At 63.2% G+C, this 112332-nt stretch carries 108 protein-coding genes and 2 tRNA genes (2 of these 110 cut by a window edge); 42 read left to right on the top strand and 68 right to left on the bottom strand.

The features are described 5' to 3' along the window. From CK224_RS00835 to moaA, 8 genes are all read right to left on the bottom strand, one after another. A protein-coding gene (locus CK224_RS00835) for an ABC transporter permease (protein WP_066992752.1) crosses the window boundary here: on the bottom strand, positions 1-340 show its start. Its footprint begins 377 nt before the window's first position; the window shows 340 of its 717 coding nt (coding positions 1-340); its start codon is at positions 338-340; its stop codon lies beyond the left edge, outside the window. Between the two features lie 79 nt (positions 341-419). After that, positions 420-1205, bottom strand: coding sequence for an ABC transporter substrate-binding protein (locus tag CK224_RS00830; RefSeq protein WP_095780506.1), 786 nt, complete (start codon positions 1203-1205; stop codon positions 420-422). Between the two features lie 153 nt (positions 1206-1358). Then, positions 1359-1874: a molybdopterin-guanine dinucleotide biosynthesis protein B gene (gene mobB / locus CK224_RS00825; protein ID WP_095780505.1), complete on the bottom strand. Its 516-nt coding sequence runs from the start codon at positions 1872-1874 to the stop codon at positions 1359-1361. After that, entirely contained in the window at positions 1871-2503 is a 633-nt protein-coding gene (mobA, locus tag CK224_RS00820; protein WP_066992761.1) for a molybdenum cofactor guanylyltransferase MobA, read from the bottom strand. Before mobA ends, mobB begins: the two co-directional genes overlap by 4 nt. A gap of 5 nt (positions 2504-2508) precedes the next feature. Further along, positions 2509-3429 carry a DMT family transporter gene (locus tag CK224_RS00815; RefSeq protein ID WP_095780504.1) on the bottom strand — a complete coding sequence of 307 codons (921 nt, stop codon included), beginning with the start codon at positions 3427-3429 and terminating at the stop codon, positions 2509-2511. A 121-nt stretch (positions 3430-3550) separates the two neighbouring features. Beyond that, entirely contained in the window at positions 3551-3907 is a 357-nt protein-coding gene (locus tag CK224_RS00810) for a hypothetical protein (protein WP_095780503.1), read from the bottom strand. A gap of 113 nt (positions 3908-4020) precedes the next feature. Next, the gene (locus tag CK224_RS00805) at positions 4021-4515 is read right to left on the bottom strand and encodes a hypothetical protein (protein WP_095780502.1); all 495 of its coding nucleotides are present in this window, start codon (positions 4513-4515) and stop codon (positions 4021-4023) included. Between the two features lie 54 nt (positions 4516-4569). Next, positions 4570-5565, bottom strand: a complete 996-nt coding sequence (gene moaA / locus CK224_RS00800) for a GTP 3',8-cyclase MoaA (protein ID WP_245425698.1) — start codon at positions 5563-5565, stop codon at positions 4570-4572. 193 nt (positions 5566-5758) lie between these two features. On the opposite strand from moaA, the gene CK224_RS00795 reads away from it, so the two are divergent. Both CK224_RS00795 and CK224_RS00790 read left to right on the top strand, forming a co-directional pair. Next, entirely contained in the window at positions 5759-6112 is a 354-nt protein-coding gene (locus CK224_RS00795) for a DUF971 domain-containing protein (protein WP_066989863.1), read from the top strand. Between the two features lie 83 nt (positions 6113-6195). Next, positions 6196-6807: a pyridoxamine 5'-phosphate oxidase family protein gene (locus tag CK224_RS00790; protein WP_095780500.1), complete on the top strand. Its 612-nt coding sequence runs from the start codon at positions 6196-6198 to the stop codon at positions 6805-6807. Between the two features lie 19 nt (positions 6808-6826). Here CK224_RS00790 and CK224_RS00785 read toward each other — a convergent pair whose 3' ends face one another. After that, on the bottom strand, positions 6827-7279 hold the full coding sequence (locus tag CK224_RS00785) for a MarR family transcriptional regulator (RefSeq protein ID WP_095777691.1): 453 nt from the start codon (positions 7277-7279) through the stop codon (positions 6827-6829). 47 nt (positions 7280-7326) lie between these two features. Here CK224_RS00785 and CK224_RS00780 point away from each other — a divergent pair, with 47 nt between their 5' ends. Further along, a complete protein-coding gene (locus CK224_RS00780) occupies positions 7327-8235 on the top strand; it encodes an alpha/beta hydrolase (RefSeq protein WP_095780499.1) in 909 nt (302 codons plus the stop codon). Positions 8236-8288: 53 nt separating this feature from the next. Here the strand turns inward: CK224_RS00780 and CK224_RS00775 are convergent, their stop codons facing one another. Next, on the bottom strand, positions 8289-8690 hold the full coding sequence (locus tag CK224_RS00775) for a rhodanese-like domain-containing protein (protein ID WP_095780498.1): 402 nt from the start codon (positions 8688-8690) through the stop codon (positions 8289-8291). Between the two features lie 344 nt (positions 8691-9034). On the opposite strand from CK224_RS00775, the gene CK224_RS00770 reads away from it, so the two are divergent. Then, a complete protein-coding gene (locus CK224_RS00770; protein ID WP_095780497.1) occupies positions 9035-10909 on the top strand; it encodes a murein L,D-transpeptidase in 1875 nt (624 codons plus the stop codon). Here CK224_RS00770 and CK224_RS00765 read toward each other — a convergent pair. Together CK224_RS00765 and CK224_RS00760 are read right to left on the bottom strand one after the other, a co-directional pair. Continuing rightward, on the bottom strand, positions 10901-11371 hold the full coding sequence (locus CK224_RS00765) for a hypothetical protein (protein WP_095780496.1): 471 nt from the start codon (positions 11369-11371) through the stop codon (positions 10901-10903). The genes CK224_RS00770 and CK224_RS00765 overlap by 9 nt on opposite strands. Positions 11372-11485: 114 nt before the next feature. Continuing rightward, positions 11486-11743, bottom strand: coding sequence for a PepSY domain-containing protein (locus CK224_RS00760; protein WP_095780495.1), 258 nt, complete (start codon positions 11741-11743; stop codon positions 11486-11488). A gap of 411 nt (positions 11744-12154) precedes the next feature. On the opposite strand from CK224_RS00760, the gene CK224_RS00755 reads away from it, so the two are divergent. Both CK224_RS00755 and CK224_RS00750 read left to right on the top strand, forming a co-directional pair. Further along, the gene (locus tag CK224_RS00755) at positions 12155-13939 is read left to right on the top strand and encodes an adenylate/guanylate cyclase domain-containing protein (RefSeq protein ID WP_095780494.1); all 1785 of its coding nucleotides are present in this window, start codon (positions 12155-12157) and stop codon (positions 13937-13939) included. 119 nt (positions 13940-14058) lie between these two features. Beyond that, positions 14059-18330, top strand: a complete 4272-nt coding sequence (locus CK224_RS00750) for a cytochrome P450 (protein ID WP_095780493.1) — start codon at positions 14059-14061, stop codon at positions 18328-18330. 16 nt (positions 18331-18346) lie between these two features. Here the strand turns inward: CK224_RS00750 and CK224_RS00745 are convergent, their stop codons facing one another. Continuing rightward, positions 18347-19033, bottom strand: coding sequence for a Crp/Fnr family transcriptional regulator (locus CK224_RS00745; protein ID WP_095780879.1), 687 nt, complete (start codon positions 19031-19033; stop codon positions 18347-18349). 653 nt (positions 19034-19686) lie between these two features. Between CK224_RS00745 and CK224_RS31125 the strand changes: the two genes are divergently transcribed. Beyond that, a complete protein-coding gene (locus tag CK224_RS31125; protein ID WP_164746760.1) occupies positions 19687-19857 on the top strand; it encodes a hypothetical protein in 171 nt (56 codons plus the stop codon). Between the two features lie 85 nt (positions 19858-19942). Here the strand turns inward: CK224_RS31125 and CK224_RS00740 are convergent. After that, a tRNA-Val gene (locus CK224_RS00740) sits at positions 19943-20017 on the bottom strand. Between the two features lie 126 nt (positions 20018-20143). Next, positions 20144-20824 carry a phosphoglycolate phosphatase gene (locus tag CK224_RS00735; RefSeq protein WP_066989841.1) on the bottom strand — a complete coding sequence of 227 codons (681 nt, stop codon included), beginning with the start codon at positions 20822-20824 and terminating at the stop codon, positions 20144-20146. A 153-nt stretch (positions 20825-20977) separates the two neighbouring features. Here CK224_RS00735 and rpiA point away from each other — a divergent pair, with 153 nt between their 5' ends. From rpiA to gor, 3 genes are all read left to right on the top strand, one after another. Then, positions 20978-21709, top strand: a complete 732-nt coding sequence (gene rpiA, locus CK224_RS00730) for a ribose-5-phosphate isomerase RpiA (RefSeq protein ID WP_095780878.1) — start codon at positions 20978-20980, stop codon at positions 21707-21709. Then, positions 21696-22331 carry a DUF2059 domain-containing protein gene (locus CK224_RS00725; RefSeq protein WP_095777683.1) on the top strand — a complete coding sequence of 212 codons (636 nt, stop codon included), beginning with the start codon at positions 21696-21698 and terminating at the stop codon, positions 22329-22331. The genes rpiA and CK224_RS00725 overlap by 14 nt, the downstream gene beginning before the upstream one ends. A 115-nt stretch (positions 22332-22446) precedes the next feature. Further along, positions 22447-23835 (top strand): glutathione-disulfide reductase, encoded by a 1389-nt coding sequence (gene gor, locus CK224_RS00720; RefSeq protein ID WP_095780492.1) that lies wholly within the window; start codon positions 22447-22449, stop codon positions 23833-23835. 51 nt (positions 23836-23886) lie between these two features. On the opposite strand, the gene mgtE is transcribed toward gor, so the two are convergent. From mgtE to CK224_RS00700, 4 genes are all read right to left on the bottom strand, one after another. After that, positions 23887-25251, bottom strand: coding sequence for a magnesium transporter (gene mgtE, locus CK224_RS00715; protein ID WP_095780491.1), 1365 nt, complete (start codon positions 25249-25251; stop codon positions 23887-23889). Between the two features lie 368 nt (positions 25252-25619). Next, entirely contained in the window at positions 25620-27509 is a 1890-nt protein-coding gene (locus CK224_RS00710; protein ID WP_066989828.1) for an ABC transporter ATP-binding protein/permease, read from the bottom strand. A 486-nt stretch (positions 27510-27995) separates the two neighbouring features. Next, complete coding sequence (locus CK224_RS00705) at positions 27996-28676, bottom strand: DsbA family protein (protein WP_066989826.1); 681 nt, start codon at positions 28674-28676, stop codon at positions 27996-27998. Positions 28677-28717: 41 nt separating this feature from the next. Next, a complete protein-coding gene (locus CK224_RS00700; protein WP_095780490.1) occupies positions 28718-30538 on the bottom strand; it encodes an extracellular solute-binding protein in 1821 nt (606 codons plus the stop codon). 284 nt (positions 30539-30822) lie between these two features. On the opposite strand from CK224_RS00700, the gene CK224_RS00695 reads away from it, so the two are divergent. Beyond that, on the top strand, positions 30823-31452 hold the full coding sequence (locus CK224_RS00695; RefSeq protein ID WP_095777677.1) for an invasion associated locus B family protein: 630 nt from the start codon (positions 30823-30825) through the stop codon (positions 31450-31452). Between the two features lie 73 nt (positions 31453-31525). On the opposite strand, the gene hspQ is transcribed toward CK224_RS00695, so the two are convergent. Beyond that, positions 31526-31849, bottom strand: coding sequence for a heat shock protein HspQ (hspQ, locus tag CK224_RS00690; protein WP_066989816.1), 324 nt, complete (start codon positions 31847-31849; stop codon positions 31526-31528). A gap of 226 nt (positions 31850-32075) precedes the next feature. Beyond that, complete coding sequence (locus tag CK224_RS00685; protein WP_066989936.1) at positions 32076-33287, bottom strand: UbiH/UbiF family hydroxylase; 1212 nt, start codon at positions 33285-33287, stop codon at positions 32076-32078. 98 nt (positions 33288-33385) lie between these two features. Between CK224_RS00685 and CK224_RS00680 the strand changes: the two genes are divergently transcribed. From CK224_RS00680 to CK224_RS00645, 8 genes are all read left to right on the top strand, one after another. Continuing rightward, positions 33386-34273 carry a DUF2182 domain-containing protein gene (locus tag CK224_RS00680; protein ID WP_095777676.1) on the top strand — a complete coding sequence of 296 codons (888 nt, stop codon included), beginning with the start codon at positions 33386-33388 and terminating at the stop codon, positions 34271-34273. Between the two features lie 11 nt (positions 34274-34284). Continuing rightward, on the top strand, positions 34285-34899 hold the full coding sequence (locus CK224_RS00675) for a DUF1326 domain-containing protein (protein WP_066989810.1): 615 nt from the start codon (positions 34285-34287) through the stop codon (positions 34897-34899). Then, positions 34896-35714: a phosphatidylcholine synthase gene (gene pcsA / locus CK224_RS00670; RefSeq protein WP_095777806.1), complete on the top strand. Its 819-nt coding sequence runs from the start codon at positions 34896-34898 to the stop codon at positions 35712-35714. Before CK224_RS00675 ends, pcsA begins: the two co-directional genes overlap by 4 nt. A gap of 41 nt (positions 35715-35755) precedes the next feature. Further along, positions 35756-36733, top strand: a complete 978-nt coding sequence (locus tag CK224_RS00665) for a quinone oxidoreductase (RefSeq protein WP_095777675.1) — start codon at positions 35756-35758, stop codon at positions 36731-36733. Between the two features lie 215 nt (positions 36734-36948). Further along, positions 36949-38526, top strand: a complete 1578-nt coding sequence (locus CK224_RS00660; protein WP_176477824.1) for an ABC transporter ATP-binding protein — start codon at positions 36949-36951, stop codon at positions 38524-38526. Next, positions 38523-39635 carry an ABC transporter permease gene (locus CK224_RS00655; RefSeq protein WP_095780489.1) on the top strand — a complete coding sequence of 371 codons (1113 nt, stop codon included), beginning with the start codon at positions 38523-38525 and terminating at the stop codon, positions 39633-39635. The genes CK224_RS00660 and CK224_RS00655 overlap by 4 nt, the downstream gene beginning before the upstream one ends. Further along, positions 39635-40555 carry an ABC transporter permease gene (locus tag CK224_RS00650; protein WP_095777673.1) on the top strand — a complete coding sequence of 307 codons (921 nt, stop codon included), beginning with the start codon at positions 39635-39637 and terminating at the stop codon, positions 40553-40555. Before CK224_RS00655 ends, CK224_RS00650 begins: the two co-directional genes overlap by 1 nt. 51 nt (positions 40556-40606) lie before the next feature. Next, entirely contained in the window at positions 40607-41674 is a 1068-nt protein-coding gene (locus tag CK224_RS00645; RefSeq protein ID WP_095777672.1) for a BMP family ABC transporter substrate-binding protein, read from the top strand. Between the two features lie 69 nt (positions 41675-41743). Here the strand turns inward: CK224_RS00645 and rimO are convergent, their stop codons facing one another. The 6 genes from rimO to CK224_RS00620 form a co-directional block, all read right to left on the bottom strand. Further along, a complete protein-coding gene (rimO, locus tag CK224_RS00640; RefSeq protein ID WP_095780877.1) occupies positions 41744-43057 on the bottom strand; it encodes a 30S ribosomal protein S12 methylthiotransferase RimO in 1314 nt (437 codons plus the stop codon). 140 nt (positions 43058-43197) lie between these two features. Beyond that, entirely contained in the window at positions 43198-43857 is a 660-nt protein-coding gene (locus CK224_RS00635) for a TerC family protein (RefSeq protein ID WP_066989793.1), read from the bottom strand. A gap of 276 nt (positions 43858-44133) precedes the next feature. Beyond that, positions 44134-44541 (bottom strand): DUF930 domain-containing protein, encoded by a 408-nt coding sequence (locus CK224_RS00630; protein WP_066989790.1) that lies wholly within the window; start codon positions 44539-44541, stop codon positions 44134-44136. Positions 44542-45366: 825 nt separating this feature from the next. Then, positions 45367-45525 (bottom strand): hypothetical protein, encoded by a 159-nt coding sequence (locus CK224_RS31120; protein ID WP_156752569.1) that lies wholly within the window; start codon positions 45523-45525, stop codon positions 45367-45369. Between the two features lie 652 nt (positions 45526-46177). Then, on the bottom strand, positions 46178-46549 hold the full coding sequence (locus tag CK224_RS00625; protein WP_095780488.1) for a hypothetical protein: 372 nt from the start codon (positions 46547-46549) through the stop codon (positions 46178-46180). A gap of 178 nt (positions 46550-46727) precedes the next feature. Further along, a tRNA-Ser gene (locus CK224_RS00620) sits at positions 46728-46817 on the bottom strand. Between the two features lie 793 nt (positions 46818-47610). Between CK224_RS00620 and CK224_RS00615 the strand changes: the two genes are divergently transcribed. The 9 genes from CK224_RS00615 to CK224_RS00575 all read left to right on the top strand — a co-directional run bounded on the left by CK224_RS00615 (position 47611) and on the right by CK224_RS00575 (position 56962). Beyond that, positions 47611-48879: a septal ring lytic transglycosylase RlpA family protein gene (locus tag CK224_RS00615; RefSeq protein WP_066989780.1), complete on the top strand. Its 1269-nt coding sequence runs from the start codon at positions 47611-47613 to the stop codon at positions 48877-48879. A gap of 83 nt (positions 48880-48962) precedes the next feature. Continuing rightward, positions 48963-50141 carry a D-alanyl-D-alanine carboxypeptidase family protein gene (locus CK224_RS00610; protein ID WP_095780487.1) on the top strand — a complete coding sequence of 393 codons (1179 nt, stop codon included), beginning with the start codon at positions 48963-48965 and terminating at the stop codon, positions 50139-50141. Positions 50142-50213: 72 nt separating this feature from the next. After that, on the top strand, positions 50214-50888 hold the full coding sequence (gene tmk / locus CK224_RS00605) for a dTMP kinase (protein ID WP_095780486.1): 675 nt from the start codon (positions 50214-50216) through the stop codon (positions 50886-50888). Beyond that, entirely contained in the window at positions 50885-51940 is a 1056-nt protein-coding gene (locus CK224_RS00600) for a DNA polymerase III subunit delta' (RefSeq protein WP_095780485.1), read from the top strand. Before tmk ends, CK224_RS00600 begins: the two co-directional genes overlap by 4 nt. 134 nt (positions 51941-52074) lie before the next feature. Beyond that, entirely contained in the window at positions 52075-53622 is a 1548-nt protein-coding gene (gene metG / locus CK224_RS00595; RefSeq protein WP_095780484.1) for a methionine--tRNA ligase, read from the top strand. Further along, a complete protein-coding gene (locus tag CK224_RS00590) occupies positions 53622-54416 on the top strand; it encodes a TatD family hydrolase (protein WP_095780483.1) in 795 nt (264 codons plus the stop codon). Before metG ends, CK224_RS00590 begins: the two co-directional genes overlap by 1 nt. A 1-nt stretch (position 54417) precedes the next feature. Further along, positions 54418-55239 (top strand): MBL fold metallo-hydrolase, encoded by an 822-nt coding sequence (locus tag CK224_RS00585; protein ID WP_095780482.1) that lies wholly within the window; start codon positions 54418-54420, stop codon positions 55237-55239. A gap of 66 nt (positions 55240-55305) precedes the next feature. Next, on the top strand, positions 55306-55950 hold the full coding sequence (locus CK224_RS00580; protein ID WP_245425697.1) for an AAA family ATPase: 645 nt from the start codon (positions 55306-55308) through the stop codon (positions 55948-55950). 100 nt (positions 55951-56050) lie between these two features. After that, the gene (locus tag CK224_RS00575) at positions 56051-56962 is read left to right on the top strand and encodes an agmatinase (RefSeq protein ID WP_095780481.1); all 912 of its coding nucleotides are present in this window, start codon (positions 56051-56053) and stop codon (positions 56960-56962) included. Positions 56963-57088: 126 nt separating this feature from the next. Here CK224_RS00575 and CK224_RS00570 read toward each other — a convergent pair whose 3' ends face one another. Beyond that, the gene (locus tag CK224_RS00570; RefSeq protein ID WP_095780480.1) at positions 57089-57325 is read right to left on the bottom strand and encodes a hypothetical protein; all 237 of its coding nucleotides are present in this window, start codon (positions 57323-57325) and stop codon (positions 57089-57091) included. A 201-nt stretch (positions 57326-57526) separates the two neighbouring features. Here CK224_RS00570 and CK224_RS00565 point away from each other — a divergent pair, with 201 nt between their 5' ends. After that, positions 57527-59044, top strand: a complete 1518-nt coding sequence (locus tag CK224_RS00565) for a winged helix-turn-helix domain-containing protein (protein WP_245425696.1) — start codon at positions 57527-57529, stop codon at positions 59042-59044. Positions 59045-59067: 23 nt separating this feature from the next. On the opposite strand, the gene CK224_RS00560 is transcribed toward CK224_RS00565, so the two are convergent. Beyond that, complete coding sequence (locus tag CK224_RS00560; protein ID WP_095777660.1) at positions 59068-59460, bottom strand: GFA family protein; 393 nt, start codon at positions 59458-59460, stop codon at positions 59068-59070. Between the two features lie 264 nt (positions 59461-59724). Between CK224_RS00560 and CK224_RS00555 the strand changes: the two genes are divergently transcribed. Continuing rightward, entirely contained in the window at positions 59725-60480 is a 756-nt protein-coding gene (locus CK224_RS00555) for an outer membrane beta-barrel protein (RefSeq protein WP_095780479.1), read from the top strand. 56 nt (positions 60481-60536) lie between these two features. On the opposite strand, the gene CK224_RS00550 is transcribed toward CK224_RS00555, so the two are convergent. The 5 genes from CK224_RS00550 to CK224_RS00530 form a co-directional block, all read right to left on the bottom strand. Continuing rightward, complete coding sequence (locus CK224_RS00550; protein ID WP_095780478.1) at positions 60537-60947, bottom strand: hypothetical protein; 411 nt, start codon at positions 60945-60947, stop codon at positions 60537-60539. Positions 60948-60950: 3 nt separating this feature from the next. Further along, positions 60951-61826 carry an aldose 1-epimerase family protein gene (locus tag CK224_RS00545; RefSeq protein ID WP_095780477.1) on the bottom strand — a complete coding sequence of 292 codons (876 nt, stop codon included), beginning with the start codon at positions 61824-61826 and terminating at the stop codon, positions 60951-60953. Between the two features lie 204 nt (positions 61827-62030). Continuing rightward, entirely contained in the window at positions 62031-62747 is a 717-nt protein-coding gene (locus tag CK224_RS00540; RefSeq protein WP_066989741.1) for a Bax inhibitor-1/YccA family protein, read from the bottom strand. A gap of 37 nt (positions 62748-62784) precedes the next feature. Then, a complete protein-coding gene (locus tag CK224_RS00535) occupies positions 62785-63558 on the bottom strand; it encodes an anti-sigma factor (RefSeq protein WP_067321338.1) in 774 nt (257 codons plus the stop codon). Continuing rightward, positions 63555-64076, bottom strand: a complete 522-nt coding sequence (locus CK224_RS00530) for a sigma-70 family RNA polymerase sigma factor (RefSeq protein WP_245425695.1) — start codon at positions 64074-64076, stop codon at positions 63555-63557. The genes CK224_RS00535 and CK224_RS00530 overlap by 4 nt, the downstream gene beginning before the upstream one ends. A 188-nt stretch (positions 64077-64264) precedes the next feature. Between CK224_RS00530 and CK224_RS00525 the strand changes: the two genes are divergently transcribed. Continuing rightward, positions 64265-65449 carry an amino acid aminotransferase gene (locus CK224_RS00525; protein ID WP_095780475.1) on the top strand — a complete coding sequence of 395 codons (1185 nt, stop codon included), beginning with the start codon at positions 64265-64267 and terminating at the stop codon, positions 65447-65449. Between the two features lie 82 nt (positions 65450-65531). Next, on the top strand, positions 65532-66356 hold the full coding sequence (gene mazG / locus CK224_RS00520; RefSeq protein ID WP_095780474.1) for a nucleoside triphosphate pyrophosphohydrolase: 825 nt from the start codon (positions 65532-65534) through the stop codon (positions 66354-66356). Between the two features lie 8 nt (positions 66357-66364). Here mazG and hflX read toward each other — a convergent pair whose 3' ends face one another. The 8 genes from hflX to dusB form a co-directional block, all read right to left on the bottom strand. Continuing rightward, positions 66365-67753, bottom strand: coding sequence for a GTPase HflX (gene hflX, locus CK224_RS00515; RefSeq protein WP_095780473.1), 1389 nt, complete (start codon positions 67751-67753; stop codon positions 66365-66367). Next, positions 67754-67999 (bottom strand): RNA chaperone Hfq, encoded by a 246-nt coding sequence (gene hfq, locus CK224_RS00510; protein ID WP_066989720.1) that lies wholly within the window; start codon positions 67997-67999, stop codon positions 67754-67756. A gap of 143 nt (positions 68000-68142) precedes the next feature. Next, complete coding sequence (locus CK224_RS00505) at positions 68143-69006, bottom strand: D-amino-acid transaminase (RefSeq protein WP_066989718.1); 864 nt, start codon at positions 69004-69006, stop codon at positions 68143-68145. Positions 69007-69161: 155 nt separating this feature from the next. After that, entirely contained in the window at positions 69162-70523 is a 1362-nt protein-coding gene (locus CK224_RS00500) for a sigma-54 dependent transcriptional regulator (RefSeq protein WP_066989715.1), read from the bottom strand. After that, positions 70513-72804 carry a PAS domain-containing sensor histidine kinase gene (locus CK224_RS00495; RefSeq protein ID WP_095780472.1) on the bottom strand — a complete coding sequence of 764 codons (2292 nt, stop codon included), beginning with the start codon at positions 72802-72804 and terminating at the stop codon, positions 70513-70515. Before CK224_RS00495 ends, CK224_RS00500 begins: the two co-directional genes overlap by 11 nt. Before the next feature lie 119 nt (positions 72805-72923). Beyond that, a complete protein-coding gene (gene ntrC, locus CK224_RS00490; RefSeq protein ID WP_095780471.1) occupies positions 72924-74384 on the bottom strand; it encodes a nitrogen regulation protein NR(I) in 1461 nt (486 codons plus the stop codon). Further along, the gene (locus CK224_RS00485; RefSeq protein WP_095780470.1) at positions 74381-75523 is read right to left on the bottom strand and encodes a nitrogen regulation protein NR(II); all 1143 of its coding nucleotides are present in this window, start codon (positions 75521-75523) and stop codon (positions 74381-74383) included. Before CK224_RS00485 ends, ntrC begins: the two co-directional genes overlap by 4 nt. Then, positions 75520-76548: a tRNA dihydrouridine synthase DusB gene (gene dusB / locus CK224_RS00480; protein ID WP_095780469.1), complete on the bottom strand. Its 1029-nt coding sequence runs from the start codon at positions 76546-76548 to the stop codon at positions 75520-75522. Before dusB ends, CK224_RS00485 begins: the two co-directional genes overlap by 4 nt. A 139-nt stretch (positions 76549-76687) precedes the next feature. Between dusB and CK224_RS00475 the strand changes: the two genes are divergently transcribed. Further along, positions 76688-77905, top strand: a complete 1218-nt coding sequence (locus tag CK224_RS00475) for a bifunctional 2-C-methyl-D-erythritol 4-phosphate cytidylyltransferase/2-C-methyl-D-erythritol 2,4-cyclodiphosphate synthase (protein WP_066989699.1) — start codon at positions 76688-76690, stop codon at positions 77903-77905. Continuing rightward, positions 77902-78384: a CinA family protein gene (locus tag CK224_RS00470; RefSeq protein ID WP_066989696.1), complete on the top strand. Its 483-nt coding sequence runs from the start codon at positions 77902-77904 to the stop codon at positions 78382-78384. The genes CK224_RS00475 and CK224_RS00470 overlap by 4 nt, the downstream gene beginning before the upstream one ends. Here CK224_RS00470 and CK224_RS00465 read toward each other — a convergent pair. From CK224_RS00465 to CK224_RS32235, 16 genes are all read right to left on the bottom strand, one after another. After that, complete coding sequence (locus tag CK224_RS00465) at positions 78381-78857, bottom strand: type II toxin-antitoxin system RatA family toxin (RefSeq protein ID WP_095780468.1); 477 nt, start codon at positions 78855-78857, stop codon at positions 78381-78383. The genes CK224_RS00470 and CK224_RS00465 overlap by 4 nt on opposite strands. 7 nt (positions 78858-78864) lie before the next feature. Continuing rightward, a complete protein-coding gene (lipA, locus tag CK224_RS00460) occupies positions 78865-79830 on the bottom strand; it encodes a lipoyl synthase (RefSeq protein ID WP_066989925.1) in 966 nt (321 codons plus the stop codon). Between the two features lie 130 nt (positions 79831-79960). Next, positions 79961-80218 carry a GlsB/YeaQ/YmgE family stress response membrane protein gene (locus CK224_RS00455; protein ID WP_066989685.1) on the bottom strand — a complete coding sequence of 86 codons (258 nt, stop codon included), beginning with the start codon at positions 80216-80218 and terminating at the stop codon, positions 79961-79963. Positions 80219-80320: 102 nt separating this feature from the next. Then, entirely contained in the window at positions 80321-81766 is a 1446-nt protein-coding gene (gene lpdA, locus CK224_RS00450; RefSeq protein WP_066989683.1) for a dihydrolipoyl dehydrogenase, read from the bottom strand. A 26-nt stretch (positions 81767-81792) separates the two neighbouring features. Further along, positions 81793-82431: an SGNH/GDSL hydrolase family protein gene (locus CK224_RS00445; protein ID WP_095780467.1), complete on the bottom strand. Its 639-nt coding sequence runs from the start codon at positions 82429-82431 to the stop codon at positions 81793-81795. Continuing rightward, on the bottom strand, positions 82428-82853 hold the full coding sequence (locus CK224_RS00440) for a hypothetical protein (protein ID WP_095780466.1): 426 nt from the start codon (positions 82851-82853) through the stop codon (positions 82428-82430). The genes CK224_RS00445 and CK224_RS00440 overlap by 4 nt, the downstream gene beginning before the upstream one ends. Positions 82854-82868: 15 nt before the next feature. Next, positions 82869-84233 carry a pyruvate dehydrogenase complex dihydrolipoamide acetyltransferase gene (locus CK224_RS00435; protein WP_095780465.1) on the bottom strand — a complete coding sequence of 455 codons (1365 nt, stop codon included), beginning with the start codon at positions 84231-84233 and terminating at the stop codon, positions 82869-82871. 18 nt (positions 84234-84251) lie between these two features. Then, positions 84252-85643 (bottom strand): pyruvate dehydrogenase complex E1 component subunit beta, encoded by a 1392-nt coding sequence (locus tag CK224_RS00430; RefSeq protein ID WP_066989674.1) that lies wholly within the window; start codon positions 85641-85643, stop codon positions 84252-84254. 13 nt (positions 85644-85656) lie between these two features. Beyond that, a complete protein-coding gene (gene pdhA, locus CK224_RS00425) occupies positions 85657-86703 on the bottom strand; it encodes a pyruvate dehydrogenase (acetyl-transferring) E1 component subunit alpha (RefSeq protein WP_066989672.1) in 1047 nt (348 codons plus the stop codon). Positions 86704-86881: 178 nt separating this feature from the next. Beyond that, entirely contained in the window at positions 86882-87205 is a 324-nt protein-coding gene (locus tag CK224_RS00420; RefSeq protein ID WP_095780464.1) for a septum formation initiator family protein, read from the bottom strand. A 167-nt stretch (positions 87206-87372) separates the two neighbouring features. Beyond that, positions 87373-88647, bottom strand: coding sequence for a phosphopyruvate hydratase (gene eno / locus CK224_RS00415; RefSeq protein WP_066989668.1), 1275 nt, complete (start codon positions 88645-88647; stop codon positions 87373-87375). Between the two features lie 391 nt (positions 88648-89038). Beyond that, the gene (locus tag CK224_RS00410) at positions 89039-89404 is read right to left on the bottom strand and encodes a PRC-barrel domain-containing protein (RefSeq protein WP_066989666.1); all 366 of its coding nucleotides are present in this window, start codon (positions 89402-89404) and stop codon (positions 89039-89041) included. Between the two features lie 79 nt (positions 89405-89483). Continuing rightward, a complete protein-coding gene (gene kdsA, locus CK224_RS00405) occupies positions 89484-90326 on the bottom strand; it encodes a 3-deoxy-8-phosphooctulonate synthase (protein WP_095780463.1) in 843 nt (280 codons plus the stop codon). Next, positions 90323-91198 (bottom strand): VOC family protein, encoded by an 876-nt coding sequence (locus CK224_RS00400; RefSeq protein ID WP_095777643.1) that lies wholly within the window; start codon positions 91196-91198, stop codon positions 90323-90325. The genes kdsA and CK224_RS00400 overlap by 4 nt, the downstream gene beginning before the upstream one ends. Before the next feature lie 70 nt (positions 91199-91268). Continuing rightward, on the bottom strand, positions 91269-91559 hold the full coding sequence (locus CK224_RS00395; RefSeq protein WP_066989660.1) for a Dabb family protein: 291 nt from the start codon (positions 91557-91559) through the stop codon (positions 91269-91271). 104 nt (positions 91560-91663) lie between these two features. After that, positions 91664-91798, bottom strand: a complete 135-nt coding sequence (locus CK224_RS32235) for a hypothetical protein (RefSeq protein ID WP_259979787.1) — start codon at positions 91796-91798, stop codon at positions 91664-91666. Positions 91799-92057: 259 nt separating this feature from the next. On the opposite strand from CK224_RS32235, the gene CK224_RS00390 reads away from it, so the two are divergent. Beyond that, positions 92058-92354 carry a hypothetical protein gene (locus tag CK224_RS00390; protein WP_095780462.1) on the top strand — a complete coding sequence of 99 codons (297 nt, stop codon included), beginning with the start codon at positions 92058-92060 and terminating at the stop codon, positions 92352-92354. Positions 92355-92383: 29 nt separating this feature from the next. Here CK224_RS00390 and CK224_RS00385 read toward each other — a convergent pair whose 3' ends face one another. Then, complete coding sequence (locus tag CK224_RS00385) at positions 92384-94357, bottom strand: bifunctional 2',3'-cyclic-nucleotide 2'-phosphodiesterase/3'-nucleotidase (RefSeq protein ID WP_095780461.1); 1974 nt, start codon at positions 94355-94357, stop codon at positions 92384-92386. A 128-nt stretch (positions 94358-94485) separates the two neighbouring features. Then, the gene (locus tag CK224_RS00380; RefSeq protein WP_095780460.1) at positions 94486-95751 is read right to left on the bottom strand and encodes an NAD(P)/FAD-dependent oxidoreductase; all 1266 of its coding nucleotides are present in this window, start codon (positions 95749-95751) and stop codon (positions 94486-94488) included. A 175-nt stretch (positions 95752-95926) separates the two neighbouring features. Between CK224_RS00380 and CK224_RS00375 the strand changes: the two genes are divergently transcribed. Beyond that, a complete protein-coding gene (locus tag CK224_RS00375; RefSeq protein ID WP_095780459.1) occupies positions 95927-96586 on the top strand; it encodes a 5-formyltetrahydrofolate cyclo-ligase in 660 nt (219 codons plus the stop codon). 105 nt (positions 96587-96691) lie between these two features. Here the strand turns inward: CK224_RS00375 and CK224_RS00370 are convergent, their stop codons facing one another. Next, a complete protein-coding gene (locus CK224_RS00370; RefSeq protein WP_059188527.1) occupies positions 96692-97165 on the bottom strand; it encodes an Lrp/AsnC family transcriptional regulator in 474 nt (157 codons plus the stop codon). Between the two features lie 211 nt (positions 97166-97376). On the opposite strand from CK224_RS00370, the gene ald reads away from it, so the two are divergent. Continuing rightward, positions 97377-98492: an alanine dehydrogenase gene (gene ald, locus CK224_RS00365; protein WP_067321621.1), complete on the top strand. Its 1116-nt coding sequence runs from the start codon at positions 97377-97379 to the stop codon at positions 98490-98492. A 507-nt stretch (positions 98493-98999) separates the two neighbouring features. Here the strand turns inward: ald and CK224_RS00360 are convergent. From CK224_RS00360 to CK224_RS00340, 5 genes are all read right to left on the bottom strand, one after another. Then, positions 99000-99467 carry a DUF1203 domain-containing protein gene (locus tag CK224_RS00360; protein WP_066989650.1) on the bottom strand — a complete coding sequence of 156 codons (468 nt, stop codon included), beginning with the start codon at positions 99465-99467 and terminating at the stop codon, positions 99000-99002. Between the two features lie 373 nt (positions 99468-99840). After that, positions 99841-100404, bottom strand: a complete 564-nt coding sequence (locus CK224_RS00355) for a GNAT family N-acetyltransferase (RefSeq protein ID WP_067321624.1) — start codon at positions 100402-100404, stop codon at positions 99841-99843. 5 nt (positions 100405-100409) lie between these two features. Next, positions 100410-101261, bottom strand: a complete 852-nt coding sequence (sseA, locus tag CK224_RS00350; protein ID WP_095780458.1) for a 3-mercaptopyruvate sulfurtransferase — start codon at positions 101259-101261, stop codon at positions 100410-100412. A gap of 46 nt (positions 101262-101307) precedes the next feature. Further along, positions 101308-102051 carry an alanyl-tRNA editing protein gene (locus CK224_RS00345; protein WP_095780457.1) on the bottom strand — a complete coding sequence of 248 codons (744 nt, stop codon included), beginning with the start codon at positions 102049-102051 and terminating at the stop codon, positions 101308-101310. Continuing rightward, positions 102051-103085, bottom strand: coding sequence for a cysteine synthase A (locus CK224_RS00340; RefSeq protein ID WP_095780456.1), 1035 nt, complete (start codon positions 103083-103085; stop codon positions 102051-102053). The genes CK224_RS00345 and CK224_RS00340 overlap by 1 nt, the downstream gene beginning before the upstream one ends. A gap of 193 nt (positions 103086-103278) precedes the next feature. On the opposite strand from CK224_RS00340, the gene CK224_RS00335 reads away from it, so the two are divergent. Beyond that, on the top strand, positions 103279-104124 hold the full coding sequence (locus CK224_RS00335; RefSeq protein ID WP_066989643.1) for an SDR family oxidoreductase: 846 nt from the start codon (positions 103279-103281) through the stop codon (positions 104122-104124). Between the two features lie 163 nt (positions 104125-104287). Continuing rightward, a complete protein-coding gene (locus tag CK224_RS00330; protein WP_066989641.1) occupies positions 104288-105277 on the top strand; it encodes an alpha/beta fold hydrolase in 990 nt (329 codons plus the stop codon). Positions 105278-105342: 65 nt separating this feature from the next. Here CK224_RS00330 and CK224_RS00325 read toward each other — a convergent pair whose 3' ends face one another. After that, positions 105343-106791 (bottom strand): DEAD/DEAH box helicase, encoded by a 1449-nt coding sequence (locus CK224_RS00325; protein WP_095780455.1) that lies wholly within the window; start codon positions 106789-106791, stop codon positions 105343-105345. Positions 106792-107188: 397 nt separating this feature from the next. Here CK224_RS00325 and CK224_RS00320 point away from each other — a divergent pair, with 397 nt between their 5' ends. The 3 genes from CK224_RS00320 to waaF all read left to right on the top strand — a co-directional run bounded on the left by CK224_RS00320 (position 107189) and on the right by waaF (position 110988). After that, the gene (locus CK224_RS00320) at positions 107189-108721 is read left to right on the top strand and encodes an acyl-CoA carboxylase subunit beta (protein ID WP_095777633.1); all 1533 of its coding nucleotides are present in this window, start codon (positions 107189-107191) and stop codon (positions 108719-108721) included. Between the two features lie 410 nt (positions 108722-109131). Further along, entirely contained in the window at positions 109132-109908 is a 777-nt protein-coding gene (locus CK224_RS00315) for a glycosyltransferase (protein WP_245425694.1), read from the top strand. A gap of 12 nt (positions 109909-109920) precedes the next feature. Beyond that, complete coding sequence (gene waaF, locus CK224_RS00310) at positions 109921-110988, top strand: lipopolysaccharide heptosyltransferase II (protein ID WP_245425693.1); 1068 nt, start codon at positions 109921-109923, stop codon at positions 110986-110988. A 2-nt stretch (positions 110989-110990) separates the two neighbouring features. On the opposite strand, the gene CK224_RS00305 is transcribed toward waaF, so the two are convergent. Then, on the bottom strand, positions 110991-112332 hold the 3' portion of the coding sequence (locus tag CK224_RS00305) for a hypothetical protein (RefSeq protein WP_095780453.1). It continues 665 nt past the right edge of the window; only the last 1342 of its 2007 coding nucleotides appear in the window; the start codon falls outside the window, past its right edge — the gene reads right to left on this strand; it ends in the stop codon at positions 110991-110993.

Below are 112332 nucleotides of genomic sequence, written 5' to 3'. Positions count from 1 at the left end.
CCAGCACGATCATGCCGGCAATGAAGCTGTTCACGTCGATTGTCGCCTCGGGCTCGAACAGGCGGACGACATATTGCAGCAGCAGCGGCATGCCGAAGAAGAACAGGAACAGCGTCACCAGCTCGGGCAGGCCGCGAAAAACAGTGGTGTAGATGTTGGCCGCGAGCCGGAGCGCGGGCTCTTCATGCTGCTTGGCGAAGGCGACGAAGAACCCGATCGCCAGGCCTATCGGCAATGTCGCAAGCGCCAGCGCAACCGTGACCAGCACACCAGACGCAATGTCGTCACTCCAGCCATCCGGTCCCCAACTGAGAAGTGTCCAAATGCTTTGGGCTGGCATTGGCGGGGCGTGTCTCCGTGGCGATCCCGGAATGGAGGCAGGGCGGCGAGGTGATCCTCACCGCCCTGGGCGCAAATGATCAGGACTCGGCGCCGTAGACGTCGAACTTGAAGTACTTGTCGTTGATTTCCTTGTACTTTCCGTTCTTGCGGATAGCGTCGATCGCGGAATTCAGCTGGTTGACCAGGTCGGTTTCGCCCTTGCGCACGGCAATGCCGGCGCCCGGTCCGAAGATCTCGACCGGCTGCGGCGAGGGCTGGCCGAGGATCTTGCAGCAGGCGCCGTCGGGCGAATCCAGCCACTGCTGCAGCACGACGATGTCGTCCTCGATGGCGTCGAGACGGCCATTGGCGAGGTCGGCCTGTTCCTCGGGGCTGCTCGGATAGCCCTTGATCGTGCTGTCGGTGTAGGTCTTCGAGGCATAGTTGAAGTGGGTCGTCGTGGTGGCGACGCCGATCGTCTTGCCGGCGAGGTCTTCCTTGGTGACGCCCTTGAGCGGCGAATCCTTCGGCACGGCGATCGCCGACGGAGTGTTGTAATATTTGTGGGTGAAGTCGACCTTTTCCTGGCGCTCTGGCGTGATCGACATGGAAGCGACGATGGCGTCGAACTTGCCGGCCTGGAGCGCCGGGATGATGCCGTCCCAATCCTGCGCGACGAAGGTGCACTTCACCTTCATTTCGTCGCAGAGGGCCTTGGCGATATCGATGTCGAAGCCGACCAACTGGCCGTCCGAGGTCAGGTTGTTGAAGGGCGGGTACGCGCCTTCGGTGCCGATCCTCAGGGTCTTTTCCTGAGCCTGGGCAACGCCAAGTGTCAGCAGCGCGGCCGAAGCGGCAAGCGCGATACGCAGTGCAATACGCATGATAATCCTCTCATATTGTCATGGCCGCTGTCCCGTGCGGCTCTTGTGGGCGGAGCCTTTTTGACCGCCCGCTGCGCGGGATACTCCCACTCTTTGCAAGAAAAAAGCAACTGCAAAAACAACAGCAAACGGCAATCGCCGTGTGCCGCTGCGTTACTTGGCTGGACTGACGAGACCGGTCGCGCGCTCGATAAAATCGGCTATCGATTTCGTATCGTCGAGGTTGAAGACGGGCAGCTTTTCGCCTTCGACCGGAAAGTCGGCGGCGACAGCCACGATGTTCGGGTCGTTGATCGAAAGCGGCGTCCGGTCCTTGGCCTCCAGCCGTCTCGCTTCGATCTTTTGGTGTGCTTCGCGCTTGTAGCCTTCGACCAGCACGATGTCCGAGGGCGCTAGCCGCGCCAGGATGTCGTCCAGCGTCGGCTCGTCCTCGTTGCGCAGTTCGTGCATCAATGCCCAGCGCCGGCCGGAGACGATCGCGACCTCCATCGCGCCGGCCTGGCGGTGGCGGAAACTGTCTGTGCCGGGCTTATCGATGTCGAAGTCATGATGGGCATGCTTGACCGTGGAGACCGTCCAGCCGCGCCGAACCAGTTCGGCGACCAGCTTCTCGGTCAGGGTCGTCTTGCCGGAGTTCTTCCAGCCGGTGATGCCGAACACGCGTCTCATGGCTCAAGGCTTTGCAACAGACGCTCGGCCTCCGCAAGATCGTCGGGCGTGTTGATATTGAAGAACGGGTCGATCCGCTCGCCTCCGGCTTCGAGCATCGGAAACTCCACCTCGACAAAACCATGCCGCTCCACGAAGGCCGAGACCCGGCGATTGTCCTCCTCAACCAGGAAATGGCGCAGGGCATCGCGCAGGCCGAGCGGCCAGAGCGCGAAGGTCGGGTGCCACCTGCCGTCGGAACTGGCGACCGCAATCGCGCCCGGCCGTGCCCGAGCGGCAACGGCCAATCGCTCGACGAGATCGCCAGGGAAGAACGGCGTGTCGCCGGCCGCACTGACCAGCGACCGGTAGCCCGTGTCCGCTGCCGCCCATTCAAGGCCGGTGAGGATGCCGGCGAGCGGGCCGGCATGGCCCTCTATCGTATCGGCAAGCACCGGAAGGTTGGTGCCAGCAAACCGTGCCGGATCGCCGTTGGCGTTGAGCGCCAGCGTGGCGACCTGCAGTGTGAGACGCGCGGCGACATGCTCGATCAGCCTGACCTTGCCCAGCGAAAGCAGCGTCTTGTCGCCGCCGCCCATCCGGCGCGACTGGCCTCCCGCCAGGATGATGCCTGCAACGCTTCGGTCCATCGGGACTATATGCCGTCCGGCGCCATGTCGGGTCCAGCGCTTTCGGCGGCAGGCTGGCGCCTGCCGACGACACGCTCGCGGTAGAGCGCGTAGAGGCCGGAGCCGATGATGATCGCGGCGCCGACGATCATCGGCAGGTCGGGGATATCGCCGAAGATGACGAGGCCGAGCACTATCGACCACAGCAGCGCCGTGTAGCGGAAGGGCGCGATGAAGGAGATGTCGCCCGAGCGCATCGCCATGATGATGAACTGATAGCCGATGAGCACGAGCACGGCGGCCAGCGCCAGCAGCGCCGTCGCCTTGGCGGTCATGGGCGTCCAGCCGCCCATCGGCGGGAGCAGCAGCGCACCCAGGATCGTCATGGCCAGCGCAGTCGCGGTCGATACCAGCATGGTCGGGATCGCTTGCGGGATGCGCTTGGTGGCGAGATCGCGCACCGCGCAGCAGCCGACGCTCGCCAGCGCCAGCAACGAATAGGCGCTGAAACCCTCGAAGCCCGGCCGCACGATGATCAGCACGCCGGCAAAGCCGACGGCAATGGCGAGCCAGCGGCGCCAGCCGACGCCCTCGCCGAAGAACAGTGCGGCGCCCATCGTCACGGCCAGCGGCAGCGCCTGCAGAACGGCGGAGACGTTGGCGATCGGCAAATGGGCAAGGGCGATCAGGAACGACACGGTCGCGCCGGCTTCGCCGGCGACGCGCAACGCGACCATCGGCTGCAGCATGGCGCGCGGATCAGCAAGCGCGCCGCGCCGCCAGGCGAGCAGACCGACGAAGAGCGAGGCGAAGGCGCCACGCACCAGCATTACCTGCGCCATGTTCATCGATTCGGATGAGAATTTGGTGATCGCGTCGTTCAAGGTGAAGCCGATCATGGCCACGACCATGAACAGTGCGCCGCGAAGATTTGGCGAAAGAGGCAAGGGCGCTTCCGGGTTATGTTCTCTCGCAAGCGTCTAACAGCCAGCGGCAAGACAGCAACGTCAAAGAAATGGGCCACGGAGGTTCCTGCGGCCCTCAATATCGGCTGCAATCCCGGAGCGGTTATTTCGGCGTCAGCGTCTCGGTGCCGTTGCCGTTCTGGCCGGCGATGGTCCACAGCCTGTGCAACGAGCCGTCCTTCTCCACCTTGTAGACGACGAGGCCGATTTCCTTGCCCATCACATAGCCGGCGGAAAAGGCATCATCGTTGCGCATGCAAATGCCGTCGGAGGACGAGCCGCCGGTTTCCCAATGGATCGTGCAGGTTGTGTCGCTGGTCAGCGTGATGGTTGCCTCGCCGCCATATTTCGATCCGTCGAAATTGGTGCCGGCGACAGTGTAGGTGCCACCGATCGACTGAGCGGCCGCAGGCACCAAGGCAATCCCGAGCATTGCAAGCGAAGCCAAGAATTTGCGCATGAGAATTCCCCCTGAATGCGAAAATCGCTTCATGAGGCTAGGCCGGAACAAGTCGGCGGTAAATCGGGTGGAAGTCGGCGCGGATGGTTTATTTCCAGTGCGCCGAGCGCAGCTCAAGGGCCGCGCAGGCTGGCGGCGATCGCCCCGGTCAGCGGATCGTATTTCGCCTTAAGCGAGGAAGGATACTCGATCCAGACGGTGCGGATGACACCATCCTTTCCGAACAGGCGCCGTTCGTAGAAGACCTTGTCGCCCTTGATGCCAGAAACCACCGCCCAATTCTTCCCGGACTTGCTGTAAGTGATCTTGTAGCCCGGCCCGGTGTTTGCCTTTTCGTCGGCGACCAAGCCCTTCGGAGTGTCGTTGTCGATGTTATAAATGCCCGAGCAGGTCAGGCTGGCGCCGTCGGGCGCGCTCCATTGCTGCCCATCGCCGTTTTCTGGCTCGGGCAAGCGGTCGCTGAAAATCTCGTCGGGAAAGGTGCAGGACGTGCCGAAGCGCGCATTGACGTAGGTGAACGGCTTTGCGATTGCCGCTGTCGTCGCAATCGTCAGCAACGAGAAGGCGACCACCAAAGGCGCGCCCTGGACGAGATGAACACACTTCATGATGCCCCCAAGGTCCGTGACCGAGGGTGATCCTGCACCAAATGGGAGAAAAAATCAGCCGCCGGTGACGCTCATATGGCGCGATACCGAGGGTCGGCTGGTGCGGCGGTCGATGACGAAATCATGGCCCTTCGGCTTGCGCCCGATCGCCTCGTCTATGGCCTCGCCGACCAGCTCATTGCCTTCGGAGGCGCGCAGCGGCGCTCTCAGGTCGGCGGCGTCCTCCTGGCCGAGGCACATATAGAGCGTGCCGGTGCAAGTCAGCCGGACGCGGTTGCAGCTTTCGCAGAAATTATGCGTCATCGGGGTGATGAAACCGAGCCGACCGCCGGTCTCGGCGACCTGGACATAGCGGGCAGGGCCGCCGGTCTTATAAGGAATGTCGGTCAGCGTGAACTGGCGCTCAAGCGAGGCGCGCAGCAACGACAGCGGCAGATACTGGTCGGTGCGGTCGGCGTCGATCTCGCCCATCGGCATGGTCTCGATGACCGTCAGATCCATGCCGCGACCATGCGCCCAGCGCAGCATCTCCGGTATTTCAGCGTCGTTGAAGTCGCGCAGCGCCACGGCATTGAGCTTGACCTTCAGGCCCGCCGCTTGCGCGGCGTCGATGCCTTCCATGACCTTGCCGAGATTGCCCCAGCGGGTGATCTGGCGGAATTTGTCGGCATCGAGCGTGTCGAGCGAGACATTGATGCGCTTCACGCCGCAGTCGGCGAGCTCGGCGGCAAAGCGCGACAGCTGCGAGCCGTTGGTGGTGAGCGTCAGCTCTTCCAGCGCGCCGCTCTCAAGATGCCGCGACAGCTCGCGAACCAGATGCATGATGTTCTTGCGCACCAGTGGCTCGCCGCCAGTCAGCCTCAGCTTCCTGACGCCCTTTTCGATGAAGACGCTGCAGAGCCGGTCGAGCTCCTCGAGCGAGAGCAGATCCTTCTTGGGCAGGAAGGTCATGTCCTCGGCCATGCAATAGGTGCAGCGGAAATCGCAGCGGTCGGTAACCGACACGCGCAGATAGCTGATCCTGCGACCGAAGGGGTCGATCATGTCCATTGCAAGCGCTTCCGTGGCCTGAGCAGCGTCGTTATATACGGCTATGTGATACGATCCAACCGCGCATTCAAGATAGAAGCTCTCGATCTTTGGTAACATTCCCCGACCGACATTCTCTGTCGGCTGGCTTCTATCACCTTTTCGCACTGCGCGAACCGGCGTAGGGAAGGGCGCAACGCATATAGGAAGAAACATGACGGCGCCGAAGGAACTCAGGGTCTCGAAGGACCGCAAGCTGCTCACCGTGACCTTTGCCGGGCATCAGCCGTTCGAACTGCCGGCGGAGTTCTTGCGCGTGGCCTCGCCTTCTGCCGAGGTGCAGGGCCATTCGCCGGATCAGCGCGTGACTGTGCCCGGCAAGCGCAATGTCGCGATTCTTAAGATCGAGCCGGTCGGCAATTACGCGGTGCGCATCACCTTCGACGATTTCCACGACACCGGCATCTTCACCTGGAACTATCTTCACACGCTCGGGCATGAAAAGGACGAGCGCTGGAACGCCTACCTTGCCGAGCTGGCCGAGAAGGGGCTCAGCCGCGACCGCTAGCCTGGCGCCAAGACGTTCGACTGGGTGTCGTCAAAGCGTCATGGACATAGAGTAGCGCCGGCAAAAGGTCAGGAGGCGAAAAGATGTCGCTCATCACATCGGTCGAACAGCTCGAAGCCCTCTACGGCCTGCCTGGCGAGGCCTCGGTCGCCAAGGAACTCGACCATGTGATTCCCGAATATGCCGCCTTCATCGAAGCCTCGCCTTTCGTGGCGCTGGCGACCTGCGGGCCGGAGGGGCTGGACTGTTCGCCGCGCGGCGATCTCGCCGGCTTCGTGCGCCTCCTGAACGAAAAAACGCTGATGATGCCCGACAGGCGCGGCAACAACCGCGCCGATTCGCTGAAGAACATCATTCGCGATCCGCGCGTCGGGCTGCTCTTCCTTGTGCCGGGCTCCGGCACGACGCTGCGCGTCAACGGCCGAGCCCATATCACAGCCGATGCCGACCTTTGCGCGTCCTTCATGGTCGATGGCAAGCCGGCACGGTCGGTCACCGTTGTCGCCGTCGACGCGGTCTATTTCCAGTGCGCACGCGCCATCGTGCGCTCGGAGCTCTGGAACCCGGCAAAGCATGTCGACCCGAAGTCGCTGCCGACGCCCGGCCAGATCCTCGAGATCACCAGCCGCAGAAATATCAATGGCGCCGCATATGACAAGGAATGGCCGGAGCGGGCAAAGCAGACCATGTGGTAGCGGCCTCGAGAGCGCCCGGTCAGGCCTCCTTCAGGACATCGGCGATCTTGCGCATCTGCTCGCCGATCATGTCGCACTGCTCCGCTGTCGACTGGCTCATCGCCTTCTCGATGAGCGCCATATGTACTTTCAGCGCCCGCATCAGCAGGGCCTCGCCGGCTTCGGTGAGGTTCAACCGCAGCACGCGCTTATCCTTTTCGTCGCCTTCGCGCCGCAACAGGCCGCGGGCTTCCAGTTGCGGCAACAGCATCGTGATGTTTGAGCGGCCGACCAAGAGCTTGCGGGCAAGGTCGTGCTGCGACATCCCGGGATGACGGTAGAGGTTCATCAGCACGTCGAGCTGCGCCGGTTTGAGGTCGAGCGGCGCCAGCTTCACCGCCAGCGTGCGCTCCAGCACATGGCAGGCGCGCGCCACCGCAACCCAGTTGCGAAAGCGCGGATTGTCCCAGGGCAGCTCTTGCTTAATGTTCATGTTTGAACTATTATGTTCATGCTTGAACGAATGGTTGGACCGACACTATGGCATCATTTGGATTGAAGGTCATCCGAGGCGTCTTCGGCGCGGCCGAGCATGTCGCGCCGCGTCTCAGTGGCCGCGCCGCGTTCGAATTGTTCTGCCGCACGGCAAACGTCAAGGCTTTGAACGAGGGCGAGCGCCGCGCGGTCGAGCGCGCTGCGGGTTTCATGGCCGAGGCGCGCCATCACCGGCTGCAGACGAAGGCGGATTGCGTTGCTGTGCATGAGTTCCGGCCGGGGCCGGGCAGGGGCTCTCGCGGCACCGTGCTCGTCATCCATGGCTGGCGCTCGCGCACCGAATATATGCGAACTCTGATCGATGGGTTTCGCGACGCCGGCTACAAGGTGGTCTCGCTTGACCTGCCGGGCCACGGCCATTCGCTCGGGCGACATCTCAACATGGTGACCGCGGTCGACGCGGTGCGAGTTGCTGGCGAATGGTTCGGCCCGTTTGCCGCCGCCGTCGGCCATTCCTTCGGAGGCGCTGTCGCGGCCAATGCGGTTGCCGCTTCGGTGAAAGGCATGCCGCCGCTTGCGGCCGAGAAACTGGTTCTGATTGCGGCGCCGAGCTCGCTGCCGGCGATCTTCGACGATTTCAGCCACCGGCTCAATGTCGGGCCGCGCTCTCGGGTCGCCATGGCGGATCGGGTGAAGCATTTGTCGGGACGGCCGCTCAGCGATTTCACGGGCGACCGCCAGCTCGCCGACGCGCCGGTGCCGACGCTGATCATTCACGCGCCTGACGACCGCGAAGTCCATGCCGATCACGCAAAACGGTATGCGGAAGCCGGCGATCATGTGAGCTTGCATTGGGCCGAAGGGCTTGGCCACCGCCGCATCCTTGCCGACAAGGACGTGGTCGCGCGCGCCGTGGGCTTCGTCGCCGAGGAACGGCAACCGGCGCTGCATTGAAAATTAATGCGGGAGGGGCCTGCTGCCGTCTTCCGTCCGTAGTTGCGAATGGCTCAGTCGGTCTTCTTCTTCTGCCCTGGCTCGACAGGCAGGCCGGCAGCCTTCCAGGCTGTGTAGCCGCCAAGGATGTGTTTGACCGGCGCGAGACCCATGTCCTGCGCCGTCTTGGTCGCCAGCGCCGAACGCCAGCCGCCGGCGCAGAAGAAGACGAAGGTCTTGCCGGAGGCGAAGAACGGCTTGTGGTAAGGGCTTTCGGGGTCGATCCAGAATTCGAGCATACCGCGCGTTACATGCTTGGCGCCGGGAATTTTGCCGTCGCGCTCGACCTCGCGGGGGTCGCGCAGATCGACGAAGATGGTGCCGTCATCCTCCAGCAGCCCGGCCGCTTCCTCAGGCGAAACCACCTCGATCTCGGCATTCGCCTCGTCAAGAAGTTCGCGATATCCCTTCTTCACTGCGCATCCTCCAGGCCATGGCTCGCGCCCGCCGGAATTTCGATCACAAAGACCGCTGTTTGTCACGGGCCGATGTTTGTCAGGCGGGAAGGCCGGTCATGGTGGCCCAGGCCGCATGGCGCCAACGCCTGATTGTTACCGAGGCCTCTGAAACCGGGAGCCGCCCTGCCGCATTGTGTCTCACGCGGATGTGAAACTGTTCTGCAACACGGTCGCGAAAATTTATGGAAGCTTAACGGAATCAGTATGAATCGGTACAGTCGCGCATTACATCCGCCATGCGGAGGGCGGGACCGTCTAGCGGCGTGGAACGGGAAACCGGTTTCAACCGGTGCGGGTGAAGCATGAAAATCCTCGGGAACAAAATGGCCGTCATGCCGATCGCGATCGCGACGGCACTTGCCTTCGGCCAGCAGCCGGCGAGCGCGCAGGGGCTGTTCGACATGCTGTTCGGCGGCGGCATCCGGCACAATTCCCAAGGAGAATTTCCGCCGCCGCCGAAGCCGCGCAAGGTGCAGCCTGGCACAGGCGGTAGCGTCAGGATCAGCAGCCCAACCTACAATACCTACAGGGCCGACAAGCTTGTGCGCGTCGACTTCAAGTCGCTGCTGCCCGCTCCGCCGCCCGCGACCGCGCAAGACGCCGCCTTTGTGCCCTCCGTGACCGGAAGCGCGTTCCGCGACGCGATGGCAGGCCTGAGCGACTATGAACTCTTTGCCGAGCCCGATATCGCCAAGGCGCTCATCGCCTACTATTCGGCCAATCCGGATTTCATCTGGGTGACAGGGGATGCACCCAACAGCAGGGCGCAGGATGCCGTGCGGGTGCTTGGCGAAGCCGCGAGCTACGGCCTGACGCCTGCCGATTATTCCGTCGATGTTCCTGCGGCGGCCACGAATGCCGCCTTGCCCGAAGCGCGGGCCAAGGAACTGGTCCGCTTCGAGATGGCGCTATCGGCGCGCGTGCTGCGCTACGCCCATGACGCCCAGAGCGGCCGAGTCGATCCGAACCGCATGACCGGCTATTACGATTTTCCGGCCAAGCCGCTCGATCTCGAAGGCGTACTGAAGACGCTGGCGCACACGCAAGAGGTGCGCACCTATCTCGAATCGCGGCACCCGCAGAACCCTGAATATCAGGCGCTGCGCGTCGAGTTGGAGTCGCTCCAGGCAAGCGAGGAGAACGAGATCGTCGTCGATCCGAAGCTGCTCCTGAAGCCCGGTGAAAGCAGCCCGGAACTGCCCAAGCTTTTGACTTTGATCGCGCGCAACCTCGATGACGAGATGGGCGGTGACTTTGGCGAGACCCTCGCCCGGCTCGGCAAAAGCGACCTTTACGATCCTGACCTGGTGCCGGTGATCAAGGCGGTGCAGAAGCGGGCCGGCATGAAGGGCGACGGCGTCATCGGCCCGCGCACCGTCGCCTCGCTCGCCGGAACGTCCAAGGCCGACAAGGTCGAGAAGGTCATGGCGGCGCTTGAAGAGCTGCGCTGGCTCCCCTCCGATCTTGGCAGCCCGCGCGTCTTCATCAACCAGCCGGCCTTCACCGCAAGCTACATCGACAATGGCGAGGAGAAGCTGAAGACCCGCGTGGTCATCGGCAAGGTCACCAACCAGACCGCATTTTTCTACAACCAGATCAAGCAGGTCGACTTCCACCCCTATTGGGGCGTGCCGCAGTCGATCATCGTCAACGAGATGCTGCCGAGGCTGCGCAGCGATCCGGGCTATCTGGACCGCGCCGGCTATGAGGTGACGGATTCCAGCGGCAGGCGAGTTCCCTCCGCGGCGGTGGACTGGGGCGCCTACGGTGCCAAAATCCCGTTCAGCGTGCGCCAGCAGCCGAGCGAGGCCAATGCGCTTGGCGAGTTGAAGATCCTCTTCCCCAACAAGCACGCCATCTACATGCACGACACGCCGCAGAAGTCGTTCTTCGGGCGCGATATGCGCGCGCTGAGCCATGGCTGCATACGCCTGCAGGATCCGCGCGGCATGGCGGCCGCTGTGCTCGGCACCTCGGTCGACGACATCGCCGAGAAGCTGAAGCACGGTCATTCGACCGAGAATGTCACGCGCGTCATCCCGGTCTATGTCGCCTATTTCACTGCTTGGCCGGACATGTCCGGCAAGGTCGAATATTTCGACGACGTCTACGATCGCGATTCGAAGCTGATGCAGGCGCTGGATGCGACCGAAGCGGTGCGCGCACCGTCAACCTAAGCGCTCGATGAGCGGGCGCCTGAAACCGGCGTCGCGTCCGGCAATGAGCCAATAAACGAAACCGGCCACCAGCCCGGCCGCGACGATGATGCCAAGGTCGGCCCAGCGTTCCGGATCGTGCGGCGCGTCCGGCGAGAGCAGCATGAAACCGGCAGCCGCAACCACGCCGCCGAACAGCATATGCAGCCAGAAGCTCCGCAACGAGAAGACCTCGGCAATAAGCGCAAAGATCAGAGTCGGCATGCCGGTCGCCACGATCGTCAGGAAATAGACGAACATGCCAAGCGGCGGCACGACCAGCACGGCGACGGGCGTGAACTGCATCAGCTCGAAATAGCTTGGGGCGTTGGGCAGCGAGCTCAGCGCTGCATAGATCGCGACCAACGCGACCAATCCGACGAGCACCGCGATCAGATAGCCGGCGAGCACCATCAGGATGCGCTTTAGAACGTAGCCAACCATTGCCAATGCACCCCCGTGCCCGCAATCATGGCGCGCAGTCAGCCATCAAACGTGCATCGACGCAAGTCTCGGATAGGGAGGCGCCGGCCCAGCTGCGGGCGGCCGTATCAGGCGTTACTTCGGTTCGCCGGTGACCGGATCGTAGGTGATTTCGACCTTGGCCTTGTCGGTCGTGTAATAGGTGACGGTATAGCCGTCGCTGCTCCAGCCGACCTCCTTGATATATTGGAAGTCGCTCCGCTTCTCGACCTTGGTCAGGATTTCCGAGAGCTTCTTGGCATTTTGCGGCGGCAGCGCTTGCGCTTCGGCCGCGAAAGCCGACCCGCCGACAAGGAAAAACGCGATACCGCTTGCCAAAAGAACAGCGCGCATGACTGCCCCTCAATCTCTCGTGGTGGCATGAACGCGCTGACAACTCGAATCCTGGCCTGTTGGTTCCGCCACCGGCGTGCAACGCCTTGCTCCACAGTTGGTTCGTCACGGCCGGCGCGACCTCTATTCGCGAAAGCTTAAATAAGTAAAACGGCGTGAATCCAGTAAGTAAGGAGGTTTCTGCAACATCGGACTTCAGATAACGAACGACTAACCATGCCTTGCGCCGAAACCGCCTTCCATTAGCTGTTCGTGGTAGAGCTTTTGGCCAGACCCTGTTAGAGTCCCGGACCAACAGGGTGGCAACGGCGCGCCGAGCCTGCCGGGGATCTTCCATCGGCAAACGGCGAAGTGTTTTTGGGAGCGGAAGTCGCCTGTTCTGGACCGAAAACAGGGACCGGGGGCTCAACCATGGCTGAACGGAACTATACCCGTCAGCTTGCGACAATCATTTCTATCGACGCCGTTGGTTTTTCGCGGCTGATGGGCATCGACGACGAGCGCGCCGTCGCGGCCTTCGAGGAAAGGCGCGATATCATCACCGACAGCTGCGGCGCCTTTGGCGGCCGCACGTTTGGCGTTGCCGGCGACAGCATCATGGCCGAATTCGGCAATCCAATCGAAGCCTTGCGCGCGGCGTTCGATTTCCAGGACCGGATCATGGCGCTCAATGCCTCGGCCGCGGATGAGATGCGCATGCCGTTCCGGGCCGGGATCAACACCGGAGACGTCATCGTCCGCGAGGGCCGCCTCTATGGCGACGACGTCAACATTGCCGCGCGCCTCCAGGAATTCGCTCCGCATGACGGTCTAGCTATCTCAGAGACGACCTGGCACCACGTAAAGGACAAGACGGCGGCGGTTTTCACCGATCTTGGCGAGTTCATGCTCAAGAACATCGCCCTGCCTGTACGTGTGCTGATCGCCGGACGCGGCGGCAACGGCGCGGCGATGGCTGCGCCCCTGGCCGCCATCCCTACCGCTCCCGTCCATGACAGACTCGCATCGAAGGGCCCGCCGGCAATCGCGGTGCTGCCGTTTCACGGCAGCAACGGAGGCGAGCCTGACGTCGGCTACATGGCCGACGGCATTGCGGAAGACATCATCTACGGCCTGTCCAACACCCGCTGGCTCTCGGTGATCGCGAAGGGCTCCAGCTTCCAGTTTCGCGACGACCAGCTCGGAACCAGACTCATCGGCAATGCGCTTGGCGCGCGCTACATCGTCGGCGGCACGCTGGCGCGCCACAGCGGGCAGATACGCCTCAACGCCTCGCTGACCGACACGTCGAACGGGCGCCTGGTCTGGTCGCAGCGCTTCGACCGTGACCTCATCGACATCTTCAGCCTGCGCGACCAGATCGGCAGCGAGATCGTTTCGATCCTCGACAAGGAGGTCGACCGAGCCGAGCAGGTGCGCACCTTCCAGGTGCCGTGGGAAAGCCTCGAGACCTGGCAGCTGGTGCGGCGGGGCCGCTGGCACATGAACAGGCGCACGCGCAAAGACACCGAGATCGCGCTCGAATTCTTCGAGAAGGCTTACCAGGAAGATCCGAATTCCAGCGCCGTGCTGAACGAGCTGGCATGGTGGTATTTCTGGCGGGCATGGCTGCGCTTCGGCGACAGCGACGACCTGGCCAAGGTCGAAGAATTTGCGCGCAAGTCGCTGTTGATGGACAGCCTCGACGCGCGGCCGCACGCCTATCTCGGGGCGGCCGACATCATGCGCGGCCAGCCGGCATCGGCGGCGGAGCATCTGGCCGAGGCGATCCACATCAATCCGAGCTTTGCCTTCGCCCGCTCGGCAATGGGCAGCGCGCGGCTGCTGCTTGGCGATGCCGCCGGCGCGATCCCGTTCTTCCTGGATACCGAGCGGCTGAGCCCGTTCGACCTCTACCGCTTTCACAATCTGGGCGAGCTGGCTGCCGCATACTGTTTGGTCGAGGACTGGCCGGCGGCAATTGCGGTTGCCGATCGCTCGCTCAACCTTTCGCCGGGCTATTTCTACGCCAGGTTCCTCAAAATCGGCGCCTTGATGCGGAGCGGCCGTCTTGAGGAGGCCGAACGCGAACGCGCCATTCTGGCAACCAGGCATCCCGATTTTTCCGAGCAGCGGATTCGCTGGATACCGTTCGTCGATCCTGCGAAGAACAACTTCCTGATCGCCAATTTCGGCCAGACCAAGTCCATCGCATGATTGCTGGAACCGAACACCGATGATTGTGAAAAAAATCACATACGCCGGACCGAACCAAACCTAGGCCAGACAATAGCCGGCATCGCAGTGACGTGGACAGCCGGGGGGCTCGAACGCGCATGATCAAGTTGAAGTATTTCGCTGCTGTCCGCGCTGCCCAGAAGAGCCAGCGCCCTGTCGCCGAAATGCCGCCCTTCGATATCGACCGGCTCCGCGCCAAGGGGCTTGCGTCCCGTATCGCCGGCTTCCTTTTCAACGACCCGCGCTGGCTGCTGGCGCTGCTGCGCCGCTTCTGGCCGAACCTGGCCTTCGGCAATTTCCTGCTTGTCACCAAAGGCGTCGATGTGCGCGACATTTTGGAGCGCGGCGACGAGTTCGAGACACCGTACGGGCCGGAAATGGCAGAACTGGCCAGGGGATCGAACTTCATCCTCGGCATGCAGGACGGGGCCGCCTACCGGCAAATGAAATCGGCCGTGCTGAGCGCCTTTCCGCCGGCGGAAGTCGAAGCCGCCGTCAGGCCGATCGCCGAGCGTCATTCGCGCGACATCATGACCCGGGCCAGCCCCGACTTCGACGCCGTCGGCGGGCTGATGAAGATCGTTCCGGTACGCATCTGTCGCGACTATTTCGGCCTCGAGATCGACGATGAAACCGAATTCGCCGACTGGTCGATCGCGCTCAGCGCGCTGTTCTTTTCCGATCCGACAGCGAGCCCAACGACACGTCAGCTCGCGATCGTCGGCGGCGATCGTCTGATCAAGGTCATCGACCGCTCGATTGCCGCGGTCAGGGACAGAGGAGGGAAGGACGAACGGCCGCTGGCGCGCCTTGTCGCGCTCATGGATCAAGGGCGCCTATCGCAGCCCGACATCCATTCGATCATGCTCGGCATGATTGCCGGCTTCGTTCCGACCAATGTGCTTGCCGGCGGCAACTGCCTGGACGTCATCCTGTCGCGGTCAGACGCAAGGCAGGCTGTCGACGCAGCCATTGCAGCGGGCGATACCGGCAAACTCGATAGGGCAATCCTGGAAGCCATGCGCTTCAAGCCGATCTGGGTCGGCCCGTGGCGCTACACCGCCCGTGACGCGGTCATCGGCCAAGGCACGCGGCGAGAGCGCCTTGTGAAGGCCGGAACGGTCGTCATGCCGGCGACGCTTTCCGCCATGTTCGATCCGGAAATCGTGCAAAGGCCAAACGAATTCGACACCTCGCGGCCTTATCGCGATTACATGGTGTTCGGCCACGGCATTCATCTGTGCATCGGGGCCGAGATCGCCCGCATTCAGATCGGCGAATGCGTTCGCGCCCTGTTCAGCAAGCCCAAGCTCCGCCGCGCGCGCGGCAGAGCCGGCAAGATGGTCAATGTCGGCGCCTATCCGGCCAGCCTCAAGGTCGATTTCGAGCGCTCGCCGCTTTGCCGCACGGTCGACCAGTCGATGGTCACCGTGGTTTGCCCGATCAGGCGTGCGGTGCCGCTGGATGCCGTGCGCGACAAGGTCGGCGCACTTGGCAACCCGGCGATCGACGAGGTGGGCGATGCGCTCGACAATGTCGGCACGGTCCACTTCGCCAGCCTGGCTGTCGCCGCCACCGGCAGGGACGAGAAATCGGACCTCGAAACCGGCGCGCTCGTACTCGAAATCTCCGGCGACGGCAGCACCGACGATGTCATCGGTGCCATCACGCAGGCCATAGGCCACCGGCTGCGGCCGATCTTCAGGGCCGTATGCGGTCTGCCCGACGACGCTTCGCTGCAGGACTTCCTGAAGAAGCATCACATCGAGATCTCGCCGTCCTTCGGCAGCACGGCAGGGCTGGTTTTTTCCGGAACGCCTGGCCATTCGGTGCGCCGCATCCTGGCCGAGGCAGAGCTCGCCGACAGCGTGCGCGAGATCGTCGAAAAGCCGCGCGCGGGTACTGGCAACGCCCTTGCTGTGCTCACCGAGGCGCGCCGGCATGCCCAGTCGCTAGGACAGTTCGGCTGGGCCTTTGAGCCGGCTGAGAGCCTGCTGGAGCGGCCTCCGTGCCGCTGGTGGCGGGCCCTGACGACGACGCTGCTTGCGCCGGCTGTGCTCGCCACCGTCGCGATCGTCATCCTTGCGTGCTGGCGCATGACCTATGTGCTCGTGTTCGGCAATCCGCACGGTGTCACCTTCACCAACGTCGCAATTGCCGGCACCGCGCTTCTGCTGGCGGTGCTGGGGCTGCTCGCGATAGCCCTGCTGTTCATCGGCTTGTGCTTCCTCAGCCTGCGGCGCCTCGAGGACAAGGACCGGCCGCAGAACACGCCGATCGATCTCGGCGCGCTGGACAGAATCCTCGCCAATGAGGACCACTGCGCGCAAAACCATCTCACCGCGATATCGACGATGAAGGCCGGCACCTTGCGGCGACTGGCGCTGAGGCTTTCCTTCTACCTAATCTCGATATCGGCGCAGAAAGTGTTCAAGCCGGGGTTCCTCGCCACCATAAACACCATTCACTTCGCCCGCTGGGTGCTGCTGCCGGGCACCGACAAGCTGATGTTCTTCTCCAACTATGGCGGCAGCTGGGAAAGCTATCTCGAGGACTTCATCGCCAAGGCCTCAGAGGGCCTGACCGGCGTATGGAGCAACACGGAAGGCTACCCGCGCACGCGTTGGCTCTTCCTCGACGGCGCGCGCGACGGGGACCGCTTCAAGCGCTGGGCGCGGCGTCAGCAGGTGCCGACGCTGTTCTGGTACTCTGCCTATCCGCATCTCAACACCGCGCGCATCCGTATCAACTCGAAGATCCGGCGCGGCATTGCTTCCGCCACCGGCAGCGAGGCCCGCAACTGGGTGAGCCTGTTCGGCTCGCTGCAGCGGCCGCAGGCAAGGCCGGCTGCAACCGTCGGCCGTGAACCGGCGCCTTCGCCCGTGGAAGAACTGGAAGCCGGCGAGATCCAATCCATTTTCTTCGGCCCGTTCGGCGCGCTTGGCCACGCGCATATGCTGGCGATCCGGGTGCCGGAAGAACTGCCGGCCATGCAACGCAGAGCGTGGCTGGACTTCGTCATCGACAAGACCAGTTTCGGCGACGGCGTGCCGGCCGGACGCGCCATGACGGTGGCCTTCGGTCCCGACGGTTTGCGCCGTCTTGGGCTGAAGGGCGGCGTCGACGACGATCCGCTGGACACATTCCCAGCTGCCTTTCGGCACGGCATGGGCAATCCAGAGCGCAGCCGCATCCTCGACCACACCGGCCCGGACGCGCCTGACAAATGGCAGTGGGGTTCGGCCGAGGCGCCGGTCGACGCAGTCGTCATCTGCTACGCCGCGGAGCCGGCGGTACTGAAGGGGGAGGTTGCGGCCGCGAAGCGAAAGACGACAGGCGCGGGGATGAAGATCGCTGCTGAATTGCCGCTTGTCGTGAACCGCGAGCCAAAGAAGGACGGTGGGAAAACGCATGCCGGCAACGACGGCAAGCCGGAGCGCGCCCGCGCCTATGAGCATTTCGGCTTTGCCGACGGCGTCTCGCAGCCGATCGTCAGGGGTACGTCGCGCGCCGACAAGGGTGCCGCGCCGATGCACCTGGTCGCGCCGGGCGAGTTCCTGTTCGGCTATCGCGACGAGCATGGGTTCTATCCAGCCTCGCCCTCCGTGCGGGCGGCGCAGGATCGGACCGGCATCCTGTCCCAAGTGCGGCGCAACCGGCAGATCCCCGGTCAGCCTCCGCCGCCACGCGATTTCGGCCGCAACGGCTCGTTCCTGGTCGTTCGCCAGTTCGAGCAGCATGTCGAGTTGTTCGATGACTACTGCAAGCACGCCGCCGCGCGGGCTGCGCGCGAGACCGGCGACAACGCGATCACGCCGCGCTGGGTCGCGGCCAAGATGCTCGGCCGCTGGCAGGACGGCAGTTCGCTGGTGCGCAACCCCGATGGCCGTCCGGGTCGTGGCGTCGACAACGACTTCGCGCTCGGCGCCGAGGACCCGCAGGGGCATCGCTGTCCGATCGGCTCCCATATACGCCGTTCCAATCCGCGCGACTCGCTTGGCGAGGATCGCGAGACGCAGATCAGGATCGGCAAGCGCCACCGCATCCTGCGCGTCGGCCGCACCTATGAGAAGAAGGACCGCAGCGGGAAGGTCGAGAAGGGGCTTCTCTTCATGTGCCTCAACGCCGACATCGAACGCCAATACGAGTTCATTCAGCAGACCTGGGTCTCGTCGAGCTCGTTCCAAGGCCTTGTCGGCGAAAAGGATCCGACGATCGGCGCGCGCGACGGCGGCGGCCGATTCTCGATTCCGTCCTGGGAAAAGGTGACGGTGCTCAGGGACATGCCGCAATTCGTCACCACGAAAGGCGGCGGCTACTTCTTCATGCCGAGCCGGTCCGCGCTGCGCTACCTGATTTCGCGGCTCTGATTCGGGTCACAATCGTTCAGTCGTCGTCCTGCGAATCGGCGATGTGGTTCAGCGCGGCGGCATTGGTGATGCGCAGCCCGCCGCGTTTGATGTCGATCATGTGCCGGTTGCGCCAGTCGTTGAGCGTCTTGTTGACCGACTCGCGCGTCGCGCCGAGGAATTCGCCGAGTTCCGATTGCGAAATCGGGATCCAGCCGGCGGGGTCGGCCATGACGCCGCTGAGGAACACCAGCCGTTTCGCCAGCCGGGCCTCGATGCCGAAGAAGGCCTGGTCGCCGAGCTCGCCGCTGACCCAGCGCAGCCGTGTGCACAGCAGCTCGATCATGGCGCGCGCCAGCGGTGGATTTTTTTCAATGCGATCAAAGAGTTGCGTGCGACTGAGGGAAACCAGCTCGCATGCGGTGAGGCAGATGGCGGTTGCCGTGCGCGGGCGTCCGTCGAGCGCGCCGATCTCGCCGATCAGGCTGCGCGACAGCTCGATATTGGCCACCAGCTTCTGCCCGCCCGGTGAATAGAGCGAAATCTCGACCGTGCCGCTCATCACGCCGTAGATGCGGTCGGATGCGTCCTCCTGGACGAACAGGTGCTGACCGGCGGCATAACGTTCGACCTTGCAGCCGCCGAACAGCAAATCGAACTGGCGCGGATCGATCCGCGCCAGACGCGGCAGGGTGCTCCTGTCGTCTGCGCTGGCTCTGGACATGATGCGGTTCCGCCTCTCGTTGAGCGGAAATTGTATGACAAGTGCATGCTCGATCAAGGCCTGTCTCCTTTCGTGCGATTGCGGCAACACGCGACGGCCTTTGTAGATCGGGCGCCAGACGTGCGCTGCCGGCATCAAACTGGCCGGCAACTGTCCCTTGCATCGGGAACCGGAGCGCGCTGGCGGACGCGAACCGAACTACGAAACGCCGTTCGCGCGCGTGGCGGGAGGCGACCGACGCGCGCGAACAGCAAATCTGAAAATGGCTAGGTGATCGAAACTCCCTGCCGAGCTTTCAGGCCCGGAGGCCGTTGAAGCCCATGCATTGAAGCAGAAGCCAGTACCACCGGTGCAATATCTGTGCGCGATGCCTCCGCGGCGTATGTGAAGGCGATCACAGAAGCGTCGCCATTGTCCAGCAGCGGCTTGCCGCCGCCCTGCATGGACCAGGCCGACGACCCCGATCGAACTCAGCGCCTTCGAATGCAATGTCGGCAAGAAGGGCAGCGGCCCGGCTGTCGACACCGCCCGCAGCAGGCACCACACTGCGGCAGTGCTTCAAAAGGCAATTGCGGAAAATCGAAAACCGATCTATGGAGCACGCGGCTGATTGAGGGCGGCTATCCATCCTATTTGCATAGGTTCGCTGCCCCATGCCCGATAACTTCTCGCGTGTAATCGCATTTCTTGCCGTGGTTATGGCCCTGCTGTTTGCCGGGCTGCATTTCCATCAGGGCAACATCATAGCCACGCTCTACTTCATGACCGGCGCCATTCTGGTGACGGGAGTAACGCATTTGAATGTGCGCCGAGGCCTGATCTAAGCGGCCTCCCGGACGCGAGCTGCCCCACTGCACGAAATTGAAGAGGTTCATCGCGGCCGGATCATCCAACTTTCGGGAAGTTGGATGGTGGGCGATGCAGGGATTGAACCTGCGACCCCACCCGTGTGAAGGGTGTGCTCTCCCGCTGAGCTAATCGCCCGCTCGTTGCCCGAAGGCCGAAGCGAGCCGCGATATAAGGGAGGCGGGTGCGCGAAGTCAAGGCAATGTGCCGACGTTATCCTGCGGACCGATTTCGGGTTCCTGCCGGCTCGATCTGGGCAGGCGCTCAGCGCGCCGCCGCGATCAGACGCTGGGCCAATTCCGGCGTCAGCGTGTCGAAATGCGAGATCACCAGCGTCGGTTCGAACTCGCGCACATGACGATCCGTATAGCCGAAATCGACCGCCACCACCGGAATACCGGCCGCCTTGGCGGTGTCGATGTCGGTCTGCGAATCGCCGACCATCAGGGCGTTGTGCGGATCGCCGCCAGCCAGTTTGATGGTTTCGGTCAGATGGCGCGGGTCGGGTTTGCGGAAGGCAAAAGTGTCCTGGCCGCAGATCGCGGCAAAGTATTTGTCGAGACCGAGCGCGCCGATCAGCGTCGCCGAATTCGCTTCATACTTGTTGGTGCAAACCGCCATCAGATAACCGGCGGCCTGGAAGTGGTCGAGAGCCGCGACCACGCCGGGATAGGGGCGGGACTTGCCTGGAATGTTGATCGTGTAGTGGTCGAGGAAAAGCTTCAGCAGCCGGTCGTGCTCTTCCGCCATCAGCGCCTTGTTTTGCGCCGCATGCGCGCGTTCGATCATCACGCGGCCGCCATGGCCGACGTAGCGCTTGAAGCCGGCTTGGTCGACCGCGGCAAGCTCCGCGGCCGCCAGGCTGTGGTTGAGGCTGTCGAGCAGATCCGGCGCAGTGTCGATGAGCGTCCCGTCGAGGTCGAACACGATGATCGGTCGGGTCATGGCCAGTCCTGAATAATTGAGGTTCCGCAGCCGATACAAGCTGGGCGGTGGTCAAGCAAGCCGCCTCCATCGGTCCACAGGCAGAGCCTTTGACGGGACAGGCAAAAATGCTAGGAGGCGCGCCAAACCATGGAAATCGGGGACAGGAGCGGCATGGACGCAAGGCAGTTGAAGGTCGAGGCCGCGCGTGCGGCGCTCGCCCATGTCAGCAGCGGCATGCGGCTCGGCATCGGCACGGGCACGACCGCCGACGAGTTCGTCCGGCTGCTCGCCGAAAAGGTCGCGACCGGCCTCAGCGTCATCGGCGTGCCCACATCCGAGCGCACCGCGGCACTCTGCCGCGAGCTTGGCGTGCCGCTGTCGACGCTCGAGGAAACGCCGGAGCTCGACCTCACCATCGACGGCGCCGACGAGATCGATCCCGCGCTGACGTTGATCAAGGGTGGGGGCGGGGCGCTGCTGCGCGAGAAGATCGTCGCGGCGGCGTCGCAGCGCATGATCGTGATTGCCGACCAGTCCAAGATGGTCGAGACGCTCGGCCGTTTCCCCCTGCCGATCGAGGTCAACAAGTTCGGCCTGCGCGCCACCGAGATCGCGGTCGGCGCGGCGGCGGCAAGGCTCGGCCTTGCCGGCCCGGTGACATTGAGGATGACGGGGGAGCAGCCATTTGTTACAGACGGCGGCCACTTTATCCTCGATGCATCTTTTGGCCGCATTCCGGATACAAGAGCGCTTTCGAATGCTCTCTTCGCCATTCCAGGCGTCGTCGAGCACGGTCTATTCATCGGGCTGGCGTCAACCGCCGTCATCGCCGGCGGCGACGGCATCCAAACCGTCCATGCCGCCCGAAAACCAGGGAGTTCTATCGACCATGATGTTGCATAAACGGGTTCGCCGCCTTTCGACCATTCTGGCGGCCTCAGCGGTGCTTGCGCTGTCCTCGCCGGCGTTTTCGCAGGATATCAGCGAATCGCATCTGAAGGCCGCACGGGCCGCAGTTGCGGCTATCCACGCTACCGACCCGTTCGACAATATCCTGCCGCAGGCGGCGGCAGCGCTTGAGAACCAGCTGATCCAGAAGAATCCCGACATGCAGGAACTGATCGGCAAGACGGTCACCGAAAAGGCGATGGGCTTGGCGGCGCGCCGCGCCGACCTGGAGAAGGAAGCGGCGCTCGCCTACGCCAAGGTGTTTTCCGAAAAGGACCTCAACGATATCGCCACTTTCTACAGCTCGGAAGCCGGCAAGAAGCTGCTCGACAGCGGCCCGGCGGTCACGCGCGACCTGGTGAAGGCGGCCGACATTTGGCAGAACGGTGTCGCCCGCGACCTGGCCCAGCAGGTCGGCGAAACGCTCGCCGCCGCCGCAAAGGCCGCGGCTCCGGCCAAGCCTGCGAAGGATGCGGCCGCTCCTGCCGACGGGTCCGCTCCTGCCGATAATTCGGCGCCTGCAGACGACCAGGCTCCTGCCGACAACTCGGCTCCTGCCGACAATTCGCAGAACTGATCCGTTTCAAGCGGCCGATGGCCGACTGGACCAGAAGAGCCCGGGTTTCCGGGCTTTTCTTTTGCCTGCTGTCCGCCTACCTGTGACACACTTCCATTGCGCAGGAGTCCTTTCGATGGCCGGTTACGACTATGATCTCTTCGTCATCGGCGGCGGCTCCGGCGGGGTGAGGGCGGCCCGTGTGGCTGCCTCGCTCGGCAAGCGCGTCGCCATTGCCGAGGAGTATCGCTATGGCGGTACTTGCGTCATCCGCGGCTGCGTGCCGAAGAAACTCTATGTCTATGCCTCGCAATTCCCCGAACATTTCGCTGATGCCGCCGGCTATGGCTGGATGGTGCCCGAGGCAAGCTTCGACTGGCCGACGCTGGTCGCCAACAAGGACAAGGAGATCGCCAGGCTGGAGGCGATCTACAAGAGGAATGTCGAAGGTGCGGGCGGCGAGGCCTTCCATTCGCGCGCCGTGCTGGTCGATCCGCATTCCGTCTATCTCACTGCCGAAGACCGCACCGTCAGCGCCGACCAGATCCTGATCGCCACGGGCGGCCGTCCGGCTCCGCACCCGGCGCTTTCCGGCCACGAATACTGCATCTTCTCCAACGAGGCCTTCGATCTCAAGGAATTGCCGAAGGCGATCATGATCGAGGGCGGCGGCTATATCGCCGTCGAATTTGCCAACATCTTTCATGGACTGGGCGTCGACACCACGCTGGTCTACCGTGGCCAAGAAATTCTTTCGCGCTTCGATATGGACCTTCGCCGCTCGCTGCACGAGACAATGGAGAAGAAGGGGATCAGGATCCTCTGCCGTTCGATCTCGGAATGGGTGCGCAAGACCGCTGAGGGCAGACTGGACGTGCTGCTCTCCAGTGGCCAGACGCTGACCGTCGACCAGGTCATGCTGGCGATCGGCCGCATCCCGAACACGGAGAATATGGGACTCGAAGGCATCGGCGTGGAGCTCGGCAAGACCGGCGCGATCATCGTCGATGAATTTTCCCGCACCAGCATCGACAATATCTGGGCGATCGGCGACGTCACCCACCGCGTGCAACTGACGCCGGTGGCCATCCACGAAGCGATGTGTTTCATCGAGACAGCCTTCAAAGGCAATCCGACAGCGCCAGACCATGATACCATTCCGACGGCCGTGTTTTCGCAGCCCGAGATCGGCACCGTTGGCCTATCCGAGGACGAGGCGGTCAAGCGCTTCCCCGACATCGAGATCTATCGCGCGTCTTTCCGTCCCATGCGGCACACGCTGTCGGGCCGTGACGAAAAGATGCTGATGAAGTTGGTGGTCGACGGCGCGTCGCGGAAAGTGCTCGGTGCCCATATCCTGGGACCTGACGCCGGCGAGATGGCGCAGCTGCTCGGCATTCCGCTGAAGGCGGGGCTGACCAAGGACGATTTCGACCGCACCATGGCCGTCCACCCGACAGCGGCGGAGGAGCTGGTCACCATGTACAAGCCGACCTATCGCGTGAAGAACGGCGAGCGCGTTTGAAGCCAGTCGGGAAGGCGCCGCCGGCCATGCCGGCGGCGCGAAGCTTCTTGGCTAGAGGAGCGTGCCGCGCAGGATCACCAGAGCCACCGAGAAATAGATCACCAGCCCGGTGACGTCGACGAGCGTGGCGACGAACGGCGCCGAGGCACTTGCCGGATCGAAGCCGATGCGCTTCAGCGCGAAAGGCAGCATCGAACCCGACAGCGAGCCGAAGGTGACGATGCCGACCAGCGCCGCACCCACCGTTGCCGCGATCAGCATCCAATGCGGGCCATAGTCGTAGAAGCCGAAATACTGCCAGAGCGCGATGCGGCAGATGCCGACTATGCCGAGGATCGAGCCGAGCACCAAACCGGTCGGCAGCTCGCGCAAGGCGACACGCCACCAGTCGCGAAGGCCGATCTCGCGCAGCGCCAGCGCGCGGATGACGAGCGAGGTCGCCTGCGAGCCGGAGTTGCCGCCCGAGCTCATGATCAGCGGGATGAAGAGGGTGAGCACGATCGCCTTCTCCAACTCGCCCTCGTAGCTCTGCATGGCGTTCGCCGTGAGCATCTCGCTGAGGAACAGCGCGCAGAGCCAGCCGGCCCGCTTCTGGATCATGGCGAGGAAGCCCATCTTCATATAGGGCTCGTCCAGCGCCTCCATGCCGCCGAAACGATGAACGTCTTCGGTCGTTTCCTCGACCATGGTGTCGATGATGTCGTCGATGGTGACGATGCCGAGGATCTTGCCGTGATCCACAACCGGCAGGGCGAGCAGATCGTATTTGGAGATCGTCTGCGCCAGCGTTTCGCGATCGGTCAGCGGCGTGACCGTGACCGGCATGCGATCCGGCGCCACCGACAGGATCGAGTCCTGAGGCTCGCCGGTGATCAGCCGGCGCAAGCCCGTCGCCCGCAGCAGGAGCTGCGTGTCCTTGTCGGTGATGTAGATCGCATAGACGGTCTCGCGCGTGCGCTCGACTTTGCGGATGTAGTCGAGCGTGCGGCCGACGGTCCAGTCCGAAGGCACGCTGACGAACTCGGTCGTCATGATCGAGGCGGCGCTGCCCTCGGGATAACCGAGAATCGAAAGCAGTGTCGCGCGCAGCGGTGGGGCAAGCGCGCCAAGCAGTTCTGAGCGCGCAGGCTCATCGAGCTCGCGCAGGATGTCGGCTGCGCGGTCGACCGACATGGCGGTGAGCAGCTTGCCTGCTTTCGCGCGCGGCAGCGCTGCGGCGAGTTGCGGCGCGCTTTCGAGCTCCGGCTGGTCGAAGATTTCGACCAGCCGCTCGAACGGCACCGCGCAGAGCAGCTCGATGGCGGTCTCGCGAGGTTCGCGGTTGAGGGCTTCGACGACGTCAGCGACGTGGTCGTTGGCAAGAACACGGGCGACGGCGACCGCTTCGTCGTCCAATACGGATGCGAATTCATTCATGGCTCACTCCTTGCCGTCCGGCAGGACGTGAGCCGTCAGGTCACGTCAAGGCGGACGGCGGTTGCGTTCGACTGTGACTGTCGCCAGGCATGGCGGGTTTGACCTTTCTGCTCGCGGGGTAGCGCATGACCCCCGAAAATCGGCTTCGATTTTCGGAAAGGCGCATGCGCAATTCTAAAATTCTACAGCGACCGCGTCCGAAGGACGCGTGCCGCAGGTTGGAAATCTGCGAGCGGGCGCAACATAGGAGCGCGTTTTGCCGAGTCAATCGCGACGAGCGCTGAAAATGAGCGAAGCATTGCCGGATCGCGAGACTGTGATCGACAGTGGCCGTTGCCGAGGCGACGGACCAGGGCTTGGGCTGATTGCTATTTCTGCTTGAGCCGCCGGAAGCGCAACCATTTGTCCTCGGCCGGCCGGGGCTGCGCGAGGATCGTCGTGAGCTCGCGCGGCAGAGCGGGAGCGAGCGGCTTCTTGGTCGCGACGCCATCGGAGATCGCCACGACGCTATGATAGAATTCCTCTCCGGAGAGCGACCGCGGCGGAACGGCCTCGTGCATCACGCTGATGACGGTTACATCGGGGCAATTGACCTTGATCGCTTCGTGGAAGGCGATCTTGCCTTCGGGGTCGAGCGCGCCGGTCGCTTCGTCGAGGAAGAGCAGTCCCGGCTGCTGCAGGATGATGCGGGCTACCACCAGCTTCTGCTTCTGCCCGCCTGACAGGACCTGATCCCAGAGCTTGCCTTCGCGGCTCTCATCGGCCAGGTGCCCGATGAATTCGCCGAGGCCGGCCTTGTGCAGGGCGGCCGCTACCAGCACGTCGGTGTGATCGTTTTCCGAACCCGGCAGACAGACGAGCTGCTTCAGCGAGACCTGCTGCAGCTTGACCTCCTGGGCGGCATAGAAGCTCGTCACCCCTTCCGGGAACACGATGGTGCCGCGGCCATAGGGCCACAGACCATTGATTGCCTTGATCAGCGAGGTCTTGCCGCAGCCGGACTCACCCTTGAGGAATGTCCACTCGCCGCGGCGGAAGCGCAGGTTGGCGGCGCTCAGGAAGGGCGTTGCGTCCTCGCCCTGATGCGCGAGCTCCAGCTTCTGGATGGTCAGGCCGAAGACGGGATTTTGCGTGGCATAGCTGAAGTCGGAGCGGCCGGTCTGGCGGTAGAACTCCTGCGGCTGCTGGACGTTCTCGATGGCGCTGGCGAGCTCGGTCACACGCTGGCTGTTGGCCCTAAGCGTGGCGATCGCGGGCATGACATGGATGAACCACGAACACTGGCTGATCAGCTGCGCGACCATTTCGGAGCCGGTTATGTAGCCCTTGAGATCGAAGCCGTTGTGAATGAAGGGCACGAGACCGGGTCCGTAGGAAACGATGCGGGCGCCGATGAAATTGTAGATCAGCTCGAACGACATGTAGCTGGTGTTGACGACGTTCAGCCGCCCCCAGGTCTTGTCGATGTCGACATAGAGCTTGTCGTGCATCGTTTTCTGCACATCCTCGCCGTGAGAGGCGGCGACGTGGAAGCTGCGGCGCAGGAAGGTCGTCAATTCGCTGCGATAACTGCCCTCGGCCTGTTGCATGCGGATGTTGAGACGTTCGAGCAGGCCGCCGAGCTTCACCGCAATCCAGGTGTTGAGCGGCACGTAGGTCGCGACCGCCAGAAAGGCCAGCACGGCACTGCCGTAGCTGCCGAGGAACTCCAGCCCTTTGACCTCCACCGAGGCCCCGATCAAATTCTCGCCGACGAAATAAAGCGAGGTCGCCACGCCCAGCACGCCCATGGCAAGGCCGATGGCGCCGCCCGTCATGTCCTTGATCGATTCCTGGATGCGCTGGTCGATGTTGTCGGGAGCGACGATACCGCCGGCAACCGAGCCATGCTGGGCATGGAAATGGGTATGGTTGCCGTCGAGCAGCGCTCGGTTGAATTGGCTGTTCAGCCAGCCCCGCCATTTGCGATGCAAGGTTGCGGAAACGAGATTTCGCACTCCGGTGAAGCCGGCGTCCTTGAGCACGACCAACAGCACCAATATGCCGGCATTGGTAAGAAGCGTCTGGAGCGGATTGATATTGGCGGCGTCGTGGAAGAAGGCGATCGAATTCACCAGCTCGCCCGATGCCATGGCAAACCACACGCCAGCCTTGCTGGAGAGCGCTGTCAGCAGCGCGATGACGAGGGTGAGGGTCCAGGCTTCCTTCCACCGGTCGGAGAACCAGTAGGCTCGCATCAGCCCCCAGAATGTGCGCATCGACGATACCGGCGTCAGGGGCGAGGGCCTTGCCGCCTCGCTGGAGGTTTGCTCCGGTACTGTACGTCGCGGTCTACCGACCCGAATCACGATCCCGCCCGAACCTTTCCTGTTTTGTTACACATGGTAACACCAATTGATCATTTTCCATTAATTTTCTTCCTCCGAATGGGAACAGGGTTACCGGCCGTGGCATGAAGGCAACAGAAAAGCTTTGCCGGCTGATATCCATCGGCGGGGAATTCGTGTTTTGTTTCAGCCGCTTGGGAACAGAGTTTCGGCTGGAAAGGACTTTCCCCAGGGGAAGCCGAAAACACGGTTTTGTGAAGGGATATTCAGCCCGATGCTCGGTTGGTCCACGGGTTGAAGGGCTCGAAAGTGGCCGTCAGGAGACCTCGGGCTACCTCGAATCAACGCCGTAGACCGCGGGGAACTCTCTCAGCAGACTTCCGCGTCCGCTAGGCGGAGGGGTGATGCGAACTTGGTTTAGCCCGCCGTTTCGAGCTCACCGCGCGCCTTGGCCGCAGCGACCTGGCGGATAGCATCGGCCAGCGTGTCGGCGTCCTGCGCGCCCATAACGGCATATTTGGCTTCGAGCAGGAAACAGGGCACGCCGGTGATACCCATGCGCGAGGCGGTGGCGATTTCGTTGCGCACCGCCTCGACATCGGCATCCGTGGGCAGCAGCGTCTCGACCACGGAACCGTCCATGCCGGCTTCGCGGGCGGCGTCGGTTAGGACGGCATGGTCGCCGAGATTGGCGCCTTCCTCGAAATTCAGCTGGAAGAGGCGTCGCACCAGCCGGTTCTGCACGTCCTCGCCGGCAGGCCCCGCCCAACGGATAACGCGGTGGGCGTCCAGCGTGTTGGGAGCGACCTTGATGGCGCCGAAGGCGAAATGGATGCCTTCCGCCTCGCCGAGCGGCTCAATGCGCGCATGGATCTGCTGGATGCGTTCCTCGCTGCCGAATTTGCCCAGCATGTATTCGCGGCGATCCATGCCGCCTTGCGGAATGGTCGGATCGAGCTGGAACGGCCGCCAGCGCACGTGCACGTCGATATCGCCGGCAGCGGCGATCGCCCTGTCCAGCCGCTTCTGGCCGATGAAGCACCAGGGACAGACGACATCCGACACCACATCGATGGTGATCGAGTTCTCCGCGCTCATGCTCGTCTCCTTGCTTGGTCGGTGTCAGGCGGGGGATCGCGTCAGTTGGGCTTTCGCCACCATGTCGGCAGCTGATAGCCGAATATGGGCGTCTTTTGCGGATGTTCCAGGTAGCTCCAGTAAGCCAGCCACTGCTGCGTGTTGTATTGCATGGGCACCATGTAGTTGCCCGATATCAGCAACCGATCGAGAACGCGCACCGCGGCGACATAGTCTTCCTTCGTGCGGGCATTGAGCATCGCGTTGATCGCCGCGTCGACCGCGGGATCGGCGACGCCGGCCAGGTTGAATGAACCCTCCTGCTTGGCGGCGACGGATCCCCAGCGCCCCACCTGCTCGCTGCCGGGCGAGAGCGAATTGTTGAAACCGCTTGTGCCGATCAGCACCTCGAAGTCGAAGCGCTGTTTGCGCGACTGGATTTGATCGCCGTCGAGGCCGCGGATGGTTACATCGATGCCGATCTTCTCCAGCGTGCGCTGATAGAGAGCCGCAAGCCGCTCCTCGTCCTGCGATGACGTCATGATCTCGAAGCCAAAGGGATTGCCTTCAGGGTCGAGCATCCGGCCGTCCTCTACGTGATAGCCAGCGCTTTTCAGGAGCTCGAAAGCCGCTCGCAGCACCCTGCGGTCCTGGCCGGAGCCGTCGGTGACCGGCGGCCGCCAGGTTCCGTCCATCACCTCGGCAGGGACGCGGCCGGGGTAGGGGGCAAGCAGCGCCTTCTCCCGCTCGTCGGCGGGATGGCCGAGCGCGGACAATTCCGAGTTCTGCCAGAAGCTCATGGTTCGATTGAACTTGCCGGCGAACAGGTTTTTGTTTGCCCATTCGAAGTCGTAGAGCATGCCGAGGGCACGCCGCACGACCGGATTGGAAAACTTCGGCAGCCTGGTGTTGAACAGGAAGCCCGTCACCACGGGCGGAATACCGGTGTCGAAATATTCCTGCTTCACATCACCCTTGCGAAAGGCCGGGAAGTCGATATCGCGGTCGCGCTTGACCGGATCGGTCTCGTCGTCGAGGGCACAGATGCCTTTCTTGAACGCTTCCGTCTTGGCGTTGGCGTTGAGGAAATACTCGATGGTGATCTGGTCGAAATTGTCGAAGCCGCGCTTCGATGGGATGTCCTTGCCCCAATAATCGGGATTGCGCTTGAACACGATGCGCTGCCCAGGCTGCACCTTGTCCACGGTATAGGGGCCGCTGCCGATCAGCGGCTTCAGCGTGGTCTTGTCGAAAGTCTCCTTGTCGAAGGCGTGCTTGGGGATGATCGGCGTCAGCGCGACGATCAGCGGAAATTCGCGATTGGCCTTTTCGTTGAAGGTGAACTTCACGCTGTGGTCGCCGGTCTTCTCCAGCCTGGCAATCATGCTCATGCGATCGCTGTAAGGCGGGCGGGCCTTGTCCTTGAAGACATCGTAGGTGAACAGCACGTCCTCCGGCGTCACAGGCTGGCCGTCCGACCATTTGGCCTTGGGATTGAGGTGGAACTCGATGCTCTTGCGACCCGGGTCCATGTCGGCGCTGTCGGCGAGCAGGCCGTAGAGGCTGAAGGGCTCGTTGTAGTTGCGCTGCATCAACGGCTCGAAGACCAGGTTGCCGTAGACCGTGTCGATCATGCCGCGCGCGGTGGTGCGCAGGCTCTTCAGGATGAAGGGGTTGAGATTGTCGAAACTGCCGACGACGCAATAGGTGACGCTGCCGCCCTTCGGCGCATCGGGATTGACGTAGTCGAAATGCGTATAGTCCGCAGGCAGCGCCGGCTCGCCCTGCATGGCGATGCCGTGCTTCGGTTCCGACAAAGCCGGAAGCAGCGAGAGGGCCAGAAACGAGGTCGCGGCGATCAGCCGAACGAGAACGCGGTCCATGACCGTCTCCTTGCCGGGCAGCTTGGTGATTCGACATGCACCCTAGAGCATTTCGCTCCCCGATTGAATCGGCGCACGCCGGTCGCTTGGTTCAGTCGGCGCATCGCCGATGGAGGTTCGTCCAGGGCAGGAGAAGCGGCAAGAAAACGCGGAAACCGGGCTGGATTCGGCGTCGCTGGCAGTGTAACACGCGCTCCGAAGTCATGCTGTTGCCTCATTTGGGCAACAGGTAGCGGGACCACACGGCAGGAAGAAGCCGGTCCCCTGGATCATTTGAGAGGAAAGTGCACCATATGACGAGCAACGCGTATCGCCTTTCGGTGCTGGCCGCAGGCGTGGTCGGCGTTCTGGGCGCCGGGCTTTTCACCGCTTCCGCCCAGCAGCCGCCGCAGATTCCGCAGGGCTGGTTCAAGGCCTGCACCAAGCAGGAAGACGTCGATATCTGCAACGTGCAGAACATCGTCACCGCCGGCAATGGCCAGCTCGTCACCGGCGTCAGCCTGATCGAGCTCAAGGGCAAAGTGAACCGTAAGGTGTTCCAGGTGACGGTGCCGACCGGCCGTCTCGTTCCTCCGGGCATCGGCCTGCAGATCGATTCCGGCAAGGCGCAGAAGCTCGACTATGTGATCTGCTTCCCGGATCGCTGCGTGGCCGAAGTGCCGCTGACCGACCAGCTTGTCGCGTCTTTCAAGAAGGGCCAGCAGATCACGCTCACCTCGGTCAATTTCCAGAACCAGCCGAACCCGATAAAGGTTGCGCTGACGGGCTTCAGCGGCGCCTATGACGGCCCGCCGCTGCAGCAGTCGGACATCGAGGACCGCCAAAAGAAGCTGCAGGACTTCGTCGCCAAGAACAACCAGGACTTCGCCAAGAAGCTTAAGGAAGAGCAGGACAAGGCGAAGACCGCCAACTGATTGTTGGAGCGTTTCTCCAGCATGCAAAAAGCGGGGCAGGCGCCCCGCTTTTTTGTTGTCGCTTGTCCAGCCGTCAGTGTTTCGAGTGACCTTTCGGCTCGTAGCGCCCGTCGGGCAGCTTGTCGAACATCTCGCCGATCTGCGGGTGCCGCACCGGCTCGCCCGACCGATCCTCGAGCAGGTTCTGCTCCGATACATAAGCGATGTACTCTGTCTCGGAGTTCTCGGCGAGAAGGTGATAGAAAGGCTGGTCCTTGCTTGGACGCATGTCCGCCGGGATCGCTTCATACCATTCTTCGGTGTTGGCGAATTGCGGATCGACGTCGAAGATCACGCCACGGAACGGAAACAGCCGGTGGCGAACAACTTGTCCGATCGCGAATTTGGCCGTCTTCATCGCACTCACCACTTCGGTCCCGAGGCGCCGCAGCGGCTTGCGCGCACAGGGCGCCTAAGGTCTTGAATCTACACGTCACGCGCTCAAAAATCGACCCCGACTTTCGGCTTGGTACGATTTGGCGCAGACGTTGCTCCAATGCAATGCTTTACCGACGCCCTGGCCCACCAAGCTACCTATCAGCGGGCGCAATCCTCGGCCGAAAGCGGTAGTTTGCAAATGTGCCTCAGCGCGCGGCCTGTTTCCTGAAGCCGCCGGCGAGCGCCCGAAAACCGCTTCCCGGCCGCAGGCCTTCGCGCATGAAGAAGGCGCGCAGCGGCGCGAAGCTGCCCAGTACGTTGAGGCCGGCGCTGCGCGCAAGCTGCGCCGGGAGCATGTCGGACAGCAGTGACATATTGAGCAAGTTCACCGCACTGCTGCGCGCCAGGATGTCCGGACGGCGCCGCGTGTCGTAGGCGGCAAGGCTCAGCCTCGACCCGGGATCGTCGCGATTTTCGCTGGCGATTCCAATTAGATCGTCGATATCCCTGATGCCGAGATTGAGGCCTTGTGCCCCGATCGGCGGGAAGACATGAGCAGCCTCGCCGACAAGCGCCACACGGTTTTGCGCGAACCGACCGGGCGAGGCCGCCGAAAGCGGGTAGACTTGGCGGCCGGGCTCGACCGAGACCCGGCCGAGCATGGACTGCATTTGCTCTTCGACCCGAACAGACAGCGTGGCATCGTCGAGCGCGGCCAGTTCCTGTGCCGTTTCCGGCTTCACCACCCAGACGAGACTGGAGCGCTTGCCCGGCAGCGGCACCTGCGTGAACGGCCCGGTCTCGGTATGGAATTCGGTCGAGATGAAGCCATGCTCGCTGCGATGGCTGAAATTGAGAACGAGCGCCGACTGAGGATAGGGTCGGGCGGAGGCTTTGATACCGGCGGCCTCGCGCGCCGGCGACAGGCGCCCGTCGGCGGCAACCGCCAGCGATGCCGAGACCTCACTGCCATCGGCGAGGCTCGCATGCGCGTGGTCGGCGTCGAGCCGCCAGGCATCGACCATCGACTTTCGCCACTCGATGCCGGGATTTGCGGCGACCTTCTTGGCAAGCACCGGGATCAGGATTTTGTTCGGCAGGTTGAGCCCGAACTGCTCCTCGCCGATTTCGCTGGCGCGGAAGGTGACGGTCGGGCTGCGGATCAGCCGGCGTGTTGCGTCGACGATGCGCATCATTTTCAGCGGCGCCGCCTGCGGTCTGAGTTCGGCCAGCACGCCCAGGCGGTCGAGCACCTTGAGAGCAGGGTTCATAAGGGCGGTGGTGCGGCCATCGCCGCCGGCGGCCTCGGGGCCAGCCAACGTCACGGCAAAGCCTGCCTCGGCAAAGCCGAGTGCCGCGATCAGGCCGGCCGGGCCGCTGCCGGCGATCAATATTCGGGCTTTGTCACTCTGCTCCACGCCAGGCTTCCATGTTGATGGCGGCCCGTCGGCCTGCATGCGGTATAGGGCAGATCGGCGGGCTTGATCAACGCGGCGATTCGGCCCATTCGATTGGCATGAGCGCCCAGGAGCACGATTTCCGCCATCTCGACCGCGCCGGCCGCGCCACGGCGGGACTGGCGCGCAGCCCCCGCCTTGCCGTGATGCTCACTATCGGTGCGGGCGTCGTGCTTGCCTGGTGGATCCTCGCTGCCATGGCTATTCGCGGCGCCGAAAGCCGCGTTGCCGGCGGCGCTCCGGGCGATGCGCTGCTGAAGAACCTGCCGCCATTGCCGCTGCCGGATTTCCTCGACCGTTTCTTCGCTTTGTGCCTTGCGCCGGCGCCGCTTTCAGGCTCGTTGGCGGCGTCGGCGCTCGTCCTGATGTGGTTCATAATGGCGGTGGCGACGATGCTGCCCTCGGCGGCGCCGATGATCCGCACCTATTGCGAGATTGCCGATACCGCCCGGATCAAGGGCGAGCCCGTCGTCCATCCGCTGATTCTGGTGATGGGATTTCTCGCGACCTGGCTTGCCGCCTCAGTGCCCTTCGCCGCGCTGACGCTCATAATCTATGGCTTTGCCGCCGCGGGACAGGTGCTCGATCCCGTCGTCGGGATTGCCGGGGCCGCCGCCTTGGCGATCGCCGGCCTCTATCAGTTCAGCGGCTTAAAGCAGGCGTGCCTCAAGAGATGCCGCAACCCGTTCTCGATCCTGTTTGCCAACTGGAGCGCGAAGCCGGGGCGTGTCTTTCGCCTGGGAGTGGAGCAGGGCGTCTGGTGTCTCGGCTGTTGCTGGGCGCTGATGCTGGTCATGTTCGCCGTGGGCGCGATGAACATCTTCTGGATGGCGCTGATCAGCCTGTTCGCTTTGATCGAAAAACAGACCGCGGGCAGGGTGGCCAGCCAGGTTTCCGGTGCGATACTGCTTGTGTGGGCCGCCGCCCTGCTATTAGTTTCCGCGTGAGGGAGATTTCGATGGCCGATCAGAGCTGGGCGATGAAGGGAGAGCTGGTACTCTCCTGCAATTGCACGGTTTTCTGCCCCTGCGTTCTGTCGCTCGGCAGCCATCCGCCGACCGAAGGCTATTGCCAGACGTGGGCCGGGTTCCGCATCGACGCCGGCCATTTCGGCGAGGTCGATCTTTCCGGCCTTAATCTTGGTCTGGTCATGGAAATCCCGGGCTATATGAGCCGCGGCAACTGGAGCGCCGGCCTGTTCATCGACAAGCGCGCCTCCATCTATGCCGTGAAAGCCCTGACAAAAATCTTCACCGGCAAGGCGGGCGGGACCACTTCGCTGCTGTCGATTCTGGTTGGAAACTTCCTTGGCGTGGAACAGGTGCCGATCACCTATGAGACGCGTGACAGGACGCGCGTTTTCCAGATACCGCGGATTATCGACGGCGCGGTGACGCCGATACCCGGCAAGGACCGCGATAAAGACACCGTCATTACCAATTCCGAATACTGGATCGCACCGGAAATCATCGTGGCGAAGTCCGACAAGAGCAAGATGCGCGCCTTCGGCCGCAATTGGAATTTCGCCGGCCGTTCGGCCGAGATATGTAAGCTGGATTGGCGAGGCCCGTGAGCAAGAACACAGCGGCCCGGAATGCGGCCAAGAAAATCGCGGAGCGGATTCCGCGGCCGAAGAAGAAAGTGACGTGGCCGCAGGCGCGGGCGTTCTCCGTGCACCTGCTGACTGCGTCCGGCTCGTTCCTCGCCTTCCTCTCGCTGGTGGCGGCGAGCGAGGGACGCTGGACGGCAATGTTCTGGTGGCTGGGGCTGGCGCTCTTCGTCGACGGCATCGACGGCCCGATCGCTAGGAAACTCGAAGTCAAGGAGATCCTGCCGACATGGTCGGGCGAGCTGCTCGACAACATCATCGACTACGTGACCTACGTGCTTATTCCGGCCTTCGCGCTCTACCAGCGCGGCTTGATGGGCGAGAACCTGTCGTTCCTGTCGGCGGCGATCATCGTCGTCTCCAGCGCGATCTACTACGCCGACACCGGCATGAAGACGAAGGAGAACTTCTTCAAGGGGTTCCCGGTCGTCTGGAACATGGTGGTGTTCACGCTCTTTGTCATCGAGCCGGGGCAGTGGGTTTCCTTCGCCGTGGTCGTGGTCGCCGGTATTCTCACCTTCCTGCCGATCAACTTCATCCACCCGGTACGGGTGGTGCGGCTCAGGCCGGCCAATCTCGGCATGACGCTGTTATGGTGCGCCTTCGGCGCGCTTGCATTGGCACAGGCCGCACTTGCCTCGTTCTATGACAAGATCGGGGTTCTGAGCGAGCAGGTCAGTATCTTCACCAAGGCCGGCATTACGGTAACCGGCCTCTATCTCGCCTGCATCGGGGGCATCATGCAGATGTTCCCCAATCTTGGCGCCAGGAAATCCTGACTCGATATCCAGCTTCCGTCCTTTTCCGAGAAAGTTGAGCAATGTCCAAAGCGATCCGCATTCACGCCCATGGCGGCCCCGAGGTCCTGACCTATGAGGATTCGGATCCCGGCCAGCCGGGCGCCGGGCAGATTCTGATCAGGCATACCGCGATCGGCCTCAACTTCATCGACGTCTACCATCGCTCGGGCCTCTACCCGCCGCCGGGCGGGTTTCCGCTGATTCCGGGCGGCGAAGCGGCGGGTGTGGTGCTGGCCGTTGGCGTCGGCGTCGACTGGCTGAGGCCCGGTGATCGCATCGCCTATGCCGTCAATGTCGGCGCCTATTCGGAAGAACGCGTGATCGCCGCCGACCGCGTGGTCAAGGTGCCGGACGGCATCAGCGACGAGCAGGCGGCGGCCATGATGCTGAAAGGCATGACGGCCGAATATCTGCTGCGCCGCACCTATAAGGTGAAGGCGGGCGACACGATCCTCTACCATGCCGCGGCCGGCGGTGTCGGCCTGATCCTGGGCCAATGGGCAAAGCATCTCGGCGCGACGGTGATCGGCACGGCGAGCTCCGTCGACAAGGTCGAGCTCGCCAAGGCACATGGCTTCGACCATGTCATCAATTACAAGGAGCAGGATTTCGTCGCCGGCGTCGCCGCCATCACCGGCGGCAAAAAGTGCGACGTCGTCTATGATTCCGTCGGCAACGACACTTTTCCCGCTTCGCTCGACTGCCTGAGGCCGCTTGGCATGTTTGTCAGCTTCGGCCAGTCGTCCGGGCCGATCCCGCCTTTCCCGATGTCGCTTCTGGCGCAGAAAGGCTCGCTCTATGCGACCCGCCCGACAATCTTCGTCTACAACGCCAAACGCGAGGACCTTGTGGCCTCGGCGCAAGCGCTGTTCGAGGTAGTGCTGAGCGGCGCCGTCGAGGTTAAGATCAACCAGCGCTACGCGCTGAAGGACGCGGCACAAGCGCAGTCCGATCTCGAGGGCCGCAAGACGACGGGCACAACCATCCTCATCCCCTAACCCGCCTGCCTTGTTTTTCAGCGCCTTGCCGCGCCTCAAGGCAGTGGTTTCCCCGACAAGCTTACTGGTTTCCCTCTTGCCCTGAACAGGCCTATCTTACCCCTTGAGTTTCCGCTGGAATTCTTGAAGCTCTTTCAAGTTGCGTGCCGCTTTCCGACCGAAGCCGGCCGCGCATACGATACCAGCGGGAACACAGAACATATCCGGGTAACTGGATGGGAGGCACTGTGAGTGCAAATCATGACAGGGCGAACCTGCTGGAGGTTCGTGGCCTTACGAAGATTTTCGGCACGCTGGCGGCGTGCAACCATATCGACCTCAACATCGCGAAGGGCGAGATCCACGCCCTGCTCGGCGAGAACGGCGCCGGCAAGTCGACGCTGGTGAAGATGCTGTTCGGCTCGCTGGAACCGAATTCGGGTGAAATTTTCTGGAACGGCCAAGCCGTCAGGATCACCAGCCCCGGCCTCGCCAAGAAGCTTGGCATCGGCATGGTCTTCCAGCATTTCTCGCTGTTCGAAGCGCTGACGGCGGCCGAGAACATCGCGCTTTCGCTGAACGACGGCTCGCCGATCAGCGCGATTGCCGCGAAGGCGCGGGCGCTCTCCTACAGCTACGGCCTGCCGCTCGATCCGGAATCGCTGGTCGGCGATCTTTCCGTTGGCGAGCGCCAGCGCATCGAGATCATCCGTTGCCTCTTACAGACGCCCCAACTCATCATCCTCGACGAGCCGACTTCGGTGCTGACGCCTCAGGAAGCCGACAAGCTGTTCGAAACGCTGGAGCGGCTTCGCGCTGAGGGCAAGTCGATCCTTTACATCTCGCACCGGCTGGAAGAGGTCAAACGCATCTGCGATCGCGCCACGGTGCTGCGCCACGGCAAGGTCGTCGGCCACTGCAACCCGCGCCAGGAGACGGCCGCGTCGCTAGCCCGCATGATGGTCGGCAATGAGGTCAAGGCAGTGGTGCGCGCGCCGGCCAAGGGCATCGAGACCGCGCCGGCATTGCTGGAGATCCACGGGCTTACCCGCAAGCCCGCGACGCCGTTCGCCATTCCGCTCAAGAACATCAATCTTTCGGTACGCGCCGGCGAGGTGATCGGCATCGCCGGTGTCGCCGGCAACGGCCAGGGCGAGTTTTTCGAATCCGTCTCCGGCGAGGTGCTGCAGCAGGATCCCGGTTCCGTGCGCATCCGCGGCAAGGATGCGGGCGGCGTGTCGATCACCGGCCGGCGGCTGATGGGCGCCGCCTTTGTGCCGGAGGAACGGCTCGGTCACGGCGCGGCGCCGCGGATGAAGCTTTCGGAGAACCTTTTGCTGTCGCGCCATGCCACCGACGGCAAGTCCTTCGTCGGCTCCGGCGGCATGGTCAGGAACGGTTCCGTCTACAGTGCCGCCCAGCGCATCATTGCCGCGATGGACGTGCGCAAGAGCGCTCCCGATCCGGAGGCCGCGGCGCTGTCCGGCGGCAATCTGCAGAAGTTCATCGTCGGCCGCGAGCTCGACCGCAAGCCGAGCGTGATGGTCGTCAACCAGCCGACCTGGGGCGTCGACGCCGGTGCCGCCGCCCATATCCGCCAGGCGCTGATCGAGCTTGCCCGCAGCGGCTCGGCGGTTCTGGTCATCAGCCAGGACCTCGACGAATTGTTCGAGCTATCGGACGCGATCGCGGTCATGCACAACGGCGAATTGTCCGCGCCGCTGCCGATCGCCGAAGCCACCTTCGAGAGGATTGGCCTGTTGATGGGCGGGGCCGAGCCCGGCCACGCCGAACACAGGATGGAGACGGCATGATGCGCCTCGAACTGGTCAAACGCCCGCAGCGCTCGGCGCTGTTTTCGGTGCTCTCGCCCTTCATCGCCTTCGCGCTGACGATGATTGCCGGCGCCATCATGTTCGCGTTGCTCGGTGTCAGTCCGCTCAATGCGTTCAATGTCTACTTTGTTCAGCCGATCAGCGAGGTCTGGCAACTGCATGAACTGGCCATCAAGGCGGCGCCGCTGATCCTGATCGCCGTCGGCCTGTCGGTTTGCTACAAGGCCAACATCTGGAACATCGGCGCCGAAGGTCAGTTCATTCTGGGCGGCATCTTCGGCTCGATCATCCCGGTGCTGTTCCCCGAATTCGAAGGTCCGCTGGTGCTGCCGCTGATGCTCTTGCTCGGCATGGTCGGCGGCGCCCTTTATGCGGCCATCCCGGCGCTGCTGAAAACCCGCTTCAGCACCAACGAGATCCTGACCAGCCTGATGCTGGTCTATGTGGCGCAGCTTTTCCTCGACTGGCTGGTGCGCGGACCGTGGCGCGACCCGCAGGGCCACGGCTTCCCGCAGACCATCCAGTTCGGCGACTCGGCCGTCCTGCCGGAATTGATGCCGGATGCCGGCCGCGCCAATTGGGGCTTCGTCTTCGCGCTGGTCGCCGCTGTCACGGTCTGGCTGATGATGAGCCGCATGCTGAAAGGTTTCGAGGTCCGCGTGCTGGGCTCGAGCCCGAGGGCAGGGCGCTTCGCCGGCTTCGGCCTCAGCAAGATGGTCTTCTTTACTTTCCTGCTGTCCGGTGCATTGGCTGGCCTTGCCGGTATCTCGGAAGTCTCAGGCGCCATCGGCCAGCTACAGCCGGTGATCTCGCCCGGCTATGGCTTCACCGCCATCATCGTCGCCTTCCTCGGGCGGCTCAATCCGCTCGGCATCGTCGCGGCAGGCTTGGTGCTGGCGCTGACCTATCTCGGCGGAGAGGCGGTGCAGAGCGCGCTCGGCATCTCCGACAAGGTGGCGCGCGTGTTCCAGGGCATGCTTTTGTTCTTCGTGCTCGGCTGCGACACGCTCATTCATTATCGCATTCGTCTGATCGGCTTTGCCGCGCCACAACTCGAGGCCGCGCCCAAGCTGGAGGAGGCACGCTGATGGACATCACCGTCAACATCCTTTTGACCATCGCGACCGCGGCGACGCCGCTCTTGATCGCGGCGATCGGCGAGCTGGTGGTGGAACGCTCCGGCGTGCTCAACCTCGGCGTCGAGGGCATGATGATCATGGGCGCCGTCGGCGGCTTCGGCGCCGGCTATCTTACCGGATCTCCCTGGATCGGGCTGCTTGCCGCAATCGTCGTCGGCGCGCTGTTTTCGCTGCTCTTCGCCGTCATGACGCTTTCCCTGGCGACCAACCAGGTGGCGACCGGCCTGTCGCTTACGCTGCTCGGGCTTGGCCTCTCCGGCATGATCGGCACCAGCTTCGTCGGCCAGCCTGGCGTCAGGCTGCCGAACCTCGACATCCCCGGCCTGAGCTCGATACCGGTCGTCGGCAAGCTGATCTTCGGCCAGGATCCGTTGTTCTACGTCTCGATCGGGCTCACCGCCGCCGTGATGTGGTTTCTGTTCAGGACGCGCACTGGCCTCACGCTGCGCTCGATCGGCGACAGCCACGTGTCGGCGCATGCGCTCGGCATCAAGGTCATCCGCTACCGTTACCTCGCCGTGATCTTCGGCGGCGCTTGCGCCGGGCTTGCCGGCGGCCACCTGTCGCTCGTCTACACGCCGCAATGGGTCGAGAACATGAGCGCGGGACGCGGCTGGATCGCGCTGGCGCTGGTGGTCTTTGCGTCCTGGCGTCCGTGGCGGGTGCTGGCCGGCGCTTACATCTTCGGCGCGGTGTGGATCGGCCAGCTTCATGCACAGGCTTTCGGCATTCCTGTGCCCTCGCAGTTTCTTTCTTCGCTGCCCTATCTGGCAACCATCGTGGTTCTCGTTCTAATCTCGCGGAACAAGCGGCTGACGATGATGAACACGCCGGCTTCGTTGGGGCAGCCATTTGTTCCGGATCGTTGACGACAACAAAAAGACGGGAAGCTCCAAGGCTTAACTCAGAGAGGTAACACGATGAAGAAACTGCTTATTGCGCTGATGACCACGGCCGCGGCCCTGTCGCTGGCGGCAACCGCCGAGGCGGCCGACAAGCTGAAGGCCTGCTGGGTTTACACGGGGCCGATCGGCGACTTCGGCTATTCCTATCAGCACGACCAGGGTCGCCTCGAGGTGGAGAAAGCGCTCGGCGACAAGGTCGAGACCGCCTATCTCGAGAACGTCTCGGAAGGCCCGGACGCCGACCGCGCCTTTGAGCGCCTGGCGCGGGAGAAATGCAAGATCATCTTCGGCACATCGTTCGGCTTCATGGACGCCGAGGTTAAGGTCGCCAAGAAGTTCCCGAAGGTGATGTTCGAGCACGCAACCGGCTACAAGACCGGCGACAATCTCGGCATTTACAACGCGCGCTTCTATGAAGGCCGCTATGTGCTCGGCCAGATCGCGGCCAAGGAATCGAAGAAGGGTCTTGCCGGCTATATCGTCTCCTTCCCGATCCCGGAAGTGGTGATGGGCATCAACTCCTTCATGCTCGGCGCGCAGTCGATCAATCCGAACTTCAAGGTGAAGATCGTGTGGGTCAATACCTGGTTCGATCCGGGCAAGGAAGCCGACGCCGCCAAGGCGCTGTTCGACCAGGGCGCCGACATCATCGTCCAGCACACCGACTCGACCGCCCCCCTGCAGGTCGCCGAGGAGCGGAAGCTGCATGGGTTCGGCCAGTCGTCGGACATGATCAAATTCGCGCCGAACGCGCAGCTGACCTCGCTCACCGACGAGTGGGGCCCGTATTACATCAGCCGCGTGCAGGCTGCCCTCGACGGCACATGGAAGCCGGACAATGTGTGGCTTGGCATCAAGGATGGCGCCGTCAAGCTCGCGCCCTTCACCAACATGCCTGACGACGTGAAGGCAATGGCGGAGGCGACCACCAAGAAGATCGCCGATGGCTGGAACCCCTTCACCGGCCCGGTGGCGAAGCAGGACGGCTCGCCCTGGCTGAAGGACGGCGAGGTCGCCGACGACGCCACGCTGCTCGGCATGAATTTCTACGTCAAGGGCATCGACGACAAGCTGCCGCAGTAAACAGCAGCCTGGCATCAAAACAAAAAGGGCGCCCCACCGGCGCCCTTTCATTTTCAGTCAATCCGCTTGTCAAACGGCCGAGCCGTAGAGATCGTAGGCGTCGGCGCGCTCGACCTTGACCGTGACGATCTCGCCGGCGCGCAGCGGCCGGCGCGACTGGATATGCACGGAGCCGTCGATCTCGGGGGCGTCATATTTGGTGCGGCCCTTGGCCGAGGTGCCATGCGCCTCGTCGATCAGCACCGGCAGCCGCTTGCCGACCTTCCTGGCCAGTTGCGTCGCCGAGACCTTCTGCTGGCGCTGCATGAAGCGGTGCCAGCGGGCTTCCTTGATCTCATGCGGCACTTGTTCCAGGCCGAGGTCGTTGGAGCGCGCGCCCTTGACCGGCTCATATTTGAAGCAGCCGGCGCGATCGATCTTCGCCTCGTCCAGCCAGTCGAGCAGCATCTGGAAGTCGTCTTCCGTCTCGCCGGGGAAACCGACGATGAAGGTGGAGCGGATGGCGAGATCCGGGCAGACCTCGCGCCAACCGCGGATCCGCTCCAGCGTCTTTTCGCCATGAGCGGGACGGCGCATGTTCTTCAGCACCTGCGGCGAGGCGTGCTGGAAGGGGATGTCCAGATAGGGAAGGATCCTTCCCTCGGCCATCAGCGGAATGACGTCGGCAACATGCGGGTAGGGGTACACATAGTGCATGCGAACCCAGATGCCGAGCTTGCCGAGCTCCTCTGCAAGGTCGAGGAACTTCGCTCGCACCTCGCGGTCGCCGAACATGCTCGTCTGGTATTTGATGTCGATGCCATAGGCGCTGGTGTCCTGCGAGATGACGAGGATCTCCTTGACGCCGGCCTTGGCGAGCTTTTCGGCCTCGCGCAACACGTCGGCCGCCGGGCGCGACACGAGGTCGCCGCGCAGCGCCGGGATGATGCAGAAGGTGCAGCGATTGTTGCAGCCTTCGGAAATCTTCAGATAGGCGTAATGCCGCGGCGTCAGCTTCACGCCCTGGGGCGGCAGAAGATCGATGTAGGGATCATGACTGGGGGGAGCCGCCTCATGCACCGCCGCCATCACGCTCTCATAGGCCTGCGGGCCGGTGATCGCCAGCACATTGGGATGCTTCTCGCGAATGACTTCCGGCTCGGCGCCGAGGCAGCCGGTGACGATGACGCGACCGTTTTCGGAAAGGGCGGAGCCGATCGCGTCGAGCGACTCGTCGCGCGCGGAGTCGAGAAAGCCGCATGTGTTGACGACAACGAGGTCGGCGCCATCATGCTTGCGGGCGATCTCGTAGCCTTCAGCGCGGAGCCGCGTGATGATGCGCTCGGAATCGACGAGCGCCTTCGGGCATCCAAGGCTGACGAAACTGACACGAGGGGCAGACATAAGCTTTTCCAGGTTTTTCGGGATCGGCGGCGCCATACCACACTAATTGCGGCATTGGTATGGGCTGGTCCTTGCTGCGGCAAAACGCAATGCCAGGACCCAGATCACCGGCCGGCCCAACCCGCGTCAGGTGGCGGCAGTCAACTCACCGCGTTGTTGACGTGCGGCCAGATTTCCATCGCGCCCCTGTAGACCATGTCGAGCGCGACATAGAGGATGATCAGCAGGCCGATATAGGCAATCCAGCGGTAACGGTGCAGCAGCCGCGCAATGAAGCTGGCGGCAAGGCCCATCAAGCCGATCGACAGCACGAGGCCGACGATCAGCACCCAGAAATGATCACGCGCGGCGCCGGCGACGGCCAGCACGTTGTCCAGCGACATCGACACGTCTGCGACGACGATCTGCAGCGCCGCCTGGCCAAGCGTCTTGCGCGGCGCCTTGCCGGCAACCGCCTTGTCGCTGTCGAGATCGGAATTGGCGAGCGCCTCCGTCGCCTCGTGCTCGTCGGCATGGGAGGTGCGCAGCTCGCGATACATCTTCCAGCATACCCATAACAGGAGGATGCCACCGGCGAGCAACAGTCCGACGATTGCAAGCAGCTTGACGGTAACCGCCGCGAACAGGATGCGCAGCACCGTCGCTGCCACCACGCCGATCAGAATGGCTTTTTTGCGCTGCTCCGTCGGCAGGCCGGCGGCCGCCAGTCCAATGACGATGGCATTGTCGCCCGCAAGCACCAGGTCGATCGCGATGACCTGGACAAGGGCAGTCAGGCTTGCGGCGCTGAAAATATCCATCGTCTGGAGCCTTCCTGTTTGCGGAATGTCGATCTTCGAATGTTCTAACGCCGGAGCGATTCACCGTTTGATGCGATCGCGTTCTAAGTCTTTGTTTTCACGCAATTCCAGCGGGAAAAACAGCTGCGCGCTTTTCCTGGAATTGCTCTACGTGCATGGTTCCTGCACGTCAAGAGAACTCACGAAACAAGCGGTTGCCGCTCGTCTGGGTCCATTGGGTTCAAATGAGTTTGCACTCGAAAGGCCGGTTTGCGCGCGGCCGACCGCGGCAGTCGGTCAATCGTAAAGGTTGTATTTTGCCCAGTCGGTTTCCGGGATCTCGTCACCGATCTTGTAGAGCAACTGCAGCACCTGCATATGGTCGGGCGCGGTCTGGCACTTGAACTTCAGCCGGAACCATTGACCCTTGCTGCGAAAGGCGGCGCCGGGGCTCCTGATCGCGTCGGCGCTCATCTGGGGCGTGGCGAAGGCATAGGCCACCACACGGTCGGCCTTGAATTTGCGATCGTCGTGGCTGATCCGGTCGAGCACCTCGGCGTCGCAACGCTGTTCGAGACGAGTCTGCGGATCGAGTTTCAGCAGGCCGGCACGAAGTGCGTTGTCCATCGCCTTGGCCGGCCAGGCCAGCGCCAGAGGCGCCAGAACCATCAGGCAGAGCTTTTTCATGGGCGCGACAAGCAGCATATTCTGTCTGAGAAATCAACCAAACGCACGCGCTTGTGACATGGGTGCCGGCCCGGTCGGGCCAGCCTTGGGCTCAGGCCAATCTCGGGCTTCGGCGACTGCGCTACTGCCTTTGTTCCGGGGGTTCCGCGATGAAACGATCTCCGCTGCCGAAGAACTGTCAAGCAGCCTGTCAGACTTGCGTCGTATACAGCAGGGACTGTAGAGCCTCTTTTTCTCCTCGTCGGGCAGCACTATTGTTCCTTGAAAGTGCTGGAGCACAATCCTGCCCGGTTTCGCAGGCTCAGCCGCCGAACAGATTTGCGTGGGAATACTAAAACGAAGAACCGTCAGCGATGAGGTTTACCTGCTTGCCGGATCCGTGTGACCAATGGATGGTCTATGATGTATTTTTCGACCTTCCGGCGGAATTGTCGGGCCGACTGCTGCTTGGATTAACGCGAAAGGGCGCAGAGCATTTAACTGAGCAAGCGAACATAAAAACTGTGTCGACGTGCCTGACGATGGAAACCGGCCCCGGTGGGAAGGCCGTTAGCCCGAAAGCACTTTACCAAAAATGTTTCGCTGCAGGGTAGCGCTATAGGTTCCGTGGTTTGCAAGATGATCCCATACGGAGAAACAGGCCGTGAGCGCGGCCAGAGCAAGAATCATGCGCATTGGAACTCCCCACGGCGCCCGAAAACGTCCAATGGTAATTTCGCGTCAGATTGGAGGCTATTGCCAATATAGTGGGTGACCCTACACCGATCGCGGTATACTACAGCAAGCGGATAGCAAGGGCGAGCCACGCGGACTTTGAGCAGCCGCCGGCACTTTTCTTGTGACTTAGCGCGCGATAGCTAGTCCGATACCGATGCCAACCCCCACGGCGACCCCTAAAAAGACCTTGCTGGCGAAGTCCAGGGCGAACGCGCGCACAGCCGTATAAATATCTGCTCGGGGCTGCCTGACAGCAGCCGCAAGGTCATCGAACATCGCTTCCATAGGTTGCCACCCGCGATTTCTTCGACCTGCAAGACTAGATCAGTTCGGGTGAGATGTGAATTCCGATCCATCAAAATTTAATGATCACGAAAGCTCGTTGGTAGGCACGTGTGGTAACGGTTGATTCAACCATGGCTGGTATAAAACAAGTCAGGTGGCGGCCCCGACAGAGGGCGGGGGGTGCTGGGCCTGCCGGAGCCGCCGGCGCGGGAGTGGGCGCTACCCGCGCTGTCCCAGAATAGGACAGCGCGGGTCTACAATTAGTTAAAGCTAATAGAATTTTGCCGGCGTACCGCCGCTTTGTGTCGGCTGTCCGCCAGCGGTGTGTCCGCCCCCGCCCGGCAACGTGCGGCTGAGGGGCGCAAGCCGCCGACCGTGAGGTCACGAGTCTGGTGCGCTCCTGAGATCGGCCCGGACAAGAAACCTTGGACGCCATGTGCCCTGACGCGGGGCGGCCCAGCAGGCTGGCGGGGTAGGCCAGCAAACGCCGGGCCTGACCGGTGGGCTCGGGGGCGAGACACAGCACCGGCTGCCGATAAATATACGCTTGTGCTGATATGCCGGTACATATCAAGAAGATGATGCCAAAGTAGCCTAAAGGGGCCTCAGCGCACGAAAGGATGCGGCAGAGCCGCCAACCTGCCGTAGCCAGCTAGTGAAGCTTGCCCTTCGGACTGGCCGTCAGCCACTTCAATTTGACGTTGTTAAGCTCTTGTTCCAGTTCCAGCGCGAGCCGGACGATGGGGTCCGGAATGGAAATCGCGTCTCTCCCGCCCTTTGCCACCTGCGTCTTCGCCGAAAGCTCCGAGACTGCTTTGGATCCGGCCGATTTCGACAGCAGTCGGGACAGGTGCTCCCGCTGCAAAGCGTGCACCTCTTCCAACAGGCTCAGGAACCTCAACGCATCTACGGTCGGCAGCCTGTTGGTTCTCAAGCGGGCAATCCGCTCGTGCTGACGCGCGATGTGCCGCTCGCCATGTCGAACATGACGCTGCGCCATGCTGATGTGGTCTTCGAGAGACATGGCGCACAACGCGAAAACAGGCGTCTCGTTCCGTCGACTGAATCTGGCAGGACAATCGAGTGGGTACGGGACGCAACCAAGGCTCGCCGGAACCAATAAAGCACGATTGGGACAGATGGCCATCTACAGCGAAACGGTCGCCATGTAGGAGATGATATACCGATTTGGTTGGGAATTGTGGCGGAGGGAGTGGGATTCGAACCCACGGTGAGCTTGCGCCCACGCCGGTTTTCAAGACCGGTGCCTTAAACCGCTCGGCCATCCCTCCAGCATGGTCTTTCAACCACTTACGATCGTCGCTATCGGTCAATTTTCAATGGTCGGCGCAAAATTGACGCCGAGGCATTTGCGACCGGTTAGCGCTTCATTGCTGTAGTGCGGCGGTCAGGGCTGCGTCAACCACCGCGACGTGCCTTCCTGCGGTCGGGACAGACGATGCATTGCCCGGCTGCCCGGTTGGCCGGGCGCTTTTATGTCTGTGGCGAAAATGTCACGCAACCAGAATATGCGGCGGCTCAACCCTGGCGCGCTTATTATCCAGCCAAACGAGGCGTACCGTCCTTAGCGGGCAAGGGGACGACCCAGACCGCAAGCGTCTCTCACTTCCTCCCGAACTAGCGCCCGCTACGGAAAACGTGGTGGGCGTCTTCTTGTCCAGTCCGACGGCAACGCCTCCGGCTAGGCGCGAAAGCGTCTCCCAACTGATCCGAAGCCACTGCTCATATGGATGAACCGAGTTCATCCCTTCGATCTAGGCAGGCCTTGCGGACGCCCATGCTAAACTCCTGGTTGGCGCGGGCAATTCCAGCGCTGTGAGCGCCGGTTGGAAATGGAAGTCCCCCTCCAAAAAGCTGCCCCTCCATCCGGCGCTCATCCACGCAAGGCTCATCCTCGCCGGCAGTTTTCTCCCCGCCATAATCTCGCCCGGTTCCGGCCGTAATCGATTAACATCGTAATAAACATTTCCTGTGCACAAAGATATTGGGGATCAAGGTGTTGCTGCATTCGGGGGCGCTTGGCTCCGATTGATGGCGGCGAGACTGTAGGGGACAATCGAAAACATGCAGACTTCGGCGCGCCCGCGTCTTCGTCGCGCTCCTGCCTTCGTGCTGTGCGCCCTCTCGGCGGTGCTGCTTGCCGGCTGTACGTCGACGCCGCAACCGAAAGGCATGGTCGACAAGCGGCCGCGCTCCAAGGAATATTTCGCCGAGTCCGAATATGGCGTGAAGGCGAGCCCGCGCGTTGCCTTCATGCGGCGCGGCGGCGGCCGCGACCAACTCGGCAAGCCTTACCAGGTGCGCGGCAAGTGGTACTATCCCAAGGAAGATAAGAAGTACGCCAAGGTGGGCCTGGCTTCCTGGTATGGCGATGCCTTCCACGGCCGGCTGACCGCCAATGGCGAAGTCTATGACACGATGCAACTGACGGCGGCGCACCCGACAATGCCGCTGCCGAGCTATGCCCGCGTCACCAATCTCGAGACTGGCAGTTCGATCATCGTGCGCGTCAACGACCGCGGCCCATACCATGAGGGCCGCATCATCGACGTCTCGGAACGTGCCGCGCAAATGCTCGACTATGGCAAGGTCGGCACGGCAAGGGTGAAGGTCGAATATGTCGGCCGGGCGCCTCTCGACGGCAATGACGACCAGTATCTGATGGCTTCCTACCGTCCCGGCAGCAGGCGGCCCGATCCGTCCGACGGCCTGCCGACGGGCGTGATGGTGGCCATGAACGGCCCGTCGCCCAGCCTGTCGATGAGCGATGCACCTCCAGCGGCCGTGCCGTTCCCCGGCCAGCTGACCAGTTCTGGGCAGGCTTTTGGCACGCAGTCCGGTCTGTCGGAGCAGCTTGCCGCGCAACCGGCGATGTCAGGGCAGGCGCAGGGCGCCAGCGAAGTCGTGCTGCCGGATTTCGGGCCGATCGTGCCGGAGCGGCCGCAGTTCAGGCTGCCGCCGAACTCGCCCTTTGCCATGGCGTCGCTGTCCTACGCGGGTGAGCGCGTCAATCACGCCGACGTCTTTGCCGTCCTCGACGGCAGCGGCATGTCGCCGGCCGACATCCTCCAGTCGTGGAAGAAGTCGAACGGCCAGGAACAGGCGCCGGCCTCCGATTATGTGGCCGCCGGCTCCTTTGACAATGCGGCGCAGGCAAACCGCGTGGCGGCGGCGCTCGAGCCGTTCGGCAGGACTGAAATCCAGCGCACCGAGCTTGACGGCAACGACTGGTACGCGGTCAACGTCTATCCGGATGGCCATGGCAGCATCGACGACCTGCTGCAGGCTGCCTGGTCGCACGGCGCGCCGGACGCATTGGTTGTGCGAAACTGATCAATTTCGCGCCCGCCGTTGATCCAGCGGAAAGAACCCTGATAGCTTGTCGACGCCAGCACGGCTAAGTGGGTCGATTTTTCATGCAGTTCCGCATCTTTCAGCCTTTCGCCGGATTACTAGGCCTGGCGCTGATACTGCTTTGGGCAGCCCCGGCCGGTGCGCAGCTTTTCGAGACCAAGGCGGCCCAGGCCTTCATGATCGACGCCGACACCGGCACGGTGCTTTTCGCCAAGGATGCCGACAAGCCGATCCCGCCGGCTTCGATGGCCAAGCTGATGACGATGGAGGTGGTCTTCAACGCCATCAAATCGAAGCGGATCACGCTCGACGATACTTTCGTGGTCAGCGAAAATGCCTGGCGCACCGGCGGCGCGCCGTCGGGCACCTCGACGATGTTTGCCAAGCTCAAATCGGCGGTCCGTGTCGAGGATCTAATCCAGGGCGTGACCGTGCAGGCCGCCAATGACGGCTGCATCGTGCTTGCCGAAGGCATGGCAGGCTCGGAGGCGAATTTCGCCGCGCAGATGACGGAGCGTGCCCGCGAGCTTGGTCTCTCGAAATCGACCTTCGTCAATTCGACCGGGCTGCCGGCAGATGGCCAGCAGACGACAGTGCGGGAGCTCACGATGCTGGCGCTGCACATCTGGCGCGAGTATCCCGAGTTCTTCCACTACTACGGCCAGCCCGACTTCACCTGGAACAAGATCTCCCAGCGGAACCGCAATCCGCTTTTGGCCATGGGCATCGATGCCGATGGCTTCGTGGCCGGGGCGAGCGAGTCCGCCGGCTTCGGCATTGTCGGCACGGTCAGCCACAACGGCATTCGTGTGATCGCGGCGCTGAGCGGTCTGGCGAGCGACCGGGAACGCTCCGAGGAGGCGCGCAAGCTGCTAGACTGGGGGTCGCGCTCCTTCCAGAAGACGGAGATCTTCGCCAAGGACGAGGTCGTCGGCGAAGCCGAAGTCTTCGGCGGCGCCCAATCAGGCGTGGCCTTGAAAGCCAAGGGCCCGGTGGACATCTTTCTGCCGATAACCAACCGCGACAAGCTGACCGCCAGGATTGTCTATGACGGCCCGGTGGCGGCGCCGGTGGAGGAGGGGCAACCGGTCGGGGAGCTGCGCGTTTGGATAGGCGACACGCTCAGCCAGCGAACGCCGCTTTTCGCCGCCGAGGCGGTGAAGGTCGGGACGTTGCCGCAGCGTGCGCTTGACGCCGCCAAGGAACTGGCTGTCGGCTGGCTGCGTCAGAAACATTTGTGATCGGGCAGGCTCGTGGACCTTTTGCCGGACGGGAGCTATGACAGCGGCCAGCACGGGCGAAGGCATTCACGATTGGCGAGCGGATTTTTCATCACCTTCGAAGGCGGCGAAGGAGCCGGCAAGTCGACGCAGATCGAGCGGCTGGCACGGCGCATGCGCGCCAAGAAATACGAGGTCCTGGTGACACGCGAGCCAGGCGGCTCGCCGGGCGCCGAGGCGGTGAGACATGTGCTTCTGTCCGGCGCCGCCGAGCCCTTCGGCCCGAAGATGGAGGCGATCCTCTTCGCCGCCGCACGCTCCGACCATGTCGAGCAGGTGATCCGGCCGGCGGTCGAGCGCGGCATGATCGTGCTTTGCGACCGTTTCATCGATTCCTCGCGCGTCTATCAGGGCGTCACCGGCGGGCTCGATCCGGATTTCATGGAAGCGCTGGAGGCGGTCGCCATCAACGGCATGGTCCCCGACATGACGCTGATCTTCGACATCGATCCGGCCGAAGGTCTGAAGCGCGCGGCGGCACGGCGCGGCGCCGGCGACAGCGCCGATCGCTTCGAGAAGGAGACTTTGGCCATCCACCAGCGCCGGCGGGAGGCTTTCCTGGCGATCGCCGAGGCGGAGCCGGACCGCTGCATTGTGATCGATGCGTCGGCCGATCCCGAAACGGTGGAAAACGTCGTCACCGCGGCCGTGTTCGCGGTGCTGGAAAAGCGGATGCCGGTGCAAAGGAAGCAGACGGCGCCGGCATGATCTTCGAACGCATCGCCCCCGAACAGCACGATACGCTTGACGGCGTTCCCGAGCCGTCGGAAACGTCGCGACTGATCGGCCACGCGCAGACGGCGGGCATGCTTGCCACCGCTTACCGCGCCGGCAAGCTGCCGCATGCGCTGATCCTCGCCGGGCCGCACGGCATCGGCAAGGCCACGCTTGCCTTCCACCTGGCGCACCACCTTCTCAGACATCCCAATTTTGCGGCTGCGCCCGAAGCGCTTGCCGTTCCAGATCCGGCCTCGTCGCTGTTTCGCCAGATCGCTACCGGCGCGCATCCTTCGGTGCTGCATCTCACCCGTCCGGCCAACGACAAGACCAAAAGCTTCAAGACGGTGCTAACCGTCGACGAGATACGCAAGGTCAGCCGCTTCCTGTCGATGACCTCGCATGACGGCAGCTACCGCGTCGTCATCGTCGATCCGGCCGACGACATGAACACCAATGCCGCCAATGCCTTGCTCAAGAATCTTGAAGAGCCTCCGGCGCGCACCCTGTTCATCCTCATCGTTCATGCGCCGGGCAGCCTGTTGCCGACGATCCGGTCGCGGTGTCAGATGGTGCGGCTGACGCCGCTTACGCCGGACGAATTGATGGCTGTGCTGGAAGGCATCGAGCCGCCGCCGCCGGTCGACCCGTCGGCGCGCGCGGCTTTGGCCGAGCGGGCAGGGGGCAGCGCGCGCAACGCGATCCTGCTTACCCAGTATGGCGGGCTGGAAATCGCCGGCGCGCTCGACGCGCTGGTGGCGGCGCAAAAGCCGGACATTGCCGCTGCCCATCGGCTTGCCGAAGCCGTTGCCGGCCGCGACCAGGCGATCCAATTCGATATCTTCAACCGCCGCGCGCTCGATCTGCTGTCGGCCGCCGCCAGCGAAGCGGCCTTAGCCGGCGACCTCGCCAGGGCCAAAACGCTGTCCGACGCTTGGCACGAGGCCGTGAACACGATATCTGAGGCAGAGACCTACAATCTCGACAAGAAGCAGCACGCCCTGACCATGATCGACCGCCTGAATTCTGTGATGCGAATGTGACGGTTTTCTTAGTGCATGCCGCTGCCCCAAAACCGGGCACCACTTTTGGGCGGCATGCATCGGGATGGCAATCGCCATGCCAATAGTTTATCCACCGCCACAACTCACATTCAGACCTTCATGACGGTTCATTCATGTCACGCGAAAAATCCTACCTGACCACGCCGATTTTCTATCCGAATGGCAAGCCACATATCGGCCATGCCTATACGGTCATCGCCAGCGACGCGCTGGCCCGCTTCCAGCGTCTCGACGGCAAGGATGTGTTCTTCCTCACGGGCACCGACGAGCACGGCCTCAAGATGCAGCAGACGGCCGAAAAGGAAGGCATCGCGCCGATAACGCTCGCCGACCGCAATTCGGCAATCTTCCGCTCGATGACCGAGACAGTCGGCGGCTCAAACGACGAATTCATCCGCACGACCGAACAACGTCACTACGCATCCTGCCAAGCGATCTGGAAGGCGATGGCAGCCAATGGCGACATCTATCTTGATCGCTACAGCGGCTGGTATTCGGTCCGCCAGGAAGCCTATTTCGACGAGAGCGAAACCACGCTCGGCGACGACGGCGTGCGCCGCGAGCCGCTTGGCTCGCCAGTTGAATGGAACGAGGAGGAAAGCTACTTCTTCCGGCTTTCCGCCTATCAGGACAAATTGCTGGCACTTTATGAGAGCCGGCCCGACTTCATCGGTCCAGCGGAGCGCCGCAACGAAGTGATCAGCTTCGTCAAGTCCGGCTTGAAGGACCTGTCGATCTCGCGCACCACGTTCAAATGGGGCGTGCCTGTACCGGGCAACGACAAGCATGTGATGTATGTCTGGGTCGACGCATTGACCAACTACATCACGGCCGCTGGCTATCCCGACACCAAATCCGAGCAATGGCACTACTGGCCGGCGACGCATATCATCGGCAAGGACATCGTGCGCTTCCACGCGGTCTACTGGCCGGCTTTCCTTATGTCGGCCGGCATAGAATTGCCGAAGCGCGTGTTCGCCCACGGCTTCCTGTTCAACCGCGGCGAGAAGATGTCCAAATCGGTCGGCAATGTCGTCGATCCGTTCGCCATGATCGAGCATTACGGCCTCGACCAGGTACGCTATTTCTTCCTGCGCGAGGTGCCGTTCGGGCAGGACGGCAGCTACAGTCACGAAGCGATCGTCAACCGCACCAATGCCGATCTCGCCAACGGCCTCGGCAATCTGGCGCAGCGTTCGCTGTCGATGATCGCAAAGAACTGCGGCGGGGCGGTGCCGAAGCGCGGCGAGCTCACCGAAGCCGACGCGGCGATCCTCGACCAGGCGGTGGAGGCGCTTGCGGTAGCGCGCAGAGCGATGGCGGAGCAGGGCATCCATCTGGCGCTGGCGGCGATCTTCGGCGTGGTGGCCGACGCCGACCGCTACTTCGCGTCGCAGGAGCCCTGGGCGCTGCGCAAAACCGATCCGGAGCGCATGGAGACGGTGCTGTGGACGACGGCCGAGCTTGTCCGGCGCGTGACGGTGCTTTGCCAGCCCTTCATTCCCGGATCGGCGGCGAGGCTGCTCGACCTGCTGGCTGTGCCGGCGGACAAGCGCAATTTCGCGCATGTCCACGCAGACCATGCGCTAGTGCCCGGCACGGCGCTGCCGGTGCCTGAGGGCGTGTTTCCCCGCTACGTCGAGCAGGACACCAAAGCCTGATGCTTGTCGACAGTCACTGCCATCTCGATTTTCCGGATTTTGCCGAGGAGCGGGCGGCTATCGTCGCCCGCGCTCTCGCAGCCGGGATCGGCCGCATGGTGACGATCTCAACGCGCGTGAAGCGTTTTCAGCAAATCCTTGAAATTGCTGAAACTTTTAGTGAGGTCTATTGCTCAGTTGGTACTCATCCGCACAATGCGGCGGAAGAGCTCGATGTGACCGCAGAGGAGCTGGTACGGCTTTCCAACCATCCCAAGGTGGTGGCGATCGGCGAAGCCGGCCTGGACTATTTCTACGACCGCGCGCCGCGCGAGGCACAGGCGCAAGGCTTCCGCACTCACATCGCCGCCGCGCGCCGGACCGGCCTGCCGCTGGTCATCCATTCGCGCGACGCCGACGGCGACATGGCGGCGATTCTCGAGGAGGAGACAGGGAAGGGCGCTTTCCCCTTCATCCTGCATTGTTTTTCGTCCGGGCGTCGGCTGGCGGAAGTCGGCGTGGCGCTGGGCGGCTATGTCTCCTTCTCAGGCATCCTGACCTTCAAGAACTCGACCGAATTGCGCGCGATTGCCGCAGATGTGCCGCGCGAACGGCTGCTGGTCGAGACCGACGCGCCTTATCTTGCGCCAATCCCGCATCGGGGAAAACGCAATGAGCCCGCCTATGTCGCGAATACGGCGAAGGTGCTGGCCGAGACCATCGGCGTCAGCGAGGCGGAGATCGCCGACATCACCACCGAGAATGTCTTCCGGCTGTTTACCAAGATGCCGCGACCGGACGTGACGGCGGCCTGACATGGGCGACCAGCTGCGCCTCACCATTCTCGGCTGCGGCTCGTCGCCCGGTACGCCGCGTATCACCGGCGACTGGGGCAATTGCGATCCGGCCAATCCGAAGAACCGCCGCATGCGCACGGCTGCTCTTGTCGAGCGGATCGCAGGGAATGGCGGCCGCACCACCGTCGTCATCGACACCGGACCGGATTTCCGCGCCCAGATGCTGCTCGCCTCGGTCAAGCACATCGACGCGGTGGTCTATACCCATCCGCATGCCGACCACATTCACGGCATCGACGATCTCCGCGGCTTCGTGCTCGAGCAACGCCGTCGTATCGATATCCATGCCGACCAGCCGACCATGCTGCGGCTGCGCCAGGCGTTCGGCTACTGCTTCGAGACGCCCCCGGGCAGTTCCTATCCACCGATCGTCAGGCCGCATCTCATAGACCATGCCAGGCCGGTGGTGATCGAAGGCGAGGGGGGTCCCCTCACCCTTGAGCCGCTGCCGCAGATCCATGGCGACATCATTTCGCTCGGTTTCCGCGTGGGCGAGCTTGCCTATTGCCCCGATATCAGCGACTTTCCAGCTGCCACAGCAGGAAGGCTTGAAGGCCTTGACGTGCTGGTGATCGACGCGCTGCAGTACAACAGCCATCCAAGCCATCTGTCGCTTGCCGAGGCACTGGGCTGGATCGAGAAGCTCTCGCCGAAAAACGCGGTGCTGACGCATATGCATGTGCCGCTGGACTATGCCGCCGTGATGGCCGAGACGCCGGACCACGTGGTGCCGGCCTATGACGGCATGATGATCGAAATTCCTTTTGAGTCAGAGCGATAAAGACGCCTGTTCACTTTGGCGCTTAGTCGTCAATCCGATTCTCTTTGGTGCTTCGGAAACTGATCGATGGTTGAGAATGTGTTTGTTCTGCTGCTCGGTTTCCCTGGCGTCGGCAAGCTGACGATCGCACGGGAACTCGGCACGGCACTTTCCGGCCAGGTCATCGACAATCACTGGATCAACAATCCTATATTGGCACTGCTTGCCGATGACGGTCGCCGCACACTGCCTGATGCCGTCTGGGAGCAGACCGCCAAGGTCCGTCAGGATGTGTTGGACACCGTCGCAACACTTTGTCCTCCCGCCGCCAACTTCATCTTCACGAACTCCGGCATCCAAGGAGACGCGAGGAGCCTCGCGTCCTACCAGCAGATGAAAGATGCGTCGGATCGACGAGGCGCTCACTTCGTGCCTGTGCGCTTGCTTTGCGAAGAGGCCGAACTGGTTCGTCGCGTGATGTCGCCAACGCGACGTGACCGTCTCAAGTCGATCGATCCGGAAGCCGCGCGCCACCGCAGCCGGACAGTCGCTGTCCTTGACCCGAAGCACCCGAACAGCCTGACGATCGACGTAACAGCGATCTGCGCGGCGGAGGCGGCTACAAGGATTCATGAACACTCAAGGACCGCGTTGACGCCTTTGAAGCACGCACGGGAAGCCCAGGAGAACCGTAGCAAGACCAGCTTCGTGCTGGATGTGTCAGTTCCATAATCTATCTTATGCGACTTTCTGATATGGATCACATAGAGGCGATAAAGCGATCCTATCGACTGCCCCTCGCCGCGAGATCTCAGATTCGGACTATTGAACAATGACCTCTTCATCTTCCTTTCTTGGCTTTCCCGATTGCCTCGCCGGAGGCCGCGTGCCTCGCATGGTGGTCTACGGTGCCGGTCATGGCAGCACCTATCCGGGAAAGGACAGCAGCGGCCATGCTCTGGCCGCCGACGCCATCCGCGCTGCGAGCAAGGACGATGCGCCGCTGGTCGAGCATTGGGATTTCGATCTCGGCGGTCCATTGTTCGACGGCAAGGCGGTCTGCTGCGTCGATGCCGGCAACATCTCGACCGTCATGCACGACAACGAGGGAAACCGGGCGCGGATCGAAGCGAAGACGCGCGAGGTCCTGGCCGCGTCGGCCGTGCCGATCCTGCTCGGCGGTGACGATTCCGTGGTTATTCCCTTTCTGGCCGGCTTTGCCGGTCACGGACCGGTCTGGATCCTGCAGATCGACGCGCATATCGACTGGCGCGACGAGGTCGATGGCGAACGCTACGGCTATTCGAGCCCGATGCGCCGGGCGAGCGAGATGCCGCATATCGCCGGCCTCGTGCAAGTCGGCCTGCGCAGCGTCGGCAGCGCACGCCTGGCTGAAATCGAAGCGGCGCGACGCTATGGCAGCCGCTTTGTGACTGCCCGCGAGCTTCATGCCCAGGGCGTCGACGCAGCTCTCAGCCACATTCCGGATGGCGCGCGCGTCGTCGTGACCTTCGACTGCGACGGCCTCGATCCCAGCATCATGCCGGGCGTGGCGGCGCGCACGCCAGGCGGCCTCACCTACACCCAGGCGATCGACCTGATCGCCGGCCTCGGCAAGCGGGCCAGGATCGCAGGATTTGATCTGGTCGAGTTCTATCCTCCTGCCGACCTTGACGGCCTGTCGGCGCTGACTGCAGCCCGGCTTCTCGTCAATGTCATCGGCACTGTCGTCCGGCAGGTTTAACTCAGATGGCCTGATGCCCCGACGAGATTCCCGGTTATGGCCGACCGATGTCGCTTCGAGCTCATGCCGGATCACCCTACCCCGTGGGACTGCGCTGCCGGCACCAACGTGACGCCACATCCGCGTTTATCTTTGCCAGAAGGGCAGCTTGGCGATCTCTTCCTCGGCCTGCCGTTTCGTCAGCCCGATATCGTCGATCAGATGCGGGTTGGCCTCTGATATCCGCTTGAGATCCCAGCGAAACCGTATCTGCTCGCGCCGGGCTGCGATCATGCCTCGCAGGGTCTGCAGGCTGTAGCGCCGGCGCGATGCCTGCCCGACCAGCGTTGCCAGCTGCGGGATCGATGCAAACGTGTCGTTCATGGCAACCTCCTATGGTTTGCGGCCCCATGCTTTTCGAGTTGGGCCTTCCACCTGAATGAGGTTGGATTCTGCAGGATGCGGGCTGCGCCGTAATTAAGCGCATCCAAATAGTTCTCAAAACTTCCAAATTGGCCTGAGCGGTTCATCGGACATGACGAACTGCACTACCCGTCTCACACTTTTCCTGGAATTGCTCTATAGATGCGCCGCATGCAGGGATCGCGCTTTGCCTTCGGCCCGTACGTGCTTGATTCAGCTGCGGGAACGTTGCTTCGGAACGATGTCCCCGTGGCCGCCGGCTATCGGGGGCTGAAGCTGCTTGCCGCGCTCGTGGAACGTCCCGGCGAAATCCTGGCCAAGGCCGAGCTGATGGACGCGGCATGGCCGGGCACGGCCGTCGAGGAAGGCAACCTCACCGTCCAGATCGCGCAGCTCAGAAAGCTGCTCGGCCCCGCCGCCGACGGCGGTGAATGGATCGCTACGGTGCCGCGCGTCGGCTATCGCTTCACGGGGGTCATCGAACAGCTTGGCGAGACGAAACGAAAACCTTTGCCACTGCCCGGCAAGCCTTCGATAGCCGTGCTGCCCTTCGTCAATTTCGGCAATGATCCCGAGCAGGAATCCTTCGCGGACGGGTTGACCGAAGACCTGATCACTGACCTGTCCAGGAACGCGGGACTGTTCGTCATCGCGCGCAACTCGGTCTTCGTCTACAAGGGAAAGCCGATGGATGTGCGCGCGATCGCCGAGGACCTTGGCGTGCGTTACCTGCTTGAGGGGAGCGCAAGGCGCGCCGCGGGGCGTGTGCGCATCAACGCGCAGCTTGTCGACGCGGTGAGCGGTGAACATCTGTGGGCGGAACGCTTCGATCGCAGCCTGGAAGATATTTTTGCCGTCCAGGACGAGGTAACGGCCAGGATCGTGGAGGCGCTGCTCGGCCGGCTGCGCACGCAGCCGCCGCGCAATCGGCCCAAGAATCTCGAGGCCTACGATTTGTGCGTGCGGGCGCGAAAACTGATCGACGACTCGCCTCAGACGGCGCGGGAGGCGCATCTGATGCTGACGCGCGCGGTCTCGCTCGATCCGGAATATGCCGAGGCCTATCGCTGGCTCGCCATGAACCATTGGATGGGATGGGTGCATTGGGGCGAGCCCGTCGACCCCAACCGGAGCATTGCCCTGGAGCTGGCCCGCAAAGCCGTGACAATCGACCCAAACGACGCCGGCTGCCGCTGGGTGCTTGCCAACCTGCTTGCCTATGAGCATCGCTTCGGCGAGGCGGATGCCGAATTCGCCAAAGCGTTCGAGCTCGATCCGAACGAGGCCGACGCCTGGGCGACATTGTCCGACATCGAGGTCCTAGCCGGGCGGATCGAGGAAGGCCTTGAGCACATTCGCAAGGCGTTCCGGCTGAACCCGTTTCCGCCGAGTTGGTACTATCTCACGCTCGGCGCCGCGCAATATGCGGCCCGCGACTATGAAGCCGCCATCGAGACGCTGCGCCGGGACGAGACCTATCGGACCAGCTCACGCCGTTTCCTGGCGGCAAGCCTTGCGCAGCTCGGCCGGTTCGAAGAGGCGCGCGCGGAGGTCGAGATGTTCCTTATCGCCAACCCGCATTTCACGACCAGCCACTGGGTCTGGACCGAGCCGTTCCGCGACGACGCGATGCTCGAGCATTTCGTTGACGGGTTCCGCAAGGCCGGGCTTCCGGACTGACGGCCAGAATGGAATGGCGCGACCTATTCTTCGAAGCGGCTCGTCGCCTCGCGATCGCGCTCGTATCGCTTGCTGACTGGAAACGGCGGCAGCCACGACTCGCGACGGATGATCCAGCTTTCGTAGGTCGGGGCTAGCTGGTCTGGGGCGTCCAGGGTCCCGAGATGCACTTCGATCTCGTCCGCGGTGCGTGCGAAAACGGACGAACCGCAGCGCGGACAGAAAAACCGCCCGGCATAGTCGCGCGTCTCACCGTCGATCGTAACCGCGTCCTGAGGGAATACCGCCGAAGCATAAAAGAGCGCGCCATGATGTTTGCGGCAATCGAGACAATGGCAGATGCAGACCCTGTATGGGTGGCCCGACGCCACAAGTCGGACATTGCGACACAGGCAGCCGCCGGTGAATCGGTCCATGTTGCGTCTCCTTCAAATCATGTGGCCGGAATGTTTACAACGAAGCGTGTTGCGCCGTCGATGCAAGCTGCGCCAGCCTTTCGGCTGGCGCCCTGCCCGTCGGCGCCGCATGTCTTAGGCGGCCGTCGCCATCAAGGTTGATACAGTCTCATTTTGCAACCTTTGATTTTATCGCTGTGCGACATAATCGTCACAGCTTAGCCGGCGATACCTTGCTATGATCGCGCTCTCAATGGGGTCTGATTTGGGTCGGAGGAACATTCAGTGAGAACTTTTCTTGCAATCGCCGCGCTGGCTGGGCTCAGCGCGACTGGGGCTTCGGCTGCGGACATGACCGGTCCGGTCGCCGGCTCGGCTTACGACTGGAGCGGCTTCTACGCCGGCGCGCATATCGGCGTCGCCAATGGTGATATCACAGCCACCGACGTCGCGCAGCCGAACGGCGGCTTCTTCACGGATCTGGTCCCCGCCGGAACCGAGGGGTTCCATTTCCGCGACACCAACATAGCTGGCGGCGTGCAGGTCGGCGCTCAGTACCAGTGGAACCAGTTCGTGTTGGGCGGCGAAGCCTCATGGACCGCAACGGGGATCAGGAAGACGATCATCAGTCCATACTTCCCCGATAGCGATACCGAGACGGGCCGGATCCAGCATTATGCGACGGTGGTCGGCCGGATCGGCTACGCGTTCGACCGTGTCTTGGTCTATGCGAAGGGCGGCTACGCCGGCGGCGAGGTCGGTTTCAAAGCGCGCGACAACGACGCCCTAGTCACATACGAGCAGAACGACTGGCACAACGGCTATGCGCTGGGTCTCGGCATCGATTACGCCCTCACCGACAAGCTGAGCCTTGGCGTGGACTACACTCATATTGATCTCGGCTCCAAGACCAGCACGGGCCCCAATGTGTTCGACGACGGTTCGCTGGGGGCCAATCCCGAAACTTACAAGGTCAAGGCCAGGGCCGACGTGGTCATGGCACGGCTAAGCTATAAGTTCGCCGCAAGCGACCACAACTAATCGACTGAATTAGCTGAGGTTTCTTGCTCGGCTAGCGCGCCGGGCCTGTCCCGCGATTAAAAAAACCCATCGAGAAAAGCCGCCGTCTCACGCGAGATGCCGACGATCTTGTTCGTCGCCTGGCGATAGAATTTGAAATTGAGCTCCGTCTCCGGCCGGCCGTCCTTCCAATCCTTGAAGCGCTTGAGCTCGTCGCGGCCCAACCGCCTGGTCGCCAGGGCGGCGCGACGGATGGAAACGCTAACACGGGGCGTCTGCCGTTCAAGATCGGGTCGTTTCGCAATTGCCTGCGAGGACATGACGACACCTCGCGCGATGAGCCCCTGCCCGCCTTCGTTTTCGCTGGCGAACACAAAGATCGTGTCGCCTTCGGCGATATGCTTGCCGCCATACATGGTTTTCTGCGCCGCGAATGAGAATGTCTCGGCCAGCGGATCCTTGACATCGGCCTTGATCGCGAACGCCATGCCTCACGCATCCCGGCTGATGGTGATCCGGTAGGTCAGCTTGCGCTTGGCGCCTGGCGGGATCAGCATCACGCCCGGCTTGTCGGCGAATTCGCCGTCGAAATCGACCGGGCTTGCAACGCCATGCCAGGGCTCGATGCAGAGAAACGGCGCGCCGCCGGGCTTGGACCAGATGCCCAATTCGTTGAATCCCTGCCACGACATTTCGATCGCCGGCCCCCGCCCGGCGGCATAGCGCACGCTGGTGCTGGCGGGCCGGTCCAGAATGACGGCGTCGTCATCGAACAGCCGCTCGGAGAGGGCAAGCGTCTTGCCCTCGACGGGCGTTGGCTGCGGCGTCGGCAGCATGAGCCCGTCCTTCAGGCGCCGTATCGGAGCGGGTTCATCGTCGGCAAAGGTCAGCCGGTAGGCTTCCTTGGGCAATTCCGGCAGCAAAGGCCAGTTGAAGGCCGGATGGGCGCCGACCGAGGCCGGCAGCACCTCGTCGCCTGTGTTGGCGACCTCGAAGGTCACGCCAAGCTGGCGGGGGCCGAGGCTGTAGCTTATGGCCAGCCGAAAGGCGAATGGGAAGCGGGTGTGGGTCTCAGTGTCATCAGTCAGGACCAGCGTGCAGGAGGAAGGCCCCTGCTTCGCCCAGGCAAAGCGCCTGTCTCGGGCGAAGCCATGCTGCGTCATTGGATAGGCTTTGCCGCGATGGCGCAACTGGTCGCCTTTCAGCCGGCCGACTATCGGAAACAGCACGGGCGAATGACGCCGCCATTCAGGCCCCGCCTGCCACAGAAGTTCCGCGCCTTCGGCATCGCGCAAGGAGACCAGCTCGGCCCCCTGCCCGACAACCGTCGCCGAGATGCCGTCACCGTCAAGCGTCAGCTGGTCCATGCGTCCTCGCGACTGGCTGGTCGGGCCGGCAGGCTAGCAAAAGGCCTCGCCTGAACTCAAGGGCAGCAGGCAGTGCGGCATCCCCTCAAGCAGCCGCCGTGAACGACCAGCACTGCCACGCCAGATGCAACGCCAAAAGAAAAACCGTGGCCAGCGGTTTACCCGTCGGCCACGGTTCGAAGCTGTTGCCTGCTACGGTCCGGACTATTCGCGCTCGCCGGTAAAATTCAGCAGCAGCTGGAAGATGTTGATGAAGTTCAGATACAGCGAGAAGGCGCCGAAGACGGCGAGCTTCTGTTGCGATTCGGCGTCGAAATTCTCGGCATACTGCTCCTTGATCGTCTGCGTGTCCCAGGCGGTCAGGCCGATGAAGACGGCGATGCCGATCACGGAGATGGCGAACTGCAGCGCGGTCGAGCCGAGGAACAGGTTGACGAGGCTCGCGATCACCACGCCGATCAGGCCCATGATCAGGAAGGACGAGAACTGCGTCAGGTCGCGCCTGGTCGTGTAGCCGTAGAGGCTGGTGGCGCCGAACATGGTGGCGGCGATGAAGAAGGTGCGCGCGATGCTGGTGCCGGTGAAGACCAGGAACACGGAAGCCAGCGACAGGCCCATGACCGCGCAGAAGGCCCAGAACATCGCCTGCGCGCTCGCCGCCGACATTGTCTGCATCTTGAAGGAGAAGAACATGACGAAGGCGAGCGGCGCCAGCATCACCACCCATTTCAGCGGCGTGGAGAAGATCGGGACGTAGAGCGCCGGCGTCGAGGCCACAACAAGGGCGACGAGGCCGGTCACGACGAGCCCGAGGCCCATATAGTTGTAGACGCGCAGCATGTGCCGGCGCAGGCCCTCGTCATAGACGGCACCGGCCCGGACGCCGGTGCCCATTCGGTATCCAAGATTAGGGCTGTTCATTTCGTTTCTCCTTGGTTGGTCGGTTCGATTGGCTGCTTCAATAGAGAGTGCGGGCGAGCTTTTCGGCGGCCCGGTCGAGATCGCCGGCATCGCCTTGTCCGACGACGGCGTAAGCGACCTCGCCGATCTGGAAATAGGCGGACGAAATATCGCCCAAGGGCGCGACGGTGGGCTTCACGACGTCGAACGTGCCTGGCCTGATCGCAAACAGCGACACCAGCCCGAGGTCCTTCGTTTCGAGTGCCATCTCGACGCTCGGCCCGAACCGCGACGGATAGATCTGAACATCGCGGATCCGCCAGTCGTCGGGCAATGACGGCATGACGATCGCGGTCGCGGCGCGGATCTCGTCGGCATTGTAATTTGGCGCTTCGGCCTGGGACGGCATCGTCTCACGCACCAGCGTCGTCCGGTGCGCGCTCACCGCTTCCTCGACATAGGCGGGCGGCTGCGTCGACGCGACCACCTTGCTGACAGCGATCGGCCCGAAGACGCCGTTCGCAAGCCACCCCGCCGCCACCAGCACGGCGGCGGCCGCGGCGCGCTGCAGCACGGAAAAGGCACGGTCCCTGGCAAGCACCCTCTCCAGCCGACGCGCCGCGTCGGTCGTCGCCGGGCGCGCCATTGCGCCTGGCCCGGCCAGCGCTACGCGCAACTCGTCGCGCGTTCTGAGATCCGACATCACACGCGCAGCCACTTCGGGACGAGCGGACAGGAACGCCTCGACCTCGATGCGGCGGGCGACGTCGAGCTGATCGTCGACATAGGCGTCGAGATCGGCATCGGTCACCGGATCGACGATAGCGGTCATGATTCACCTCCCACGATCCTCAGGTGATTTTTGCCGCGCGCCGGAGCGCCCTCCTCCATCTCGCGCAGCGCCGCACGAGCGCGGCCGATGCGCGACATCAGGGTTCCGAGCGGGACGCCACTGACGTCGGCGGCCTCCGCGTAGCTCAACCCTTCGATGGCGACGAGATGCAGCGCGGCGCGCTGCTCTTCCGGCAGCGACCGGAAGGCTTCGCGCACCTGCGAAAGGCGCACCGAATGGTCCTGGGACGCCGGCATGTTTTGCTCGGCGAGACGGCCTGCCTGCGCGATGCGCGTTGCCTCGGACCGCCGCGAGCGCATGCGGTCGATGAAGATGTTGTGCAGGATCGCCAGCAGCCAGGCGCGCGGGTTGCCGCCCGACCGAAAGGTGCCGCGCCGCTCATAGGCGCGCACCAGCGCGTCATGAACCAGATCCTCGGCATCGGCGCTGTCGCGCGTCAGCGAGCGCGCGTAGCGCCGCAGCGATCCCAACTGCCCGACGATATCGAAGCGTGCCATCGACCGTTTCATGCCCTGTTTACGGAGCATGTGGGGATTCTAATCCCTGGCTGCCGTTTCTTTCTGCGATTCCCGCGAGGAGTTGCGCCGGCCTGGGGTGAGCCAGTAACCGAGCGGGCAAACGGAGGAAACCGCTGGCGAAGCGCGGCCGATTTGCGTATCACTCCGCCGCCACTGGAGCCCTATCGATGTTCGAGACCCTGCAGCCCGCGCCCGCCGACAAGATCCTTGCGTTGATCGGCCTTTACCGCGCCGACACGCGCCCCGGCAAAGTCGACCTGGGTGTCGGCGTCTACAAGGATCGTGACGGCAGGACGCCGGTGATGCGGGCCGTGCGCGAGGCTGAGAAGCGGCTGCTCGCGGGCCAGGACACCAAGACCTATCTCGGCCTCGCCGGCGACACCGGCTTCAACGCCGCCATGATCAAGCTTGCCTTCGGCGAGAGGGCCGATCATTCGCGCATCCGCGCAGCGCAGGCGCCGGGCGGATCGGGCGCCCTCAGGCTGGTGGCCGAGCTTCTGCAGCGCACGCGCCCGGGCGCGACGGTGTGGCTCTCCGATCCGACCTGGCCGAACCACCTGCCGGTGATGCGCGCCGCCGGCCTACAGGTGCGCGACTATCCTTATTTCGACGCTGTTTCCGGCGCTGTCCGTTTCGACGACATGCTGGCGGTGCTCAAGACCGCCAATAGCGGGGATATCGTGCTGCTGCATGGCTGCTGCCATAACCCGACCGGTGCCAACCTGGATGCTGCGCAATGGGCCAAGGTTGCCGACGTTCTGCTTGAGCGCGGCCTGCTGCCTTTCGTCGACATCGCCTATCAGGGCTTTGGCGAAGGGCTCGACGCCGATGCCGCCGGCCTGCGGCTGCTCGCCGGCAAGGTGCCCGAGATGGTCGTCGCCTCGAGCTGCTCGAAAAATTTCGCCGTCTATCGCGACCGCGTTGGTGCCGCCATGATCATGGCCAAGGACGGCGCACAGGCCGACGTGGCGATGAGCCAGATGCTGGCAGCGGCGCGAGCGCTGTATTCGATGCCGCCGGACCATGGCGCTGCGGCCGTACGCATGGTGCTGGAAGACGCCGATCTGAAGAAGGTCTGGGAGACGGAACTCGAGGAGATGCGGCTGCGCATGCTCAGGCTGCGTGTCGCCTTCGCCGAGGCGCTGCGTCGGCAATCCAACTCCGATCGCTTCGATTTCGTCGCCAGCCATCGCGGCATGTTCTCCCGCCTGGGGCTCACCGAAACGCAGGTTGAGCGGCTGCGCACCGAGCACGCCGTCTATATGGTGGGTGACAGCCGCATCAATGTGGCAGGTCTGCCTGAGGATGGCATGGACGAGCTCGCCAAGGCGATCGTTTCGGTGCTCGACTGAGCGCCGGCGCAACTGTGGACAATCGGCTTTTGCCAGCCGGCGGGATTGGTTGCCCGCCGCGGCGCGCGCTAGGGTTTGTTGCATGAAACCCTCCAAAGACATCTCCCGTCTGATCGAGATCATGGCGGCACTGAGAGCGCCGAAGACCGGCTGCCCCTGGGACATCGAGCAGAACTTTTCCACCATCGCCCCCTACACGATCGAGGAAGCCTATGAAGTGGCGGATGCGATCGCGCGCGGCGACTTCGACGATCTGCGAGAGGAACTGGGCGACCTTCTGCTGCAGGTCGTCTACCACGCGCAGATGGCGCAGGAGATTGGCGAGTTCGCGTTCGGCGACGTTGTCGAGGCGATCACCACCAAGATGATCCGCCGTCACCCGCATGTCTTCGGCGACGAGAAGGCGCGCAGCGCCGGCATGGCCAAGGGCATGTGGGAGAAGATCAAGGCGGTGGAGAAGGCCGACAAGCGCAACGCCCGCATCGCGCGCGGCCTCGACCCGGAAGATCACGGCAAGGGCTATCTCGACAGCGTGCCGGTTGCGCTCCCTGCGCTGACCCGCGCGTTGAAGCTGCAGGAGAAGGCTGCGCGCGTCGGCTTCGACTGGAGCGAGGCAGCACCCATCCTCGACAAGATAGAGGAAGAGATCGGCGAGCTGCGCGAGGCGCTGGTCACGGGCGACGCGGCACCCATCAAGGATGAGTTCGGCGACATGCTGTTTGCCGTCGTCAATCTCGGCCGCCATTTGAGACTTGATGCCGAAGCCGCGCTGAGCGGCACCAACGAGAAGTTCCGCTCGCGCTTCCATTATGTCGAGCGGGAGTTGGAGGCTTCCGGGAGGTCGTTGGAACAGGCGACTTTGGACGAGATGGAAACCCTCTGGCAGCAGGCCAAAAACGCAAGATAAGCAGCGGTCTAGCCGTGGTTCCTGCGGTTCAGCCGGGTCTCGATCTCCTGGCGGGCGCTGTGCGTGGCCGTCAGTGAGATGGTGACGCTGCCGTCCTCATTGTCGCTCCGCGAGACGACATCGCCATTGCGATAGAGCCAGTCGACCTGGCCGAGCTCAGCAGGGCTCAACGTCACCGTCATCGTTTCCAACTCGCCCGACACTCTGGCCTCGATGAGCGCCTTGAGCGCATCGATCCCCTCGCCGGTCGCTGCCGATATCGCGATCGGCGGCGCCTTGCCGCCGGCGCTCTCGGCAAGCAGGCGCTCGCGATTGCCTTCGTCGAGCAGGTCGATCTTGTTCCACACCTCGATCACGCGGCTGGTGTCCGCGGCATCGACGCCGAGATCGCCAAGGATGCGCTCGACATCCTCGGCCTGCGCTGCCGTGTCCGGATCGGAAAGATCGCGCAGATGCAGCACGAGATCGGCCTCGACGACCTCTTCCAGCGTCGCCCGGAAGGCCGCGACCAGATGAGTCGGCAAGTCCGAGATGAAGCCGACCGTGTCCGACAGGATGATCGGCGTGCCGTGCGGCAGGCGCACGCGGCGCAGCGTCGGATCGAGCGTGGCGAACAGCATGTCCTCCGCCAGCACCCCTGCCCCGGTCAGCCGGTTGAACAGCGTCGACTTTCCGGCATTGGTGTAGCCGACGATCGCAACTACCGGAAATGGCACCTTCTTGCGTTTTGCGCGGTGCAGGTCGCGGGTGCGGCGAACCGTTTCCAGCTCATGCTTGAGCTTGGTGATCTTGTCCTGCAGGATCCGCCGGTCGGATTCGATCTGCGTTTCGCCGGGACCGCCCAGGAAACCCGCGCCGCCGCGCTGCCGTTCGAGGTGGGTCCAACTGCGCACCAGCCGACCCTTCTGATAGTTGAGATGCGCCAGCTCGACCTGCAGGGTGCCTTCCTTGGTCCTGGCGCGCTCGCCGAAGATCTCAAGGATAAGCCCGGTGCGGTCGAGCACCTTGGCGTTCAGTTCCTTCTCGAGATTGCGCTGCTGCACCGGCGTGAGCGGATGGTCGACGATGACCAATTCCGCCTTGCGTTCCTTCACGATGTCGGCGAATTCCGCCACCTTGCCGCTGCCGAGCAGCGTTGCCGGGCGGGGATCGGTGACCGTCACCACCGCGGTGTGGACCGGGTCCAGGTCGATGGCGCTGGCGAGCCCGACCGCCTCGTCGTGGCGGGCATCCGCCGAGCGGCTCAGGCGCGGGCGGCTCGAATCCTCATCGCCCCGCGGCTGGCGCGCAAGCACCGGCACAATGACAACGGCCCGGGTCGGATCCTTGGCTTCCGGCCCAAGTTGATGTCCTTGTTTCCCGCGAACTCTGCGGTCCGCGTCCTGCTCACGTGCCAATCAGGCGCCCTGGCCTTCCTCGCCATCAAACATCTGAACCGGCTGGCTCGGCATGATCGTGGAAATGGCGTGCTTATAGACGAGCTGGGAATGCCCGTCGCGCCGCAACAACACACAGAAATTGTCGAACGAAGTGACCACGCCGGTCAGCTTCACACCGTTGATGAGAAAGATGGTAAGTGGATTTTTGCTCTTGCGAACTGAATTCAGGAACAGGTCCTGAAGGTTTTGCGATCGTTCCGCCATTGTTTTTGTCTTTCGCCGATCCCCTTCGGTCTGCAGGCCAATGCGCCAAATTACGCGGCGCCTGTCAAGCGCGCAAACCCCCTCTTGTCGCCTAAACGACAAGCAGAACGAGATAGTTGAGGTTCATTCCACCTTTGCGGTTATCAGGCTGGACTTTTTTCCGCAATGTCAAAAAATGCCTGCCGCAACGAAAGTGTCATGGAACCGGGGTGGCCGTTTGCGATCGGCGCGCCGTCGATTTCGACTACCGGCATGGCGATCGTGGTCGCGGAACTGATGAAAGCCTCGCGCGCTGCCTTGGCTTCGGCGATCGAAAACCCACGCTCCTCGATCTTCAGACCGAGCTTTTCGGCGACGTCGAACAGTGTCGTGCGGGTGATGCCGCGCAGGATGCCGTGTTCGGCCGGCCGCGTCACCAGAACGCCGTCGCGGGTGACGATCCAGGCATTGGACGAGCCGCCCTCCTTGACCGTGCCGTCGGAGTCGACGAACCAGGCCTCCTGGGCGCCGGCTTCCTTGGCCTTCTGCTTGGCGAGCACATTGGCAAGCAGGCCGGTGCTCTTGATGTCGACGCGGTCCCAGCGATTCTCCGGGACGGTGATGACCTTGATGCCGGTCTCAACCCGCTTGGCGGCAGCAGAGGGGTCGGCCTTCCGGGCGGTTATAACCAAGGACGGGCGGGTGCCGACTGCGGGAAAGACGAATTCACGGCTGGCGACGCCGCGCGTCACCTGGAGATAGACGAGGCCGTTGACGACGTTGTTGCGGCGCACCACCTCGCGCAGCAGCATCGGCAGGACGCCTTCCGAGACGGGCCATGCGATCGACAATTCCTTGAGCGAGCGCTTGAGCCGGGCCAGATGGCGCGGCATGTCGACGATAAAGCCGCGCGCCACCTCGCAGACCTCATAGACGCCGTCAGCGAACTGATAGCCGCGATCCTCGATATGGACGCGGGCGTCGGCATGGGCAACGTAGCGCCCGTTGACATAGGCAATGCGCGGCATGGGCTACCTCAGGGAAATGTCCGGCTCTCTTAAGCGATTCCGCCGCTGCCGTAATGAACAATCGCGTGGGCCAGCCGGCTTTGGGCAATTCCGGACGGAAGGCTACGGCGAAGCCGCCGAGCCCAACCGGCGCTGCCCACTTTCCTGGATTGCCTTTACACGCCCAGCGACTTCAGCTTGCGGTGCAAGGCTGATCGCTCCATGCCGATGAACTCGGCCGTCTTCGAGATATTGCCGCCGAAGCGGTTGATCTGGGCGATCAGATAGTCCTTCTCGAATTGCTCGCGCGCCTCGCGCAGCGGCAGCGCCATGATGTGCTGGTCCGACTGGTTGGGGGTGCGCGGCATGACGTCGCCGATCTCGGAGGGAAGAAGGTCAGCGGTGATCGGCGCGTCGACGTCGCCGCCTCGCGCCAGGATCATCAGCCGCTCGACATTGTTGCGCAGCTGGCGCACGTTCCCCGGCCAGTTGTGCGCCTGCAGCACGGCCAGCGCGTCGTCACCGATGCGGCGCGGCTTGATACCGGCCTGACGCGCGATCTGCTTCATGAAATTGTCGACGAGATACGGAATATCCTCTCGCCGTTCGGCGAGACCCGGCACAGTAACGGGGACCACCGCCAAGCGATGATAAAGGTCCTCGCGGAAGCGGCCATCGGCAATCATGGCCTCCAGGTTTTGCGCTGTGGAGGAGATGATGCGGACGTCGACCTTGACCCGCTTTGTGCCCCCTACCCGCTCGAACTGCTGCTCGACCAGCACGCGCAGAATCTTGTTCTGCGTCTCGCGCGGCATGTCGGCGACCTCGTCGATGTAGAGGATGCCGCGATGCGCCTCCTCCAGCGCGCCGACCTTGCGTTCGGTGCCGTTCGATTCGGTGCCGAACAGCTCGATCTCCATGCGTTCCGGCGTGATGGTGGCGGCGCTCAGCGTCACGAACGGCCCGTTCTTGCGCGCCGACAGCGCGTGGATGGCGCGCGCCGTCAGTTCCTTGCCGGAACCCGACGGTCCGATGATCATGATGCGGCTGTTGGTGGGCGCGACACGCTCGATGGTCTGCCGCAGTTGGCTCATCGCTGACGACATGCCGATCAGGTCGAAGGTCTCGCCGCTGCGCAGCTTGAGGTCCGAGACCTCGCGCCGCAATTTGGAAGTTTCCAGCGCGCGCTCGGCGATCAGGATGAGACGGTCGGCCTTGAACGGCTTCTCGATGAAATCATAGGCGCCGCGCCGGATGGCCGACACCGCCGTTTCGATGTTGCCGTGGCCGGAGATCATCACCACCGGCATGTTCGGATGCATCGTCTTGATCTCGTCGAGCAGCGCCAGACCGTCGAGGCGCGAGCCCTGCAGCCAGATATCGAGGAAAATCAGCCGTGGCGCGCGATCGGCAATCGCCGCTAGCGCGCTGTCGGCATCGTGTGCCGTGCGGGTTTCGTGACCTTCGTCGCTCAGGATACCGGCGACCAGTTCGCGGATGTCTTCCTCGTCATCGACGATGAGAATGTCAGACGCCATTACCGACCTTTTCAGTTTCTCGTTCGTGTTCGTCGTGGCCTTCGCCGCGTGGCGGCGCGGGGACGACCGCCGCCGGTGGCAAGATGATCGAGATCATCGCGCCCCGGCCGCCGTGGAAATCGGGCGGCGCGTCGTGCAATTCGAGCCGGCCGCCATGGTCCTCCACGATCTTCTTGACGATAGCGAGGCCAAGGCCGGTGCCTTTTTCGCGCGTCGTCATGTAGGGCTCGAGCAGTCTCTGCCGATTCTCGCGCGGCAGCCCTTTGCCGTTGTCGATAACATCGATTCTTATGGCGCCATCTTGGCGCCCGGCTTGAATCCGGATTGTGCCGTCGGAACGGTCTTGCGCATCAAGTCCGTCGATGGCCTCGGCGGCGTTTTTGATGACGTTGCCGAAGGCCTGCGCCATCAGGCGGCTGTCGAACGTTCCCTTGAGCGGCTCGTTGCCGAAATCACGCTGGAAAGCAATGTCGGAGCGGCTGACTTCCACCAGGAACGAAGCTTCGCGCAGCGACTCGCGCAGGTCTATCACCTTCATCTCCGGCTTCGGCATGCGGGCGAAGGCCGAGAATTCGTCGACCATGCGGCCGATGTCCTCAACCTGACGGATGATGGTGTCGGTGCACTGATCGAAGACTTCGCGGTCCTCGGTGATGACCTTGCCGTAACGGCGCCTGATGCGCTCGGCCGAGAGCTGGATGGGCGTCAGGGGATTCTTGATCTCATGGGCAATGCGCCGCGCCACATCGGCCCAGGCCGAAGACCGCTGCGCCTGCACGAGATCGGTAATGTCGTCGATGGTGACGACATAGGATTTTTCTTCCGAGCCGTCGTCTCCGGCCTCGACGGTGACCTGGACATTGAAAGTCCGTTCCATGCCGGCGCGGAAGAAGGTCACCTGCTCGCGATAGACCGGCTTGCCGGATTGGCGCCCGATCTCGAAGACGCGACCGACATGCGGCAGGATGGCGGAGAGGTTCTGTCCGAGCGCGGCACTCGCCGAGATCGCCAGCATCGTTTCGGCCGAGCGATTGGCGATGGTGATGACGCCGTAGGGATCGACGCCGATGACGCCTGCGGTCACGCCGGCCAGCACCGCCTCCGAGAACCGCCGCCGCTCGTCGATCAGGTCTTTGGCCGACAGCAGCTCGTTGCGCTGCGATTTGAGCTCGAGGATCATGTTGTTGAAGGTCTCGCCGAGCGAAGCGACGTCGCCGTCCGATTGACGCACGGGCACGGCGACGTCGAGATTGCCGGTCGCCACCTCGTCGGCCGCGCCGATCAGCTGGCGGATCGGCCGGACAATGCGATCGGCCACGGCGATGCCGGTCCAGATCGCCGACAGGATGACGATCAGGGTCAGCGACAGATAGGGCAGCGCGAACGCGACTTGCGAAGTGCGACGGTTCTCTTCCAGTCCGCGATACTCGTCGGTGTTCGACCGAACGATCTGCCGCGCCTTGATAACGTCCGGGTCGACGAGCCGGATCGTGTAGAGATAAAGACCTTCGATCTCGCGCAACTTGACGATGGCGCCCATGATGTTGCGGGTGCGCGGCTCGATCAGCACCGGCTTGCCGTCGGCGGCCGTGTTGACCGCGCCAGGGGGCGGCTCAGGCATGGCGAAGTCGGCGTCGGTCTTGGCGCTCATGACGAAAGAGCCGTCAGGCTTGATCAGCGCCGCATGCGCCAGTCCGCGGCCAACGGCCTCCTTGTTCATGAGATCGAGGAAGCCGGTGCGGTCGAGCCCGTAGAGCGTGCGCGAGGCGTCGAGGTCGTAGGCCATCGACAGGGTCGTGCCCTGCAGGTTGCGCGCATTTTCCTGGACATAGGCATCGGCGATCGACAGCGACGAATTGACGATCGTTTTGGTGCGGATCTCGAACCAGCGGTCGAGGCCGATATCGAGCGTGATCGAGGCGATGATCGCGACCATGATCGCCGGGATGGCGGCGACCAGCGCGAACATGGCGACGATGCGCACATGCAGCCGCGATGCTGCACGGCCATGCCTGCGCGCCATGACGATGCGGCGGATCTCGCGGCTGATCAGAGCGATCAGGAACAGGACGAAGACGGCGTTGAGCGCGATCAGCGCCCAGGTCGCGTTTGCATTCGGCGCGATCGGGGTCGCACCGACAAGGATCGCAAACGAGATCGCTGCGGTGATCATGGCGCCGACGATCGCCACCACGCCGGGCAGCGCCAGCAGCCGGCGACCGTCGCGAACGCCGGCCCGGCTGAAAAGCGGTTGGTTCAGTATCGGAGCCTCAGCAGCCATATCGCCGTCTAGAGTCGGTCATTGCGTCGGATGTATGCAACGCATTGTGGCGATTATGCAACAAGTGTGGCCGGGACGGAAATCTTTCCCCGACTTAATCCCCAAAAGTGAAGGCAAAGTCAGGGCTGCCTGGCGGCCTTGTAGACGTTGACGCCAAGCTCGCGGATCTTTTTGCGCAGCGTGTTGCGGTTGAGGCCCAGAAGCTCGGCCGCCTTGATCTGGTTGCCGCGCGTGGCGGTCATCGAAGCCAGCACCAGCGGATATTCGACCTCGGCGAGGATGCGTTGGTAGAGCCCGGAGGGCGGCAGGTCACCGGCGAACGACGCGAAATAGCGCTGCAGGAAATGCTCGACCGCCTGGCCAATCGACAGGTCGTCGGGGATCAGCGCGCCGCCGTCCGGCACGACCGACCTTTCGCCGGTCTTCAGTTCGGCCTCGATGATCTCGGCCGAAATCTCGTCCTGCGAATAGAGCGCGGCGAGCCTGCGCACCAGATTTTCCAGCTCGCGCACATTGCCGGGCCAGGGATAGCGCTTCATCAGCTCGATGCCACCGGAGGAAATGCGCTTGGTCTGCAGGCCTTCGCTGGCGCCCTGCTTGAAGAAATGCCGGACAAGGTCAGGCACGTCTTCAGAACGCTCTCGCAACGCCGGAAGTCGCAGCGGCACGACATTCAGGCGGTAGAACAGGTCCTCGCGGAACAGACCCTGGTTGATCAGGGTCCGCAAATCCTTGTTGGTGGCGGCGACGATGCGCACGTCGGTCTTGATCGGCGTGCGGCCGCCGACGGTCGTGTATTCGCCCTGCTGAAGCACGCGCAGCAGGCGCGTCTGCGCCTCCATAGGCATGTCGCCGATCTCGTCGAGGAACAGCGTGCCGCCTTCGGCCTGCTCGAAGCGGCCGGTGGAGCGGTTCTGCGCGCCGGTGAAGGCGCCCTTCTCATGGCCGAACAGTTCCGATTCGATCAGGTCGCGCGGGATCGCGGCCATGTTGATGGCCACGAAAGGCCCGCCGCGGCGGCGGCCGTATTCGTGCAGCGCGCGCGCTACCAGCTCCTTGCCGGTGCCGGATTCGCCGCTGATCATCACCGTCAGGTCGGTCTGCATCATGCGGGCCAGCATGCGGTAGATGTCCTGCATGGCCGCCGAGCGGCCGACCAGCGGCATCGTCTCCGGCTGGTCGTCGGCGCGGGAATCCAGCTTCGGCCGCTTCGGCTCGGCAAGCGCGCGGTTGACGATGTTGAGCAGCTCGGTCAAATCGAACGGCTTCGGCAGATACTCGTAGGCGCCGGTCTCGGAGGCGCGGATGGCGGTCATAAAAGTGTTCTGCGCGCTCATGACGATGACCGGCAGCTCGGGCCGCGCCTTCTTGATGCGGGGCAGCATGTCGAAGGCGTTCTCGTCCGGCATCACCACATCGGTAATGACGAGGTCGCCCTCGCCGGCAGCCACCCAGCGCCACAGCGTCGAGGCGTTCGAGGTCACGCGCACCTCATGGCCGACGCGCGACAGCGCTTGGTTGAGCACGGTGCGGATCGCCGCATCGTCGTCGGCGACGAGGATATTGCCGCGAACGGTCATTTGCGGTCTCCTTCAGCTTCGTCGCCGGCGTTGGGCAAAGTGTCCTTCCAGGCCGGCATCAAGACGCGGAAAGTGGTTCCACGCTGCGTCGAATCGCATTCGATGATGCCGCCATGCTCGCCGACAATCTTGGCGACCAGGGCCAGCCCGAGGCCCGAGCCGTTCGGTTTGGTGGTGATGAACGGATCGAAGAGGATCGGCAGGATGTCCTCTGAAACACCGGGGCCGTTGTCGTGCACGCAGAATTCCAGCGGCAGCGAGACGCGGTCTTGCGTTCCCGGCACGGAAACGCGGATGCCGGGCCGGAAAGCCGTCGACAGCACGATCTCGCCCTGCGGGTCGGCGCCGATCGCCTCCGCGGCGTTCTTGACCAAGTTGAGGAACACCTGGATCAGCTGGTCACGGTTGGCATAGACTGGAGGAAGTGATGGATCATATTCCTCCAAGATCTTGATTTTTTTCGCAAATCCGTTCTTGGCGATCGCTTTCACATGATCCAGAACGACATGGATGTTGACGGGAAAGCGCTCGATCGGCCGCTCGTCGGAAAACACTTCCATGCGGTCGACCAGCGACACGATGCGGTCGGTCTCGTCGGTGATCAACCGGGTGAGCGCACGGTCCTCGTCGGAGGCCGAGAGCTCGAGCAGTTGCGCCGCGCCGCGGATGCCGGAGAGCGGGTTCTTGATCTCATGCGCAAGCATGGCCGCCAGGCCGGTGACAGAACGGGCGGCACCCCGATGCGTCATCTGGCGATCGATCTTGTCGGCCATCGACCGTTCCTGGAACATCACCACCACCGATCCGGGAAACTCCGGCACCGGGGCGACATAGAGGTCGACCACCTTCTCGATGCCGAGGCGCGGCGAAGAGACGTCGACGCGGTATTCGTTGACCGGCGCGCGGCGCTCGCGCACCTGGCCGACCAAGGTCAGCAGCGGACTGCCGAACGGGACCAGCTTGGACAGCGTGTTGCGCGCCAGCATGGTCGCGCTGGAGCGGAAGAAATCCTCTGCATCCGCGTTGGCGAAGGTGATGAAGCCGTCGGCATCGACCATGATCACCGGGCGGCGGATGGTGTTCAGCACGATATTGGCGGCATCCGCGGTGTCGGCCGGCTGTGGGAGGTTCGTATTCATGCCGCGCTCCGCAGTTCTGGCGATGCCGCGCTTTCGGTGAAGGCTTGACGCAGCCCGGCGATCACTTCAGCCGGCTCGACGGAAGTGAGGATATGCTTGCGCCGTTCCGCCGAAACACCAGTCGCGTGGCTGTCCAGATACCAGCCGAGATGCTTGCGCGCCTGGCGAAGCCCGCTTTCGACGCCGTAGAGCGAGAGCATGTCCTCGTAATGCGCAACCACGTAGTCGGCGAGCGTCTGGGGCGTTTGGGGAATATCGGTTGCAGACATGCCAGCGGCGGCTGCCGCGATGCTGCCGGCGGTCCACGGCGCGCCGTAATGGGCACGGCCGATCATCACCGCGTCGGCGCCTGATTGATCCAGGATCGTCGCAGCCTCTTCCGGCGAGCCGACATCGCCATTGGCCACCACCGGGATCGAGACCGCTTCCTTGACGCGCGCAATGGCGCGCCAATCGGCCTTACCCTGATAGAACTGGCAGCGCGTGCGGCCGTGGACGGTCACCATGCGCACGCCGGCCAGCTCGGCGCGGCGCGCCAACATCGGCGCGTTGAGCGCGCTTTCGTCCCAGCCGAGCCGCATCTTGACCGTCACCGGCACCGAGACCGCACCGACCACCGCCTCGATCAGCGAGAGCGCGTGATCGAGATCGCGCATCAGCGCCGAGCCGGCATAGCCGCCCGTCACCTTCTTTGCCGGGCAGCCCATGTTGATGTCGAGGATGTCGGCGCCCTCGCCCGCCGCGATTCGCGCGCCCTCGGCCATGTGCGCTGCCTCGCGGCCAGCAAGCTGCACCATATGGACGGGCAGCCCGGAATGGCGGATGCGCAGATCGCAGCCGGCCCTGCCCTTGGCCAGTTCGCCGCTCGCCACCATTTCCGACACGACCAGCCCGGCACCATGCGCATGCGCACGCTGACGGAACGGCTCGTCGGTTATGCCGGACATCGGCGCCAGGAACACGCGGTTGCGTATCCTTACGCCGCCGACGTCGAGCGGCGAAGCCAATGTGGTCAATTCAGGCATGCACAAAAACCAAGCATATTCGATTGCTGCACATTGTGTAGCCAGATGCAAGCCATTGTGCAACGCGCAATGACGTCACATTAAGGCGCATTTTGGAAAATGCTGGCCTTCCCTGCGAGCCGCGACTAAGCCTCTCGCCATGACTGACACAAGTGAAAAACCGGACGGCAAGGTCGGCGTGGTCATTGTCGCCGCCGGCCGCGGCGCCCGTGCCGGACAGGCCGAGGGGCCGAAGCAGTATCAGCGCATCGGCGGACGCGCCGTCATTGCGCATACGCTGGAAAGATTCCTGTCACATCCAGCCGTCGGGCCAGTGGTGGTGGCGATCCACGCCGACGACCGCGAGCTGTTCGAGCGCGCGGCGGGAGCTAATGCTACGCGCACGCTCATCGTCATGGGCGGTCCGTCCCGCCAGGCTTCCGTCCGGCTGGGACTTTTGGCGCTGAGGGAGCAGGCGCCGGCAAAGGTGCTGGTGCATGATGCGGTGCGCCCGTTTGTCGATCATGGGCTCATCGACCGAACCATCGAGGCCATCGGCAAGCGCCAGGGAGCCCTGCCGGCGCTGCCCGTCGCCGACACGCTCAAGCGGGAATCGGCCGAGGGCATGATCGAGGAGACGGTGTCGAGGGCCGGCCTGCACGCGGCGCAGACACCGCAAGGCTTCCCGTTCTGGCCGTTGCTGGCGGCGCACGAGAAGGCGCATCATCTCGGCAAAAGCGAGTTCACCGACGACGCGGCGATCGCCGAATGGGCGCATATTCCGGTCAAGATCGTCCAGGGCTCGCCGGACAACATCAAGCTCACCTGGGCAAGGGATATCGCGATGGCCGACCAGCGGCTCTCAAATGCGCTGCCGCGCTTTCCGGACATCCGCACCGGCAATGGCTATGATGTGCACGCGTTCGAAGCGGGCGACCACGTCACTCTGTGCGGGGTCACTATCCCCTATGACCGGAAACTCTCCGGTCATTCGGACGCCGATGTCGGGCTTCATGCGCTCACCGATGCGTTGCTCGCCACCTGCGGCGCCGGCGACATCGGCACGCATTTTCCGCCATCGGACCGGCAATGGAAGGGCGCTGCCTCGAAGATCTTCGTCGAGCATGCCGCGAAGCTGGTGCGCGAGCACGGCGGGCGCATCGCCAATGCCGATATCACGCTGATTTGCGAGGCGCCGCGGGTGGGGCCGCATCGCGAGGCGATGACGGCGGCGCTGGCGGCGATGCTCGGCATTGCGCCGGAACGCATTTCGATCAAAGCGACGACCAACGAGAAGCTCGGCTTTGTCGGGCGCGGCGAAGGCATTGCGGCGATCGCGACGGCCAGCGTCGTCTATCCGGGAGACGTGCCGGCATGAGCAACGCGGAATTAGCCAACGCCCTGCTCCAGGCTTGTCAGCAGCGCGGCATCATGCTGGCTACGGCCGAGAGCTGCACCGGCGGTCTGATCATTGCAGCATTGACCGACATTGCCGGCTCTTCCGCCGTGGTCGATCGCGGCTTCATCACCTATTCCAACGAAGCCAAGATGGAGATGCTCGGCGTCTCCGCGGCAACGCTTGAGGCGCATGGCGCGGTCTCGGGTGAGACGGTCAGGGAGATGGCGGCGGGCGCGCTGACGCATTCGCGCGCGAGCCTCTCCCTTGCGGTCACCGGAATTGCCGGCCCGAGCGGCGGCTCGTCGGAAAAGCCGGTGGGTCTCGTCTGGTTCGGGATAGCATTTGCCGGCCAGCCGGTCGTCGTCGAGTGCCAGCTGTTTGGTCATAAGGGGCGGGAATTCATCCGCCACGAGACGGTCCGGCACGCGCTGCAGCTCGGCCTGCGAGCGCTGGCCTAGGTTATCCGCGGATCAGGCGTGCCTTGCGCTGCGCCGTAGATCACGTTCGCTCGCTTCTCGAATGCTTCGGAAAACATGCGGAAGGCGCGATCGAACATCGTGCCCATCAGCGCGCCGAGAATGCGGCTCTTGAATTCGTAGTCGATGAAGAAATGCACTTCGCAGCCGCCATCGGCCGGATCGAAGCGCCAGATGTTGCTGAGATATTTGAACGGGCCGTCGATGTATTTGACGTCGATGGCGTTCTCGTCGGGCTTGAGCAGCACCTGGGTCGTAAAGGTTTCGCGGATCGCCTTGTAGCCGATGCTCATGTCGGCGACGAGGATGGTGCGGCCGTCGCGCTCCTTGCGCGAGCGCACCGTCAGCGCCTCGCAGAGCGGCAGAAATTGCGGATAGGTCTCGATATCCGCCACCAGCGCAAACATCTGTTCCGGCGTGTAGGCGACGCGGCGGGTGGCTTCGAATTTCGGCATGAAAGCGTCAGCTGGCTTTCTTGAGCTGCGCCTCGCGCGCCGCGCGCAGCCTGGCGAAATCCTCGCCGGCATGATGCGAGGAGCGCGTCAGCGGGCTCGAAGCGACCAGCAGGAAGCCCTTCGTCTTGCCGATCGTCTCAAAGGACTTGAACTCGTCCGGCGTGATGAAGCGGATCACCGGATGGTGCTTCTTCGAAGGCTGCAGGTATTGGCCGATGGTCATGAAGTCGACATTTGCCGAACGCAGGTCATCCATGAGCTGCAGCACTTCGTTCCGCTCCTCGCCGAGGCCGACCATGATGCCGGACTTGGTGAAGATCGACGGATCGAGTTCTTTCACGCGCTGCAGCAGCCGGATCGAGTGGAAGTAGCGGGCGCCCGGCCGCACCGTCAGGTAATTCGACGGCACGGTTTCCAGATTGTGGTTGAAGACGTCGGGCTTGGCCGCAACGACGATCTCAAGTGCGCCGTCCTTGCGCAGGAAGTCGGGCGTCAGGATCTCGATCGTCGTTGAAGGCGCGGCGGCGCGGATGGCGTGGATGACGTCGGCGAAATGCTGCGCGCCGCCGTCGTCGAGGTCGTCGCGGTCGACAGAGGTGATGACGACGTGGCTGAGGCCCATCTGCTTGACCGCATGGGCGACACGCGCCGGCTCATCCGCGTCGAGGGCGGTCGGGATGCCGGTGGCGACATTGCAGAAGGCGCAGGCGCGCGTGCAGATCTCGCCCATGATCATGAAGGTGGCGTGCTTCTTGTCCCAGCATTCACCGATGTTCGGGCATCCGGCCTCCTCGCACACCGTCACCAGCTTGTGCGACTTCACGATCTCGCGCGTCTCGGCGTAACCCTTCGAAACCGGCGCCTTGACGCGGATCCAGTCCGGCTTGCGCAGCACTTCCTGGTCCGGCCTGTGCGCCTTTTCGGGATGCCGCGGGCGCGGCGCATTGGCGATCGTGTCGAGAACAGTGACCATTTCGAACCCTTCGCGGCCGCCCGCATCGCGGCCGCCTGTCTGCGTCATCTAGGACTTTTCGGAATAAAGAAAAAGGCCACGCCGGCGCATGCCGCCACGGCCATTTTCGCATAACGGACTTCGCTGGGGCTCAGCGCCGTACCAGCCGGCCGACAAAGATCAGCAGGCAGGCGCCGATGAAACCGGTGATCAAATACGCGAACCAGCCGGCGCCGAAGGACTGGATGTTGAGAGCCTGTAAGATCGCATTGAGAACGATCGCGCCGACGATACCCAAAATGATGTTCATGAGGATGCCGGTGTTGCTCTTCATGACCATTTCGGCGAGCCATCCGGCCAAGCCTCCAATGATGATGGCTGCTATCCAGCCCACGCCATTCACGTCCATATGCCAATTCCTCCTTGATCAGGTGAAAATGCATCCGGATACGAACTGCTTTGCCCTCAGAATCCTCCGGCTGCCGCGTCTGAGTCTCGCGCAAGCAGTCTATCATGCGTTCAAAGCGCGGCCATAGGCGTCGAGCACGCTTTCCTTCATCATCTCCGACAGGGTCGGATGCGGGAAGATCGTGTGCATCAGCTCTTCCTCTGTGGTCTCCAAGTTCATCGCCACGACGAAACCCTGGATGAGCTCGGTCACCTCGGCGCCGATCATATGCGCGCCCAGCAGCTGCCCGGTCTTCTTGTCGAAGATGGTCTTGATGAAGCCCTGGTCCTCGCCGAGCGCGATGGCTTTGCCGTTGGCGCCGAACTGGAAGCGACCGACGCGGATGTCCTTGCCCTCGGCCTTGGCCTTGGCTTCGGTCAGGCCGACCGAGGCGACCTGCGGGCTGCAATAGGTGCAGCCCGGGATCTTCAGCTTGTCGATGGCGTGCACGCCCGGGATATTGGCGATCTTCTCGACGCAGATCACGCCCTCGTGCTCGGCCTTGTGGGCGAGCATCGGCGGCCCGGCCACATCGCCGATGGCATAGATGCCGGGCACGTTCGTCCTGCCGTAGCCGTCGACCGCGACACAGCCGCGATCCGTCTTGACGCCAAGCGCCTCGAGGCCGAGGCCCTCGATATTGCCTTGCACGCCGACGGCCGAGATCATGCGGTCGGCGGTGATCTTCTCGACCTTGCCGTCCTTCATCTCGACATGCGCGGTGACCGAGTTGGCAGATTTCTCGACCTTGGTCACCTTGGCCTCGAGCAGGATCTTCATGCCTTGCTTCTCGAACTGTTTCTGCGCGAATTTCGAGACCTCGGCATCCTCGACCGGCATCACCGCCGGCAGCAGCTCTACAACCGTCACCTCGGCGCCCATGGTGCGGTAGAAGGAAGCGAACTCGATGCCGATGGCGCCCGAGCCCATCACCAGCAGCGACTTCGGCATCTCCTTCGGCACCATTGCCTCGAAATAGGTCCAGATCAGCTTGCCGTCCGGCTCGATGCCCGGCAGCGCACGCGGCCTGGCGCCGGTCGCCAGGATAATGTGTTTGGCGGTATAGGTTCCCTCGACCTTGACGCCTTTCGGCACCGGCGGCTGCGGCTCCATCGGCTTCTTGGCGGTCTTGGAGACGACGATCTCACCCGGCTTTGAGAGTTTCGCCTCACCCCAAATGACGTCGACCTTGTTCTTCTTCATCAGGAAGGCGACGCCGCCATTCAGCCTGAGCGAAACCTTTCGCGAGCGGTCGACGACGGCAGCGGTGTCGGGGCTGACCTTGCCGTCGAGCTTCAGGCCGTAATCCTTGAGATGGTCCGAATAATGCATGATCTCCGCCGAGCGCAGAAGCGCCTTGGTCGGGATGCAACCCCAGTTGAGGCAGATACCGCCGAGATGCTCGCGCTCGACGATCGCCGTCTTGAAGCCGAGCTGGGCGGAACGCACCGCGGTGACATAGCCGCCGGGGCCTGAGCCGATGATGATGACGTCGTAGTTCTCAGCCACGGGTTTCTCCCTGATTTTTCTTGGGGTTAGAATGAAAGCATCACACGCACGAGGGGGGCCAGTGCCTGACCGATCCGCCGCGTGTTTTCCTCATCGAGATGGACACCGTCGAGCGGCGTGGTCGTCGCCACGGTGCCGGCGTCGAAGAAGCCGCAGCCGGCCTCGTCGGCAAGCGAAGAGTACTGCGGCGCCAGCCGCTTCGAGGCGTCATCGCCGCCGGCGAACATTTCCTTGAATTCGGCATTCTCGGTGCGCGTCACCGCGGGCGGCGCGACAATGAGAATCTGCGGAGCCGGCCAGTCGAACGGATAGTCGTGGCCGCGCACGATATCGATCAGGCGCTGCATGCCCTGCTTTGCGGCTACGGGATTGCCGTGGATCCACGGCTTCATGTCGTTGGCGCCCAGCATGATGATGATCAGGTCGAGCGGCGCGTGCGTCGTAAGGATCGTCGGCAGCGTTCTCGCGCCGTTGCGGTCGGCACCGGCGAGGTGATCGTCAAAGGCGGTGGTGCGGCCGTTCAGCCCTTCGGCGATGACCTCGATGCCGTCGCCCAGCGCCGTCTTGAGCACGCTGGGCCAGCGGTCCCCCAGCGCATGGCGCCCGAGGCTGCCAGCGTCGTAGCCCCAGGTCAGCGAGTCGCCGTAACAGAGAATAGTCTTCATGCGCTTGCCCCACCCCTGCCGAACCCCGCCGCCGAGCGCTTGAGCCGCCAGCGCACGAACAGCCATTGCACGATGATCGCCGCTACGCCCGGCAGGATCAGCCCGGCAACGATCGAAAGGTCATCTGCGGTCGCCCGGCTCTCGGCCGGCACCGAAAACGTGCAGCCCACCAGCGCCAGCAGCCCGAGACAGAAAAGCGCAAGCAGCAGCCACAGCATCCCGCCGAGCGCCCGCACCGGCTTGCCTCGGAATTGAACGAGGAAGAAGGCGACCGTGACCACAACGACGATCATCACCGTGGCCGCGAAGACCAGAATGCATTCCTCTGTCGCGCCGGTGATGACCGCCAGCTCTTGAACGACAAGTACGCCGGCCAGACCGGAAAGAATGAAGGCGAAAAGGCTGGTGAAGAAATTCCGCACCGCCTTTTTCCCTTCCTACACCAGCATGCCCATCGGGTTTTCGATCATGCGCTTGAAGGCGCCGAGCAGCTCCGCACCGAGCGCGCCGTCGACGGCGCGGTGATCGGTCGACAGCGTCACCGACATCATGGTCGCGATCTTGATCTCGCCTTTCTTCACGATGGCGCGCTCCTCGCCGGCGCCGACCGCAAGGATCGTGGCGTGCGGCGGGTTGATCACGGCGGCAAAATCCTTGACGCCGAACATGCCGAGATTGGACACGGCCGTGGTGCCGCCCTGGTATTCCTCGGGCTTCAGCTTGCGGCTGCGGGCACGGCTTGCCAGATCTTTCATCTCATTGGAGATGACGGACAGCGTCTTTTCGTCTGCGTGGCGGATGATCGGCGTGATCAGGCCGCCGGGGATCGAGACGGCGACGCCGACATCGGCATGCTTGTGCTTGACCATGGCGTTGTCGGTCCAGGAGGCGTTGGCGTCCGGCACCGCCATCAGCGCCATCGCCATCGCCTTGATCACCATGTCATTGACCGAGAGCTTGTAGGCCGGGACCTCGCCCTTCTCGGTTTTCCGCATTGGGGCCGCGGCGTTGAGCTGCGTGCGCAGCGCGAGCAGCGCATCGAGCTCGCAGTCGAGCGTCAGATAGAAATGCGGAATGGTGCTCTTGGCCTCGACCAGCCGGCGCGCAATGGTCTTGCGCATATTGTCGTGCGGAACGAGTTCGTAAGAGCCTTCCGCGAACAGCTTCAGCACCTGATCGTCCGACATCGGCTTCGGCGCCGGGGCAGGAGCGCCTGCGGGCGCACCGGCAGGAGCCTTGCCGGCAGGCGCAGCCTTGGCGCCGCCGGAAGCGATCGCCGCCTCGACATCGGCCTTCACCACGCGGCCATGCGGACCGGAGCCACTAAGCCCCTTCACGTCGACACCGGCATCCTTGGCGATGCGGCGGGCAAGCGGGGAGGCGAACACGCGCTCGCCGCCGGCGTGGCCGTTGGCGACCGGTGCAGGCTCGGCCTTCGCCGGCGCGGCCGCCGGCTTCGGCGCTTCCTTGGGCGCCTCGGCCTTCGCAGGGTCTGCTTTCGGAGCCTCCGCCTTGGGCGCCGCACCGCCATCGCTCTTTGCGGCAGCACCGGCGTCCTCGCCTTCGCCTGCCAGAATGGCGATCACCGCATTGACCTTGACGCCTTCGGTGCCTGCCGGAACGACGAGCTTGGCGACTGTGCCCTCATCGACCGCTTCGACTTCCATCGTCGCCTTGTCGGTCTCGATCTCCGCGATCACGTCACCGGGCGCAACATGATCGCCTTCCTTGACCAGCCACTTGGCGAGATTGCCCTCTTCCATCGTGGGCGAGAGAGCCGGCATGGTGATGTTGATTGGCATGTTGTCCTCCCGACCGGCTCAGCGATAGGTGACGGCTTTGACCGCCTCGACGACCTCGCCGACATTGGGCAACGCCAGCTTTTCGAGGTTCGCCGCGTAAGGCATCGGCACGTCCTTGCCGGCGATGGTGATGACCGGCGCATCGAGGAAGTCGAAGGCGCGCTGCGACACCTGGCTGGCGATGTGATCACCGACCGAGCTCTGCGGGAAGCCTTCCTCCACCACGACCAGCCGGTTGGTCTTCTTGACTGAAGCGATGATGGTATCGAAGTCGAGCGGACGGACGGTTCTCAAATCGATGATTTCGGCATCAATGCCCATGCCGCGCAGTTCGGCCTCGGCCTTGACCGCATAGGTCATGCCGATGCCGAAGGAGACGATGGTGACGTCCTTGCCCTGCTTGTGGATGCGCGCCTTGCCGATCGGCAGCACGAAATCGTCGAGCTTCGGCACGTCGAAGGACTGGCCGTAGAGGATTTCGTTCTCGAGGAAGATGACCGGGTTCGGATCGCGGATCGCGGCTTTGAGCAAGCCCTTGGCGTCGGCTGCCGTGTAGGGCATCACCACCTTCAGCCCGGGGATGTGGCTGTACCAGGCGGCGTAGCACTGCGAGTGCTGGGCGGCGACGCGGGCGGCCGCACCGTTCGGGCCGCGGAAGACGATCGGTGCGCCCATCTGGCCGCCGGACATATAGAGCGTCTTGGCGGCCGAATTGATGATCTGGTCGATCGCCTGCATGGCGAAGTTGAAGGTCATGAACTCGACGATCGGCTTCAGGCCTGCCATGGCTGCGCCGACGCCGACGCCGGCAAAGCCGTGCTCGGTGATCGGGGTGTCGACGACGCGGCGCGGGCCGAATTCCTGCAGCAGGCCTTGTGTGATCTTGTAGGCGCCTTGGTATTCGGCAACTTCCTCGCCCATGACGAAGACGTCGCCGTCGCGGCGCATTTCCTCGGCCATCGCGTCACGCAGCGCCTCGCGCACCGTGGTCGAGACCATTTCGGTGCCGGCAGGGATGTCCGGATCGGCCGCGACTTCCGCCTTCGGCGCGGCGGCGACAGGCGCAGCCGCCTCGCTTTTGGCCGCGGCGGGCGCCGGTGCCGGCGCGGCCGCTTCAGCCTTGGGCTCTTCTTCGCCGATGCCTTCGCCGGCCTTGTCGACGTCTTCACCGTCGACCGCAAGCACGGCGATCAACGCGTTGACCTTGACGCCTTCGGTGCCGGCCGGAACAACGATCTTGGCGAGCGTGCCTTCATCGACGGCTTCGACTTCCATCGTCGCCTTGTCGGTCTCGATCTCGGCGATGACGTCGCCGGCGACGACCTTGTCGCCTTCGTTCTTCAACCACTTGGAAAGATTGCCCTCTTCCATCGTCGGCGAGAGAGCGGGCATGAGAATTTCGATCGGCATGTCCGTGCCCTCCTTAGAGTACGATGTCGGTCCAGAGCTCGGACGGATCCGGCTCGGCGTCGTGCTGGGCAAATTCGGCGGCGTCGGCGACGATGTCGCGGACCTCCTTGTCGACGGCCTTGAGATCGTCTTCGCTCGCCCACTTCTTATCTATCAGGCGCGCCTTGACCTGTTCGATCGGGTCGTGCTCCGAGCGCATCTTCTGCACTTCTTCCTTGGAGCGATACTTCGCCGGGTCGGACATCGAATGCCCGCGATAGCGATAGGTCTGCATCTCGAGGATCAGCGGGCCGTTGCCGCCGCGGCACCATTCGGCGGCGACGTCGCCGGCTGCCTTGACCGCGCGAACGTCCATGCCGTCGACCTGGATGCCGGGAATCTTGAAGGAAGCGCCGCGGTTGGAGAAGTCGGTCTCGGCGGATGAGCGCGACACCGATGTGCCCATGGCGTAGCGATTGTTCTCGATGATGTAGATTACCGGCAGCTTCCACAGCGAGGCCATGTTGAAGCTTTCATAGACCTGGCCCTGGTTGGCGGCGCCGTCCCCGAAATAGGTCAGCGAGACATTCTTGTTGTCGCGGTAGCGGTTGGCGAAGGCCAGGCCTGTGCCCAGCGACACCTGCGCGCCCACGATGCCGTGGCCGCCATAGAAATGCTTCTCCTTGGAGAACATGTGCATCGAGCCGCCCTTGCCTTTCGACAGGCCGCCACGGCGCCCGGTGAGCTCGGCCATCACGCCGCGCGGCGACAGATCCATCGCCAGCATGTGGCCATGGTCGCGATAGGCGGTGATCATCTGGTCGCCCTCGATCAGCGCCATCTTCATGCCGGTAACGACGGCCTCCTGGCCGATATAGAGGTGGCAGAAGCCGCCGATAAAGCCCATGCCGTAAAGCTGGCCCGCCTTCTCCTCGAAGCGGCGAATGAGCAGCATGTGCCGGTAGGCGGAGAGCTCTTCTTCTTTGGTGAAGTCGGCTGGCTTGGGGGTGGAAAGGGCCGACGATTTGCCGTCGGATCTGGATTTGGACTTGGCAGGCGCTTTTCTGGCGGCGGTGGCCATACATCACTCCCTGTTGGCGTCTCTTCGCGGACATTCAAGGGAGAGCGACCCGTCTCCCCACCGATTTGAGCGAGGCTAACACGCAAGAATGCAATGCGCCATGCTGAAAAATGCATGGCTGACATGCATCCTAAGCGATTAGAATCATTGCAAATAAGTTTGATTAACCGAAATTCGGTTATTTTGCCGAAGCCGGCAGCATGATGGTGATTTCGTCCCGATGGGACAGATTGAGCGCCTTTCGGGCCTGCTCGTCAAGCATGTCCTTTTCCAGCGTGCCTTCATGCATGAGCTGGACACGACGTTCGAAGTCGATCCGGCGCGCCTTGACTGCGTCGAGCTGAGTCTGGAGTTCGGCCGCCTGGGCCTGCAGCCGATATTTGGAGTAGATGCCGAACTCACCGTGATAGGCATGGAAGCCGAAATAGGCGAGAAACAGCACGCAGAGCGACGGAACGATCAGCTTGCCGGTGTTTCTCTGCTTGTGCTGACGTGTCCACATGACCCGACCCCTTTCGGCCGCGAGCGCAAGCGGCTGTTCGAGTCTTTTTTCGCCCGATTGTGCTTAATGGACGGTTACGGTTGGCTGGACTGAGACTTGCCGAAACAAAAAGAGGCGGGGAAACCCGCCTCTCCGCCTCTTTCAACAGCCAAGACAGTTTGTCCGGATCAGCCCTTGACCACCGACTTGCCGGCGTAGCGCGCCTGCCGGCCGAGCTCTTCCTCGATCCGGATGAGCTGGTTGTACTTGGCCATGCGGTCTGAGCGCGACAGCGAGCCGGTCTTGATCTGCCCGCAGTTGGTGGCGACTGCGAGGTCGGCAATGGTCGAATCCTCGGTCTCGCCCGAGCGGTGCGACATGACGGCGGTGTAGCCGGCCTTGTGCGCGGTCTCGACCGCGTCGAGCGTTTCGGTGAGCGAGCCGATCTGGTTGACCTTGACCAGGATCGAGTTGGCGACGCCCATGCGGATACCGTCGCGCAGTCGCGCCGTGTTGGTGACAAACAGATCGTCGCCGACCAATTGGGTCTTCTTGCCGATCAGATCGGTCAGGTATTTCCAGCCCTCCCAATCGTCCTCGGCAAGGCCGTCCTCGATGGTGACGATCGGATAATCGGAAGCGAGCTTGGCGAGGTATTTGGCCTGCGCCTTCGGATCGCGGGTCTTCTTCTCGCCCTCATAGACGTAGTTGCCGTCCTTGAAGAACTCGGTCGCCGCGCAGTCGAGGCCGAGCGCCACGTCCTCGCCCGGCTTGAAGCCGGCCTTCTCGATCGATTCCATGATGAAATCGAGGGCCGACGGCGCGCTCTTCAGGTTGGGGGCGAAACCGCCCTCGTCGCCGACATTGGTGTTGTGGCCGGCATCCTTCAGCTTCTTCCTCAGCGTATGGAAGATTTCGGAGCCCCAACGCACGCCGTCGCGCAGCGTCGGCGCGCCGACCGGCAGGATCATGAATTCCTGAAAGTCGATCGGGTTGTCGGCATGAGCGCCGCCATTGATGATGTTCATCATCGGCACCGGCAGGATGTGCGCCTTGGCGCCGCCGACATAGCGGTAGAGCGGCAGCCCGGCGGCCTCGGCGGCGGCCTTGGCCACCGCCAGCGACACGCCGAGGATGGCGTTGGCGCCGAGCCGGCTCTTGTTCGGAGTGCCGTCGAGCTCGATCATCGTCTGGTCGATATGGATCTGGTTCTCGGCTTCCATGCCGCCGATCGCCTCGAACAACTCGCCGTTCACGGCCTCGACGGCGCCCTGGACTCCCTTGCCGAGATAGCGCGGCCCGCCGTCGCGCAGCTCGACCGCCTCATGCGCGCCGGTCGAGGCGCCCGACGGAACGGCGGCGCGGCCCATCGAGCCGTCTTCCAGCACCACGTCGACCTCGACGGTCGGATTTCCACGGCTGTCCAGGATTTCACGCCCGACAATGTCGATGATGGCGGTCATTGCGATGTCCCCGATTGATCGATTGAAGCGTCGCGCCCCTCTTAGCCAAAGCCCGGCAAAAGGCAATTGGGCGGTCCGCAATAATTGCCGGCGACAAGATTCACGAAGCGCAAATCTTTGTCATCATTAGTCATGCGCGCGACTCACCCTTCTGATTTATGGTCGTATTTGCGCGGGGCGAAACACGAGGAGTTTCGCCATGTCCCAGTTGAGCGGTATCGTGAGTTTGTTCCTGATCGCGGCGGCGTTCCTGACGTCCTGTGACACTCAGAAGCCTCAGCAGAACTCCACGGAGCTATCCACCCTTCGGACCGCTGAATAGGTTCCTCAACGCTCGAAGGCCCCCGGACCCGGGGGCCTTCTCGATTCTGGAGGCAGCCGCTCAGGCCGATCAGTGCCAGTAAGGCTTCACGTGGTAGTATTCGAAGGATGCGTCGCGGGCCGCTTCACCGTCGGCGCCGGTCAATTCCTCGATCGAGTAGGCCGGTGCCGCCTTGAGCTGTTCCTTCGTGAAAGGCACGACGTAGCCGCCCATGTTTTCATCATAGTCGAGGCTTGCCCACGGAATGGCGTGATACTTCTCGCCCATGCCGAGGAAGCCGCCGAAGCCGATGACCGCGAACATGATCCCGTTCGACATCTTGTCGAGCATCACGTCCTCGATGCTGCCGATGCTGTCGCCGGCGGTGTTGTAGACCGAGGTGCCGATGACGCGCGAGGCGGCAATGGCTTCGGTGTGGCCAGACGGAGTGGTCATTGTTGTGCTCCTCTCATTTGCTTGTCCGTTGTGGACAATGAGGGGAGCGGGCGAAGGTTCCAGATTTTCGGCTGCCCTGCTACGGCCTCTTGGCGATCCGATCGAACGCCATCAGCCTTTCCAGCAATGTGGGAAGATTCTTCAAGGGCACCATGTTGGGGCCGTCGGAGGGGGCGTTGTCCGGATCCTGGTGGGTTTCGATGAACACGCCGGCAACGCCGATCGCCACGGCGGCGCGCGCGAGGGTCTCGACGAAGCGTCGTTCGCCACCGGTCGAGCCGCCCTGCCCGCCCGGCTGCTGCACGGAATGGGTGGCGTCGAAGATCACCGGCGCGCCGATCTCGGCCATGATCGGCAGCGCTCGCATGTCCGACACCAGTGCGTTGTAGCCGAAGGAGGCGCCGCGCTCGGTGACCAGCACGTTGGCGTTGCCGGAACCGGTGACCTTGGCGACGACATTCTTCATGTCCCATGGCGCCAGGAACTGACCCTTCTTGACGTTCACCACCTTGCCGGTGCGCGCCGCCGCAATCAGCAGATCCGTCTGCCGGCTGAGAAAGGCCGGTATCTGCAGCACATCCACATGCGGCGCGACCAATGCGCATTGCTCCTCGGTGTGGACGTCGGTCAGCACCGGCAGTCCGAACTCCTTGCGCAGAGCGTCGAAGATCGGCATCGCCGCCTCGAGCCCGGCACCGCGCGCGCCGCCGAGCGCGGTGCGGTTGGCCTTGTCGTAGCTCGTCTTGTACACCAGCCCGATGCCGAGCCTGATGGTCAGTTCCTTCAGCGCGCCGGCCATGTCGAAGGCATGCTGGCGCGACTCGAGTTGACAGGGGCCTGCGATCAGCGACAGGGGCGCATTGTTGGCGAAAACGACCTTGCCGACGCTTACCGCGGCATTGGGCGCAAGGGGCTCGCTCATGGGATCTCCCGAAAGATGAAGGCTGCGCCCTGACCGGGTGCCGACGGCACGACGACATCGTCGCCGCTCATGTCGTGCTCTATGGCGTTGGCCGCAAGTAGCTGGGTGGCTGCGGCGACGCTGTGTATCGCAAAGATGACGGCCGCAAAACGCAGGTCCGAAGGCTGCCCTGCCGAAGCACCGAACCGTGCGACAAAAGCGTCGGGCGTCAGAACGGCCAGGGTCGCGTTTGGCAGGTCAGTCCTGTCGCCGTCGCTCGCGCCCTGGCCGGCAGCGATCGATATCAGTCCCCTCTGGCTCGAAGGCTCGTCGCTCACCGCCACGATCTCGACGATGCCGGTCACGCCATTGGCATGTGCCTGCAGTGCGGTGCGGTCGATCTGCGGCGCGTTGATGCGCTGGCAGGCGAACAGGAATGCGTCCGGTGCTTTTCTATCGGCCGCGAATGCCAGTTTGAACGATGCCGTGTCGCTTTTGCCCGTGGTGTCGGTGAAGGCGCGCGAAAAGCTCAACATGTTGCCTGCCGACAGCCCTGCTTCGACATAGCGCGCGTGGTCGGCATCTGCATCGGCGGTCCCGAAGACGACCGCGGAGAAGCCCTCGTCGCCAAGCCTGCTGCGGTAAAGGCGGTCGCGCGCGACGAAGACGTTGCCCTCGCCCATCGCCCGATCGGCCGTTTTGTCATCGCCGACGGCCAGCGGTTCCAGAAAGGTGCCGTCGGCGAAGAAAACACAAGCGTTCTCAGTCCCGAAAGGATGGACGCCGGTCGGCGCGACGAAGAAGCCGAGCGACGAGAGGCGCTGCCTTGCAATGTCGAGGCTCTGCGTGGGCAGAACGAGATGGTCGAGCGGATGGGGCGAAGTTTTCGTCATGCCGGCGCGGTGTGCACCATTGCGGAAATCGGTTCAAGGCCTGGCGTCGAAGGCGAGCGGACGGCGTGGCTCAGGCGGCGGCCACGACGTCGGCCGAATAACGCAGCTCGCGCAACGGTTTAACCCTGCCGGTCGTCTCCGCATAGATCGGATGCGCCCGGTAGGCCGCGAGCGCTGCCTCGTCCTCGAATTCGGCATAGACGACCACGTCGATCGCGTTTGAGAACAAATCGACCTTGGTATTGAGCGTCACCTCGAAGTGTTTCGAATGTGGAATCTTGCCCAGTTCCTGAAGACCTGACCGGACGGCCTCCACATCCTCCTTGCGCCGCACGCTGAAGAAAACGATGTGCCGGATCAACCCAGCCTCCTTGATCGACGGATGAACGCGTTTTGTGGGAGCAAGGCCGTCGCGTCAACCGGCAACGATGTCGCGCCCGCTGTTCGAGCGGCAGCGTCGGGGCCTCAGGCAGCGCCGGTGACGTAACGCACGATGCGCGACATCTCCCTGACGGTCGCGTCGAGATATTGGCCCTGGTTGTAGAGGCCGTCCCAGATCAGGAAGAACGTGATGGCGACGATAACGATCACATAACGCATGGCTAAAGCTAGCGTATGTCCTCAAACCGAACCAGAGCGCCTTCACGGCAATCGTTCCAATTCACCGCTTTGTAATCGACGCACCTTTCCGGCGTCATGGGACCCAGCCAGGGCTACCTGGAGAGCTGCGGTGCGAGCACAAATGTCTCATGCGAACGTGATGCAACCGCGATCGGACATCCGGCATTTTTCCGGCTGTCCGGCGCCGTCACTGCATCCTCGGGCGAGCGCCGAGCGTCGTTCGCAACAGGAGGCTTCCTTGAACCGCACCGTAGCCGTCGCCGTGCTGCTGCTTGCCGTGATCTCGGCAAGTGCGGCTGACGCAAAAGTATCCTTGCCCACAGTCACCAATGACCCGCTGGGCGTGCTGACTGCCCCGACGCTGACACCGGGGGCCAGCGACCTTGTCAACAACACGCCGACATCGACCATCCAGGAGATTCGCCACCCGAGAGGAATGGCGCCGCTGACCGTGCCCAGCGATCCGCTCGGCACGTCGATCCAGCCGGCCTTCCCCGGGCCGCTCACCACGCCCGCGACCACCCCTTCGCCTTAGCCAAATCAGGCCGGCCCGGCCGCGCAACGTCAAAGGGTAATGCGGTATTTGGCAAACCCCGCCTCACCCTCGCCCGCCGGCTCGATCTTCAGCGACTTCACCTGACCGATGAAATCCTTGGCCTTGGGTCCGGTCTCGAAGACAACGCTGGTTCCAGGCAGCGGCGCGAACGACCAGTTGTCGTCCGCCGACGGATTGATCGTGCCCTCGCTGATGACGTAGCGCACGATCACGTCGCGGTTGGTGTCCGGCGCCTCGTAGATGATCTTTGAAGCATTGATATCGGGGAAATTGCCGCCGCCGCCAGCGCGGTAGTTGTTGGTGGCAACCACGAATTTCGCTGCCGGATCGAGCGGCTTGCCGGCGAATTTAAGATCGACGATGCGGCTGGAGCCGGCATTGGCGACGGCGCCCTTGGTATCGTATTTCGGCGGCTGCGACAGGTCGATCTTGTAGGTGATGCCATCGATGACGTCGAAATTGTAGGAGGGGAAATCGGTGTTGATCAGCGGCTGATCCGCCTTCCCGGGCTCGATCCTGTTGAAGATGCCGGCCGACATCTCCAGCCATTCCTTGACTTGCGAGCCGGTGATTTCGACCGCGCGCACGGTGTTCGGATAAAGATAGAGATCGGCGACGTTCTTGATGGCGATATCGCCGACAGGGACGTCGGTATAGTAGTCGGCGCCGTTGCGGCCGCCTGCCTTGAATGGTGCCGCCGCAGAGAGGAGCGGCACGTCCTTCCACTCTGTGCTCTTCAGAATATCCTTGAGATACCAGCTCTGCGCCTGATTGACGATCTGCACCGATGGATCGTCGGCGACCAAAGCGAAATAGGAATAGAGCGGCGCGGACGTCTTGCCGACGGGGCGGCGGACATAGGCGAGCGTCGCCTCGTGATCCTGCTCGAGCGCCGCGATGATGCGCTTGTCGTCGCCGACCGTAGCCTTGTTCTTGCTGTCGACCCGCTCATAGATCGGCCGCGCCTCGGAGGTGGCCGAGACGACGCGCCATTTCGAGCCGTCGCGCTCAAGAAGCAGGTCGATCAGGCCCATATGCGAGCCCCAGAAGCCGCCCATCACCGCCGGCTTGCCCTGCAGAGTGCCTTTTTCGGTGTCGACGCCTTCCAGCGCCTGGAAATCCTTCTTGCCGGGGAAGACGAGATGCTGGTGCCCGGTGAAGACCGCGTCGATGCCTTCGACGCCGGCGACGAAGAAGGAGGCGTTCTCCATCATTTCGCCCTGCTTGATATCGATGCCGGAATGCGAAAGCGCAATGACGATGTCGGCGCCCTCCTCGCGGATTTGCGGTACCCAGGCCTTGGCCGCCTGGACAATGTCGCGGGTCTGGACGTTGCCTTCCAGGTTTTTCAGGTCCCAGACCATGATCTGCGGAGGCACGAAACCGATGACCCCGATCTTGATCGGTTGCTCAGCGCCGGAACCGTCCTTGATCTTCTTGTCGAGTATGACATAGGGCTTGAGGTAGAGCTTGTCGTCGCGCGGGTTCGTGGCGAGCGTCGTGCCCCGGATCAGGTTGGCGCACACGAAGGGGAAATTGGCGCCGGCCAACACCTTGTCCATGAAGGACAGGCCGTAGTTGAATTCGTGGTTGCCGAGCGTCGAGCATTCATAGCCGAGCAGGTTCATGCCCTTCATGATCGGATGCAGGTCGCCGTCCTTCATGCCCTTTTCATAGGCGATGTAGTCGCCCATCGGATTGCCCTGCAACAGGTCGCCATTGTCGATCAGCATCGCATTGGTGGCTTGCTTGCGCACCCCGTCGATCAGCGAGGCCGTGCGCGACAGGCCCATCGTGTCGTTCGCTTTGTCGGCGTAATAATCATAGGGCAGCAAATTGACATGGATGTCGGTCGTCTCCATGATCCTCAGATGCGCCTGATTGGCTGCGGCACGGGCGGAGAACGGATGCAGCATGATCAGCGCTCCGCTGGCGGCGGCTCCGGCCAGGAATTCGCGGCGGGAGACGGGCAAAAGTGACATTGTTTCCTCCTCTTAGACAACGCGACATGCCCTGCCCCCCAATCGGAACATGCCGTCGAAGGCATTTCGAGTCCATGTCTGTTGGATGCCTGTTGATCACGACACGGTGACGCGTCGATGAAAAGCAATCAGCTCTTGTCGTCGTCACCCTGAGTGATCAGGCGCGCGCTGCGCTGCCCGGTAAAATATATCCACAGCCAACTGAGCGACACCGCGAGCCGATTGCGAAAATCGATCAGGAAATAAATGTGCGCTATCCCCCAGAGCCACCATGCGAGCCAGCCGGTGAGCTTGATCCAGCCGAAATCGATGGCGGCCGCGCGTTTGCCGATCGTCGCCAGGTCGCCGGCATGCTTGTAGCGGAAAGGGCGTGGCGTTGCGTCGCCATCGAGTCTCGCTTTGATCGTCGCCGCAACATGCCTGCCCTCCTGCTTGGCGGACGGCGCCACGCCCGGTACCGGCTTGCCGTCCGGTCGCAGCAGATGCGCCGTATCGCCGATAACGAATATGTCGGGGCTGCCCGGCACGGTGAGATCGGGCTCGACCAGCACCCTGCCCGCCCGGTCGGCGGGCGCTCCCAGCCATTCCGCCGCAGGCGAAGCGGCGACGCCGGCTGCCCATAAAATCGTCTTTGCCGGCAGGTAGGTATCGCCAAAGACGACGCCCTCGGCATCCAACTGCGTGACGGCACGGCCAAGCTCGACCGTCACGCCAAGCCGCTCCAGCGCTTTTTGAGCATAGGCCGAGAGCTCCGGTGCGAAATTGGCGAGCACACGGTCACCGGCTTCGATCAGCACAACGCGCGCCTGCCGCGTGTCGATATTGCGGAATTCGCCGCGCAGCGTGTCCTGCGCAAGCTCTGCAATGGTGCCGGCAAGCTCCACGCCGGTCGGTCCGCCGCCAACGATGACCAGCGTCAGCAATGCCTGGCGCCTGGCGGGATCGATCTCGCGCTCGGCCTGCTCGAAGGCGAGCAGGATGCGGCGCCGGATGGTGGTGGCATCTTCCAGCGTCTTCAGCCCGGGCGCGAATGGCTCCCATTCGTCATGGCCGAAATAGGCGTGGCGCGCGCCGGTGGCGAGCACCAGCGTGTCGTAGCTGACTGCGCTCCCGTCATCGAGCAGCACGCGTTTGCCTGCGCGGTCAACACCGATGACCGTACCCAGAAGCGTCGTGACATCCTTGCGCTTGCGTAAAAGATGACGGATCGGCCAGGCGATCTCGGAAGTCGCCAGCGCGGTGGTCGCCACCTGGTAGAGCAGCGGCTGGAACAAGTGGTGATTGCGCTTATCGATCATGGTGATGCGCACCGGTGCGCCAGCCAGCGCGCGGGTAAGTTCGAGACCGCCGAACCCGGCGCCGACGATCACGACATGATGCTTGGCTTCGTCCATTTTCAGCCACCTCGCCCAAAGCAACCCGATTGCTTAGATGTAAGCATTTTTGTGCACCGCAACAACGCCACGGCGGGCCATGTCAGTGCCCGGGAGTCGTCGCCCGGTGTCGTGTACGCGCATGTCGGGCCCGGAACCCCGGGTATAGCGTGGAGCAGAACGATAGGAGTGGAGCATGTCTGACAAACGCGATGACGACGGCCCGGCCCAATACGCTTCGCCGCCTTGTTTCATGCATGAGCTCGACCCGGCCTATCAGATGCCGCTGTCGGACTGGACCGATGTCCGGCGCTGGCGCAAGGCGGAGCGTGAGCGGCTGATCGGCGCGCGGCTTGCGGTTTCCGCAGATGCACGCGCGGCAATGTCACAGCGGATTGCCGAGGGCCTCGATATGCTGGTCGGCAAGGTTGCCGGCCTTATGGTCAGCCTCTACTGGCCGTTCCGTGGCGAGCCGGACCTGCGCGGCTTTATGGCGTCGATCAATGCGCGCGGCGGCCGCACCGCGCTGCCCGTCGTCATCGAGAAGGGCCAGCCTTTGGTGTTCCGCGCCTACGCGCCGGGCGACCGGCTGGAGAAGGGCGTCTGGAACATCCCGATCCCGGCCGAGGGTGATCCTGTCCTGCCCGATATCGTGATCTCGCCTGTGGTCGGCATCGATCCCAGCAACTACCGGCTGGGCTATGGCGGCGGTTTCTACGATCGTACGCTCGCCGCCATGCCGTTCAGGCCGCTGGTGATCGGCGTCGGCTACGAATTGCAGCGCATTCCCACCATCTATCCGCAACCGCACGACATCCCGATGACCAAGGTGGTCACCGAGGCGGCCGGAGCCTAAGGCAGTTCCACGAAAAGTGTGTAGCGGTTTCCGTCCGCAATTGCGCAAAGCAAAGAGATTGAGCGGTTCGGGTTGCGGTGGAACGCTGAAACGCTCTGACCTCAGCTATGCCATTTCCGGCCTCAACCCCACCGCTGTCCTGTCGACGATCTCGCGCAGGGCGAAGGATGAGTTGATCTTCGTCACATGCGGCATCGCCGACAGCCATTCCTTGTGGATGCGCTCATAGTCGGCAAGGTCCTTGGCCGCTATACGCAGGATATAGTCGTATTCGCCCGACATCAGATGGCAGGAAAGCACGTTCGGGCAGCGTTTGATCGCCGCTTCGAAATCGGACAGCGTCTTCTCGAACTGCCCCGACAGCGATATATGCACGATCGCCGTCATCTGATGGCCGAGCGCGGCATTCGACAGCCGCGCGTGATAGCCGCGGATGGTTCCGGATTTCTCCAGATTGTCCAGGCGCCTGGAGCAGGCCGACTGTGACAGCCCAACCTTTTCGGCAAGCGCTGCATTGGGGATCCGGCCATCCTTCTGCAAGGTCTCCAGAATGGCGATATCAATCCTATCGAGGGGCATTTTTCGGGATTCCTGCGAATAATCCGGCATTTTGCGCAACGATTATCGAAGACCGGACGCTGCCGCAAGTGCATTCGCAAACACATACGGAACGATTCATGCTTCACTGCGTCTCATGCATGTCGCCCAACTGCGCGGCGGTTTTGGGATTGGCGGCATGCCCGGAAATGTCAGGGAGAGCGCCCTTTCAAGGGCCGGACAGGAGAAGAAGATGCGCGTCGGCTGCCCCAAGGAAATCAAGAACCATGAATACCGTGTCGGTCTGACGCCCGGCTCGGTTCGCGAATATGTCGCGCACGGCCACGAAGTGCTTGTCGAGGCCGGCGCCGGCGCCGGCATAGGCGCCGACGACAACGCCTATCGCGCCGCCGGCGCCACGATCGCCAAGACGGCCGCCGACGTGTTCGCCAAGTCGGACATGATCGTCAAGGTCAAGGAACCGCAGCCCAACGAATGGGTGCAGCTGCGCGACGGCCAGATCCTCTACACCTACCTCCACCTCGCCCCGGATCCGGAGCAGACCAAGGGCCTGCTCGCTTCGGGCGTCACGGCGATCGCCTATGAGACGGTCACCGACGACCGCGGCGGTCTTCCCCTGCTCGCGCCGATGTCGGAAGTCGCCGGCCGCCTGTCGATCCAGGCCGGCGCGACCGCGCTGCAGAAGGCCAATGGCGGCCGCGGCGTGCTGCTCGGCGGCGTTCCCGGCGTTTTGCCAGGCAAGGTCACCGTGCTCGGCGGCGGCGTCGTCGGCCTGCACGCTGCCAAGATGGCTGCCGGCCTCGGCGCCGACGTCACCATCATCGACCGCTCGATCCCGCGCCTGCGCCAGCTCGACGACATTTTCGGCGGCCGTGTCCATACCCGCTACTCGACCGTCGAGGCGCTCGAAGACGAGTGCTTCTCGGCTGACATCGTCGTCGGCGCCGTGCTGATCCCGGGCGCTGCCGCACCCAAGCTGGTCACCCGCGAAATGCTCTCCGGCATGAAGAAGGGCTCGGTGCTCGTCGACGTCGCCATCGACCAGGGCGGCTGCTTCGAGACCTCGCACGCCACGACCCATGCCGACCCGACCTATGAGGTCGACGGCGTGATCCACTACTGCGTCGCCAACATGCCGGGCGCGGTTCCGGTTACCTCGGCACACGCGCTGAACAACGCCACCCTGCATCACGGCCTGCAGCTCGCCGACAAGGGCCTGAAGGCGCTGGTCGACGACCATCACCTGCGCAACGGCCTCAATGTCCACAAGGGCAAGATCACCAATCGTGCCGTCGCCGAAGCGCTGGGTTACGAGATGGTCGAACCGAAGGCGGTGCTGGCCGCCTGAAATTATTTGTCACGTAATTCCGGACGGTACCGCTACAGACCTTTCCTGGAATTGCCCTCGATAAAAGCTTCCTTCTGTCGCCCGCCGGTTCTTCCGGCGGGCGTTTTTTATCGTGTTTCCAACCGGTCCTTTGCGCGAAGAGTCCGGGCAACAAAAAAGCGGAGCCAGAGCCCCGCTTCCTCGATGTTGCGATGTGCCGCCGGTCCATCCGCGGTCGGCCATCGATCACCGACTGCCCTTCTAGCGCGGTTATGCGACGGGAGTACGACAGTTTGCGGGGGCATGCGGGCCGCCGCTCAGCCAATGCGAGCGAATCCGGTGCCTCTTGTGTGAAATGCTTCACATTCGGGACCCGAGAAACCTGCCTAGAGAGATTTCGCTACCTGATGGCTACGGTCGCCCTCGGTTCCGGTGAAAACCGGCCCCGCCGGCGGCTCGGGCCGAAGGCTTCTGTCACAGACTTCCAACGGCCCGCCAGACCACCGGCGGGCATTTTTTTGCCGGCGCTCAAGCTCGTTCGATGCGGCACTGGTAGCAATTGTTCCGTGCCGAGCGGACGTGAATGTAGGCTATGTCGTCGCGCTCGAACAAAGTCTCGGCGCGGGCCGCGATATCGCCAGTCGGGACGACGGCGCCGCTGCCGTAGACGATGCGGTCGTCCTTGCCATAACCGCGCACTATGTAGTCGCTGCTTTGGAGCATCTCGGGCAGTGCATCCGCCTCCGCGGGGCGTTGGCATTCGTCCGCATGCAGGAAGATCGGTCCGGTCTCCGCGTAAGGCTGAAGCTCCGGGAACGGCCGGTAGGCGAGGATGAGATAGCTATCGCCGGTTGCGACGTTCTTCATGCAATGCCGGCACGGCACGCCATCGCCGTCCGAAATCCTTCGCTCTGGCGTGTGGCCGTAAGCGTCGGGCCCTCCCCGCTGTAAGGCGCGCACGGCTTCGGTCGGCAGGGCTTTGAACTGGATGCTCATGGCAAAATTCTCCGGTGTCCTTGGCCGAAAATTATGCCGAGCCGACAGCGTCTCCCACCCGATTCCTGCCAAGCGCTTCGTGCGTCGCTCGAAGCGCAGTATCGAATTACGAACCCGAAATCACGATGCTAGACTTATCGGACTCGCCATGGACCGCGCTCCGCGCCATGATGATCGCAGAAGAAGGGTGCGGCGCGCGGGCGGCTGAGGTCTGGCGATGATCCGAGCATGATACGGCCCGCAGCGACGATCCGGACGATCAAGGCGCCCCGATGGGCTTGCATCGACACGTCGCTGCCGACCTTCGCGGGCCAGCCGCCGCCGGTTGCGTAGGCGGCATCGAGGCAGCCGACTGCGCCGCGCTTCCCCTTAGCTACGGCCGCATGACGCTTGCGGAGCGCTCGGCGAAGGTCAGCGGATGCACGACCTCTTTCTTCTGAGCAACCGGCGTAAAACCTAGCTTCTGGTAAAGCGGCAGCGCCGCCGGGTGGTCAAGCGTGCAGGTCTGCACCGTGATGCGCTTCGGCCCATAAGACCACGCGGCCGAGATGGCCGCTCCCAGGAACCAGCGACCGATACCCTGGCCGTGCGCATGTTCCATCATACCGAAATAGGCGAGTTCCACTTCCTCGGGCAGATGTGGCTTGAGGTCGAAGAAGCCGGCGGGAGAGCCGTCGAGGTAGAGCACGCTGATGTCACGGTCTTCACGATGCAGGCCGGCGGCCAGTTCCTCGTCGCTTAGTCTAAGCACATTGACCCAGTGCCATTTGCGCCCGACGCGATCCATCAGGTAGCGGTAGAAATGCAGCGGAATGTCCTTGGTCCTCAGCAAGGCGATCTGCCGGTTGTAGGGCAGCGGGGGAGATGAGGCCGGCGGTGCGTGCATTTCGAGGAATGTGACCGTGACATCGATATCCTTCGGTCCACCGTTTTCCATCGCCGTCATTCCTTGCCCGTCACCACGGGCGTGTCGCTCAGCCCACCCCATTCGGTCCATGAGCCGTCGTACAGCCTGTTGTCGGTATGGCCAAGCGTCTCCAGCGCCAACGTGATCGCCGCCGCGGTGATGCCAGATCCGCACGAGGTGACGACCGGCTTTGTAAGGTCGATGCCGGCTTTCTCAATGACCGTGCGCAAGCGGTCTTTGGGCAGCAGCTCGCCATTCTCGGCAAGCGCGGCAACCGGAACGTTGCGAGCGCCCGGCATATGGCCGGAACGGATGCCGGGACGCGGTTCCGGATCGGTACCGGCGAAACGCCCGGGTGAGCGCGCATCGGCGATCTGGCTTTTTCCGCTTCCAACGATCCGGCGCATTTCGTCGAGGCTGACAACCCGGCTTGCATCGAAATCAGCATAAAAGACGCAAGGCGCGATCCGGGTCTGCTCCGCCGTCACCGGCCGCCCTTCTGCCTTCCAGCGGTCGAAGCCGCCATTCAGGATATAGACCTGGAAGACGCCCATGACGCGGAACATCCACCAGGCGCGCGGCGCTGAGAAATAGCCTGGACCGTCATAGATGACGATCGTGTCGTCGGCCGAAACACCCATCGAGCCGACATATTGCGCGAAATATTGGGGCGACGCCAATGTGTGCGGCAGCTTGGAATCCGGGTCCGAAACGGCGTCCTGATCGAGGAAGCGAGCACCGGGGATATGGGCGTCGTCATACTCGGCGCGGGCGTCGCGTTTCTGCGCCGGCAGGTACCAGGACGCGTCAATGATGGTCAGTCCTGGCGTTCCCAACCGCTTCTCGAGCCAATCCGCGTCGACGATGAATGGGCTGTCTTCGGCCATTTTTCCTCTCCTGCCCGCTCCTGGCGACTTTGGTAGGTGTTGCTCGTCAATTCGCCGGCATCGGCCCGAAGCGGATGCGGAAGCGCCGGTTCTCGCGGCCCTTCTTTTCGATCTTGCCGATATGGATCTCGCCGATTTCGCCGGTGCTCTTCACATGGGTGCCGCCGCAAGGCTGACTGTCGATTGAGGCATTCTCGCCGATACAGACCAGGCGAATCCTGCCGGTGCCGACGGGCGGCCGCACGTTCTTCGATTTGACAAGCCCGGGATTGGCCGAAAGTTCCTCGTCAGTGATCAGCCGCGTGAAGACGGGATGGTTGGCCCGCACAAGCTCCATCAACCTCGCTGTCACGTCCTCCTTGCTGAAGCCGGCATCGGGAATGTCGAAATCGACGCGGCTGTCGTCCTCGGCGACCGCTGCCCCGGTGATCGGAAACGGGCAGACGACGGTGAGCACATGGCAGGCGGAGTGCATACGCATCAGAAGATGCCGCCGCCGCCAGTCGATGGCGAGCTTCAGCTTTTCACCGACGGCCGGTAGGACCTGTTCAGGCGCCGGCACATGGATGATCTCGTCTTTGGTTTCGCCGGTGATGGCGGCGGCGATCGCGATGCGGCTGCCGTCGGCGCGCTCCAACATGCCCGTATCGCCTGGCTGTCCGCCCGACGTGGCATAGAAGATCGTGCGGTCGAGAAGGATGCCGCCGCGGTCATTGATGGCGACGACTTGCGCCTCCGCCGTGCTCAGATAGGCGTCGTCGCGAAACAGCGCTTCGGTTCTCTGCGCCATCAGGCCACCTTTTCGAACGGCACCGGGATGCTGGTTTTTTCGTCCATCCAGCCTGGGACCGGCAGGTTCTTGCTTCGCAGGAACTCGGGATTGAACAGCTTCGACTGGTAGCGCGTGCCGTAGTCGGCGAGGATCGTCACGATGGTATGGCCGGGGCCAAGCTCGCGCGCCAGCCGAATGGTGCCGGCGATGTTGATGCCCGTCGAGCCGCCGACGCACAGTCCCTCTTCCTGGATCAGATCGAAGATGATCGGCAATGCCTCCTCGTCCGGTATCTGGTAGGAGAAGTCCGGCGTGAAGCCGTCGAGATTGGCGGTGATGCGACCCTGGCCGATGCCTTCGGTAATCGAGCTGCCGTCGGCTTTCAGCTCACCGCTGGTATAGAAGCTGTAGAGCGCAGCACCCAACGGATCGGCAAGTGCGATCTTGACTTGCCTGCTCTTGGCCTTGAGCCCGAGCGCAACGCCGGCGAGCGTGCCGCCGGAGCCGACGGCGGACACGAAGCCGTCGACCTTGCCGCCGGTTTGGGTCCAGATCTCCTCGGCAGTCGTGCGGATGTGGCCGTCGCGGTTCGCGACATTGTCGAACTGGTTCGCCCAGATCGCGCCGTTCGGCTCCGACCGTGCCATCTGCTCGGCGAGCCGCCCCGAAAGCTTCACATAGTTGTTCGGGTTCTTGTACGGCACGGCCGGCACTTCGATCAGCTCGGCTCCCAGGATCTTGATCGTGTCCTTCTTCTCCTGGCTTTGCGTGTCGGGGATGACAATGACTGTCCGGTAGCCGAGCGCCTTGGCGACCAGCGTGAGGCCAATGCCGGTGTTGCCGGCGGTCCCTTCGACGATGACACCACCGGGCCTCAGCAATCCGCGATGTTCGGCGTCCCTGATGATGAAGAGGCCTGCACGGTCCTTGACCGATTGTCCCGGATTCATGAATTCGGCCTTGCCCAGGATCTCGCAGCCGGTTGCGTCCGAAGCCTTGTTGAGCCGGATCAGGGGGGTGTTGCCGATCGCTTCGATCACATTACGGGGCATGGGGATTCCTTTATGCGTGCGGCGAGACCCTAAAAACCGGAAGCCGCGGTTTCAAGGCAAGATTTTGCCTGGTCCAGTCGCATTCGGGACGCTGCAATGCTCGCGAGCATTTCAACGATGCATCCAAAAGCGCTCTTTTCATCCCATTTCTTGGCCGCTAGAGCACTAGCCCAGACAATTCGCAGGACTTTCAATGACACTCTACCGGGCCAACCCGAAAGACGGTGTCGCCTGGATCACGGGCGGCAGCAGCGGCCTCGGCCGGGCGCTGGCCAAGGATCTGGCGAGGCAGGGCTATGCCGTCGCGGTGACGGCGCTGGCCAGCGACCCAGCCGACACGCTGCTGGTCGAGACCGCGCAGATGGCGGGCCACGTGAAATCCTTTCCCTGCGATGTGACCGACGAAGAAGGGATGGCACGCACTGTCGCGGCGATCGAGAAAGACATGGGGCCGATCGTGCTTGCCGTCTTCAACGCCGGCAACTACATCGCCACCCCCGGTGAGCATCTCGTGGTGCGCGATTTTCATCGTTCCTTCGCCGTCAATTATTTCGGCATCGTCAACGGACTGGTGCCTGCGGTCGACTATATGCGCACGCGAGGACGCGGGCATGTCGTCCTGGTCGGGTCGGTCACGGCCTATTCCGGCTGGCCGACCACCGCCGCCTATGGCGGCACCAAAGCGGCAATCAACATCCTGGCGGAATCGCTGAAATACGACTTCGACAAGATGAACATCCGCATCCAGGTGATGAATCCGGGCTTCGTCGACACGCCGCTGACCGAGAAGAACATGCTGCCGATGCCGGGCCTGATGCCTGTTCATCGGGCATCGCGCCGCATGGCGCGCGGCATCCGGAGGGGAGGCTTCGAAGTCACCTTCCCCTATCACATAAGCTGGCCGCTGAAGCTGCTGGGCCTGCTGCCGCGACCCGTAGGCCGACTGGTGATCGGGCTGACCACCAGCTGGCGGGGACGGCCGTTGTATTTCGACCGCAAGACGCCGGGCGAAAAAAGTCCAACGGACAAAGCGGCGTAAAGCGCCTCGCGCTGAAACGCATTCAGGCAACGCGCTTTATGCCTTTCTATGCAAGTCGTTTCGCAAAACCGTCGCAGGCTTTTGCACGACATCCGCTGATCCGGGAGAGATTGCCTCTCGGTGGGCACCGCCATAGGTTGAGAATTGTTGCTTGGAGTCGGTCATGGGGCGACGGATCTTGCTTGCGGTACTGGGTCTCGTCGTTATCCTCCTCTCAGGCTTTTACCTCGGCCCACGCGTGGCGGTCGATACGACGATCCGTTTCGATCCTTCGGCGATCGGCGACGATCCGCAGGCCTATCTGGCGCGCGAAGAAGCGGCCGTGCCCAATATCCGTGACGGATTGGACAAGGAGATCATCTGGGCGAACCCGTTGGTTCACGCCAAGACCAAGCTTGCGATCGTCTACATCCACGGGTTTTCGGCTTCCAAGGGCGAGATCCGGCCGCTGCCGGACGATGTCGCCGGGGAGCTCGAGGCCAATCTCTTCTACACCCGCCTGACCGGCCACGGGCAGGACGGCGCGGCCATGGCGGAAGGCAGCGTGAATGCCTGGATCAACGACTATGAGGAGGCATTGGCGATCGGCCGCGCGATCGGCGAGAAGGTGATCGTTATCGCCACCTCGACCGGCGCCTCACTGGCGACATGGGCTGCAACCCAGCCTGGTGCTTCCGACGGCGTCGCGGCAATCGCATTCATCTCGCCTAATTTCGGCGTCAAGGCGTCGGGCGCCGAGGTCCTTACCCTGCCTTGGGGCAGAGAGATTGCCGAGCTCGTCGGCGGCAGGGAGCGCAGTTTTCCGGCGCGCAATGCGCTGCACGAAAAATTCTGGACCACCAAATATCCGATCGCGGCGGCCTTGCCGATGGCTGCGCTCACCGAGCTCGCCTATCGCGCGCCGGTCGAGAAGGCGACCATCCCTGCCCTGTTCATCTTCTCGGATGCGGACAAGGTGGTGCGGCCGGACCGCACGCGCGAGGTCGCCGGCCGCTGGGGCGGTCCGCACGAACTGGTGCCGGTCGACGATACGGGCGATCCGGACAACCACGTCATTGCAGGCGATGCGCTATCGCCGCAGACCACGGGCTTTCTGACAGAGCGGATCGTGGTGTGGGTGAAGGCGCTGATGCAGCAGCAATCAAGTCCGTGAGACGACCAACGGCCGGAGCGTTGCTTCCGGCCGTTATGCGATTTCAATCAAACCTCGGTGGGACTTTAAGCGGCCCGGTTCGCCGGCCGCTTGCCGCCGAAGCGGCGCTTGTTGTTGCCCTTGAAGCGCTTGAAGCCGTCAGGCTTGTGCTCGCCATTCGGCTTGGCGCCCGCAGGACGTTCGCCTTGCGGCTTGGGCGCGAATTGGCGCTCGCCACCGGGCTTGCCGCCGAAGCGCTTCTTGCCGTTGTTGCCGCTGCCGGGACGGCGGCCATCACGACGGCCGCCATGTTGCTCGCGGTCATTGGCCGGCTCGATATGACGCTCGGTCCTTTCCTTCGGATCGCGCTGCGGGTCGGGACTGCCGAGATGATCGGCAATGACCGGAAGCTTCATGCGGATGATGCGCTCGACCTGCCGCAGCTTGCCGTTCTCCGATGGATCGCAAAGCGTGATCGCGATGCCGTCCCTGCCGTTGCGGCCGGTACGGCCGATACGGTGGACATAGCTCTCCGCTTCGTCCGGCAAGTCGAAATTCACGACATGGCTGATGCCTGGGACGTCGATGCCGCGCGCGGCGATATCGGTCGCCACCAAAATACGCACCGAGCCGTCGCGGAAATCGTTGAGCGCCTTCTGGCGCGCGTTCTGCGACTTGTTGCCGTGGATCACTGCGGCGTCGAAGCCGTCGCGGGCAAGGTCCTTGGTGACGCGGTCGGCGCCATGCTTGGTGCGCGAGAACACGATGACCGAGCGCATCGCCTCGTCGGCCAGCATCTTGGACAGCACTTGGCGCTTCTGCTTGGTGCGGGCAAGCACCACGCTTTGCACGATCTCGGCCGCCGTCGTGCTCTGCGGGGAGACTTCGATGCGGACGGCGTCCTTCAGCAAGCCCTTGGCGAGTTCCGCGATCTCGTTCGGCATGGTGGCCGAGAACAGCGCGGTCTGGCGGTTCGGCGCGGTCGCCTTGGCGATGCGCTTGACGTCGTTGATGAAGCCCATGTCGAGCATGCGGTCGCCCTCGTCGAGCACCAGCCATTTGGTATCGGCAAGGATGAGGTCGCCTTCCCGCACCAGGTCGGTCAGCCGGCCGGGCGTGGCGATCAGGATATCGACGCCGGGTGCGATCTTCTTCACCTGGCTGTAGCGGGAGACGCCGCCGAGCACGAGCGCGGTCGAGATGTGCGCGCCCTTGGCGAGCAGCTTGATGGTGTCCTCGATCTGTACCGCTAGCTCGCGTGTCGGCGCCAGGATCAGCGCGCGCGCCGTCTTTGGCCGGCGCTTCGTGCCGAGCCCGATGATCTTCGACAGGATCGGCAGCGCGAAAGCCGCCGTCTTGCCCGAACCGGTCTGAGCAATGCCGAATATGTCGCGGCCTTCGATCTGCGGCGGGATCGCCTGCACCTGGATCGGCTTCGGATCCGTGAAGCCCGCGGCATTGGCGGCCTTGAGCAGCGCGCCGGTGATTCCAAGGGTAGCGAAACCGTTCTGGTCCGCCTGATTTTCATTGGTCAAAATAGTCTTCTTTCACGCGGCCCTGTGGCCGCAAACATCATGGCGGCAGGGCGCAACCTGCCGTCGAAAAATTGTCAGGAAACGACAAGGCGGCGGACGGGGAGCGTCCGCGCGGCTGCGCTGTCGTGCCCGCGGGCGTCATGCCCCGGGGCTCTTTCGCCAGCTTGCCGATCGACGGGAGGGCCCACCGGAAAGAGGGAAAACAGACGCAACCAGTCTCAATTAGTGGAGAAAGCCGAAGTTCGGCCCAAGCGCCTATGCGACCGCATATGGCCGAGTCCGCCGCAAAATGCAAGGGTGGATGTTGCAGCGCAACAAAACGCCGATCGAAAAGCGACGCTTGCGCTGCGCTGCCCTCACGATTACCACAAACCACTTTTCTATTGTGGGGGCAGCGATGAAGGACGTGCTGAAGGAACTCGAGCGCCGTCGCGAGATCGCCCGGATGGGCGGCGGCAAGCAACGGATCGAGGCCCAGCACAAGAAGGGCAAGCTCACCGCCCGCGAGCGCATCGACGTCTTCCTCGACGAGGGTTCGTTCGAGGAGTTCGACATGTATGTCGAGCACCGCTCAACCGACTTCGGCATGGAGAAAACCAAGATCGCGGGCGACGGCGTTGTCACAGGCTGGGGCACCGTCAACGGCCGTCCAGTCTACCTTTTTGCCAAGGATTTCACCGTCTTCGGCGGCTCGCTGTCTGAGGCGCATGCCGAGAAGGTGGTCAAGGTGCAGGAGATGGCGCTGCGCAATCGCGCGCCGATCATCGGCCTCTACGACGCGGGCGGCGCACGCATCCAGGAAGGCGTGGCCGCGCTCGGCGGCTATGCCGAGATTTTTCAGCGCAACGTGCTCGCCTCCGGCGTCATCCCGCAGATTTCGCTGATCATGGGCCCGTGTGCCGGCGGCGATGTCTATTCGCCGGCCATGACCGACTTCATCTTCATGGTGCGCGACACCTCCTACATGTTCGTCACCGGGCCAGACGTGGTGAAGACGGTGACCAATGAAACGGTGACGGCCGAAAGCCTCGGCGGCGCCACGGTGCACACGACCCGATCCTCCATCGCCGACGGCGCCTATGACAACGACGTCGAGGCGCTGCTGCAGATGCGCCGGCTGATTGACCTGTTGCCGGCGTCCAATACGGCAGAGATTCCCGAGATCGAATGCTACCAGTCGGTGACGGACCATGACATGTCGCTCGACCGGCTGATTCCGGACAACGCCAATAAGCCTTACGACATCAAGGAACTGATCCTGAAGGTTGCCGACGAAGGCGACTTCTTCGAAATCCAGGCGAGCTTCGCCAAGAACATCGTCACCGGCTTCGGCCGTGTGGAGGGGCGAACCGTCGGCTTCGTCGCCAACCAGCCGATGGTTCTGGCCGGCGTGCTCGACTCCGACGCCAGCCGCAAGGCGGCGCGCTTCGTGCGCTTCTGCGACTGCTTCTCGATCCCGATCGTTACCTTGGTCGACGTTCCAGGCTTTCTGCCAGGCACCGCGCAGGAATATGGCGGGCTGATCAAGCATGGCGCAAAACTGCTGTTCGCCTATGCCGAAGCGACCGTGCCGAAGATCACCGTGATCACCCGGAAAGCCTATGGCGGCGCCTATGACGTGATGGCGTCGAAGCACCTGCGCGGCGACATGAACTATGCCTGGCCGACGGCGCAGATTGCGGTGATGGGCGCAAGGGGGGCGGTCGAGATCATCTACCGCAAGGACATCGGCAACGCGGAGAAGATCGCCGCCCACACCAAAGCATACGAGGATCGGTTCCTGTCGCCCTTCGTCGCGGCCGAACGCGGCTATATCGACGAGGTGATCATGCCGCATTCGACGCGCCGCCGGATCGCGCGGGCGCTGCGCATGCTGCGCAACAAGGATATGCAGAACCCCTGGAAGAAGCACGAGAACATTCCGCTGTGAGGCGGTGGTGTCGCGACTGGTCCTTGTAGCGGGCAAGCATTTCGGCAGGTTCGCCGTTATTCTCGTTGCTTAGCCCCTCTCCTTCCGCTTGGCCTCGCGACGGGGAGTCGCCGACCATCTCAATCGGTGGAACCTCGAAAGCCGGCCGGCGGCTGGAACTCTGGCTTACGCAATCCGTCGTCGGAGGTTGACAACTGGCAACCTCTAATCACATTCAAATCACATCAATGTGATGACGGTGCTGAATGCTAATAACCCTTGCAACAAAGGGCGTCGTTCCGTGCAAAGGCTACGGCGGGATAGAACGTCAGGTCGACTGGCTGGCCACTGAACTGGTCAGGCAGGGCCACCATGTCGTCCTCGTGGCGGGCCCTGGATCGTCACATCCACTGTGCGAAGTCCGGCATGCTGTGAGCGATGCCGAGTGCCGCGCGGCGATCCCCAAGGACACCCAAATCGTCCACCTTCATGCGTGGAAGGTCGAGGTTGACTTCCCGACCCTCAACACCGAGCGGGGCCATTTACCGGATTATCCGCGGCCGCAACCGAACTGGAGCTTCATCAGCGCACGGCACGCCCAGCTGCACGGCCGCAAGACCTTCGTCTACAACGGCTTTCCGGTGGATGACTATCGGCTGGCCGAATCGAAGAGCGATCGCCTCCTCTTCATGGCGGCCATCGCACGCGCCGGAAAGGGCTTGAACCGGGCAGTCGAGCTCGCCAGGAAATTCGACTTTCCCCTCGATATCGCTGGCGGCTCGCGGTGGAAATTGCTCGGCCGAAGTCGGACCCGCCGCGAGGGGGTCTTTTTCAAGAGTCTTTCCCGCCGCTATCGCTTCAACGGCGTCGTCGACGGCGACGACAAGCTGCGCCTGCTGGGCGCATCGAAGGCCTTCCTCAATCCGATCGCCTGGGAAGAGCCTTTCGGCAATGCGCCGGTCGAGGCGATGCTGTGCGGCACGCCCGTTTTGACCACAGCGCGCGGCGCCCTGCCGGAGACGGTGGACACGGATACGGGCCGATTCTTCGAGAGCGACGAGGAGTTCGCTGAAGGTCTTGCCGAGGTCGCAGACCTGTGCATTCGCAAATGCCGTGAATCTGCCGCCGACAGATTTCCGGTCGCGAAAACCGCGAAGGCCTATCTGGAACTCTATGCCCGCATCCTTGATGGCGAAGCGCTTCCGTGACAAGGAACCGGCATGCTCGCCGTTCGCGGCGACTGTGTCGGATCGAAAAGGTATCGCGCGTTGCGCCCCATTCTCGTGTTCTGCTTGCCGGCAATCGGCGACTTCATCCGCTGCCATTCGGCAATTCAAATCATAGCAGCGACGTTTCCTGGACAGCCGATCGACGTCATCACCTCGCCGCTCGCCGCGCCGCTGGCGCGCTTGATGCCGCATGTCCGGAAGGCCTGGACCGTCGAGAGGCATTGGAACCCCGGTCTCAAGGAGCGGGCGCGGCTGGCGCGCGAACTCCGCCAGGAGAATTATCAGGCAGCCTATCTGCTCACCAGCAGCACCAAGGCGGCCCTGGTGCCGTGGCTGGCGGGCATTCCCGAGCGCATCGGATATCCGCGCGAGCTCCAGTTCGGCATCGTCAACCGGCTGCCCGCGGGATGGCTGAAAACCTTCGTGGCCTTCGGCCCGCGCAAGACAAGGCTCGTCGAACAGGTCTGTGCGATCGCGCTCCTCGGCAAGCAGCCCGCCGAGGAAAAACAGCTGCCGGCCCCGCGGCTGGCGATTTCGTCCGAAGACGTTGCCAAGTGGCGCCGGCGCAACGGCATCGATCCGGCAAGGCCGGTGCTTTCCCTCTATACTTCCGATTTCGAGAACATGCGCTCCTGGCCGCCCGAGCGCTTCGTCTCGGTCGCGCGAAAGCATATGGAACGGGGCTGGTCCGTCTGGCTTGTCGGCGGTCCGCGCGAACGCCAGGCTGCCGCCCAGATTCGCGCCTTGTTGCCTGAGGCGATCGACTTCACCTCGACGCCCGACATTGCAGAGGCCATGCACCAGATCGCGGCCTCCACCGTCTTTCTCGGTGTCGACGGCGGTGTGTCCCATGCAGCCGGCGCCTTAGGCATTCCAAGCGTGCTCATCTTCGGCTCGAACCGATCCTACGTGCATGGACCCTTGAACGAGCAGGTAACCTTCATCGAGCCCCCGATCTCGATACCGAGCTGGGTCCTGAACACGCGCGGTATCAGTGAGCAGCGTGTGCTCGAAGCGCTGGCGACAAGCGTCGAAAAATACGCACCGCAGCAGGCATGACCTTATTCCTCGGTGGCGGCGCCAAAGCCCGCGCTCATGCTGGCGCGGCCGGTGTTCGTCCACGGCGTCGCATGGTTGTCGATGCGCATCTGGAACAGGAAATAGGTCGGCGAGCAGAAGCCGATGCCCTTGACCCTGGAGGCACCGGGCGTGTCGGACGGCAGCGACTGGCACATATAGTCTTCGCGGCAGAAACGATCGGCCGAGCAGGCCGGACGGTTACCGCGATTGACGGCGCCGCCGAGGCATTGGTCGAAATTGTTGGTCGCCACGCAAATATCGAACTTCTTGCCGCCGACCAGGCCGCAGATTTCGCTCGGCATCGGCTTGCCAGCATTGAAAGCGGAGAAGGCCAGATCCTTGGCGTCGCAGCCGCGATAGGCGAAGCCGCCTGGCACACCGATCTTGGGCGGCCGGCAGGTATAGGCGGTGCGTGAAATGGCGGGCGCGAACGCCGCGAACTGGCCGGTGACGTTGTAACGGTCGTTGAAGGGCTGCGCGGTGTCGCTGGCAATCGTTCCGGTCAAGCAGGGATGGCCGGAAAAGATTTTCCGGCTCTCCTTCGGCAGCAGGCATTGCGCCAGTTTCGTCCTAACCCCTGTAGCGGTCGCGATCGGTGTGCAGACCGTGCCGGCTCCGCATTGCCAGCTGCTGCCGAAGCGGGCGGCGTCTTCCGGCACCAGGCACGGCATGGTTGTCTCGGCCGGCGTATAGGCGATCTCGCCGGTGTCTTTCCACACGGCGGGTGGTGCGAAGGACAACGGGCGAAACCCGTTCGCTTCTCTGCCTTCCACAGTCTCCTGCAGCCACGCCTCGCGGCGCGGAATCTCGGCATGGAGATGCGGCGAGATGCCGACTTCGATGCGGTTGAGCGGCGAGGTCGTGCTATCGTCGAGGCCGATGAAATGGAATCCGGCGGTCGAGCCCGCCTGATGGCAGCCTTGGCAGGCGCCATTGTCGAGCCGCTCGATCAAGGCTTCGGCCGTGCGCGCCAATGTCAGTTTCGAATAGTCGACCCCGGCAAACGCCTCCGGTTCTAACAGTGGCGTGAATGGATGATTGGCCTGCCTGGCACTGCCGAAGGTCGACCAGGAGATGACCTTCTTCGCCAGGAATTCATCCGGGATTTCGTAAACGCCGAGATCGATTGCACCGGCATTGGCGCGGACATAGTCCGTAAGCCTCGCCTTCAACCGCGCGTCTTGCGCAAGGCGGATGGTGTCCGGCGTATTTTCGAGCGGTTTCTGGCTGATTGTGGTGCCGTCGATACCGAAGATGCGCATGAGATAGGCGGCCTGACCGCCAAATTCGGTCTCCTGGCCGGAAGGAAAGCGCACCACCTGA

The organism is Mesorhizobium sp. WSM3862 (assembly GCF_002294985.1).
Taxonomy (GTDB): domain Bacteria; phylum Pseudomonadota; class Alphaproteobacteria; order Rhizobiales; family Rhizobiaceae; genus Mesorhizobium.
This window is presented reverse-complemented; position numbering and strand designations above follow the sequence as displayed.

Excerpts from the sequence above, each read along its gene's own strand:
- CK224_RS00830 (WP_095780506.1), bottom strand. The coding sequence starts at position 1,205 with ATGCGTATTGCACTGCGTATCGCGCTTGCCGCTTCGGCCGCGCTGCTG.
- mobB (WP_095780505.1), bottom strand. The coding sequence starts at position 1,874 with ATGAGACGCGTGTTCGGCATCACCGGCTGGAAGAACTCCGGCAAGACG.
- mobA (WP_066992761.1), bottom strand. The coding sequence starts at position 2,503 with ATGGACCGAAGCGTTGCAGGCATCATCCTGGCGGGAGGCCAGTCGCGC.
- CK224_RS00810 (WP_095780503.1), bottom strand. The coding sequence starts at position 3,907 with ATGCGCAAATTCTTGGCTTCGCTTGCAATGCTCGGGATTGCCTTGGTG.
- CK224_RS00805 (WP_095780502.1), bottom strand. The coding sequence starts at position 4,515 with ATGAAGTGTGTTCATCTCGTCCAGGGCGCGCCTTTGGTGGTCGCCTTC.
- moaA (WP_245425698.1), bottom strand. The coding sequence starts at position 5,565 with ATGGACATGATCGACCCCTTCGGTCGCAGGATCAGCTATCTGCGCGTG.
- CK224_RS00795 (WP_066989863.1), top strand. The coding sequence starts at position 5,759 with ATGACGGCGCCGAAGGAACTCAGGGTCTCGAAGGACCGCAAGCTGCTC.
- CK224_RS00790 (WP_095780500.1), top strand. The coding sequence starts at position 6,196 with ATGTCGCTCATCACATCGGTCGAACAGCTCGAAGCCCTCTACGGCCTG.
- CK224_RS00785 (WP_095777691.1), bottom strand. The coding sequence starts at position 7,279 with ATGAACATTAAGCAAGAGCTGCCCTGGGACAATCCGCGCTTTCGCAAC.
- CK224_RS00780 (WP_095780499.1), top strand. The coding sequence starts at position 7,327 with ATGGCATCATTTGGATTGAAGGTCATCCGAGGCGTCTTCGGCGCGGCC.
- CK224_RS00770 (WP_095780497.1), top strand. The coding sequence starts at position 9,035 with ATGAAAATCCTCGGGAACAAAATGGCCGTCATGCCGATCGCGATCGCG.
- CK224_RS00765 (WP_095780496.1), bottom strand. The coding sequence starts at position 11,371 with ATGGTTGGCTACGTTCTAAAGCGCATCCTGATGGTGCTCGCCGGCTAT.
- CK224_RS00760 (WP_095780495.1), bottom strand. The coding sequence starts at position 11,743 with ATGCGCGCTGTTCTTTTGGCAAGCGGTATCGCGTTTTTCCTTGTCGGC.
- CK224_RS00755 (WP_095780494.1), top strand. The coding sequence starts at position 12,155 with ATGGCTGAACGGAACTATACCCGTCAGCTTGCGACAATCATTTCTATC.
- CK224_RS00750 (WP_095780493.1), top strand. The coding sequence starts at position 14,059 with ATGATCAAGTTGAAGTATTTCGCTGCTGTCCGCGCTGCCCAGAAGAGC.
- CK224_RS00745 (WP_095780879.1), bottom strand. The coding sequence starts at position 19,033 with ATGTCCAGAGCCAGCGCAGACGACAGGAGCACCCTGCCGCGTCTGGCG.
- CK224_RS31125 (WP_164746760.1), top strand. The coding sequence starts at position 19,687 with ATGCCCGATAACTTCTCGCGTGTAATCGCATTTCTTGCCGTGGTTATG.
- CK224_RS00735 (WP_066989841.1), bottom strand. The coding sequence starts at position 20,824 with ATGACCCGACCGATCATCGTGTTCGACCTCGACGGGACGCTCATCGAC.
- rpiA (WP_095780878.1), top strand. The coding sequence starts at position 20,978 with ATGGACGCAAGGCAGTTGAAGGTCGAGGCCGCGCGTGCGGCGCTCGCC.
- CK224_RS00725 (WP_095777683.1), top strand. The coding sequence starts at position 21,696 with ATGATGTTGCATAAACGGGTTCGCCGCCTTTCGACCATTCTGGCGGCC.
- gor (WP_095780492.1), top strand. The coding sequence starts at position 22,447 with ATGGCCGGTTACGACTATGATCTCTTCGTCATCGGCGGCGGCTCCGGC.
- mgtE (WP_095780491.1), bottom strand. The coding sequence starts at position 25,251 with ATGAATGAATTCGCATCCGTATTGGACGACGAAGCGGTCGCCGTCGCC.
- CK224_RS00710 (WP_066989828.1), bottom strand. The coding sequence starts at position 27,509 with ATGCGCACATTCTGGGGGCTGATGCGAGCCTACTGGTTCTCCGACCGG.
- CK224_RS00705 (WP_066989826.1), bottom strand. The coding sequence starts at position 28,676 with ATGAGCGCGGAGAACTCGATCACCATCGATGTGGTGTCGGATGTCGTC.
- CK224_RS00700 (WP_095780490.1), bottom strand. The coding sequence starts at position 30,538 with ATGGACCGCGTTCTCGTTCGGCTGATCGCCGCGACCTCGTTTCTGGCC.
- hspQ (WP_066989816.1), bottom strand. The coding sequence starts at position 31,849 with ATGAAGACGGCCAAATTCGCGATCGGACAAGTTGTTCGCCACCGGCTG.
- CK224_RS00680 (WP_095777676.1), top strand. The coding sequence starts at position 33,386 with ATGAGCGCCCAGGAGCACGATTTCCGCCATCTCGACCGCGCCGGCCGC.
- CK224_RS00675 (WP_066989810.1), top strand. The coding sequence starts at position 34,285 with ATGGCCGATCAGAGCTGGGCGATGAAGGGAGAGCTGGTACTCTCCTGC.
- CK224_RS00665 (WP_095777675.1), top strand. The coding sequence starts at position 35,756 with ATGTCCAAAGCGATCCGCATTCACGCCCATGGCGGCCCCGAGGTCCTG.
- CK224_RS00660 (WP_176477824.1), top strand. The coding sequence starts at position 36,949 with ATGGGAGGCACTGTGAGTGCAAATCATGACAGGGCGAACCTGCTGGAG.
- CK224_RS00655 (WP_095780489.1), top strand. The coding sequence starts at position 38,523 with ATGATGCGCCTCGAACTGGTCAAACGCCCGCAGCGCTCGGCGCTGTTT.
- CK224_RS00650 (WP_095777673.1), top strand. The coding sequence starts at position 39,635 with ATGGACATCACCGTCAACATCCTTTTGACCATCGCGACCGCGGCGACG.
- CK224_RS00645 (WP_095777672.1), top strand. The coding sequence starts at position 40,607 with ATGAAGAAACTGCTTATTGCGCTGATGACCACGGCCGCGGCCCTGTCG.
- rimO (WP_095780877.1), bottom strand. The coding sequence starts at position 43,057 with ATGTCTGCCCCTCGTGTCAGTTTCGTCAGCCTTGGATGCCCGAAGGCG.
- CK224_RS00635 (WP_066989793.1), bottom strand. The coding sequence starts at position 43,857 with ATGGATATTTTCAGCGCCGCAAGCCTGACTGCCCTTGTCCAGGTCATC.
- CK224_RS00630 (WP_066989790.1), bottom strand. The coding sequence starts at position 44,541 with ATGCTGCTTGTCGCGCCCATGAAAAAGCTCTGCCTGATGGTTCTGGCG.
- CK224_RS31120 (WP_156752569.1), bottom strand. The coding sequence starts at position 45,525 with ATGGAAGCGATGTTCGATGACCTTGCGGCTGCTGTCAGGCAGCCCCGA.
- CK224_RS00625 (WP_095780488.1), bottom strand. The coding sequence starts at position 46,549 with ATGTCTCTCGAAGACCACATCAGCATGGCGCAGCGTCATGTTCGACAT.
- CK224_RS00615 (WP_066989780.1), top strand. The coding sequence starts at position 47,611 with ATGCAGACTTCGGCGCGCCCGCGTCTTCGTCGCGCTCCTGCCTTCGTG.
- CK224_RS00610 (WP_095780487.1), top strand. The coding sequence starts at position 48,963 with ATGCAGTTCCGCATCTTTCAGCCTTTCGCCGGATTACTAGGCCTGGCG.
- CK224_RS00600 (WP_095780485.1), top strand. The coding sequence starts at position 50,885 with ATGATCTTCGAACGCATCGCCCCCGAACAGCACGATACGCTTGACGGC.
- metG (WP_095780484.1), top strand. The coding sequence starts at position 52,075 with ATGTCACGCGAAAAATCCTACCTGACCACGCCGATTTTCTATCCGAAT.
- CK224_RS00590 (WP_095780483.1), top strand. The coding sequence starts at position 53,622 with ATGCTTGTCGACAGTCACTGCCATCTCGATTTTCCGGATTTTGCCGAG.
- CK224_RS00585 (WP_095780482.1), top strand. The coding sequence starts at position 54,418 with ATGGGCGACCAGCTGCGCCTCACCATTCTCGGCTGCGGCTCGTCGCCC.
- CK224_RS00580 (WP_245425697.1), top strand. The coding sequence starts at position 55,306 with ATGGTTGAGAATGTGTTTGTTCTGCTGCTCGGTTTCCCTGGCGTCGGC.
- CK224_RS00575 (WP_095780481.1), top strand. The coding sequence starts at position 56,051 with ATGACCTCTTCATCTTCCTTTCTTGGCTTTCCCGATTGCCTCGCCGGA.
- CK224_RS00570 (WP_095780480.1), bottom strand. The coding sequence starts at position 57,325 with ATGAACGACACGTTTGCATCGATCCCGCAGCTGGCAACGCTGGTCGGG.
- CK224_RS00565 (WP_245425696.1), top strand. The coding sequence starts at position 57,527 with ATGCGCCGCATGCAGGGATCGCGCTTTGCCTTCGGCCCGTACGTGCTT.
- CK224_RS00560 (WP_095777660.1), bottom strand. The coding sequence starts at position 59,460 with ATGGACCGATTCACCGGCGGCTGCCTGTGTCGCAATGTCCGACTTGTG.
- CK224_RS00550 (WP_095780478.1), bottom strand. The coding sequence starts at position 60,947 with ATGGCGTTCGCGATCAAGGCCGATGTCAAGGATCCGCTGGCCGAGACA.
- CK224_RS00545 (WP_095780477.1), bottom strand. The coding sequence starts at position 61,826 with ATGGACCAGCTGACGCTTGACGGTGACGGCATCTCGGCGACGGTTGTC.
- CK224_RS00540 (WP_066989741.1), bottom strand. The coding sequence starts at position 62,747 with ATGAACAGCCCTAATCTTGGATACCGAATGGGCACCGGCGTCCGGGCC.
- CK224_RS00535 (WP_067321338.1), bottom strand. The coding sequence starts at position 63,558 with ATGACCGCTATCGTCGATCCGGTGACCGATGCCGATCTCGACGCCTAT.
- CK224_RS00530 (WP_245425695.1), bottom strand. The coding sequence starts at position 64,076 with ATGGCACGCTTCGATATCGTCGGGCAGTTGGGATCGCTGCGGCGCTAC.
- CK224_RS00525 (WP_095780475.1), top strand. The coding sequence starts at position 64,265 with ATGTTCGAGACCCTGCAGCCCGCGCCCGCCGACAAGATCCTTGCGTTG.
- mazG (WP_095780474.1), top strand. The coding sequence starts at position 65,532 with ATGAAACCCTCCAAAGACATCTCCCGTCTGATCGAGATCATGGCGGCA.
- hfq (WP_066989720.1), bottom strand. The coding sequence starts at position 67,999 with ATGGCGGAACGATCGCAAAACCTTCAGGACCTGTTCCTGAATTCAGTT.
- CK224_RS00505 (WP_066989718.1), bottom strand. The coding sequence starts at position 69,006 with ATGCCGCGCATTGCCTATGTCAACGGGCGCTACGTTGCCCATGCCGAC.
- CK224_RS00500 (WP_066989715.1), bottom strand. The coding sequence starts at position 70,523 with ATGGCGTCTGACATTCTCATCGTCGATGACGAGGAAGACATCCGCGAA.
- CK224_RS00495 (WP_095780472.1), bottom strand. The coding sequence starts at position 72,804 with ATGGCTGCTGAGGCTCCGATACTGAACCAACCGCTTTTCAGCCGGGCC.
- ntrC (WP_095780471.1), bottom strand. The coding sequence starts at position 74,384 with ATGACCGTTCGCGGCAATATCCTCGTCGCCGACGACGATGCGGCGATC.
- CK224_RS00485 (WP_095780470.1), bottom strand. The coding sequence starts at position 75,523 with ATGAATACGAACCTCCCACAGCCGGCCGACACCGCGGATGCCGCCAAT.
- dusB (WP_095780469.1), bottom strand. The coding sequence starts at position 76,548 with ATGCCTGAATTGACCACATTGGCTTCGCCGCTCGACGTCGGCGGCGTA.
- CK224_RS00475 (WP_066989699.1), top strand. The coding sequence starts at position 76,688 with ATGACTGACACAAGTGAAAAACCGGACGGCAAGGTCGGCGTGGTCATT.
- CK224_RS00470 (WP_066989696.1), top strand. The coding sequence starts at position 77,902 with ATGAGCAACGCGGAATTAGCCAACGCCCTGCTCCAGGCTTGTCAGCAG.
- CK224_RS00465 (WP_095780468.1), bottom strand. The coding sequence starts at position 78,857 with ATGCCGAAATTCGAAGCCACCCGCCGCGTCGCCTACACGCCGGAACAG.
- lipA (WP_066989925.1), bottom strand. The coding sequence starts at position 79,830 with ATGGTCACTGTTCTCGACACGATCGCCAATGCGCCGCGCCCGCGGCAT.
- CK224_RS00455 (WP_066989685.1), bottom strand. The coding sequence starts at position 80,218 with ATGGACGTGAATGGCGTGGGCTGGATAGCAGCCATCATCATTGGAGGC.
- CK224_RS00445 (WP_095780467.1), bottom strand. The coding sequence starts at position 82,431 with ATGAAGACTATTCTCTGTTACGGCGACTCGCTGACCTGGGGCTACGAC.
- CK224_RS00435 (WP_095780465.1), bottom strand. The coding sequence starts at position 84,233 with ATGCCAATCAACATCACCATGCCGGCTCTCTCGCCCACGATGGAAGAG.
- CK224_RS00430 (WP_066989674.1), bottom strand. The coding sequence starts at position 85,643 with ATGCCGATCGAAATTCTCATGCCCGCTCTCTCGCCGACGATGGAAGAG.
- pdhA (WP_066989672.1), bottom strand. The coding sequence starts at position 86,703 with ATGGCCACCGCCGCCAGAAAAGCGCCTGCCAAGTCCAAATCCAGATCC.
- CK224_RS00420 (WP_095780464.1), bottom strand. The coding sequence starts at position 87,205 with ATGTGGACACGTCAGCACAAGCAGAGAAACACCGGCAAGCTGATCGTT.
- eno (WP_066989668.1), bottom strand. The coding sequence starts at position 88,647 with ATGACCGCCATCATCGACATTGTCGGGCGTGAAATCCTGGACAGCCGT.
- CK224_RS00410 (WP_066989666.1), bottom strand. The coding sequence starts at position 89,404 with ATGACCACTCCGTCTGGCCACACCGAAGCCATTGCCGCCTCGCGCGTC.
- kdsA (WP_095780463.1), bottom strand. The coding sequence starts at position 90,326 with ATGAGCGAGCCCCTTGCGCCCAATGCCGCGGTAAGCGTCGGCAAGGTC.
- CK224_RS00400 (WP_095777643.1), bottom strand. The coding sequence starts at position 91,198 with ATGACGAAAACTTCGCCCCATCCGCTCGACCATCTCGTTCTGCCCACG.
- CK224_RS32235 (WP_259979787.1), bottom strand. The coding sequence starts at position 91,798 with ATGCGTTATGTGATCGTTATCGTCGCCATCACGTTCTTCCTGATCTGG.
- CK224_RS00385 (WP_095780461.1), bottom strand. The coding sequence starts at position 94,357 with ATGTCACTTTTGCCCGTCTCCCGCCGCGAATTCCTGGCCGGAGCCGCC.
- CK224_RS00380 (WP_095780460.1), bottom strand. The coding sequence starts at position 95,751 with ATGGACGAAGCCAAGCATCATGTCGTGATCGTCGGCGCCGGGTTCGGC.
- CK224_RS00375 (WP_095780459.1), top strand. The coding sequence starts at position 95,927 with ATGTCTGACAAACGCGATGACGACGGCCCGGCCCAATACGCTTCGCCG.
- CK224_RS00370 (WP_059188527.1), bottom strand. The coding sequence starts at position 97,165 with ATGCCCCTCGATAGGATTGATATCGCCATTCTGGAGACCTTGCAGAAG.
- ald (WP_067321621.1), top strand. The coding sequence starts at position 97,377 with ATGCGCGTCGGCTGCCCCAAGGAAATCAAGAACCATGAATACCGTGTC.
- CK224_RS00360 (WP_066989650.1), bottom strand. The coding sequence starts at position 99,467 with ATGAGCATCCAGTTCAAAGCCCTGCCGACCGAAGCCGTGCGCGCCTTA.
- CK224_RS00355 (WP_067321624.1), bottom strand. The coding sequence starts at position 100,404 with ATGGAAAACGGTGGACCGAAGGATATCGATGTCACGGTCACATTCCTC.
- sseA (WP_095780458.1), bottom strand. The coding sequence starts at position 101,261 with ATGGCCGAAGACAGCCCATTCATCGTCGACGCGGATTGGCTCGAGAAG.
- CK224_RS00345 (WP_095780457.1), bottom strand. The coding sequence starts at position 102,051 with ATGGCGCAGAGAACCGAAGCGCTGTTTCGCGACGACGCCTATCTGAGC.
- CK224_RS00340 (WP_095780456.1), bottom strand. The coding sequence starts at position 103,085 with ATGCCCCGTAATGTGATCGAAGCGATCGGCAACACCCCCCTGATCCGG.
- CK224_RS00335 (WP_066989643.1), top strand. The coding sequence starts at position 103,279 with ATGACACTCTACCGGGCCAACCCGAAAGACGGTGTCGCCTGGATCACG.
- CK224_RS00330 (WP_066989641.1), top strand. The coding sequence starts at position 104,288 with ATGGGGCGACGGATCTTGCTTGCGGTACTGGGTCTCGTCGTTATCCTC.
- CK224_RS00320 (WP_095777633.1), top strand. The coding sequence starts at position 107,189 with ATGAAGGACGTGCTGAAGGAACTCGAGCGCCGTCGCGAGATCGCCCGG.
- waaF (WP_245425693.1), top strand. The coding sequence starts at position 109,921 with ATGCTCGCCGTTCGCGGCGACTGTGTCGGATCGAAAAGGTATCGCGCG.